At 48.1% G+C, this 90,248-nt stretch carries 81 protein-coding genes, 3 tRNA genes, 1 other RNA gene and 2 riboswitches (1 of these 87 running past the window's edge); of the genes, 19 read left to right on the top strand and 66 right to left on the bottom strand.

Annotated elements, in window-relative coordinates:
* The 5 genes from AC4PME_RS03030 to AC4PME_RS03010 form a co-directional block, all read right to left on the bottom strand.
* The coding region (locus tag AC4PME_RS03030) for a TonB-dependent receptor plug domain-containing protein (RefSeq protein WP_491529490.1) at positions 1-2,068 on the bottom strand (2,068 nt) is incomplete at its 3' end.
* Between the two features lie 424 nt (positions 2,069-2,492).
* Positions 2,493-3,560 (bottom strand): FecR family protein, encoded by a 1,068-nt coding sequence (locus AC4PME_RS03025; protein ID WP_119500675.1) that lies wholly within the window; start codon positions 3,558-3,560, stop codon positions 2,493-2,495.
* Positions 3,561-3,563: 3 nt separating this feature from the next.
* Complete coding sequence (locus AC4PME_RS03020; protein ID WP_474844733.1) at positions 3,564-4,121, bottom strand: RNA polymerase sigma factor; 558 nt, start codon at positions 4,119-4,121, stop codon at positions 3,564-3,566.
* Between the two features lie 144 nt (positions 4,122-4,265).
* Positions 4,266-6,836, bottom strand: coding sequence for a TonB-dependent receptor plug domain-containing protein (locus AC4PME_RS03015; protein ID WP_491046461.1), 2,571 nt, complete (start codon positions 6,834-6,836; stop codon positions 4,266-4,268).
* A 385-nt stretch (positions 6,837-7,221) separates the two neighbouring features.
* Positions 7,222-7,572, bottom strand: a complete 351-nt coding sequence (locus AC4PME_RS03010; protein WP_119500672.1) for a Grx4 family monothiol glutaredoxin — start codon at positions 7,570-7,572, stop codon at positions 7,222-7,224.
* A gap of 341 nt (positions 7,573-7,913) precedes the next feature.
* Here AC4PME_RS03010 and sodB point away from each other — a divergent pair, with 341 nt between their 5' ends.
* The 4 genes from sodB (at position 7,914) to AC4PME_RS02990 (ending at position 13,526) form a co-directional block, all read left to right on the top strand.
* A complete protein-coding gene (gene sodB, locus AC4PME_RS03005; RefSeq protein ID WP_119500671.1) occupies positions 7,914-8,498 on the top strand; it encodes a superoxide dismutase [Fe] in 585 nt (194 codons plus the stop codon).
* Positions 8,499-8,731: 233 nt separating this feature from the next.
* A complete protein-coding gene (locus AC4PME_RS03000) occupies positions 8,732-10,654 on the top strand; it encodes a PrkA family serine protein kinase (RefSeq protein WP_119500670.1) in 1,923 nt (640 codons plus the stop codon).
* A gap of 60 nt (positions 10,655-10,714) precedes the next feature.
* Positions 10,715-12,004 carry a YeaH/YhbH family protein gene (locus AC4PME_RS02995; RefSeq protein ID WP_491046462.1) on the top strand — a complete coding sequence of 430 codons (1,290 nt, stop codon included), beginning with the start codon at positions 10,715-10,717 and terminating at the stop codon, positions 12,002-12,004.
* Between the two features lies 1 nt (position 12,005).
* Positions 12,006-13,526, top strand: a complete 1,521-nt coding sequence (locus tag AC4PME_RS02990) for a SpoVR family protein (protein WP_119500668.1) — start codon at positions 12,006-12,008, stop codon at positions 13,524-13,526.
* Between the two features lie 66 nt (positions 13,527-13,592).
* On the opposite strand, the gene AC4PME_RS02985 is transcribed toward AC4PME_RS02990, so the two are convergent.
* From AC4PME_RS02985 to prmB, 4 genes are all read right to left on the bottom strand, one after another.
* Entirely contained in the window at positions 13,593-14,927 is a 1,335-nt protein-coding gene (locus tag AC4PME_RS02985; RefSeq protein ID WP_491046463.1) for a serine hydrolase domain-containing protein, read from the bottom strand.
* 171 nt (positions 14,928-15,098) lie between these two features.
* The gene (locus tag AC4PME_RS02980; protein ID WP_119500666.1) at positions 15,099-16,274 is read right to left on the bottom strand and encodes an MFS transporter; all 1,176 of its coding nucleotides are present in this window, start codon (positions 16,272-16,274) and stop codon (positions 15,099-15,101) included.
* A 39-nt stretch (positions 16,275-16,313) separates the two neighbouring features.
* The gene (aroC, locus tag AC4PME_RS02975; RefSeq protein ID WP_491046464.1) at positions 16,314-17,417 is read right to left on the bottom strand and encodes a chorismate synthase; all 1,104 of its coding nucleotides are present in this window, start codon (positions 17,415-17,417) and stop codon (positions 16,314-16,316) included.
* Between the two features lie 5 nt (positions 17,418-17,422).
* Positions 17,423-18,361, bottom strand: coding sequence for a 50S ribosomal protein L3 N(5)-glutamine methyltransferase (gene prmB / locus AC4PME_RS02970; protein WP_119500664.1), 939 nt, complete (start codon positions 18,359-18,361; stop codon positions 17,423-17,425).
* Positions 18,362-18,485: 124 nt separating this feature from the next.
* On the opposite strand from prmB, the gene smrB reads away from it, so the two are divergent.
* Complete coding sequence (gene smrB / locus AC4PME_RS02965) at positions 18,486-19,052, top strand: endonuclease SmrB (RefSeq protein ID WP_232373506.1); 567 nt, start codon at positions 18,486-18,488, stop codon at positions 19,050-19,052.
* Positions 19,053-19,056: 4 nt separating this feature from the next.
* On the opposite strand, the gene AC4PME_RS02960 is transcribed toward smrB, so the two are convergent.
* The 4 genes from AC4PME_RS02960 to AC4PME_RS02945 form a co-directional block, all read right to left on the bottom strand.
* The gene (locus AC4PME_RS02960) at positions 19,057-19,170 is read right to left on the bottom strand and encodes a DUF3149 domain-containing protein (RefSeq protein WP_442858453.1); all 114 of its coding nucleotides are present in this window, start codon (positions 19,168-19,170) and stop codon (positions 19,057-19,059) included.
* A gap of 405 nt (positions 19,171-19,575) precedes the next feature.
* On the bottom strand, positions 19,576-20,169 hold the full coding sequence (locus tag AC4PME_RS02955) for a transglycosylase SLT domain-containing protein (protein ID WP_491046476.1): 594 nt from the start codon (positions 20,167-20,169) through the stop codon (positions 19,576-19,578).
* Between the two features lie 160 nt (positions 20,170-20,329).
* On the bottom strand, positions 20,330-21,928 hold the full coding sequence (gene gshA / locus AC4PME_RS02950; RefSeq protein ID WP_474844847.1) for a glutamate--cysteine ligase: 1,599 nt from the start codon (positions 21,926-21,928) through the stop codon (positions 20,330-20,332).
* Between the two features lie 66 nt (positions 21,929-21,994).
* Positions 21,995-24,826 (bottom strand): M16 family metallopeptidase, encoded by a 2,832-nt coding sequence (locus AC4PME_RS02945; protein WP_491046477.1) that lies wholly within the window; start codon positions 24,824-24,826, stop codon positions 21,995-21,997.
* Between the two features lie 200 nt (positions 24,827-25,026).
* Here AC4PME_RS02945 and AC4PME_RS02940 point away from each other — a divergent pair, with 200 nt between their 5' ends.
* Genes AC4PME_RS02940 through AC4PME_RS02930 form a run of 3 tightly spaced genes read left to right on the top strand, consistent with a single transcriptional unit; the run spans position 25,027 to position 27,294 of the window.
* On the top strand, positions 25,027-25,671 hold the full coding sequence (locus AC4PME_RS02940; protein WP_491046466.1) for an Hpt domain-containing protein: 645 nt from the start codon (positions 25,027-25,029) through the stop codon (positions 25,669-25,671).
* Positions 25,664-26,374 carry a TIGR01621 family pseudouridine synthase gene (locus AC4PME_RS02935; protein ID WP_491046467.1) on the top strand — a complete coding sequence of 237 codons (711 nt, stop codon included), beginning with the start codon at positions 25,664-25,666 and terminating at the stop codon, positions 26,372-26,374. Before AC4PME_RS02940 ends, AC4PME_RS02935 begins: the two co-directional genes overlap by 8 nt.
* Positions 26,374-27,294, top strand: a complete 921-nt coding sequence (locus AC4PME_RS02930; protein ID WP_491046468.1) for a ketopantoate reductase family protein — start codon at positions 26,374-26,376, stop codon at positions 27,292-27,294. The genes AC4PME_RS02935 and AC4PME_RS02930 overlap by 1 nt, the downstream gene beginning before the upstream one ends.
* Here the strand turns inward: AC4PME_RS02930 and AC4PME_RS02925 are convergent.
* The 4 genes from AC4PME_RS02925 to AC4PME_RS02910 form a co-directional block, all read right to left on the bottom strand.
* Positions 27,291-28,133 carry a formate/nitrite transporter family protein gene (locus tag AC4PME_RS02925; protein WP_303575305.1) on the bottom strand — a complete coding sequence of 281 codons (843 nt, stop codon included), beginning with the start codon at positions 28,131-28,133 and terminating at the stop codon, positions 27,291-27,293. The genes AC4PME_RS02930 and AC4PME_RS02925 overlap by 4 nt on opposite strands.
* Positions 28,134-28,272: 139 nt before the next feature.
* Positions 28,273-29,814, bottom strand: coding sequence for a lysine--tRNA ligase (gene lysS / locus AC4PME_RS02920; RefSeq protein ID WP_490708571.1), 1,542 nt, complete (start codon positions 29,812-29,814; stop codon positions 28,273-28,275).
* 24 nt (positions 29,815-29,838) lie between these two features.
* Positions 29,839-30,937 (bottom strand): peptide chain release factor 2 gene (prfB, locus tag AC4PME_RS02915; protein WP_303575307.1). Its coding sequence is split into 2 segments (ribosomal slippage): positions 29,839-30,861 and positions 30,863-30,937, totalling 1,098 coding nucleotides; the frame shifts between segments, so codons are not numbered across the junction.
* Positions 30,938-31,136: 199 nt separating this feature from the next.
* On the bottom strand, positions 31,137-31,568 hold the full coding sequence (locus AC4PME_RS02910) for an SDR family NAD(P)-dependent oxidoreductase (protein WP_491046469.1): 432 nt from the start codon (positions 31,566-31,568) through the stop codon (positions 31,137-31,139).
* 7 nt (positions 31,569-31,575) lie between these two features.
* Between AC4PME_RS02910 and AC4PME_RS02905 the strand changes: the two genes are divergently transcribed.
* Positions 31,576-31,899 carry a LysR substrate-binding domain-containing protein gene (locus AC4PME_RS02905; protein ID WP_491046470.1) on the top strand — a complete coding sequence of 108 codons (324 nt, stop codon included), beginning with the start codon at positions 31,576-31,578 and terminating at the stop codon, positions 31,897-31,899.
* An 89-nt stretch (positions 31,900-31,988) separates the two neighbouring features.
* Here the strand turns inward: AC4PME_RS02905 and argS are convergent, their stop codons facing one another.
* From argS to AC4PME_RS02850, 11 genes are all read right to left on the bottom strand, one after another.
* Positions 31,989-33,719: an arginine--tRNA ligase gene (argS, locus tag AC4PME_RS02900; RefSeq protein ID WP_491046471.1), complete on the bottom strand. Its 1,731-nt coding sequence runs from the start codon at positions 33,717-33,719 to the stop codon at positions 31,989-31,991.
* 24 nt (positions 33,720-33,743) lie between these two features.
* Positions 33,744-35,327: a peptide chain release factor 3 gene (gene prfC / locus AC4PME_RS02895; protein ID WP_474844718.1), complete on the bottom strand. Its 1,584-nt coding sequence runs from the start codon at positions 35,325-35,327 to the stop codon at positions 33,744-33,746.
* Between the two features lie 186 nt (positions 35,328-35,513).
* Entirely contained in the window at positions 35,514-35,687 is a 174-nt protein-coding gene (locus tag AC4PME_RS02890; RefSeq protein WP_491046472.1) for a hypothetical protein, read from the bottom strand.
* A 143-nt stretch (positions 35,688-35,830) separates the two neighbouring features.
* Positions 35,831-36,283, bottom strand: coding sequence for a ribosomal protein S18-alanine N-acetyltransferase (rimI, locus tag AC4PME_RS02885; RefSeq protein ID WP_119503341.1), 453 nt, complete (start codon positions 36,281-36,283; stop codon positions 35,831-35,833).
* 3 nt (positions 36,284-36,286) lie between these two features.
* Positions 36,287-36,790 (bottom strand): hypothetical protein, encoded by a 504-nt coding sequence (locus AC4PME_RS02880; RefSeq protein WP_119500651.1) that lies wholly within the window; start codon positions 36,788-36,790, stop codon positions 36,287-36,289.
* A gap of 62 nt (positions 36,791-36,852) precedes the next feature.
* Positions 36,853-36,929: transfer RNA gene (locus tag AC4PME_RS02875), tRNA-Trp, on the bottom strand.
* 124 nt (positions 36,930-37,053) lie between these two features.
* Positions 37,054-37,881 carry a phosphotransferase gene (locus AC4PME_RS02870; protein WP_491046473.1) on the bottom strand — a complete coding sequence of 276 codons (828 nt, stop codon included), beginning with the start codon at positions 37,879-37,881 and terminating at the stop codon, positions 37,054-37,056.
* Positions 37,859-38,479: a nicotinamide riboside transporter PnuC gene (pnuC, locus tag AC4PME_RS02865; RefSeq protein WP_119500649.1), complete on the bottom strand. Its 621-nt coding sequence runs from the start codon at positions 38,477-38,479 to the stop codon at positions 37,859-37,861. Before pnuC ends, AC4PME_RS02870 begins: the two co-directional genes overlap by 23 nt.
* Positions 38,472-38,741, bottom strand: coding sequence for a hypothetical protein (locus tag AC4PME_RS02860; protein WP_119500648.1), 270 nt, complete (start codon positions 38,739-38,741; stop codon positions 38,472-38,474). Before AC4PME_RS02860 ends, pnuC begins: the two co-directional genes overlap by 8 nt.
* A 9-nt stretch (positions 38,742-38,750) precedes the next feature.
* Positions 38,751-40,805, bottom strand: a complete 2,055-nt coding sequence (locus AC4PME_RS02855; protein WP_119503340.1) for a TonB-dependent receptor — start codon at positions 40,803-40,805, stop codon at positions 38,751-38,753.
* 57 nt (positions 40,806-40,862) lie between these two features.
* Positions 40,863-40,965, bottom strand: a riboswitch (TPP riboswitch).
* Between the two features lie 123 nt (positions 40,966-41,088).
* Positions 41,089-41,769 (bottom strand): hypothetical protein, encoded by a 681-nt coding sequence (locus AC4PME_RS02850; protein WP_119500647.1) that lies wholly within the window; start codon positions 41,767-41,769, stop codon positions 41,089-41,091.
* 45 nt (positions 41,770-41,814) lie between these two features.
* Positions 41,815-41,896, bottom strand: a riboswitch (cyclic di-GMP riboswitch).
* Between the two features lie 187 nt (positions 41,897-42,083).
* On the opposite strand from AC4PME_RS02850, the gene AC4PME_RS02845 reads away from it, so the two are divergent.
* The gene (locus tag AC4PME_RS02845; RefSeq protein ID WP_491046608.1) at positions 42,084-43,868 is read left to right on the top strand and encodes a helix-turn-helix domain-containing protein; all 1,785 of its coding nucleotides are present in this window, start codon (positions 42,084-42,086) and stop codon (positions 43,866-43,868) included.
* Between the two features lie 59 nt (positions 43,869-43,927).
* On the opposite strand, the gene AC4PME_RS02840 is transcribed toward AC4PME_RS02845, so the two are convergent.
* The gene (locus AC4PME_RS02840; RefSeq protein ID WP_491046609.1) at positions 43,928-44,347 is read right to left on the bottom strand and encodes an acyl-CoA thioesterase; all 420 of its coding nucleotides are present in this window, start codon (positions 44,345-44,347) and stop codon (positions 43,928-43,930) included.
* 60 nt (positions 44,348-44,407) lie between these two features.
* Between AC4PME_RS02840 and AC4PME_RS02835 the strand changes: the two genes are divergently transcribed.
* Positions 44,408-46,441: a tRNA(Met) cytidine acetyltransferase TmcA domain-containing protein gene (locus AC4PME_RS02835; protein ID WP_491046610.1), complete on the top strand. Its 2,034-nt coding sequence runs from the start codon at positions 44,408-44,410 to the stop codon at positions 46,439-46,441.
* A gap of 93 nt (positions 46,442-46,534) precedes the next feature.
* On the opposite strand, the gene AC4PME_RS02830 is transcribed toward AC4PME_RS02835, so the two are convergent.
* From AC4PME_RS02830 to AC4PME_RS02790, 9 genes are all read right to left on the bottom strand, one after another.
* Positions 46,535-47,833 (bottom strand): tetratricopeptide repeat protein, encoded by a 1,299-nt coding sequence (locus tag AC4PME_RS02830; protein WP_490708555.1) that lies wholly within the window; start codon positions 47,831-47,833, stop codon positions 46,535-46,537.
* Between the two features lie 2 nt (positions 47,834-47,835).
* Positions 47,836-48,447: an energy transducer TonB gene (locus AC4PME_RS02825; protein ID WP_119500643.1), complete on the bottom strand. Its 612-nt coding sequence runs from the start codon at positions 48,445-48,447 to the stop codon at positions 47,836-47,838.
* A gap of 1 nt (position 48,448) precedes the next feature.
* Entirely contained in the window at positions 48,449-48,847 is a 399-nt protein-coding gene (locus AC4PME_RS02820) for an ExbD/TolR family protein (protein ID WP_119500642.1), read from the bottom strand.
* Between the two features lie 11 nt (positions 48,848-48,858).
* Positions 48,859-49,383 carry a MotA/TolQ/ExbB proton channel family protein gene (locus tag AC4PME_RS02815; protein ID WP_119500641.1) on the bottom strand — a complete coding sequence of 175 codons (525 nt, stop codon included), beginning with the start codon at positions 49,381-49,383 and terminating at the stop codon, positions 48,859-48,861.
* Position 49,384: 1 nt separating this feature from the next.
* A complete protein-coding gene (locus AC4PME_RS02810; protein ID WP_490708554.1) occupies positions 49,385-50,743 on the bottom strand; it encodes a MotA/TolQ/ExbB proton channel family protein in 1,359 nt (452 codons plus the stop codon).
* 6 nt (positions 50,744-50,749) lie between these two features.
* Positions 50,750-51,514, bottom strand: a complete 765-nt coding sequence (locus tag AC4PME_RS02805; RefSeq protein ID WP_119503338.1) for a DUF3450 domain-containing protein — start codon at positions 51,512-51,514, stop codon at positions 50,750-50,752.
* 1,894 nt (positions 51,515-53,408) lie between these two features.
* Positions 53,409-55,172, bottom strand: coding sequence for a putative 2OG-Fe(II) oxygenase (locus tag AC4PME_RS02800; RefSeq protein WP_491046611.1), 1,764 nt, complete (start codon positions 55,170-55,172; stop codon positions 53,409-53,411).
* 77 nt (positions 55,173-55,249) lie between these two features.
* Positions 55,250-58,108 (bottom strand): TonB-dependent receptor domain-containing protein, encoded by a 2,859-nt coding sequence (locus AC4PME_RS02795; RefSeq protein ID WP_491046612.1) that lies wholly within the window; start codon positions 58,106-58,108, stop codon positions 55,250-55,252.
* A 424-nt stretch (positions 58,109-58,532) separates the two neighbouring features.
* Complete coding sequence (locus tag AC4PME_RS02790) at positions 58,533-59,621, bottom strand: tryptophan 2,3-dioxygenase family protein (RefSeq protein ID WP_491046613.1); 1,089 nt, start codon at positions 59,619-59,621, stop codon at positions 58,533-58,535.
* A 241-nt stretch (positions 59,622-59,862) separates the two neighbouring features.
* On the opposite strand from AC4PME_RS02790, the gene AC4PME_RS02785 reads away from it, so the two are divergent.
* Positions 59,863-60,141, top strand: a complete 279-nt coding sequence (locus AC4PME_RS02785; RefSeq protein ID WP_119500635.1) for a late competence development ComFB family protein — start codon at positions 59,863-59,865, stop codon at positions 60,139-60,141.
* 14 nt (positions 60,142-60,155) lie between these two features.
* Here the strand turns inward: AC4PME_RS02785 and ffs are convergent.
* Both ffs and AC4PME_RS02775 read right to left on the bottom strand, forming a co-directional pair.
* Positions 60,156-60,252: signal recognition particle sRNA small type (gene ffs, locus AC4PME_RS02780), an RNA gene on the bottom strand.
* Positions 60,253-60,347: 95 nt separating this feature from the next.
* Positions 60,348-61,403 carry a Glu/Leu/Phe/Val dehydrogenase dimerization domain-containing protein gene (locus AC4PME_RS02775; RefSeq protein WP_491046614.1) on the bottom strand — a complete coding sequence of 352 codons (1,056 nt, stop codon included), beginning with the start codon at positions 61,401-61,403 and terminating at the stop codon, positions 60,348-60,350.
* A 196-nt stretch (positions 61,404-61,599) separates the two neighbouring features.
* On the opposite strand from AC4PME_RS02775, the gene AC4PME_RS02770 reads away from it, so the two are divergent.
* The gene (locus tag AC4PME_RS02770; RefSeq protein ID WP_119500633.1) at positions 61,600-62,067 is read left to right on the top strand and encodes an Lrp/AsnC family transcriptional regulator; all 468 of its coding nucleotides are present in this window, start codon (positions 61,600-61,602) and stop codon (positions 62,065-62,067) included.
* 72 nt (positions 62,068-62,139) lie between these two features.
* On the opposite strand, the gene maiA is transcribed toward AC4PME_RS02770, so the two are convergent.
* From maiA to pspA, 9 genes are all read right to left on the bottom strand, one after another.
* Positions 62,140-62,796: a maleylacetoacetate isomerase gene (gene maiA / locus AC4PME_RS02765; protein WP_119500632.1), complete on the bottom strand. Its 657-nt coding sequence runs from the start codon at positions 62,794-62,796 to the stop codon at positions 62,140-62,142.
* 30 nt (positions 62,797-62,826) lie between these two features.
* The gene (locus tag AC4PME_RS02760) at positions 62,827-63,837 is read right to left on the bottom strand and encodes a fumarylacetoacetate hydrolase family protein (protein ID WP_491046615.1); all 1,011 of its coding nucleotides are present in this window, start codon (positions 63,835-63,837) and stop codon (positions 62,827-62,829) included.
* A complete protein-coding gene (locus AC4PME_RS02755) occupies positions 63,834-64,982 on the bottom strand; it encodes a homogentisate 1,2-dioxygenase (RefSeq protein WP_491046616.1) in 1,149 nt (382 codons plus the stop codon). Before AC4PME_RS02755 ends, AC4PME_RS02760 begins: the two co-directional genes overlap by 4 nt.
* Positions 64,975-66,081, bottom strand: a complete 1,107-nt coding sequence (hppD, locus tag AC4PME_RS02750; RefSeq protein ID WP_490708547.1) for a 4-hydroxyphenylpyruvate dioxygenase — start codon at positions 66,079-66,081, stop codon at positions 64,975-64,977. The genes AC4PME_RS02755 and hppD overlap by 8 nt, the downstream gene beginning before the upstream one ends.
* Positions 66,082-66,285: 204 nt before the next feature.
* Positions 66,286-67,842, bottom strand: coding sequence for a transcriptional regulator TyrR (gene tyrR, locus AC4PME_RS02745; protein ID WP_303575338.1), 1,557 nt, complete (start codon positions 67,840-67,842; stop codon positions 66,286-66,288).
* Positions 67,843-67,919: 77 nt separating this feature from the next.
* Positions 67,920-68,720 carry a phenylalanine 4-monooxygenase gene (gene phhA / locus AC4PME_RS02740; protein ID WP_491046617.1) on the bottom strand — a complete coding sequence of 267 codons (801 nt, stop codon included), beginning with the start codon at positions 68,718-68,720 and terminating at the stop codon, positions 67,920-67,922.
* A gap of 221 nt (positions 68,721-68,941) precedes the next feature.
* A complete protein-coding gene (pspC, locus tag AC4PME_RS02735; RefSeq protein WP_119500626.1) occupies positions 68,942-69,403 on the bottom strand; it encodes an envelope stress response membrane protein PspC in 462 nt (153 codons plus the stop codon).
* On the bottom strand, positions 69,400-69,639 hold the full coding sequence (pspB, locus tag AC4PME_RS02730) for an envelope stress response membrane protein PspB (protein ID WP_119500625.1): 240 nt from the start codon (positions 69,637-69,639) through the stop codon (positions 69,400-69,402). Before pspB ends, pspC begins: the two co-directional genes overlap by 4 nt.
* 88 nt (positions 69,640-69,727) lie before the next feature.
* Complete coding sequence (pspA, locus tag AC4PME_RS02725; RefSeq protein WP_119500624.1) at positions 69,728-70,399, bottom strand: phage shock protein PspA; 672 nt, start codon at positions 70,397-70,399, stop codon at positions 69,728-69,730.
* Between the two features lie 227 nt (positions 70,400-70,626).
* On the opposite strand from pspA, the gene pspF reads away from it, so the two are divergent.
* The 6 genes from pspF to AC4PME_RS02695 are packed head-to-tail and all read left to right on the top strand — an operon-like array spanning position 70,627 to position 77,082.
* Positions 70,627-71,739 (top strand): phage shock protein operon transcriptional activator, encoded by a 1,113-nt coding sequence (pspF, locus tag AC4PME_RS02720; protein WP_491046618.1) that lies wholly within the window; start codon positions 70,627-70,629, stop codon positions 71,737-71,739.
* Between the two features lie 2 nt (positions 71,740-71,741).
* Positions 71,742-73,376, top strand: coding sequence for an ABC transporter substrate-binding protein (locus tag AC4PME_RS02715; RefSeq protein ID WP_181013657.1), 1,635 nt, complete (start codon positions 71,742-71,744; stop codon positions 73,374-73,376).
* Complete coding sequence (locus tag AC4PME_RS02710; protein WP_119500621.1) at positions 73,373-74,404, top strand: ABC transporter permease; 1,032 nt, start codon at positions 73,373-73,375, stop codon at positions 74,402-74,404. The genes AC4PME_RS02715 and AC4PME_RS02710 overlap by 4 nt, the downstream gene beginning before the upstream one ends.
* The gene (locus tag AC4PME_RS02705) at positions 74,391-75,284 is read left to right on the top strand and encodes an ABC transporter permease subunit (RefSeq protein WP_119500620.1); all 894 of its coding nucleotides are present in this window, start codon (positions 74,391-74,393) and stop codon (positions 75,282-75,284) included. The genes AC4PME_RS02710 and AC4PME_RS02705 overlap by 14 nt, the downstream gene beginning before the upstream one ends.
* Positions 75,284-76,279, top strand: coding sequence for a peptide ABC transporter ATP-binding protein (locus tag AC4PME_RS02700; protein WP_119500619.1), 996 nt, complete (start codon positions 75,284-75,286; stop codon positions 76,277-76,279). Before AC4PME_RS02705 ends, AC4PME_RS02700 begins: the two co-directional genes overlap by 1 nt.
* Positions 76,276-77,082 carry an ATP-binding cassette domain-containing protein gene (locus AC4PME_RS02695; protein WP_491046894.1) on the top strand — a complete coding sequence of 269 codons (807 nt, stop codon included), beginning with the start codon at positions 76,276-76,278 and terminating at the stop codon, positions 77,080-77,082. The genes AC4PME_RS02700 and AC4PME_RS02695 overlap by 4 nt, the downstream gene beginning before the upstream one ends.
* A gap of 26 nt (positions 77,083-77,108) precedes the next feature.
* Here AC4PME_RS02695 and AC4PME_RS02690 read toward each other — a convergent pair whose 3' ends face one another.
* From AC4PME_RS02690 to alaS, 17 genes are all read right to left on the bottom strand, one after another.
* The gene (locus tag AC4PME_RS02690; protein ID WP_119500617.1) at positions 77,109-78,239 is read right to left on the bottom strand and encodes a sodium ion-translocating decarboxylase subunit beta; all 1,131 of its coding nucleotides are present in this window, start codon (positions 78,237-78,239) and stop codon (positions 77,109-77,111) included.
* A complete protein-coding gene (gene oadA, locus AC4PME_RS02685; protein WP_491046895.1) occupies positions 78,239-80,026 on the bottom strand; it encodes a sodium-extruding oxaloacetate decarboxylase subunit alpha in 1,788 nt (595 codons plus the stop codon). The genes AC4PME_RS02690 and oadA overlap by 1 nt, the downstream gene beginning before the upstream one ends.
* 18 nt (positions 80,027-80,044) lie before the next feature.
* The gene (locus tag AC4PME_RS02680) at positions 80,045-80,305 is read right to left on the bottom strand and encodes an OadG family protein (RefSeq protein WP_119500615.1); all 261 of its coding nucleotides are present in this window, start codon (positions 80,303-80,305) and stop codon (positions 80,045-80,047) included.
* Positions 80,306-80,577: 272 nt separating this feature from the next.
* Positions 80,578-81,174 (bottom strand): tetratricopeptide repeat protein, encoded by a 597-nt coding sequence (locus AC4PME_RS02675; protein ID WP_491223940.1) that lies wholly within the window; start codon positions 81,172-81,174, stop codon positions 80,578-80,580.
* A gap of 41 nt (positions 81,175-81,215) precedes the next feature.
* Positions 81,216-82,025 carry an SDR family oxidoreductase gene (locus AC4PME_RS02670; RefSeq protein ID WP_491046892.1) on the bottom strand — a complete coding sequence of 270 codons (810 nt, stop codon included), beginning with the start codon at positions 82,023-82,025 and terminating at the stop codon, positions 81,216-81,218.
* The gene (locus AC4PME_RS02665; RefSeq protein ID WP_491046891.1) at positions 82,025-82,696 is read right to left on the bottom strand and encodes an iron-containing redox enzyme family protein; all 672 of its coding nucleotides are present in this window, start codon (positions 82,694-82,696) and stop codon (positions 82,025-82,027) included. Before AC4PME_RS02665 ends, AC4PME_RS02670 begins: the two co-directional genes overlap by 1 nt.
* Positions 82,693-84,159 carry an AMP-binding protein gene (locus tag AC4PME_RS02660; protein WP_491046890.1) on the bottom strand — a complete coding sequence of 489 codons (1,467 nt, stop codon included), beginning with the start codon at positions 84,157-84,159 and terminating at the stop codon, positions 82,693-82,695. Before AC4PME_RS02660 ends, AC4PME_RS02665 begins: the two co-directional genes overlap by 4 nt.
* Positions 84,156-84,857 (bottom strand): thermostable hemolysin, encoded by a 702-nt coding sequence (locus AC4PME_RS02655; RefSeq protein WP_119500610.1) that lies wholly within the window; start codon positions 84,855-84,857, stop codon positions 84,156-84,158. Before AC4PME_RS02655 ends, AC4PME_RS02660 begins: the two co-directional genes overlap by 4 nt.
* Positions 84,858-84,951: 94 nt before the next feature.
* On the bottom strand, positions 84,952-85,647 hold the full coding sequence (locus AC4PME_RS02650; protein WP_491046889.1) for a hypothetical protein: 696 nt from the start codon (positions 85,645-85,647) through the stop codon (positions 84,952-84,954).
* Positions 85,647-86,396 (bottom strand): hypothetical protein, encoded by a 750-nt coding sequence (locus AC4PME_RS02645; RefSeq protein ID WP_491046888.1) that lies wholly within the window; start codon positions 86,394-86,396, stop codon positions 85,647-85,649. The genes AC4PME_RS02650 and AC4PME_RS02645 overlap by 1 nt, the downstream gene beginning before the upstream one ends.
* On the bottom strand, positions 86,386-86,730 hold the full coding sequence (locus AC4PME_RS02640) for a cupredoxin domain-containing protein (RefSeq protein ID WP_119503337.1): 345 nt from the start codon (positions 86,728-86,730) through the stop codon (positions 86,386-86,388). Before AC4PME_RS02640 ends, AC4PME_RS02645 begins: the two co-directional genes overlap by 11 nt.
* A 5-nt stretch (positions 86,731-86,735) precedes the next feature.
* Entirely contained in the window at positions 86,736-88,001 is a 1,266-nt protein-coding gene (locus AC4PME_RS02635; protein ID WP_491046887.1) for an ATP-binding protein, read from the bottom strand.
* A gap of 32 nt (positions 88,002-88,033) precedes the next feature.
* On the bottom strand, positions 88,034-88,705 hold the full coding sequence (locus AC4PME_RS02630; RefSeq protein ID WP_491046886.1) for a response regulator transcription factor: 672 nt from the start codon (positions 88,703-88,705) through the stop codon (positions 88,034-88,036).
* 117 nt (positions 88,706-88,822) lie between these two features.
* Positions 88,823-88,899: transfer RNA gene (locus AC4PME_RS02625), tRNA-Arg, on the bottom strand.
* A gap of 43 nt (positions 88,900-88,942) precedes the next feature.
* Positions 88,943-89,033, bottom strand: a tRNA-Ser gene (locus AC4PME_RS02620).
* Positions 89,034-89,195: 162 nt separating this feature from the next.
* Positions 89,196-89,393: a carbon storage regulator CsrA gene (gene csrA, locus AC4PME_RS02615; RefSeq protein ID WP_119500605.1), complete on the bottom strand. Its 198-nt coding sequence runs from the start codon at positions 89,391-89,393 to the stop codon at positions 89,196-89,198.
* Positions 89,394-89,529: 136 nt separating this feature from the next.
* Positions 89,530-90,248: the 3' portion of an alanine--tRNA ligase gene (gene alaS, locus AC4PME_RS02610; protein WP_491045117.1), read on the bottom strand. 1,879 nt of this gene lie beyond the right edge of the window; only the last 719 of its 2,598 coding nucleotides appear in the window; the start codon falls outside the window, past its right edge; its stop codon occupies positions 89,530-89,532.

Genomic DNA, 90,248 nt, shown 5'->3' with positions numbered 1-90,248 from the left:
CATAGGCAGTGGTAATATTAATGACGTTGCTCTGCCCTACCGTAGGCGCTTTAAAACCGGTGCTCAGCGAGCTGCGAAAAGAAATCACATCATTGAGGACGTACCGCAAGTTAATCTTGCCGTCCAGCGTTGAGCCGAAATCTGAAAAATGCTCTCCACGCAACGCCGTTGCTACCTGCAAATCTTCAGTCAGATGTAACTCCAGATCGGCATACATGGCCCAGTTATGACGACTCCAGTGGCCCGCAGACATAGGCTGATAGCCGGGAAAGCCATTGGAACCCACACTGAAGCCGGCGGAATCGTTGCGGGAAGCGTCGTTGGCAAAGGGCCCTTCCACCCACGATGCTTCATCGCCGGCGATTTGTCCGTAGGTTTCCCGACGCCATTCGAACCCGACAGCCACGCTGGCCGGTTTGGATGTCCAGCCATCATAGAAACGGGAAAAATCAAGATTTACCGTCCGTTCGACCTGGCTTACCGCGCCGGGGGAAAAGGATAAAGGAGACGCATCGCCCAGGGACGGGTTAACCGTGTTTTCCAGTCGAAAACGCACATTGGAGTATCCGACGCTGCCACTGAGGTCAAATAGCCAGTGCCTGTTCAGTTCGCCCCGAATCCCTGCGAATAAAGACCCGTCTTTGATCACGCCCCCGAAGCGGGGAGTAAAACCACCCGGGAACCACTCATTAAATGCAAAACAGTTTGCCCCTGTAGGCGTAGTGTTATCTGCAATCAGCTGATAAGCAGGATCGTCCAGCACATTTGCGCCGGTAATGAAAATATCCGGGCAGGCTATCCCCTGTCCTATGCCGTCTTTATCAGCAACTAACAGTTTATTCTCTGACGACTCCGGATCACTGAACACACCCAGCCGGGTATGCGGATGGCGGTAATAGAAGCCGCCATCTACAGCACGCCGTGCCGCGGTGCCGAAAAAATACAATTCAGTGTGATCATCCAAAGGCACGCCGGCATTAAAAGCCAGTTTCATATCACTGCCCACATCCAGCGCGCCCCAGATTTGCGAGGGGTCATTAACATAGGGATTACCGGCTTCGGTCAGTGCCAGTGCATCAGAGCGCTGCACAGACCGGCTGGTCGCATTCTGCTGCTGATATTCTGCCGTAATGTTAAAAAAACCGTCACCCAGTGCCAGACCGGTATTCGCCTGTAACTGTACGCTTTCTCCGTCACCTTCGTAATACTGCCCGGTTTTGCCGGCGATATACCCGCCCTCACGTCGGTTATCCAGTACAAAGTTGATAACACCGGCGATCGCATCAGAGCCATATTGCGCAGCAGCGCCGTCGCGCAGTACTTCCACCTGACGCATGGCGCCTGCCGGCAGAACTGAAATATCCGGTCCCTGAGCGCCGTCTGACAGCCCGCCGCCTAAAAACGTGATCACTGCAGAACGGTGTCTGCGTTTGCCATTCAACAATACCAGCGTGTGATCAGCTGCCATTCCCCGCAGGTTTGCCGGGCGAACCAGACTGGCGGCATCGTTAATGGGCTGGTCGTTAACATTCAGCGACGGCACCACGCCGGCCAGCATGGTTAATACATCTGTGCTGCCCTGCGCCTGTAGTGCATCTCCGGCAATAATGTCTAAAGGTACCGGAGATTCAACAACTGAACGGGGCGCACTGCGGGTGCCCACAATAGCAATCCGTTCAATAGAAAAACCAATATCGTCGTTGACTCTGGGGCGTGGCGGACGCGGTGGCGGTGTTTTCAGCTCGTTGACCGCTTTCACCGTTAACATGCCGGTTGCGTCAATCTGTACGGCAAGCGCAGTGCCGCGAAGCAGCTGCAATAACCCTTCCTGCAAAGTAAACGAGCCGGTAAGACCATTGGCGCGGACTTTCTCTGCCAGTTCGTAGGGAAAAAGTAATGTGGTATTTGCCTGTTTGGCAAATTCAGTGAGAGCAGCGTCAGCACTTTGAGGAGGAATATCGAAGTCGATTTTTTGCTGCGCAAACACAGGCGCGGTATAACTGGCTGCGCAAAAGCTTGCAGCAGTCAACACGCGGATTAGCGATAAGCGAAGAAGTGTTTTGCGCATGAAAATCTGACAGTCGACAATATCTGTGTTGTAAAAAGAAAACCGCCACCCATACCGGGAAGTCCGTTTTCAGCCCGTTTTATTGTTATTTTTGTGAGTAAACAGGACGTTTAGCAACACAACTACTTTTCTTTTATTCGTTAATAATAGTAAAACCAGAACCCTGTACAATAATAACCGCGAAAACATCAAACTGCTCAGTTAAATATTTTCCCGCCTTACCGGTTCACTTCCTTTATACGCAACGCTACAGAATTCTGTGCTTTTACACAATATGGAAACAGCAGGAAAAGTGGGAATAAAGAGTATAAAGCGGAAATATAGGGTTAAACGGCGGACCCGGTATTATTTCTCCGGAATATTCATATGACAGTCAAAGCGTTAACTACAACACTGCCCGTCTTAGCGGGCAGTATACATTGTGTTATCCCTGTTGTTCAGACAACTGAATGGTCATCGCGTCAACACGTTTATGTTCAATGTGGAAGCTGTTCTTTAACGCCGACAACAAGCCACTGATGTCGCCCACTTTAAAATATCCGGCAACCCGTTTCTGCTTCAGCGCTTCACCTTCAATGGTAAAATCAACAGCGGTGTAGCGTTCAATTTCACGTAAAGCATCTTCCAGCGCCTCGCCTTTAAACACGATCATACCCTGTTGCCAGGCCAGGTCCTGTTCCATTGCATCGGTATCGAGATTTTTAAGGTCGCTAAGTTCGCCGTCGACGTTCGCTTTTTCGCCGGCAGTAAGCAGTTTCAGATTGCCAAATGCATTGCCTTTCTGAATCATTTCAGCAATTTCTTCCCGGCTCACAGAATTTTGTTTGTCCTGCACCAGCACTTTACCTTCTGTCACCACCAACTCAAATGCTTCGTTGTTTGTATACTGCATATTAAAAGCGGTACCAATGGCTGTTACCGTATTTATGCCGGCTGTTACGGTAAATGGTCTGGAAGCGTCGTGAGCCACTGTGAAGTGTGCTTCGCCCTTAATTAAATCAATAAGGCGGCGCTCGCCGTCAAAGTTAATCTGAATGGCCGAATTAGTGTTCATGTGCACCACTGAGCCATCATTTAAGGTCAGTGTTTTCTGTTCGCCAATGGCCGTTCCGATGCGTTGCGCCAGATGATAGCCGGTGTCATTCTGACCCAGCCAGTAAGAATCAACCATCATGGCAGCTGCTGCTGCCATAAGCAGAAAACCGGCCGCTACGCTCCAGCGTGCCTGGCGAAGTACTTTTCTGGCTTTGCCCGTTTCCCCTTTAATCTGCGGTCGCAGGGGGAACATGCCTTTTAATTCATTCAGTACACTTAAATCATCCCAGACACGCGCCACGTCAAATAAAATACGGCGGTGGCTCTGACTGGCATTCAGCCAGTCCCTGAGCGTGTCTGTTTCTTCGCTGGTTAAGCCACGATCGATACGGCTTACCCAAAGGCAAGCTTCCTCGTGTATGTCATCCTTACTGGTGAATTTGCTCACATTACTCATGGCTTAACTACTTGTTTGTCCTGATCTTGTCTGCCCTGTTGTACCTTTACCACCGGTACCGGCACTGGCTGCCAGAAAACGTGAACATTGCAACAGCCCTTTGGCTACATGTTTTTCGACGGTACTTTCACTCAGGCCCGTCAGATCTGCAATATCCCGCTGGCTCATGCCATAGACTTTCTTTAATAAAAACACCCGCTTCACTTCAGGCGACAAGGACTCTGTTGCTCTGCAAAAATGAATAAAGCGCTCTTTACTTTCGACATGCTTCTCAAGGCTGTAACCCACTAAATCGTGAGGAAGCATATCCATATCATCTACCGGCTGGTTTAACTGGCTCGCCGCACTGTTCACGTGATTAAGCGCGAGATTTCTGGCCGTTTTCAGCATGTAGGTCCGCTCATAGCGGATTTCCTGTTTTAATTCAGCCTCATAACTTTTAATAAAGGCTTCCTGCACGATGTCTTCAATATCATCCGAACTGACAATAGCACTCACCGCCCGCATCATCTTTGTGCGGTATTTTATAAAAGTGGCGGCGATAGTCGATTTGTTGGACATAATCTCTTTACAGGCAGTGTAGCTAAACCGTTACAAGTCGCTCTATGATGCCAGTTTTTTGCTCATGAAGTCATGCATTATTTTTTATACTTAAGTTGGGTACAAAGGGGGCAGCTGCCCCCTTTTTGTAACCCTTTGCTACGCTTAGAAGGTATAAATACCGCGAACGTAGTAGAAGCCACCGTTGATACCCAGCGGAGAGGTAACCGGATAAGCTGCACCGGCAATCTCATTGTCATACTGCGTATTGCGGTCCGGATATTCATCCAGCGCATTCTTCGCACCGACAACCAGTTGCAGGTTTTCACTTACGCTGTAACCCACTTCAACATCCAGAGACAGCTCAGAACCGATGTTATCGATTGGTAAGCCTGAATCCAGGTGATCTTCAAAGATGCTACCGTAGTAGTTCACACGACCCAGCACGCGCCAGTCACCATTGGTGTGGTTAGCAGTGAAGCTCCAGCGGGTTGCAGGCAGGTTGTCTTCAAGCATACGCACACGCTCTGGTGTGATGTTCTCAGACGCCTGGTCTACTGTGGTCGAAGTCCAGTTGTATGCCAGAGAGTACTTAGTCTCGCCGCCGAACATGTCCTGGCTGTAGTTAGCAACAACGTCAAGACCTTCAGTAGTGGTATCGAAGTCGTTGGTGAAGAACTTAACCGCGGAGAAGCTTGATGCGTCAGAAACGCCTTGCGCCAGCAGCGCAGCAATGTCTTCTTCTGTCAGTGCGATAGCAGATGTTGTACTGATACGGTCAGTCACTTCAATGTTGTAGTAGTCAGCAGTCAGGAACAGACCGTTATCAAATTCAGCAACGACACCGAAGCTCATAGATACAGACTCTTCAGGCGTCAGCGGCGTACCGCCTTTCTGAACAGAGATAGGATCGGTAGGAGGCAATGTAGCCTGATCTTCCAGCTGGCCGCTTGAACCGAATGCTGTGGTTACGTTACGTACTGTGCTCTGACCAATCGTTGGTGCTTTAAAGCCTGTTGAGTACGCACCACGGAATGCAATGCTGTCAGTCACCTGATAACGGGCAGACAGTTTACCTTTCGTGGTATTACCGAAGTCAGAGAAGTCTTCGTAACGTACTGCTGCTGCAACCAGGAAGTCGTCAGTCAGATATAATTCTGCATCCAGGTAGAATGCGATGTTGTTACGTGACGCTTCACCCTGACTCTTGTTAGACAGACCCGGGAAACCGTTTGAACCGATACCGAAGCCCTGAGAAGCCAGCGGGCCGATAGTGTAAGACGCAATGTCACCGGCTTTCGCTTCGTAGCTTTCATGACGGTACTGGAAACCACCGGCAAGGTACAGCGGCTCATTCAGACCCACTTCGATTGGCTTAGTCAAGTCAATATCCAGAGTCTGTTCAGACTGTACATAGGTACCCGGCTTAAATGAAGTTGGTGTTTCCGGACCCATAGACGGGTTAATGGTATTTGAAATGGCAAAATCAATTTCATTCTGACCCAGGTTCAAGCTGACGTCATAACCGATTTCGTTAGCCAGTTCACCACGGGTACCGAATACCAGTGACATATCCTGAACGGTACCACCGAAGCGCGGCGTGAAACCGCCCGGGAACATTTCGTTGAACGCAAAACAATCAGGATTGTTTGCTACTTCTTCAATGTAACGCGGGTTCTGCAATACGTTGTCACCGACCAGAATGTCTGTCGGGCAGTTACCGGACATATCGCCGGTCAGATCACCAACCAGCAGTAACTGGTTGCCGTCAGCATCTGTACCACCGTCGTTAACACCACCACGGTTATGCGGATTACGGTAGTAGAAACCACCTTCTACTTCACGTTCTGCGTAGTTACCGAACATATAGGCTTCGGCATTGTCGCTCAGTTCCAGACCTAAGTTTGCGAAAACTTTAATGTCGTCTTTGATTTCAGGGCTACCCCAGATTTGAGCAGGGTCAGCGACAAAGGTGTTACCGGCAGCAATCAGAGCTGCCGCATCATCACGCTGTACACTGCGAGACGTTGGATCAGAAGTACGGTATTCAGCAGACAGGTTAATAAAACCGTTCTCGCTTAATGGTAAACCGATATTACCGGAAACCTGCATCATGTCACCGTCACCTTCATAGTATGAACCGTAACGGGCTTCGAACATGCCGCCTTCATCAGCGTCTTTGAGTACGAAGTTAACAACACCGGCAATCGCATCAGAACCGTACTGTGCAGCAGCACCGTCACGCAGAACTTCTACCTGTTTCAGCGCTGATGAAGGAATAACAGAAATGTCCGGACCCTGTGCACCGTCAGACAAACCACCACCCAGGAAGGTGATAACTGCAGAGCGGTGACGACGCTTGCCGTTTACCAGAACAAGGGTGTGGTCTGAAGCCATACCACGCAGGTTGGCCGGACGTACCAATGTTGACGCATCGTTGATTGGCTGGTCATTTACGTTGAAAGAAGGTACGACGGTTTGCATCATCGATACCATGTCCGTTGCGCCCTGGTTCTGGAACTCATCACTGGAGATGATATCTACCGGAACAGGAGAGTCGCCGACTGAACGGGGAGCGGCACGGGTACCGACAACAGCGATTTTTTCAACATCTTTCGCTTCAGCTTCTTCACTTTCCTGCGCATAAGCATTCACAGAGGCCAGCATACTTACAGCAGCAGAAGCAGCCAGTGCAGTACGCACATTTTTTGTCAGTTTTGACATTGACGTTTTCATAGTGGTTTCCTGGATTTTGCGATTTTTCCCCCGGCTGAATCAGCACTGAAAATGACGTGTCAATTTAGCCGGAATTTTTATAATTTAATAATACACACACTAACTTTTACCGCGTTAGTTGGGGAACTTATAGACCGCAAACCCATAGAAAACAAACCTTTTTAGCCAAATTAAAAATATTTTTTAAAGTGATGGAGGATTTTGATTTCTGACCTGTCTATTACAATATTGGCGGGGTTTAAGCGCAGTGAAAACCAGCCCGATCCGGCTAATTTATATACAATTTTTGGTTATCTCCCTTTCGACCGTATTGTGTTTTTCTGACACAAAAAACCCGGCAAATGCCGGGTATTTTTTTAACTTTTTCCAGACTCTGAAAACCGGATTATTCTTCTTCAGTTTTATACTTTGCAGCAGTGTCTTTAATCAAAGGTTGTAATTCATTTTGCTGGAACATTTCGATAATAATGTCACAACCGCCAACCAGTTCGCCATCTACCCATAGCTGTGGGAAAGTTGGCCAGTTAGCGTATTTAGGTAATTCCGCACGGATATCCGGATTTTGCAGAATATCCACATATGCAAATGGTTCACCACATGACATCAGCGCCTGAACGGCTTGTGCAGAAAAACCACAACTAGGCAGTTTAGGAGAACCCTTCATGTATAAAAGAATTGGGTTTTCGCCAATTTGCTGCTTAATTCGGTCTACGGTTGATTCGGTACTGTTTTCCATCCGATCCTCTCTGGTGGTGGGAGATACTTTCAGTGCATTATGGGTATCTTAGCGCCGGATTCAAGGGTTGAGAGCGGTTTTTCTGTCATAGCATGACTATCTTTTCATTAATGTGATCTGAAATCTCCTGTTAACCTTAACAGTGAGTATCACTATTTTTGGCAAATCAGATGATGATTTTTTTGCATTGCACCACTAAAAATGCATAAATTTGTCATTGAGTTATCAAAATCTACCCTTATATCTGTATACAGCTTTGACCGTTGTCGTTTTCCCGCGCCCATGTTGTGAACAAAGTGGGAATATCGACGTTAATACATTGAAAAGAATGGAGAATTCAAATGGCGTTTGAACTACCACCACTGCCGTACGAAAAAAATGCACTTGAACCGCACATTTCAGCAGAGACGCTGGAATACCACTACGGTAAGCACCACGCCACCTACGTAACTAAACTGAACGGTTTAGTGGAAGGCACAGACCTGGAAAGCAAAGATTTAGAAGAAATCATCAAAACTTCAGAAGGCGGTGTTTTCAACAACGCAGCTCAAATCTGGAACCACACGTTCTACTGGCACTGCCTGAGCCCAAATGGTGGCGGCGAAGCCACTGGTTCCGTTGCTGAAGCGATTAAAGCAAAATGGGGCTCATTCGAAGACTTCCAGGCTGCATTCGACGATAAAGCAGTAAATAACTTCGGTTCAAGCTGGACCTGGTTAGTGAAAACTGCTGATGGCTCTCTGGACATCGTAAACACCAGCAACGCAGGTACGCCGATTACTGAAGAAGGTGTAACACCTCTTCTGACAGTTGACCTGTGGGAACACGCTTACTACATCGACTACCGCAATGCCCGTCCTAAGTATCTGGAAAACTTCTGGAAACTGGTTAACTGGGAATTCGCAAACGAAAACTTCGCGAAGTAATTGCTGAGCGAAAGCTTAATCTAAATAAAAAACCCGCAATCGCTTGCGGGTTTTTTGTTACACAAATTTAACGTCAACTGACTGGCATAAAAGACAAAATCTATTCGAAAAGGTTCATTCTTTTATTAGACCAATTATTGAGCGTTTATTACCAAATATCCTGAAAATTTCCTTTTAAAGTTGCCAAAGAGGACTAAGCTGTAAAGACGGGAATCCGTTTTTTGGGGAAATCTATGGGTATTTTCGAGCATTACCAGCAACGTTACGAAGAGCGCCAACAAGAAGAATTCACCATCCAGGAATTTCTGGATATCTGTAAAAGCGACCCGACAGCCTATGCGAACTCCGCAGAAAGGTTGTTACAGGCAATAGGCGAGCCTGAAATGGTCGACACCTCTACTGACCCGGCACTCAGCCGCATATTTTCGAACAGGGTCATTGCACGCTATCCGGCCTTCCATGAGTTTTACGGTATGGAAGAAGCGATAGAGCAAATTGTCTCCTACCTGAAGCATGCTGCTCAAGGCCTGGAAGAAAAGAAACAAATCTTATATCTGCTCGGTCCCGTCGGGGGCGGTAAATCCTCTCTTGCAGAGCGGCTTAAAGAGCTGATGCAAAAAGTACCGATTTACATGCTGAAAGGCTCACCGACCAACGACCATCCGTTTTCACTGTTCGACCTTGCCGAAGATGGCAATATTCTGGAAAAGGAATACGGCATTCCAAAACGCTATCTCAAAACCATTATGTCACCCTGGGCCCGTAAGCGGCTGCATGAATTCGGTGGCGATATTTCTAAATTCAAAGTAGTACGGGTTTATCCGTCTGTGCTCGACCAGGTGGGTATTGCTAAAACAGAACCCGGTGACGAAAACAATCAGGATATCTCATCACTGGTAGGCAAAGTGGATATCCGCCGTCTGGAACAATTCGCACAGAACGACCCGGATGCTTACAGCTATTCCGGTTCACTGTGCAAGGCTAACCAGGGCCTGATGGAATTCGTGGAAATGTTTAAAGCGCCAATTAAGGTGCTGCACCCGCTACTGACGGCCACACAAGAAGGCAACTATAACCCGACTGAAGGGTTTTCTGCCCTACCCTTTGACGGCCTGATCCTGGCTCACTCCAACGAATCCGAGTGGCAATCTTTCCGCAATAACAAGAACAACGAGGCGTTTCTCGACCGCGTATACATTGTAAAAGTGCCCTACTGTTTACGGGTATCAGAAGAGATGCGGATATACCGCAAGCTGCTCGACAGCAGTGAGCTAAGCGGTGCGCCCTGTGCTCCGGACACGCTGGAGTGTCTGGCACAGTTCACAGTATTGTCCCGTCTTAAAGAGCCTGAAAACTCCAGTGTCTACTCTAAAATGCGGGTTTACGATGGTGAAAGCCTGAAAGATACCGATCCGAAAGCCAAGTCTTATCAGGAATACCGTGATTACGCCGGCGTAGATGAAGGTATGGAAGGGCTCTCTACCCGTTTCGCCTTTAAGATTTTATCCCGTGTGTTCAATTTCGACCATCAGGAAGTGGCAGCAAACCCGGTACACCTGTTCTACGTGCTTGAGCGGCAAATTGAGCGTGAGCAGTTCCCTCAGGATACGGCGGACAGATACCGCGAATATCTGAAGGGCTATCTTATTCCCCGCTATGTGGAATTCATCGGCAAAGAAATTCAGACAGCCTATCTGGAGTCCTATTCTGAATACGGCCAGAACCTGTTTGACCGTTATGTCACTTATGCTGACTTCTGGATTCAGGATCAGGAATACCGCGATCCGGAAACCGGTCAACTGTTTGACCGCAGCTCACTGAATGCCGAACTGGAGAAAACAGAAAAGCCGGCGGGTATCAGTAACCCTAAGGATTTCCGCAACGAAATCGTCAACTTTGTGTTGCGGGCCCGTGCTAATAACGGGGGCAAAAATCCTGCCTGGACGAGCTATGAAAAACTACGCACTGTGATTGAGAAGAAAATGTTCTCCAACACAGAGGACTTATTGCCAGTGATTTCTTTTAACACTAAAGGCTCTACTGAAGATAAGAAAAAGCATGATGACTTCGTTAACCGTATGGTGGAGAAAGGCTATACCTCCAAACAAGTCAGATTGCTGTGCGAATGGTATCTGCGGGTACGCAAAGCGTCCTGATTTGTCGCTTCAGGCAAACCAGACTCACGCATTGTTGTTGCAACCAAATAGTAGGTATCTATGGCGCATTTTATCGACCGAAGGTTAAACAGTAAGGGAAAGAGCACGGTAAACCGTCAACGTTTTTTACGCCGCTACAAGCAGCAGATAAAGCGGGCGGTATCCGATGCGGTCGGCCAGCGTTCAGTCACCGATTTGGAGACCGGCGAGCAGATCAGTATTCCCGCACGTGACATCAAAGAGCCGGTATTTCATACCGGCCAGGGCGGCCAGCGCACCATCGTTCACCCCGGCAACGATCAGTTCACGGCCGGGGACAAAATTGAACGTCCTCCCGGCGGGGGCGGCGGACAAGGACAGGGCGAAGGTGATGCCAGTGACAGTGGCGAAGGCCAGGACGAATTTGTATTCTCAATTTCCAAAGATGAATACCTTGATTTGTTATTTGACGATCTCGCCCTTCCCAACCTCAAAAAGAATCAGTTTGATAAGGTGGTGCAGTATGAAACCTACCGTGCCGGCTATCAGACTGATGGCGTTCCCAGTAACCTCGACATTGTCCGTTCGCTGAAAGGTTCAGTTGCAAGACGAATCGCGCTGACCGGCAGTGACCGGAAAAAACTCCGCGAGAAAGAAGCACAACTGGAGGCCCTGAAAGCTGACAAGCATGACAATGCGCTGGCCATCATGGAGCTTGAGAAAGAAATATCAGCGTTGAAACAAAAAATTGCCAGAGTGCCATTTATTGATACGTTTGATTTACGCTTCAAAAACTATGACCGGCGCCCGGTGCCCACCAGCAAGGCGGTAATGTTTTGCCTGATGGATGTATCCGGCTCAATGGATCAGGCAACCAAGGATATGGCAAAACGGTTTTACATTTTGCTTTACCTGTTTCTTACCCGCACCTATGAGAACGTTGAAGTGGTGTACATCCGTCATCACACTCAGGCTAAAGAAGTCGACGAACAGGAGTTTTTCTACTCACAGGAAACCGGCGGTACCATTGTGTCCAGCGCGCTGAAGCTTATGGATGAAATCATCAAAGAGCGGTATACAGAGAGCGACTGGAATATCTATGCTGCACAGGCATCGGATGGTGATAACTGGGCCGATGATTCGCCGCAATGCAAACAAATACTCATGAAGGAGTTGCTACCGGCAACCCGCTATTTTGCTTATATCGAAATAACAGAGCGGCAACATCAGAGCCTGTGGCGGGAATACCAGCAGGTCGAGAACAGTTGCGATAATTTTGTCTGTAAACACATTCAAAGTGTCAGCGATATTTTCCCTGTATTCCGCGAACTCTTTAAAAAGTCGGAACAGGAAGCAGCCCCGGGAGGATAGTATGGCAAAAACGACGAAGCGGGCTAAGACCCCTTTGAGTGACGGTCCGGACTGGACTTTCGATATGCTTGAGCAGTACGAAAGCCACATCGATCGCATCGCCAAAAATTTCAAACTGGATACTTACCCGAATCAAATTGAAGTTATTACTGCTGAGCAAATGATGGATGCCTATGCCAGTATTGGTATGCCCATTAATTATGCACACTGGTCTTTTGGCAAAAAATTCATTCAAACCGAGCAAAATTATCGTCGCGGCCAGATGGGACTGGCCTACGAAATTGTTATCAATTCCGACCCGTGCATTGCGTATTTGATGGAAGAAAACACCATCACCATGCAGGCACTGGTCATGGCCCATGCCTGTTATGGTCATAACTCCTTTTTTAAAGGCAACTATCTGTTCCAGACGTGGACGGATGCCAGCTCTATTATCGATTATCTGGTGTTTGCCAAAAACTACATCGCCAAATGCGAGCAACGCTATGGCACCGATGAAGTAGAGAGTATTCTGGACTCCTGCCACGCCCTGATGAATTACGGTGTAGACAGGTACAAACGCCCGCAAAAAATATCCATGCAGGAAGAACAGGCCAGACAGGAGCAGCGGGAGAAATATCTGCAATCTCAGGTAAATGAACTGTGGCGTACCCTGCCCGATGCTAACGCCAGTGAAAAACCGAAACAAAAGCGTTTTCCGTCAGAACCTCAGGAAAACCTGCTTTATTTTATAGAGAAAAATGCCCCCCTGCTTGAGCCCTGGCAGCGGGAACTGGTGAGAATTGTCCGAAAAGTCTCCCAGTACTTTTATCCGCAAAAACAGACTCAGGTAATGAACGAAGGCTGGGCTTGCTTCTGGCACTATCATATTCTGAATCAGATGTACGATGAAGGACTGGTCACTGACCGCTTTATGATGGAATTTCTGCACAGCCACAGCGGCGTGGTGATGCAGCCTGAATATAACAGTCCTTACTATTCCGGTATTAACCCTTATGCCCTGGGTTTCAATATGTTCATGGACATCAAACGTGTGTGCCAGAACCCCACGGCGGAGGATAAATACTACTTACCGGATGTTGCAGGAAAAGACTGGCTTGAAACTGTGCATTTTGCCATGCATAACTTCAAAGATGAGAGTTTCATCAGCCAGTTTTTGTCTCCCAAGCTCATACGGGACTTTAAGCTGTTCGCCATTGAAGATGATGCGCGCGATAATTTTGTCAGTGTCAGCGCCATTCACGATGAGCAGGGATATTTAAAGATCCGTGAGAAATTGTCCGCCCAGTACAACCTGAGTAACCTGGAACCCAATATTCAGGTATACAACGTAGATGTCCGGGGCGACCGCTCCCTGACGCTGCGGTACATTCCGCAACGGGGTATTCCGCTGGCAGAATCGAAAGAGGAAGTCATGCGGCACCTATTCCGCCTGTGGAAATTTGATGTGTTTTTAGAACAGGACGGACCGGAAGGCGCTGAGGTGATTGCCAGCTGCACCCGCCCCGCTAACGCCGCCTGATGAGCACCTGCAGCAGGCTGATGAAAGTCTGCCTGCTGCGCTTAATCTGCAGATACCCGGCGAACCTTACTCTCTGACGAATGGATATTTCCCGCCCCCCTGCAATAAGTCAAAGGCGGGCTTCTCATTTTCTTTACCGGATGATTTGAACATCATCACAATGCCGGCAGGTTCAAACTGAAACTCTGTTGGCGAAAACGCTGTCAGCGGAAAAGCATTCTGGCCTGTGGCTTGCGCCATTAATATCCCGTCTTTGACGGTCAGCGTGATTTTAAGAGGAATCGCATCCGAGCTGTATGTGCCCTCGTAAGTGGACAGTTGCGACTCACTTAGGGTCACAGGTTCTTTTGAAAAATCCGGTAACTCATAGGGCAGTCCGAAGTAAATACTCAGCACCGCAACACTGATTTCATTCAGGGTGTAGTTCACGCCGTTTGCAGTTAAGGCAAACCCTACGTTCCCCATCTCAAAATAGCCGGACTGGGAAGCAAAGCCGTCAATGCTGCCATTATGGCCCCACAAAGTTCTTTCGTAGAAAGGAAACGGAAACAAGCCGTGACCCAATCCTTTCTGTACCCTCTTCATCATAGCCAGTGATGACGATGATACTAATTTGCCTTCAAACAATGCCGTCAGGAACGTCGCTACGTCTGTGGGCGTGGAAATAACTGCACCGGCACCATGGGGCACACTCATGTTTGTTTCGGTAGCCGGCTGCCAGCCACCGTCATAATAATACGAATTAGCCTGATCCTGCTCAACGTCAATGGCATCACCGTATGCCGTACGCTTTAATCCCGCCTTTTCGACAATACGGCTTTGCAGCTGGCTGGCATAACTGTCGTTTCCGAGCTCTTCAATGATGTATCCCAGCAAAACATAACCAGTATTGGAATAACGTGTGTCTGTACCAGGCGGGAAATCAGCTTCCAGCGCTTCAAACACAGACAGCATCTCAGCCTTACTCCGTGGAGATGTCATGTATGTGCGGTATGCCGGTAAATTTGTGAAATTGTGCAGGCCGCTGCGATGACTCAACAGCATTCCGATAGTGATAGCACCGGCATTTTTAATATCAGGGAAGAACGTGGAGAGGGGTGTATCAAGGCTCAGTTTTTCTTCTTCAATTAATTGAAAAATCATCACTGCGGTAAACACTTTGGTGATCGAGCCCACGCGATACTGCGTATCCACTCCGGCTTTACGGCCAGAGGCGACATCAGCAAATCCAATGGCGCGTTGATAAACGGGCTCACCGCCATCAACAATCGCCACACTCAGCATCGCCTTGTCTTCTTTTTCCAGTAACGCGAAGTATTTGTCCAGTTTTGCACTGTCAAAATCCTGTGCACAAACGCCCCACGCAGCAAACGCCAGCAGTAAAACAAAAAACCTTTTCATATGCACTCCCTTGCCAGAAAATACGGCGATGATCAAAGTCAGAATGACACAGAATTCACCGCCAGGTGCAATCTACACTGACGGATTTGCAGACGTATTTCAACGTGAATGGCTATTTTAAATGCAACAAATTGTCATCAACGGGGAAAGTGGCAAAAAAGCACAGAGACGCTAGGATGCGCCCTGTGTATTAATTGTCGGACGATGGCAGAACAGCAGACAAACAGCGCCCAGAAATGCCGCACCGGCAGCAAAGGCAAAGGTTTCATAGGCATGGACCCCCTGGTCCCACAACTGACCTGCCACATAATTGCCCAGCGCTCCGCCCATACCGAAAGCAATACTGACGTACAGGGCCTGACCGCGACTCTGGAAACGGGACGGGAAAAAATGCGTGATGAAGTGCATAGCAGTAACATGCGCCAGGCCAAAGCTCAACGCATGAATAAGCTGACTGATCACCACAACCACGCCATGCTCTGCCCACGCCGCCAGCGCGTACCATCTGCCTGCTGTTAACACCATACACCACAATAACAATTGCCACACACCCACTCTGGCAATCAGTCTGCGGGCGATCAGGAAAATGCCGATTTCAGCCACAACGCCAATGGCGATGAGCATACCGGTTTGCTGACCGCTGTAATCGAGATCACGCATGTACAGAGCGAAGAATCCGTAATAAGCGCCAAAACTTACCTGCAATAAAGCGGCGGAGGCCAGAAATAACAAAAAGGTTCTGTTACGGGCAATTTGCCACAGCGTACCGGTTTCTTCATCCTTAGACGGCACTTTGTCCGGCTGACGAATAAACAGAGAAGCCAGAAACAACCCGGTCAGCACAAATAAACTGGCATACACCGGCGCCTCTGAGGAAAAGATATCCAGCGCTTTTCCTGTGGACACAGTAAGTACTATAAAACCGATACTGCCCCATAGGCGAACCTGGCCATAACTTATCCGGGTGGGTTTTACCGACTGAATGGTGATCACCTCAAGTTGAGGCAACACCGCCGTCCAGAACATCATCATTAATCCGAAGGCCAGCGTGAGGCCCCAGAAACTGCTAAACCAGAATACAGATGTAAAACACACCACAGACAACAGGCAGCCGAGGCGGACAACATTTACCGCTTTACCGGTTTTGTCTGCCACACTGGCCCACAGAGACGGACCGACAATACGGGATAAGGTAATCACTGCCCACAATTCGCCGATGTCTGACGAGGTAAACCCGCGGCCATCAAGGAAAATGCCTAAATAGGGCGTGAGTACACCAAGCTGACCAAAATACAACCAGTAGGTAACAGCAAGCAGAATGATATTGGTGCGCGAATGAGCATTCATAACACGCACCACAGATTAGAATTGTTCAAAGAGAGGCGCTTATTTCGCAGAGTTGCCCGGAATGACAGGTGTGCCGGACATGATACCGGCATTCTGTGCGCGGTGACGCAGCACGTGGTCCATTAACACAATCGCCAGCATTGCTTCAGCAATGGGCACGGCACGGATACCTACGCACGGGTCATGACGACCTTTCGTCACGATGTCGATTTCGTTGCCGTCCACATCAATGGTTTTACCGGGCACTGAAATACTGGACGTTGGCTTAAGGGCCATGTGCACAACCAGATCCTGGCCACTGGAAATGCCACCCAGCACACCACCGGCGTGGTTGCTGCTGAAGCCATCCGGTGTCAGTGTATCGCGGTGCTCACTGCCCTTTTGTTCAATCACACCGAAACCATCGCCAATCTCAACGCCTTTCACCGCGTTAATGCCCATCATGGCACTGGCAATGTCAGCATCGAGGCGGTCGAAAACCGGCTCACCCAATCCGACAGGCATTCCCGTCGCCACTACCGAGACTTTCGCACCGATAGAGTCGCCTGATTTTTTCAGGTTACGCATGTACTGGTCTAATTCGTCCAGCTTACTTTCGTCAGGACAGAAAAACGGATTGGTATTCGTCACGCTGTGATCAACGGTCTCTACTTTGACCGGTCCAAGCTGGGAAAGATAGCCATGAATTTCGATGCCGCAACTTTCTTTCAGGAATTTCTTGGCAATACCGCCTGCCGCAACACGAATAGCCGTTTCACGGGCAGAAGAGCGGCCACCACCACGGTAATCCCGCGTGCCGTATTTTTGATGATAGGTGTAATCCGCATGACCGGGACGGAAACGGTCTTTGATATTGGAATAGTCACCACTGCGCTGATCGGTATTTTGGATCAACAGGCCAATGCTGGTACCGGTGGTTTTACCTTCAAACACACCCGATAAAATTTGTACCTCATCACCTTCCCGGCGGGCGGTGGTGTAACGGGAAGTGCCGGGTTTTCTGCGATCTAAATCAACTTGCAGATCGGCTTCTGAGATTTCCAGTCCCGGAGGACAGCCATCAACCACGCCACCAATTGCAATCCCGTGGCTTTCACCGAATGTGGTGACAGTGAATAATTTTCCAAAGCTATTACCAGACATCTGTATTAACTTTCCTTCCCGTTAAGATATGAAACCAAAGACGCACGGGAGACGGCAAAAATACCGTGTCCGCCGTGTTGCAGTGCTACCCATTCCACGTTTAATCCGGCAAAACGTTCAGCCATATGCACCTGACTGTTGCCAACTTCCACCAGCATCCAGCCATTTTCTTTTAAATACACCGGTGCCTGCTTCAGCATCTGCTCAACCAGATCAAGACCATCTTCTCCTGCCGCCAGGGCTAATTCAGGCTCATGCTGATATTCGTCCGGCAAATCATTCATGTCTTCTTCATCGACATAAGGCGGATTCGACACGATTAAGTCGTACCGCTGCCCTTCCAGACTGGTAAATAAGTCTGAATGAATGGGGAAAACACGGTCGCCTAACTGATGTTCCTGAATATTGAAATCTGCCACTTCCAGGGCGTCGTGGGAAATATCCACGGCATCCACCTGGGCTTCAGGAAATGTATGGGCCAGCGCAATAGCAATACAACCCCCACCTGTGCACATGTCCAGAATACTGGCCGGCTCAGATGACAGATAAGCGGAAAAGCGATCTTTGATCAATTCGGCAAACGGAGAACGGGGGATCAACACTCTTTCGTCAACGTAAAAAGGCATGTCGCAGAACCATGCCTCACGGGTAATATACGGCAATGGCATGCGTGTTTGTACCCGCTTTAAGACTAAATCTGCGACTTTCTCTTTTTCTGAAGTGGTAAGACGGGCTGAAAATAAGCCGTCACCGGTTTGCGATGTAATATCCTGTGGCAGATGCAGTGCATGCATTACAAGGCAAACAGCTTCATCCCAGCTGTTATCAGTGCCATGCCCGTAGTACAGGTGTGCATCGTTAAAACGGCTCACAGACCATCTCACCATGTCCAGCATGGTGTGCAGTTCACGGATGGCTTCGTCTAAATAAATCTTATCGGTCATGGAGTGTGGTACATCGCCAGAAATAAAGCTGGTATCATACCGAAACTCGCAATGACACCCAACACAAATTGCGCGATAACAGACGTGCAGATGAACACAGGTTAAAACAGACAGGAGAAAATGGTTGGCTGATCAGTGGAAACCGGAAGACGACGACAATGACATGTCATTATTCCGGGAAGCGGTAAGTGGTATAAAGCCGCTGTCACAGGACAAAATTGTGCATAAACGCCGTCATGTGCCGGCGAAGCGACTACATTCCGCCACCCGCCCGGACAGCCGTCAGCAAAAGCTGCTGGATGCCAGTTTTGCCTTTTCAGATGTCTATCAGGCCAGCCTGCCCCATCAGGGCCCCATGCGGTATTGCCGCGAAAATGAACCGACACACAGTTTGAAGCGATTACGGCGGGGGGATTTTTATCCTGAGCTGGTACTGGATTTACACGGTCTGAACCGCGAAAACGTAAAGCTGGAATTATCCGCACTCATTTACACCGCGCGCAAGGAGCTTATTGACTGTGTTGCCATTGTGCATGGCATCGGTTCCGGCGTACTAAAAAACGCCTTGCCTCACTACCTGGTTCAACACCCCCATGTCAAAGCGTTTCACCAGGCTCCCCTGGAGTATGGCGGGCAAGGCGCGTTACTGGTGCTTATCGAAACCCTTGATCCGGGCCTCAGTAAACAATAACAAACTATTTATCCGGTCCCGCGCTGTTGTGCATAAACAGCCACGTGTAATAACACATCATCAAAACAACGATGAAAATTCCAAGAAGTGAACCCCATACTACAGGGTCTTTAAGCATGGTTAGCCACATCTGATTACTCCCTAACATTGATAACTTTTTACAGTGTTAGTGTGCATGGCCAGGGCAGGTAAATCTGTGATCTGAATCAATGGGAATAGTCGATGCAGAAGAGGCCCTTGATGCAGATCAAGCAGGTCAAAAAGGGGCTTTTAAGAAAAATAGAAATTAATTCACAAAACGCTATTGCAAATCATTATCATTTACACTATATTAATCCTGCCTGTTCGACGTTGGGTGATTAACGGTCTTGGCTTAGCGTCGATTGTAGGCAGGTGTGTGGTGCGCCTGCCTACTTCTTTTCTCTCCCGGTAACCTTCGTATTGAGTCCTTCGTATTGAAAACACTGTCGCGTCCGTTATTTTCTCATCAAGAATGCCAGCCCCTAACGAAGTCACATCATCATTATGTGAACAGTTTCCAAAACCAGCTTTTCTGCAAGTCTTCTTCGCAGGTTTTTAACTGAGCAGCATAACGCAGTGAGCGTGCTTTAACCGTACCTGCCACCTTTTTCAACCAGGGCTTACTGTTGTAGGATCGGCGTTTATACCCGCCCCACCCTTCATGGTAATTCAGGTACTGGGCATAGCCGTCCCACTTTGATACACCATTAATTTTATATGACTTGGAAATAAACCAGCCCATGAAATCCATGGCATCATCAAAATCATCCCGGTCCGCCCAGCTGTTGCCGGTTTCGTTGACATAGTCAGACCAGGTAACCGTTTTAGCCTGAGAGTATCCGTAAGCGGAACTGACCCGCCCCCATGGAATAAGACCAAAAAATACATAATCTTTTGGTGGCAGTGCATCATGCCGGAATGAGCTTTCCTGATACATGATTGCCATAGGAACATGGATTGGCACGCCCCATTTATCGCGGGCATCAGCGGCCGCATCATACCAGTCTTCTTTTTCGTAAAAGATTTCGCAAATGTTACTGGTGTCCTGAGGAGGCGACGTGGCACAACCGGTGATACCACTTAAAAGCAGCACAATTCCGGCACCTGCAAAAAATCGTTGTGAATTGTTGAACTTTCTCACTGCCCGCTGTCTTAATAAGTGTTCTGGTAATAAATGTGTGTGTTTCCCTGGAACATTCTTATGCCTGGCCCCCTTGCCAGGCATTTTTTTATCCCCGGCAAGGTCAATTCAGGCTTCAGCTGTCCCGTGTAGCCATCGGTTCTGCGAAATAACCGGCGATAAAATCTGCAAAAGGTACTTCATCCGTCGCCTCAACAGCGTGCTGCGCAGCCAGTGAATCAGCGGCCATTTTTTCAAATGCTTTCAAATCATAGTGCAGATATTCATAGCCTTTAAAGGCTTCCGCGTACTGCTTAGCCAGATTAAGCCCCAGTACGCCGTTATCCATATCATTTTCAAGCAACGTTGCCAGAATTTTACCGGATGGCGTTTCATCAGCATTAAGTACTTTTTGCCACTCAGCTTTGACAGCATCGCTGTATGCCGATGTTCCGTTGGCGTTATCAAGCACTTTTGCGGTTTGCTCAAATACAGCAAACAGCCCTTCACACCATTCGCGGAATGCAACACTGCCGTCTTTGTTTTCCAGCATCAGGTCTGGATTACGTCCTTCAAGGACCACTTTATCCATATTCTCCCGGCAAACGGTGAGCTCCTCTGCCGTCATTTCAGGGCTGTCTGTCAGCAGGCATGAAAGCATGAAGACATCGAGGAAATCCATCTGGCCTTTGTCAATGCCCACAGGCGAGAAAGGATTCACGTCCAGTACCCGCACTTCCACATAGTTAACGCCGCGGCGCACAAGGGCATCGGTAGGTTTTTCCATGGAACGGGTGGGCTGCTTGGGACGAATGGGCGAATACAGTTCATTTTCTATCTGCAGAATATTCTTAGATAACTGCTGAAAATGCCCGCCCTCACCGGCGGCAAACTGACCAAACCGTGAAGATGGCGTGTACATGGCACTACGAAGTTTTTCCACATAGGTATCGATGTGGTTATAGCAAATTTGTAAAGCTGACTGCTCTGAGTTGGTGTAACCCAGATCGCTCATACGCAAAGAGGTCGCATAAGGCAGATAAACCGTGCCTTTACCCACTTTTTCAAAGTTCAGTGTCGTCGGCTTCCCTTTCAGGAAAGACTGACACAGCGCCGGCGATGCCCCGTACAGATACGGCAACAACCAGCAGAAACGACGGTAATTACGGATCAGCGAGAAATAATCAGCAGAAACCTGATCCTGAGAATATTCTACACCGTTGAGTTCTGCCCACGCCTGCCAGAATGTATCCGGCAATGAAAAGTTAAAATGCACACCGGAAATCGCCTGCATCATACTGCCGTAGCGATTTTTAAGTCCCATACGGTACACGCGCTTCATTTGTGCAACGTTAGATTCACCGTAGTAAGCCAGTTGAATTTTATTTTCATCATCAATGAAACACGGCATGCTCATAGGCCACAACATTTCGCCGTTCATATTTTCGCTGGCGAATTTGTGTATGTCCCTTAACTGAGTTTCTGTTACCTGACTGTCTGCCACCGGCGGCGTAATAAATTCCAGCAAGGCTTCAGAAAAGTCGGTAGTGATACACTCGTGGGTCAGTGCCGAACCCAGAGCCTGAGGATGGGCTGTTTCCGCCAGCCGGCCGTTGGACTGTATACGGAGGCCTTCACGTTCGACGCCATGTTTAATGTCTTTTAGTGCACTTGAAAACGCAGTCGCGTTCATCGCCGCAAGGCGACGGGAGAAAGTTGGCTCTGATGAGGTCAATGTATTCATCCATAGAGGAGGGTCAGCACCACGATGTGGGGCGTAACCCTCAAATTTCAATAAAAATTAATTCAGTGACAGCGGGACAACGGGCAAATCCAGTGTAGCAAGCTGTGGCGCCAGTGCCTCAGCATCCCCTACCACAATAATTTGCATCTCGTCCAAATTCAATTCCCGCTGCGCCACAGCATTCAACCTGTCCGTTGTCATATTCCTGATAAGGCTGGTCTGGGTTTCACGGTAATCATCTGCCAAATCGTAGGCCAGCAGTTGACGCAGAAATGCTACCTTGCTGTTCGGCGTTTCGTATTCCAGCGCATCACTGAGCGTAAAGGCGTTCTGCATGAAGCGGAGTTCTTCTTCCGTCATGCCCTGCTCTCTGTACAGCTTAATTTCTTTCATCATTTCTTTGATGGAGTCAGCGGTATTCGCTGCCGTCACATTTGCATGGGCTTCAAACCAGCCTAAGGTTTTACCGCCAATGAAAGACGTGGACGCGCCGTAGGTATATCCCTTATCTTCCCGCAAATTAAGGTTAATACGGCTGTTAAATGCTCCGCCCAGCGGGAAATTCATCAATCGTGCTAAAAAGTAATCGCCGGTTGCATCGAAGGTCAGGGCCCGTTTCACCAGATATACCACCGACTGTACGGCCTGAGGATTATCTACAACGAAGATCTGTGTTTTATCATACTCAGGAAAATCGCTGAACACAGGAATGGTGTAGTCCGCAGGCTGCCACGTTGACAGGAAAGATAAAGCAGAAGCCATCTGGATCTGCGTTAAATCACTGACTGCCACAATGGTGGCATGGGACGGCGTGTAGTACTTGCTGTAGAAGTCTTTGATGTCAGCCAGTTCGATATTAGCCAGCGTTTCAAGGGTACCGGAAGCCGGCAGGCTTACCCGGTTTTCTTCTCCGTACAGCACTTTTTCTTTTGCACGGTTTGCCAGGTAATCCGGATTACGCATACTTTGCTGCAGACTCTGCGCCATGCGGGCTTTCAGCCGGTTGAAATCCTCTTCATTGAATGCAGGATGAAACAGCTTTTCCTGCACCAGTGCCATGGTTTCATCCAGATTTTTTGTCAGCGACGATACCGACACCTGGGTGTAACGGCCCGACGCGCTGAAGCTCACCGAGCTGCCCAGTTTCGCCAGTTCATTTGATAACGCTTCGTTGGAGTAATTTTCCGTTGATTCGTTCATCATTGCAGCCGTGAGATAAGCCAGACCGGCCTTATCCTGCGGATCGAGCAGCATGCCGCCTTCCAGATTCAGCGTCAGTGTCACCGTTGGCGTTTCTGCGCTGGTTACACCAAGCATATCGATACCCGGCGCAAGCTTGGTTTTCCAGAACTCAGGCACATGCACCGTCGGCGCAGGACCCGCTTCCGGTACCACTGTCCGGTCAAACGAATCTTTAATTTCCGCCGTCACCACGTCATCGGCAGACTCATCAGCTCCGGGAATATCACGGGGCGGAAGCGTGAAGTTTTGCGGGGCAGCCGCCATTTCCGGATGTCCTTTGGGTACCACAGAGACCGTCACAGCATGCTTGCCTTTAATATACTGACGGTAAACCCGCATAACATCTTCTGCTGTCACGTTACGGTAACGGTCAAGATCAGCCTGAACCAGGTCAGGTTGGCCGTAAAAGGTTTCTCCGCCGGACAGGGCACTGACTTTACCCGATACACTTTGCAGACCGAAAATGGTTGATGCTTCAATCCCGCCTTTGGTGCGCTGAAGATCATCTTCATTAACGCCGCGGGATTCAAACTCTGTCAGTGTTTCATCAACCAGCGTGTTCAGCGTTGCAAGCTTTTCTACCTTCTGCGGGTTCGCCAGTGCCAGTAACTGAAACTCGCAGGCCAGTTCACGACAGGGGTGAGAAACACCCGCCTGAACCGCGACGCCTTCTTTCACCAGGTTTTTATAGAACAGCGATGTTTTACCGCCGCCGAGAATGTCAGCGAGTACATCAAGGGGCGCTTCATCAGGGTGTCTGGCGTAAACCGTTGGAAACGTAATTTGCAGTAAAGGCAGATGCACTTTGTCTTCTACCGTCACGTACCGGTCTTCCGTCAGGGTTACCGGCTGAGGTTCAGGATCTGCCACCTCAGGACCACGGGGCACCGGGCCAAAATACTTTTCCACCCACGCTCTGGTCTGCGCAACATCTATGTCGCCACCAATGGTCAGCACGGCATTGTTGGGGCCATACCAGCGCTTAAAGAAGGCTTTCAGATCGTTTACATCAACACGGTCGAGATCTTCCACATAACCGATGGTAGACCAGGAATAGGGATGGCCTGCCGGATACAGGGCCTCGCCATTTTTCTCAGAACGCAATCCGTAGGGTTGATTATCCACCCGCTGCGCCCGCTCATTTTTCACGGTATCGCGCTGGTTCTCAAACTTCGTCTGATTTACCGCCGGCAGCAAAAAGCCCATGCGGTCGGCTTCAAGCCACAGTACTTTTTCAAGCTGATTAGCCGGTACACTTTCAAAGTAGTTGGTCCGGTCTGTATTGGTGGTTCCGTTCAGGGTTCCGCCGGCTTCAGTGATGATCCGGAAGTGTTCTTCATCAGCAACATGCTCTGAGCCCTGGAACATCATATGTTCGAAGAAATGGGCAAAGCCGGACTTACCGGCATCTTCCCGCGCACTGCCTACGTGATACGTCACATCCACGTGTACCAGTGGATCGGAATGGTCCTCATGCAAAATAACGGTGAGGCCGTTATCCAGCGTATATTTTTCGTAGGGGATATGGACTTGCTGCTCCTGCACCGCAACGGTTGTCTGCTCAGCAGGCTTCTGAGACTGACATCCGCTTAATGACACTGCAACGCTCGCACACACTAATACTTTTGTGGCCAGAGATAACGCCATCAGGCTTCCTTTTTTCATTGTAAGTTCATCACTGTTAAGACAATCCGTCTTAAACAGGTCTGCCCCGTTGTGCCGGAACAGAATACAGATTGTTACTGAGACTACCAGAATTTGGCTCAGAAAGCCCAGGTCTCCTTAACCCCTTTGTATCAATTTATTTATTAATGAAATACACTGGTGTAAACACCTGGAGAGACTGTATGGATTCTGCCGAAAAGATAATCAATCTCGAATTTGGCCTTTCTCAGTTAAGTGGGAATAAAACGCTGTTTCTGCGACTTTTGCAAAAGTTTGCCGACGAATACCAGCACGCCTCAGATAAACTTCAAACTTTACTCGATAACTGTGACTGGCAGGAAGCCAGAGTGTATATTCATACCATCAAAGGGGTGTCGAGCAATCTGGGGATAAACCAACTTCACCTGGCCTGTAAAGAAACAGAGAACGAGCTGAAAGCGCAGGAAACGGTGCCGGCTTCCCTCCCTGCCCTCAAGCAAACAGTGGTTGTTACCCTGGACGCTATCGCAACATTACAAGCTAATCCGGCCTTGCTTGACGACCTGCAAGCCGCAGAAGCCGCTATGAATGCGCCGGCAGCCGGTCATCAGGACAGCGAGCCTGCTGTAGCCACCGCCGGTACCGCTGGATCTCCGGCTTCTGCTCCGCAAACCGGTCAGGCGCCTCCAGCCTTTATTCAGGCGCTGGAACAAAGTGAATTTATTGCACAGGACCAACTGGACAGCTGGCTGGCCGCCACCACGCCGGATCCGGCATTACAACAAACCCTGCGCGATGCCATTGACGAACTTGATTACGATACCGCACTGAACCTGATCCGTGGATAGCCCCGCAACCTCTGTCGGGATGTGTTTCGAACATCCCGACTTCTATGTCATTCATAAACCTGTCGGCATGCCAATGCACGATGACGCGCTGGGCGTAATACATGCTATCCGGGCACTCACCGGAGAACAGCAGCTCTACTTATGTCACCGTCTCGATACTGTGACTTCGGGCTGTCTGTTGATCGGCCGTAATGCTTCTGCAGCCGCACAGTTAAGCGGACTGTTTGCCGGTCGTGACATACAGAAATATTATCTGGCCATCCTGTCGGGAAAACCGGCGAAGAAACAGGGCACCATAGCCGGTGATATGAAAAACCGGCGCCGTGGACAGCATGTGCTGATGAAAACCCGCGAAAACCCGGCTGTCACTCAGTTCTTCAGTCATCACAGGGCTGAAACCGGACGCATTGCGCTGGTTAAACCGCTTACCGGGAAAACCCATCAGATACGTGTTGCCATGAAAAGTCTGGGGTCGCCCATTCTGGGTGACACGTTATATGGCGGCAAAGAGGCTGACCGTGTCTATCTGCACGCGTGGCAATTACACTTTTCTTATAACGGTGAGGATTTCAGCATCACCTGTACGCCTGAGGAAGGCTCGCGCTTTGTCTCTGAGGCATTTTCCGGCTGGCTTGCGGAACAACCGGACAACCGGTCACTGCCCTGGCCATCTTTCACCCTGCCGGAAATAAAGAGCCGGTAATGTCAGTCAGGCTCTGTGTTATAGGCAGCGGCGCTGTAGGTTCACTCTTTACTGCAAAGGCACTGGAAGCCGGCTTTGATGTCACCCGTGCAGTGAGACAGCCCCGCTCTGGTGCGCAACAGACCACCGTAAAAACGGTGACATTGCAAAATGACAGTACGGTTTCCTTGCCTGACGCCATTATTACTCCGGACAGCCAGGTGGATATCCTGTTCGATCTGAATGTTATTCCTGTGAAGGTTTATCAACTGAAAGAAGCTTTGACACAGTGGTCTCACCTTTTCACGAATAATACGCCGGCCTTGCTGCTGCAAAACGGTATGGGAGGAGATGAGATCTTTCGTTCTGTTTTGCCTTCTGTGAGACTTTATCAGGCAACCACCAGCCACGGCGCTCTGCGTCAGCAGAACGCTGTGCGCCATACCGGTTTTGGTGAAACGCTGGCAGGCCCGGCAACAGGACTAAACAGGAATGACAGTACGGATGAAAAAGTGTTTCGGATCCTTGAGCAGGCATTTCCGCCGGTAACACGCTGCGACAATATTGCCCTGGCTCTCTGGCAGAAGTTGTCTGTCAATCTGGTGATTAATCCGCTCACGGCACTGCATAACATCCGCAACGGGCAACTTCTGGAGCCGGCATATGACGCAGTGATTTCATCGTTATGTCGCGAAACCAGCCTGGTCATGCAGGCTTGCGGTTACAAGGAAAGTGCAGACGTTCTGAAAAACCGTGTATTACGGGTTGCCGGGGCCACAGCGGTTAACTACTCCAGTATGCATCAGGACGCGGCTCACGGCCGCCCGCTGGAAACCGGCGCGATCACCGGATACCTGTTAGAGAAAGCTGCAGCGCATCACATTCCGGTTCCCGCTCATCAGTCTTTGTTTGATGCACTGACAGACCGCTTTCCGGCTTAATCGATTTCGTGGGCGACCTGCCCGTGAGCCAGCATGGCAAATAACCCTGTCCCGCCGGCAATATTCCCCAGCAGCGTAGCAAAAATCAGCGAGCAGAGTTGGTACAGTGTGACTTCCCCCTGCATCGCAAGCAGGAACAATTCCGTAGACCCGGCAATCACGTGGGTGAAATTCCCCATAGCTATGAGATAAGTAAACATAACGATGACGAAGAAAGCCGCACTCTGCACCGACGGTTTCATCCAGACAATACCGGCAATAATGAAACCTGAAATGACCCCGTAGGAAAAGGCCTGCCCGAATTCCAGCTCCACATAATGTCTTGAAATAGCATTCATCCCCTCAATGTATTCCGCCGGCACGGTATGTAACTGATACATTAACGTCGCGGCCAGTAATGTACCCGCCATGTTGGCGGCAAACACGATAGCCCACAACCTTGCGGTGCAGCCAAGCATGGCAAGAGAGCGGTGGTTAAGCAGCGGTAAAATGACAGTGAGAGTATTTTCAGTAAACAGTTGCAGACGGCCCATGATCACAAGGACAAAACCGACGGTATACCCGAAGTTCTCCAGCGCAAACTGGTAGTCTGAACCTTCAAACACCGTATGCAGAATGCCCTCTGCAAGTACTGAGGTTGATATGCCAATGCCGGCAGCCACACCGGACCACCACAGCGACATACCCGGCCGCTCAAGCTCTTCAAGCCCCTCCCGGTGAATTACCGCATACAGAGAAACTGAACTCAGACTCTGGTGATCACGCACATCCTGTTCTTCTTCCTTAGTAAGCGGCGAGTCAACATGACGCTCGTCTTCGTGTTTCTCTTTCCCTGTCATATCCGGTTCCTGCAAAAGTGTTCTTAAATACGCCTTGTTACGAGTGATACGACAGGCCGGAGTAAAGCGATTGAATCAAAGACATAAAAAAACGGTATGGGCTTACGCGCATACCGTTTTTAGCAATCAGCAGAGAGATTTATTCCTGTACTTCCGGCTTCATGTGCGGGAACAGGATAACGTCTTTAATTGTCGGGCTGTCAGTGAACAACATAGCCAGACGGTCGATGCCAATCCCCTGACCCGCTGTTGGCGGCAGACCATATTCCAGCGCACGGATGTAATCTTCATCGAAGTGCATGGCTTCATCGTCACCGGCATCTTTTTCTTCTACCTGCTTACGGAAACGGGCTTCCTGATCTTCAGGATCGTTAAGCTCGCTGAAACCGTTAGCCAGTTCACGGCCGCCTACGAAGAACTCGAAGCGGTCAGTGATGAACGGGTTATCGTCGTTACGACGGGCCAGCGGAGACACTTCCCAGGGATACTCAGTGATAAACGTAGGCTGGATGAGTTTCTCTTCAGCTGTCGCCTCAAAGATTTCACAAAGGTACTTACCTGCACCCCAGATCCCGTCTACTTCAGGCTCTTTAATGTGCAGCTGTTTCGCCATGGCTTTCATTTCATCAAGGTGGGCTTCCGGGTCGCGGATAGCAGCCTCGTTGGCTTCTGGCCAGTATTTCAGGATAGCCTCGCCCATGCTCAGACGATCGAAAGGCTTACCGAAATCATAGCGGGTTTCAGACGTCACTTCGCCTTCGCTGTCACGGGTAGTATTAACCAGTTCGGTCGTGCCAAGAATGTCCTGAGCCAGCTTGCGCAGCATGTCTTCAGTCAGGTTCATCAGGTCATTGTAATCAGAGTAGGCCATGTAGAATTCCAGCATGGTGAACTCAGGATTGTGACGGGTCGACAAACCTTCATTACGGAAGTTACGGTTGATTTCGAATACCCGCTCGAAGCCACCCACAACCAGACGCTTCAGGTACAGCTCCGGTGCGATACGCAGGTACATGTCGATGTCCAGCGCATTGTGGTGAGTCACGAAAGGCTTGGCCGTTGCACCGCCGGGAATGACCTGCAGCATAGGCGTTTCCACTTCCATAAAATCACGCTCGGTCAGGTACTGACGGATGCCGTTAATCAGGGCACTGCGGATTTTGAAGTTGCGGCGGGTATGTTCACTGGTGATCAGATCCACATAACGCTGACGGTATTTGGTTTCCTGATCGCTCAGACCATGGAATTTTTCTGGCAGCGGACGCAGTGATTTGGTCAGCAGTTGCCAGTTTTCCATGTTCACATACAGGTCGCCTTTTCCTGACTTGTGCAGGTCGCCGGCTACACCGATGATGTCACCGATATCCAGACTACCGAATTTCGCTTTAATTTCTTTTTGTGTTTCTTTGTCGGCGTAAGCCTGAATACGACCGGTCATATCCTGCAGCAGCAGAAACGGACCGCGCTTGGCCATAATACGGCCGGCAACGGAAACCTTATTGCCCTGTTCCGCCAGCGCTTCTTTTTCCACTTCACCGAACTGCGCCTGCAGTTCTTCAGCGTAGTTTTCGCGGCGGAAGTCATTAGGGAAACCATTTGCACGGCAGTTTTCCCGAATCGCGCTCAATTTAGCCCGGCGCTCGGCAATGAGTTTATTTTCGTCGAGTTGTTGGTCGGTCATAACCTGTTCACTTTTAAGTGTAATTTACAGGCCAGATTTCAAACTGGCTTGCAGGAATTTATCTAAATCACCGTCGAGGACGGCTTGCGTATTACGGGTTTCTACACCTGTACGTAAATCTTTAATACGGGAATCGTCCAGCACATAAGAGCGGATCTGGCTGCCCCAGCCGATATCAGACTTGTTATCTTCCAACGCCTGCTTCTCAGCATTCTGCTTCTGCAACTCAAACTCATAAAGTTTGGCTTTCAGTTGCTTCATCGCCTGATCTTTATTCTTGTGCTGTGAGCGGTCATTCTGACACTGCACTACGATGCCCGTGGGTTCATGGGTAATACGAACCGCCGAGTCTGTTCTGTTAACGTGCTGACCACCGGCACCGGAGGCGCGGTAAGTATCAATACGTAAATCAGACGGATCAATATCGATTTCAATATTGTCATCAATTTCAGGATAGACGAACGCAGAAGAGAACGACGTGTGACGACGGTTTCCGGAGTCAAATGGTGACTTACGTACCAGGCGGTGTACGCCGGTTTCCGTTCTCAGCCAGCCAAACGCATACTCGCCTTCAAAGCGGATTGTGGCACTCTTAATACCCGCAACTTCGCCTTCTGACAGTTCGATAATTTCTGTTTTGAAGCCGTGTGCTTCACCCCAGCGCAAATACATACGCAGAAGCATATTGGCCCAGTCCTGAGCTTCCGTACCACCGGAGCCCGCCTGCAAATCGATATACGCATCGCAGGCATCGTTAGGGCCTGCGAACATACGGCGGAATTCGAGGACTTCCAACACTTCAACAAGGGAATCCAGTTCAGATTTCGCTTCTTCGAAGGTTTCTTCATCTTCCGCTTCGATGGCCAGTTCCAGAAGGCCTTCAACGTCTTCAGCACCCTGTTCGAGCTTCTGAATGGTTTCAACCACCTGCTCCAGGGCTACTTTTTCTTTCCCTAAGGCTTGTGCGCGCTCAGGCTCATTCCAGACGTCCGGGCTTTCAAGCTCACGGTTAACTTCTTCTAAACGTTCAGACTTCGTATCGAAGTCAAAGATACCCCCTAAGTGCTTCAGAGCGCACCCGGATATCTGCTATGGCATTTTTGACAGGATTTACTTCAAACATGATTTCGCCAGGAGATAAATTAAAAAACAGGACGGCGGATAGTACCGAATCTGGCGGGATTTTGATAGTAGGCGCACCGGGAATCAGGCGAATTTCACCAGATTTTCAGTGGTTATGACCGGTTACGGCGAAGGGATGTGTCCGGCAACTGCTATGTAGCCTTTACCGGACGGTATAAAAACAAACAAATCTGATGATTTTACAAAAACATGCCGCCGGAAATTTCCACGCGCTGACCGGTCATCCATGCGCAATCATCACTGAGTATTTTGGCGATTGCCGGGCCGACATCGGAAGCTTCCCCTACTCTGCCCTTAGCCGTTACACTGCTGACAAACTGGTTCACGTCCGGGTTGTCTCTTACCGTACCGCCAGCGAAATCTGTGGCAATGGCACCCGGTGCGATGGTGTTTACGCTGATCCCGCGGCTGCCCAACTCTTTTGCCAGGTACCGCGTCAGTACTTCCACACCACCTTTCATCACTGCATAAGCACTTGAGCCGGGCAAGCTGAACCGCGCCAGACCCGATGAGATATTCAGAATATGTCCGTTATCTTCAATATCACTGAGCAGTGCCTGTGTCAGAAAGTACGGCGCTTTTAAATGCAAATCTGACAGGGCTCTGAGCAATCATTTCGTGGTGGGCTACTCACCGGACATGCGCCCCGATGCAGATTCCTTTGATTATTTTCACAACGGGCATAACTATCAGGTAGCGATGACAAGCCGGGTATCTGTGGCCACTACAGACGTCTACCTGACCTCCTGCCTGGCGGGACTGGGAATCATTCAGGTTCCTCATCACGGGGTTAAGCATTACCTGGCCAGTGGCGAGCTTGTAACAATTCTGGATGATTTTACCTGCCCGCCCCTGCCTCTTTCCGTGGTTTACACATCAAGACGCCATATGCCTAAACGAATCAGCACCTTTATAAACTGGCTTACAGAGCAGTTTGCCTGATGGAGCCTGCGAATTTTAACGGAAACAAAAAACCGGCAGACGCCACAAGCGACTGCCGGTTTCTCTGATATCAGCGGAGCCTGATAGACTTACATTTTTTCCAGTGTTTCGATACCCAGCAGGCTCAGACCCTGTTCCAGTGTATTGGCCACCAGCGCAGCGAGTTCAAGCCGGCTGTTACGCACCGCTTCATCAATACCGTCTTTCAGGATCGGGCAGGCTTCGTAGAAACTCATGAATGCGCTTGCCACATCGTACAGGTAAGTACACAGCACGTGAGGCGTTGCTTCACGGGATACCAGACCAATCACTTCTTCAAATTGCAGTAACAGCACAGCAAGTGCATGCTCCTGCTTTTCGGTAAAGGTCATTGCACCTTTCAAATCTGCCACCGCAATTCCGGATTTACGGAAAATACTTTTCACGCGGGTAAAGGCATATTGCAAATAAGGCGCTGTATTGCCTTCAAAGCTCAGCATGGTGTCCCAGTTAAACACGTAATCCGTGGTACGGTTTTTACTTAAGTCAGCGTACTTAACAGCACCAATACCCACTTTACGGGCCACTTCAGCCAGCTCAGCTTCTGACAGGTCATTGTCCCGCTCGCTGATGAGTTTGCCGGCGCGCTCTACCGCTTCGTCAAGTAACTCAACCAGTTTCACCGTGCCACCGGTACGGGTTTTAAATGGCTTGCCGTCACTGCCAAGCATCATCCCGAAAGGACAATGCTCGTAAGTCTGTTCTGCTTTCATGAAACCGGCTTTACGGCCCACAATTTCAGTTTGCTTAAAGTGCAGCGCCTGACGGGCGTCAGTAAGAATAAGAGTACGGTCAGCGTTCAGTTTGCCGCTGCGGTAGCGCATAGCTGCAAGGTCGGTAGTGGAATACAGGTAGCCGCCACCGGATTTTTGCACAATGTACACCGCCGGATTCCCTTCTTTGTCCGCCAGTTCAGGAATAAACACAACCTGTGCACCCTGATCCTCTACCGCAATGCCTTTTTCTTTCAGGTCACGGATGACATTCGCCAGATCATCATTATAGGCAGACTCACCCATAATATCGTCGCGGGTCAGACTGACATTCAGTTTGTCATACACTTCTTCGCTGTGCTGAACGGATACATCAATGAACTGTTTCCACAGCGTAAGGCACTGCTCGTCGCCCCCCTGTAATTTCACCACGTATTCACGGGCACGGTCAGCGAAGCCCTCTTCTTCGTCGAAGCGTACTTTCGCTTCACGGTAAAAGTCTTCCAGATCAGACAGTGCGGTTTCCGCAACCTCACTTTCCAGCTTGTCTGACAGGTGTGCCAGCAACATGCCGAACTGTGTCCCCCAGTCCCCCATGTGGTTCTGGCGGATAACCTTATGACCAAGGAACTCCAGCACTTTTACGACAGCGTCACCGATGATAGTGGTACGCAGGTGGCCCACGTGCATTTCTTTAGCAAGGTTCGGGGAAGAGTAATCCACCACAATGGTCTGCTGGCTGTCTTTTGCCACGCCCATGCGGGGATCATGCAGTGCCAGTTCACACTGATTCGCAAGCCACGAATCGCTGAGATGCACATTAATAAAACCTGGGCCTGCCACTTCCATCTTGCTGGCAACGTCATCCAGGTTAACCAGTTCAACAATTTTCTCCGCAATGTCACGGGGCTTTTGTCTTAATTGTTTCGCCAGTGCCATCGCACCGTTGAACTGATATTCACCAAATTCAGGCCGCGAACTGCGTGCCACAGGCACCGGCGCATTTTCAGCACCTAGTTTTTCCAGTGCCTCGCTAAAACGGCTGACTAATAAAGCATGTATGTTCATCGTTTCTTCGTCTTCTGTCTGTTCTTAATGTTCGCGGGTTTCTTTGAATTCGATATCCGGGTAACGCTCTTTAGCCAGTTGCAGATTCACCATAGTGGGTGCAATGTAGGCCAGATTGTCACCGCCATCCAGTGCCAGGTTTTGTTCAGCTTTACGGCGGAACTCATCCAGCTTTTTCGCATCTTTACTGTATACCCAGCGGGCTGTACTCACACTGATATGTTCGTAGATTGCATCTACGTTATATTCCGCTTTTAAGCGGGCCACAACCACATCAAACTGCAGTACACCTACCGCACCGACGATCAGGTCATTGTTGATCAGAGGACGGAAAACCTGCACAGCCCCTTCTTCAGATAACTGTATCAGTCCCTTAAGCAATTGTTTTTGCTTCAGCGGATCTTTCAGGCGGATACGCTTAAACAGTTCCGGCGCAAAGTTAGGAATACCGGTAAAGCGGAAATTATTGCCGGACGTGAACGTATCACCGATGCGGATAGTCCCGTGATTGTGCAAACCAATAATATCGCCGGCATAGGCTTCTTCCAGAAGTTCCCGGTCACCGGCCAGGAAGGTCAGCGCGTCAGAAATACGGACGTCTTTATTAATACGTGAATGACGCATTTTCATGCCCTTCTCGTATTTTCCGGAAACAATGCGGCAGAAGGCAATACGGTCGCGGTGTTTAGGATCCATATTTGCCTGGATCTTAAATACGAAACCACTGAACTCAGGCGCATCAGCACTGATTTCACCGTCTTCTGTCTGGCGTCCCTGCGGCGCAGGTGCCCACTCAACCAGACCATCCAGCATATGGTCAACACCAAAGTTACCCAGTGCAGTACCAAAAAATACCGGTGTCAGTTCCCCTTCAAGGAACAGTTCCTGATCAAACTCGTTAGACGCCCCCTGAACCAGCTCCAGTTCGTCTTTCAATGTTTCCAGCAAACCGCTGCCAATAGCTGTTTCAAGTTCCGGATTATCCAAACCTTTAATAATGCGTACATCCTGAATCATGTGACCCAGACCGGATTTATACAAAATCACTTCATCACGGTGCAGGTGATAAACACCTTTGAATTCTTTACCGCAGCCAATTGGCCAGGTCACCGGCGCGCACAGGATTTTCAGCTCGTTTTCAACTTCATCAAGCAACTCCAGCGGGTCGCGGATATCGCGGTCAAGCTTGTTCATGAAGGTAATAATAGGCGTATCGCGCAGGCGGGTAACTTCCATCAGCTTACGGGTACGATCCTCAACACCTTTTGCGGCATCGATAACCATCAGACAGGAGTCAACGGCAGTCAGTGTGCGGTAGGTATCTTCAGAGAAGTCTTCGTGTCCCGGCGTATCCAGCAGGTTCACCAGATTTTCACGGTAAGGGAACTGCATGACCGAGGTCGTGACCGAGATCCCCCGCTCTTTTTCCATTTCCATCCAGTCAGATTTGGCATGCTGACCGGACTTCTTCCCTTTCACGGTACCGGCTTTTTGCAAAGCTTGTCCGAACAAAAGGACCTTTTCAGTAATGGTGGTTTTACCCGCATCGGGGTGACTGATAATCGCAAACGTACGGCGTTTGCTGATTTCGCTGGTTAGGTTACTCATGGATATTCTGATCTGTCACTGTGTGAGGGTAGACGCGGGTTCAGAGCTTGCGGGCGGCGCCACCTTGAATTTCAAAAATTGGCGCGCATGATACCAGAATTGAGAAAAATTGCCGCCCTTTTCTCTACGGTGCAAATCCGCCGGCGCATTTGCACCGGCAGGCAGAAAGTTTGTACTCCGGAGGTCTTACTTTTTCTTCTCCGGTATGGATTTATCGTATTCCACCAGCTCTTCTAATGCAGCCCCGGGATCCTCTTCCCCGGCGACGGAGTCGAATTCTTCTTCGTCATGACGAAAGTCTTCTTCCGCCAGCGTGATTTCCCGTTCATGTTCACGGGCTTTTTTATTGCTGTCAGCCATCATATTCACCTGCTAATTGAACAAAACACACTTTTGTTAATTATACGTGAAGAGAGGATTTTGGATGAGATTTCAGATTATTTTTCTCACCGGGAGATGGTTTACTCTGTAGGATACAACCGCCGGGTATAATCGCTGACGCCCTATACCAGCAACATACGCATTATCCGCGCGTCTTCTTTACCGCCATCACAAGGGTAGTAATTTTTACGCACTTCAATGTCTTCAAAACCGGCTTTTTCGTACAGTGAAATGGCTTTGAGGTTTCCGGCTCTTACCTCGAGCCACAGTGACTCAGCCTGTTGTTGCCGGCACCATGCAATCACACCGTCTAATAACTGTTTTCCGGCCCCCTGCCCCCGGTCAGAAACAGCAACTGCAATGTCCATTAACGTGGCTTCGCCGGCAACCAGTAATATCACGGCGTAACCGGTGAGCTTAAGCTCACTGTTAAGTGCTGCCAAACCTGCATAGGGCGGTGTAAGACAGTCCGCAAAGGTAGATAAGGACCAGGGATTATAAGTGGCCTGCTGATGAATAGCATGGGCGTCATTGATCAGAGTGTCAGAAAGTGGCTGGAGTGTGAACGACGGCATCACTTACTGACCGGCACAAATGACCTGCCACAGACGGCGCTTTTCCGCAGCGTCTGATGGCGCAGTTTTATAAGGTAATGAAAGAATATTATTTTTCAGGGACAACTCTGAACCAAATTGCCAGCGAACAGACTTTGCATCGTAAAAAAGAGACAACGCCTGTAATATGTCCTGTCCGGCAGCTCCGAAGCTGCGGGGATCAATGGTTTCAACCGCCGGTGATGCCGGTTTTGCTTCATCGTCCTGCACTTTTTCCGGGGCAGATGGTTTTTTATCCTGTTTATTCCCCAGCATGGAACGAAGCTGCGCAATGCGTGCCTGACCACTTGCGGCGGGTTGAACAGAAGACTGAGATGGAACGGCAGCGCCGGAAGGCGTTAGTTCAGCAGTGTGACTGTTACCGGCAGCAGATGTTGCCTGAGTCTGTGATACAGCCTGAGATTGCCATACACAGATACCCATTTCCTGAAGAACAGCAATTTGATAAGGATTTAAACCGGACGTCATGAAAATGGATTTACTTTTGAGTGGAAGAAAGTAGGAACACTATAACTTACTCAGAGGAAAAGTGGCAGGGGTGGAGGGACTCGAACCCCCAACCATCGGTTTTGGAGACCGCTGTTCTACCAATTCGAACTACACCCCTAGCGCGCTGTGCATTATACGTATGCATTAACAAAGGTAAAGCCTTTTTGTGGCAAAAAAACAGCAAAACCAGTGCCTTTGCCTGGCATTCGCACAATACGCACAAAAAGCGCACAGCATGGCTGTTACTCCGGTTCACTCACCTTCTGCCGGTTAGTGGTTTCCAGTGCTGCCTGCCAGAGTGCAGCAGTGACATTCACCACCCGGCGTTGCTGTTCACAGGCAAAGATGACCTTCTCTTCAGCGGCCCCGCTTAAAGCGGCGTAGTGTTTATACAAGCGCAAAGCGGCTTCGTCATTTAACTGATTAATCGCAGCACAGGATGCCACATCAAAATAACGATTGCCGCTGGCAGCATATTCCCAGTCTACGATAACGGGTTTAGCGCCACCGGCTCCGGTTCTCACAATGTGCGGCAAAGACAGATCGTTGTGACAAAGCACCGCCTGTTCAGCAGGCGGCTGCTGTGCATCACCGGAATCAATCACGTTTCTCAATGCTTCAGCCAGGGGATGACTGCTCTCAAGATCTGCACTTTCAAAATAGCGCACCAGTCTGGGCTCAAGACACAGAGGTGGCGCGTCAATAGCTGTGCAGTGAATGGTGTGTAACGCAAAGGCGAGCAGGATGATACTGTCTTCACTGTTTGCGTTGTTCGCCGGTTCCGCATCCGTGGTGACCCAGCGTTCTGCCCACAGCGTGCAGTCAGGACTCAGCCACAGAGGTTCAGGCGCAATGCCCTGACGGAACAGGCTATGCTGAAGCGTAAACTGAGCATGTTTGTTTACACCGGTAAAACTCTCACCGGCAGACCACTTAACAGCGAACTCACGCTCACCGTCAGTGATATTGAACAGACGATTCACATCCCCGCCCTGCCGTGATTCACAGATTGCATTACCGCTAAGCTTCAACGGCTCTGCTAACGCTTTAACGATAAGCGCGGGCGTCATGTTCCTGCATCTTCCATTGTTTCAGCCATTGTGCATAACCAAATACGGCAAATCCGACATATCCCAGAAACAGACACGCCGACAACATCAGGCCGCTTTGGGCGTAAAGGTAAGCTGAAGCCAGATTGATTACTATCCAGTACAACCAGTTCTGTAAAACCTTATGGGCCACCATCACGGTAGTCACCACACTGACCACCTGTATACTTGCATCGAGTAGCAGGTGTTCGCTGTTGAACTGCCCCTGTGCCCAGAAGGATAAGCCCCAGGCGATCAGGAGAAGTCCCGGCACCAGCATGGCATGGGTATACCATGGCCAGGAATGCACCCGGTCGTCGCCGGCAGCCTGACGGTTCCACTGATAATACCCGTATCCGGCCATCATCATGTAATACAGATTCAGGATGGCCTGAAATGGCAGTGTAACCTGCCAGAAGAGCCAGGTATAAATAGCCGTACTGATAAATGCACACAGCCAGCACCAGCGGTTTTGCCTGGCAGCCAGCCAGACATAGGCCAGTGCCAGCACTACAGCAACCCACTCGGCCAGTGATGTCGCGGCTATCTGTTCAAAGAAATGCGGGATGAAATCAGTCATCCTGATCCTTACGGGCCTGCATCACATCGAAGTTCAGAAACTTGGCCACAAAAATGGCCTGCCCGACTTCTTCATGGGTGCGCTGCATTTCTTTTCCCAGTACCGCCATAACGTCGGCATACTCGCCGGTGACCTGTGTACTGGTAGAACAGGTCGTCACATCAAGGGTGTCGTAACTGTTCAGTCTGTCAATAAACGACTTTATGGGTGGAATGTACTCATTCACCAGAGGATACAGAGATAGCTCAACCATGACCTGCATAGAGATTCCTTAAAATTGAAAACGGGCTGTGACGCCGAACTGTCTGCCATCACCCAACTGATAATAAGGTTCAGCAAACTCATAGTAATCACGGGGATCGTTACTGAATCCACCGAAACCGCGGGTGTACCAGGTTTTATCAAACACGTTCTTTACCCACAGTGTGGTGCGCAACATGCCTTTTACCCAGGTAATATCAGTGTTGTACAACGTTGTGGCCGGTGCTGTTTCATCATGGCCATCAGAGAAGCGGTATTCGTCTTTAAAGTCCATATCAGCGCGCCATACCAGAGAATCAGTCAGCCACAACTCACTGAACAGGTTCGCTGTATATTTAGGTGCCTGAGCCTGACGCTGCTTACTGACATATTCACCGTCGGCAGTCTCGTAACCTTCAAAGGTGGCACTGAGGTAACCCGCGCTGGCCTGCACTGTCCAGGATGACGTTGCCTGCCAGGAAAGCTCCAGTTCTGCCCCTTTATTTGTGCCCACATCGGCATTCGCCGTGATATCGATAAAGGCGGCAGAACCGTCTTCACGTTCCTGAACATCAAAATCGCTGATTTGGGTATCTTCCCGTTCCATGAAGAAAACTGCTGCGCGGGCAGTCAACTCAGGAACAAACAGTTTGCCTTTGTAGCCTGCTTCATAGTTCCAGTTGTATTCCGCATCAAAGAAACGGCGCTCCCGGCTGACCTGTTCATCATAGTTAATGCCGGCACCTTTGTAACCTCTGGATACGCTGGCATACAGGTAGTCCCCTCCCATATCCCAGGTCAGTGCCAGTTTGCCGCCGGTCATGGTCGTGTCATCGTCGTACACCACCTGCGCATTATCAGCATAATCATAGGCGTAATTTTCAACACGCAGGGCGGACGTCAGCAATAAAGACGGAGTCAGCTGAGTATCAAGCTGACCGTAAACCGCTGTTGTCTGCGGTTCGAAGGTACTGATAAAGTCGCCGTCAGCATAGGTATACTGGCGCAGTAAATCCTGTTCACTCTGATTGATGCGGCCACCGATAACCCAGGTCGTGGTGTCATTGAAGATTTTTTTATCTTCAGCAGAAGTAAAACGCACCTCGGCAGATTGTTGGGAAACATCCCGGTAATATGCATCAAAGGATGTATAGCCCCAGGGGTGAAAACCAGTGTAGGTCCAGTCTTCGTCGTAGCCGTAAGCGATATCATGACCGGCCATAGTCGCAATGATTTCCAGCAAACCACCGGCGGTTTCATGATTGATATGTGCACTGACCGCTTTGGTTTCCTGCTCATCAAAGCCGGGTTCATCCGACAACGTGTGGCGGTTGTTATCCAGTGAGAAAGCATCGTAACCGTTATTGATATCGTACCAGCGGAAATCCACCGCAACGGATGTTTTGTCAGTCACATCCCACAGTGTTCCCAGCCTTACTGCATTCTCATGAATCCCGTTGGTATCGTCGGCACCCAAAAAGTCATTTTCAATAAAACCGTCACTGCTGTTGTGCACAAACGCTGCACGCCAGGCCAGAGAATCAGACGCTTGTCCGCCATGAGCACCTTCAGCGCGGAAGAAAGATTTGTTTCCCACAGACAATTCAAAATGACTCTCACTCTCTTCTGAAGGAGCATTGCTGACAATCTTAACCGCACCGGCCAGAGCACCGGTTCCGAATACTGTCGCCTGTGGTCCGCGGTAAACTTCTACCTGCTGTGTATCAAAAAGTACACCTGCTGCAGCAAGACCGGAGAAATCAAAATCGTCGACCAGGAAACTGACTGAAGGATTAATCGGTTCAGCAAACTGGCTGCGCTCACCAATCCCCCGGATCTGAATAAAACGTCCACGGGATGCTCCGGCCGCAAAATTCACATTCGGCGCAATACTTAATACATTGTCAATATAGGTAGCCTGACGGCTGTCCAGGCGGTTGCCTGATAACACAGAAGCGCTGGCACTGAGTTGATCGAGAGTCGCTGTGCGGAAATCACCACTGACGGTAATACGTTCGATGTCTGCAGTGTCATCAGCAAAGGCAGGAAGTGCAAGTAGTGCGAGAAGAATTGCGTTTTTTTTCATTAGGATCTCTTTAATCATCAAAAAGATCCGGCTTTACGGCAGGTATTGAGGTTTTCAGATTGCTTTTATCACCATCCCTACGCCGGTATTATCCGGATCAGGTTTAAGGGTTCCCATGGAATGGATCTCAGCCGTAAAGACGGCACCCCTTGGCCTAATGCTTATTGCGGAGTCCGCAAATTAAGCGAGGGCAGTCTAACAACTTCAGTGACTTAGTCAAGTTGCCGGCAGCCCCGAAAAAGCAATAAAAAAGCCCGCGATGTGACGTGGCGGGCAATGAAGATCAGGCGACCTTCTGATTCTGGCGTCTTGTGCGCCATCCCATAAACCCTATTCCCAGAAGGATCAGTGACATGGCGGTTGGCTCACTGACTTCTGTAATAGAGGCATTCCGGAAGCGAACCTTCATATCTCCACAACCACTGGCTGCATCACAATCGTTAATGAATACGATGTCGGTAATAAGTCCTGACATGTAATCATCCAGAGTAATAGAGAAGGTTTCCCAGGCTGGTTCGTTGGTATAAGTAAAGTCATCCAGACCGAAATTCTGTGTGCCACCCAGAGCAAACGTGCGGCTGGCATCGTTATTCTGTTCACCGGCAGAGAAATCTGCCAGCCAGATCCCGCCAATCTCAGAGTAAGGGTTTGCATTAGTATTGTTGTTGCCCGGCGTCATACGAAATTCAAATGACAACAAAATATCTGAAGCAGAATTATCTAAATCCAGGCTCTGGATCCCGAAAGCATCATCCAGGTTCAGTGTGAACCAGCTGTTTTCGCGCAGGTTCAGTACACTGCCATTGTTTGTCCAGGTTCCGTAGTTAGACGTGCCGCTTTGTTGATGTGCAGTCAGAGTCTGGGCAGCGAAGTCGATATCGTAGCTGCTGATAATGTTGGCGTTAGCCGTGAATGCCGCACAGAAGCCGGTTAGCAGGGCTGCAGTTTTGATGCTAAATTTCATTTATGTTCCTTGAGCAGTGTGTGCCTGAAAATAGTTAAACAACTTCACTGCAACCCGGCTGTCTTATGGCGGTATAAGACCCGTGGCTTTCCGTCCCTGCCTCACGACAGGTTTGGCGAATCTACTCTGTGGAAGTGACGTTTCCACCAATGAGTCGACGGTTGTAATGATAGGGAGAGGCCCGCAAGTAAAAAAGGACACTTCTGAACGAAATCCGGTACAAATTTGTACCAACACAAAATTCACCCTTTTTCTGTCAAGCCACAGGTAATTCTTATATCCTTGACTGAAGGGATCCGGTATAGGGAGCAAACGTGCAGTATCACGGTTTTTTCTGGTCGGCAGTCATCCGCGCTTTATTGAGTCTGAGAAGGGATAACGGACTTGATAACGAATATGACACAACGATGCTCGAAAGCGTCACACAAATAGAAAATGAGAAAATGGACGATGACGGACTGGCGTCTATTCTTCACTCTCTTTGTCCTGCCAACGAATATGAGACAATTGGCCGCTCCCTGATTGGCTATTTTGATTTCAACAAAATGAGTAATCTGGTGGTGTATCTCACGGCCAGTAAGCATATTGATGACGCACTCCATGTACTGGGAAAACACTACCACTATATTCTGGGTAACAGTGCGGCACTGACAGTAAAAACTGACGGAAATGAAACCTGTCTCCGGTTTCAGCCATCATCACATCCTGTTCTTACCGAATTCCGCTGTTATTTCCTCCTCGCTTTGTGCCGTCACCTGGCCGGCAGAAAATTCGACTTCACAACGGTCACCTTACCGCCATCCGGCGAACAACCGGTCAGCTTATTAAGGCCGGTCAGCAGCGGTGATATCAGACATGAGGGAGTTGTTGTATGCCTTGTTTTCGATAATAAATGGTGTAAACAGGCATCATTTTACTATTCTCAGTCGATTAAAAAAATGCTGGCGGGAAACCTCGACACCAGCAATGATTTGCCGTTAAAGCAGCAGGTTAAAGAAGCATTTCTCAAAGCCCCGAGCCCGGCAAGGATCCGTTCGGAATGGGTAGCAACGCAACTAGGTCAAACGGAGTCCGCGTTTCGTCGCCAGTTAAGGCAAGAGTCCATTTCTTTCAGCGCATTACTCAAAGAGTACATTCATGACCAGTCATGTCACCGGTTACTCAGTGGCGAAAAAACGGAAGACACCGCCGCCCACCTTGGCTTCTCTGACCGCCGATCCTTTGAGCGCAGTTTTAAGGAACATGCCGGGATCAGTGCAGGACAGCTACGCCAGCTTGGCAACCGCCTGCGTTTTCAAAAAGGTAACGGTAATCTCATTAATGTGGTGGAGAACCTGCCTCCCCTGCCCAATTCAATTCAGACTCTGCTGAATATGGACTGTGAAACAATGACGCTGGCAGATGTGGTCTCACTGATTGAAAAAGATCCAATTTTTCAGGCCCACGTTATGAGCAAGGCCAGCAGAGCGGTTTATGGCTCTGTACCCAAAAATCTTGAACAGGCAATCGGCCGGAATCTCGGGCTAGGCAATATCCGGAATCTTGCTGTAATTTTCGCAGCGCAGCAGTTGCTAACCTCTCAATGCCGGTTTGAAAAAGTTAACCTGCTCACTGATGCGATGCTGCTGAGCCTGACTATCTTTCAGCGCCTGTTCGGTTTCAACCGCTTAAACGAAGACCAAACTGAGCAGGTCAAACAGCTTTTACTGTTTGGCACGTTATCCCTGTTTCTAATTTTTCACGACGAATGTCTGTTTTCCGACGGCGCAGTCACTCACTGGGATGAAAGCGCTTCATTTGACGTTTTCCTTAACCGTATCAATGATGAATACGGCGTTTGCCTGTATGGTGCCACATCATTAATGTTACTGAGATGGGGTTTTAACAGTGCAGTGAATCAGCAATTGTGGAAACTGTGCAGCAACGACGAAAATGGAAATTCTGACAGCCTGACGGGTCAGATCACACTGTGTCATACCATCGCATTCAATCTGCTGAATTCACAGGAAACACCTGAATACAGTCAGGATACGCTGACTAAGGTGCAAAGTGAGATGCTGGAAGAGATCGTGACGAGCTGGCGGGTTTCAGCGGCCTGATATCTATGATCAGTGCCGCTTACCCGCATCAGAACTTGTGAGCAGGCGGCTTTAACCGTTTATTCTGCATTCAGATTCAGGCTGCGGATTTCAGCCTCTGTTTGTTCTTTCAATATCTCCATCGTTTTACCATGGGGCGTCGGAGTACGGGAATCCGGATCGAGAGTTACAAAAACAATATCATCAGCGAGACATATGGTTTTCTTGGTCGCTTTGTTTCTCACCAGACATGTTACCGTAATCGACGTACGCCCCACCGATTTAGTTTCCAGACCAAACTCCACGATATCGCCCTGTAATGCCGGGGATTCAAACGTGATTTCACCAATATGCTTAGTGACCAGACAATTTGTTTCCAGCTGACAAATCGCGAAAATTGCCGCTTCCTCGTCAATCCATTCCATCGCCCGGCCACCAAATAAAGCATTGGCGTAGTTAAGATCATTGGGCATGACAAGCCGGCGGGATAAAAAGCGCATTCGAATTCCTCGTAAACAATAGATAAAATAGCGGCTGGATTATACGTGAAATGATATCAAATGGCTCAGACAACTGTGACTGACTGGCTTACAGCACCCTTGTTTTGTAATACCAGCGATTATCACCGGCAAAGACTAGTGATCCATGGCGATAAGCATCACCATGCCACCACAGTTGAAGACATACTCTCATCACTGCCTGAAGATATTTCTTTTTGCATTGCCGGCGAACTTAACGCCAGGCTTGCTGATATAGCAAAGACCAGGATAGCGAAGACCACGCCACTCAATTTGTACCGGCAGTGTTTAGGCAGTGAGTATGACATTGTCATCATCGACTTCTCTGAGCAATTCAGGCCATCTGTGCTGACGGCTCTGGCCGGTACAGTAAAAGTATCCGGAACACTAATACTTCTGACACCGCCATCAGATACCTGGCACTCTCATCCGTCGGTTACCCGCCCCTATTTTTTAAGCTACGGACAAACACTGAATAGCAGTGTATATATAGATAAGATTCTGCGCCCTTTAACAGACACTCCGGAGACGGGCATGGTCAGCCGGGACAGCGTGTACTTGCCCTCCCCGCAGGCTGTGGAAGTTTCCCGCATATCTGAGTCTGACAGACTGACCGCTACCCAGCAGAAGGTGTTTGACAAGATCACGCAGGATGACTGCAGCACTTACAAGTGTGTTTGTATTGAGGCAGCCAGAGGCAGAGGAAAGTCATTTTTATCCGGTAAAATTATCGCCCACTTTCTGAAACTGGAGTTAAATGTAGCTGTTACAGCGTATTCGCAAGCCTCTGTCTCAGGATTACTCGCGTCCTCGGAATGCGAAAGCGGAAACAGAGCGCAGTGGATGGCTACGGACAACCCGCTGTTATCCGAAGATAACATTGATGTTCTTGTCATAGACGAAGCTGCAGCGCTGCCACTGCCGCTGCTACAGCGCTTATTATCAACACCTGCGTTTGTTATCTTAAGCTCTACTACAGACGGTTATGAAGGCAGTGGACAAGGATTCAGAACCAAGTTTCTCCAGCCTCACAATATTCCGGTGAGAAAGCTGTCAGAGCCTGTACGATGGCGCGGAGGCGACCAGTTGGAAACTCTGGTATCGAACCTGACATTCAGACAACCGCTGAGCCATGAAGAACCGGGCGACCCGCGGGAACCTGTTTCACCGGAGCACCGTGTCCTGCAGGCAAAAGACATGCAACCGTCTACACTCCGCCAGGTACTGGAAATGCTTACTGTTGCGCATTACCAGAGTAGTCCCGATGACATGTTAAGACTGACAGACTCTCCTCAAAACAACTTCCACCTTCTTACTGTGAAAGGCAAGATTATTGCTGCCGCAGTAGTAGAGCATGAAGGCAGCATTGCGCCGGTAGCCCTCACGGAGCATATTGCAGAAGGAAAACGTCGTGTAAAGGGTCATCTGACGGCACAGAGTCTGGCTTTGATGAGCACTGATGCTAATTTTGCATCCATGAAAATAAGGCGGATTAACCGCATTGCAGTAAGTCCTGACTGGCAGTCAAAAGGTCTCGGGTCAAAATTACTCAAGCAAATTGTTTTCACCTGCCAGACTGGAGGTGCTGATTTGCTCACATCATCGTTTGGTGCTGATGACCAGTTATTGAGATTCTGGGTAACTAATGGTTTTACAATTGTAAAACGGGGCAGTAAACCGGACAAAGCATCAGGATTGATCAGTGCACTGGTCGTCAATCCGGTCTCTCAGAGGGCAGAAGAAGCCATCGATCAGCTTTTGGCACTGGAAGAAAACAATGAGCTCCCCCCGCTTCTGCGTAAGCGCCATTTATTGAGGGTTCGCCAGTTCGTTGAAGGCAGCCGGAGTATCGATCATCTTTATTCCTCGCTGAATTATTTAACCCAACTGGCTGATAAAGCCCATTCCGACTCTGATATCGAATTAGCATCAATACTTCGCAATTTGTCTGCAGGGGAGTCTTTGAAGCAGTTAGCGGACCGCACAGGCCTGCAAGGTAAGAAAGAGATGGTTAATGATCTCAGACGCCGGTGTGAACAACTTCTGTCGTCGGGGCATGACGGTGGTCAGGTTTGAAATCAGGTTGTGAGCCAGATATGAAAATTAAAATGAGAAGTACTGAAAACAAAAAACCCTGCTGTCGCAGGGTTTTTTAATTCTAATTAAGCATTAAATCTTAATGCCGCGGTTTTTAGCCTTATCTTTAATATAAGGTTCCCACGCCATCGCATTTCTGCGTAAAGACTTATCTTTCTTAGCAATCTGAATGTGGTCGTAAGCTGCTTTGTAGTTACCGATATAGAAGTTCGCTTCCATTAATGAGAAGTGAATCTTAGCGGGATCTTCAGCACCACGTTCCAGAGCATTGTTCAGAGCTTTGATAGCACCTTTATAATCTTCAGCTACGAGTAACAAAGTACCCTGCTTACGATAATATTCAGGATCACTATCGACTTCTGCAGCTTTGCCGTAATAACTGGCCGCATCTTTATAGTCCTTCGCCTGGTGATAAGAGTTGGCGATGTTTGCATACATCTCCGCATCTTTCTTCAGCAGGCCGCTCTTAACATACTTAGACAGTAGTTCAGCAGACTTATGTGGATTACCCGCATTTGCATACAGAGAAGCAAGCTGTTTGATTTGGCTGTCTTTCTCGAGATAACCCGCCGTGTAAGCGATATCCAGAGTTTGTACAGCTTTATCAAAACGTTCAACCATCATGTAGAAGCTGCCCAACTGAACCCAGTAAGTTGGATTCTCAGGGAACATGTTAACAAGCACTTCAGCAACACTTACTGTTTCAGGATACTTTTTGTCTTCAAAGAAAGCAGAAAGTTTCAACAGATAAGGGTTCTTGTCTGGCTTGCCAGCTTCAGAATTCAGTTTGATAGCTTTGTCAGCAGTTGCTGCAACCTGGCTAAACTTCTTCTGCTCATACAATGCTTGTGCTTTACGTGTGTAAACCTGAGCATCTTCTTTACAGGTAAAGTCCATCCACTTGTCATAGTACTTAACAGCGTCGTCGAACTTTTGTTCCTGCATGCTTAAGTCACCAAGTAACTTCAGCGTGCCTGCGTGCTCAAGGTCATTCAGTACTTTTGTTTGTACTGCTGATTGAAGGTAACCGAATGCTTCTGCACCCTTACCTTCCTGAGACGCAATCAGGTTACCCAGGAAGCGGTTTACGTATGCCTTATCAAAGTCATCACTTGGATCGACTTCTTTAAGGATATCGATAGCTTCCTGTACACGGTCTTCATTGTAGGCTTCAAAAGCAGCCTGAACTTTCTTACCGGTACGCTCGCCAACAAGAGTAGTTTTACCCTTGACATAGCCAGGACACAGTACAGGGCCAGAAGGTTTAGCCGCTGCAGGCGCTGTTTGCGCTGCGGCCATTGGCGCTGCAATCGCAGCACCAATACCCATGACCAAAGCAACGGCGGACATTTTAAATGTACGTAGTTTCATGATCATTGCTCCAGTTTAAAGTCCAGTTGAACGAACATGCCTTCTTGCTTAACCGCTTTACCGTCAACAATTTTTGGCTTGTACTTCCACTTGCTCAGCGCGCGACGCGCTTCACGGTCGAAGATACGCTTAGGATCTGCATCGATAACACTGATGTCATCAACACCACCCTGTTCATTAATAGTGAACTGCAGTTTTACCCAACCTTCACGGCCATCACGGGCAGCATCAGGTGGATACTTAGGATCGATACGCACGATTGGTGTAGCGTCACCATCGCGTTGCATCGCACCAACACCGCCAATATCTACACCAACACCACCGGTATCAACTGACGGAATTGCCAGACTGAAACCATCTGTGTTTGGTTCAGCAGCTTCCGGTTCAACAGGTTGAACTTTTGGTGGCTGCTGGGGTGGCGGCGGAGGCGGAGGTGGCTTACGCGTACGCGTTTGCGTCTCATCATCCGGCTCCTGCATCACGATATCAATAACTGGTGCTTCCGGTACCTCGTCTGCAGGTCTGGCAGAGTTCTCAATGAGCTTTGCCATCACAACAAACAGACCAAAGGCAACTAACGCACCTAATAATATAGAAACGATTATCCTTACCATCTTAACCCCTTGCCGCTACCGATATACGGTCAATGCCTGCGGCTTTAACCTGGTCCATAACCTTGACTACGATACCATGCTTGGCTTTGACGTCAGCCTGGATAAATACATAATCCGTTGGCTGCTCTGTAAGTAATCGCTCTAAATTAGCCCTTACGGTGTCCACAGCGACTTCACGTTTATCTAACCATACAGTTCCATCTTCAGTTACAGCGATGAAAATGTTGGCATTTTTGTGAAGAAACGCTTGGCTCGCCTCAGGCTTGTTAACTTCAATGCCTGCTTCTTTAACGAAAACAGTAGTAACGATGAAGAAGATAAGCATGATGAACACGATGTCGAGCATCGGCGTCATATCAATTGCTGCATCTTCCTCTTCGGTTCTGACTTTTCGAGCCATAATCGTTCTCTCTAGTGATGTGGCAGGCTATCAACTAAGCCTTCTTTTGCCATCTTCGCTTTAGCTTCGAGACGAGAACTAATGAATAGTCCGGACAATGCCGCAACCATACCCGCCATTGTCGGGATTGTTGCCATTGAGATACCAGATGCCATCAAACGTGCATTACTGGTTCCCTGCGTTGCCATAGTCTCAAACACTGTAATCATACCGGTAACTGTACCCAGCAGACCGATTAGTGGACACATTGCCACTAACGTGCGAATGATTAGCATCCTGGCGTCCAGATCATCTGACGCCTGAGAAATCCATGCGTCACGGATTCTATGCGCATACCAAGAGGTAGTATCACTACGAGCGTCCCATTTGGCGATGATGTCTTTCTTCACCTTTGGAAACACTGAAGTCATATACCAGTAGCGCTCAATCATAAGTACCCACATGAGAAAGAGCGCGAGGGCGACGAAATAAAGTACGTCACCACCGGTAGCGATAAAATCCCTGACAGATTCCCATAATCCAATCAGGTAAATCATATTACGCCTTCTCCGACTCTGAGTGAGCAGCGATGATACCCGCTGTTTGCTCGTCCAGGATGTGAACGATAGACTTGCTGCGTGAAGCTACAATGCTGTGAGTAAGGATCAGAGGCAGAGCCGCGATAATACCCTGAGCAGTAGTTACAAGTGCCATCGAGATACTACCTGCCATCATACGAGGGTCACCAGTACCGAACAATGTAATCGTCTGGAACGTCGCGATCATACCAAGTACTGTACCTAACAGACCCAGCAGAGGTGCGATTGCAGCGAAAATCTTGATTACGTTGATACCGCTTTCGATAGTCGGTAATTCTTTCAGAATTGCTTCGTCCAGTTTCAGTTCAAGGCTTTCTGCATCAACAGTTTTGTTTTCTTTGTAAACTGTCAGGATACGACCCAGAGGGTTGCTGGTAGAAGGATTGCCTGGGTTTTTCTGTTGCGATTTAATTTTCGCACCAACTGCACCCAGCTGAATCATCTTGAATACGCCGATTAACAGACCGATAACCAACATACCAGTGATTACATAACCAACAACACCACCTGCATGGTAGCGCTCAGACATTGTCGCTTTTTGCTTCAACAGACCAAGGATTGCACCTTGAGAAGGGTCAGCGTTGAAAGCTACAAGGCCAGAAGTAGCGTTAACCAGGTCTTTTGCAGACGCAACCAGGTAACCGTCAGGTTGACGACCCAGAGGCTGAACAACTTCATTTTCTGCATCGTAAGCCAGGTAACCTTGATCACTGATCAGGTTGAATGCACCTACACGCACAACTTCCTGCTCAGAAGAACCACCTTCAAGGCTCACAACTTCAGTGTTGAAACGAACAACTTCGCCAGACTGAGTCATTTCAGTTTGCAGAGCAAACCACAGATCTTCCAGTTCACTGATGTTTGGCAGACCTTTAGATTCTTCTGACATTTCTGCCAGGAAATCGTCACGGCCAGGATACTGTGCACTTACGATAGACGTAGAAATACGTCCGAATGCTTCAGAAGAAGCCTGACGAACAACACCGAACATTTCGCCCAGTGTACCAGTTGCCTGGTCCAGCTCAGCAGCTTTGTCGTTCAACGTAGTTTCGTTGTCAGAGAATTGTTTTGCTAAACGGTCACCACGATTCTGCTCTGCAGTCAGGTCAGATTGGGCTTTTTTCAGCAATGCTTGCTTATCAGCACGTGCAGATTGGAATTCTGCTTCACGCTGCTGGTTAATGCGAGATTCAGAGACACGGTTTTGCTTAACCTGCTCCAGTAGATCCTGCAGGCTCACTGCTTCTTGTGCCTGCGCACCGGAAGCTACCACTGCTAATGTTGCAGCGGCTACAAGAGATTTGAATACTGGTTTCATTAACGCTTACTCCGCTGCTTTGATTGGTAACTTGATCAGATCAGGTGGAATAGTTCCCTGAGCCATTTTTACTGCATTAACAGTAGAGGCCAGGTATTCGTCACCTAATTTTTCCCATGAACGGGCATCGTTGTTCCATACCCAGGCATGTGTCTGGTCAAGAGACAGAGCCAGCAGTGCAGTACGACCCAAGTTGAAGAAATCAACAGTCTGTTCCGCGCCATCAGCTTCAATAGTACCCTGATAAGAAGACATCTTCGTACCGTACTCAACTTCTACCAGATAGGCTTCAATTACCTGACGGAACTGCTCAGAAACCGTTACGTTAGAGTTAGCCATCAGGTCACGAAGACGTTGAACACGTTCGCGACGCTCTTCCAGGTGGATAGGCGTATCCAGCTCGATGAATTTTTCAAGGCTATCGATCATGCGGAACATAAGAGGAACGATGCCCTGCTTAGTTGCTTCAATGCTGTCGATTTGACGTTGCAAAGAATCGATACCACGTTGCTGGTCAGCAACCAGGCTAGCGATGTAGTCATTGTAGATTTTCAGGTTTTCTGTTTGATCTACAACTTGACGGTATTCAACAAGTAGTTCTTGAGACTGTTCGAACAGCGTGTTGATTTTTTCTTGAGATTTCGCTGCAGCAGCCTGAATCTTCGCGTCTTCTTTTTGAAGATCGGATAGCTCCACTGCAGAGACAGCTGCACTACCAGTTAGTGCGAAAGCACCGATCACAGTAGAAGCAATAAGAGTTCTCTTGCTCATCTTGGACATAGTTCCCAACCAAATTTCTTATTTGAATCCTCGCGCGATACATAAAAATATGTTCGAGCCAGGGGCGTAAAAACTTTATCAATGTTTTTAAGGAAGGTAGTGATTGTCGTAAAACGCCAACACTACGAACTCTAATACTCACACGGATTAATAGAATGAGTCAAGTAACACAGTCTTAACACCGCATTTTAAAATGACTGAACGATTACTGAATAACCAATTTTGCAATGGTCTTACCAGAATAACTTGTGAAAACCGGCATATTTTGCCCTCCTTTGTAGATAAAAAGGCGTAAAATTGCGATAAATGTTGTCGGATATCGCTTTTTCCTTAATACAGCCTCCCCGATCAAAATACCCGTGTTTAAAGCGTTTCAGGATTTGACGTTAATAAAACGTTATTCAGTTATTGTAACTTTGCTCTGTTTTCTTACTTTTCTGGAGAAAGAGGCCGTTTAGAGCAGTTTTTTTGTTTTAACTCCGGCATTTTTTCTCAAGTGTTACAAATAAGCTACAAGCTAACTTCGGTTATTCATGGCCAATTTTCAACCACTCACCGCACGTTTTCCTACGTAGTAAAGACGCTGAATAGCATTCTTTTTCGAGCAGAGTCAACACGCGCTCCGACAGGTCGCGGTATATATTAAGAAAGACGCCGTGTGATTTGCCAGCGAGTCTAGGAAAAGCACACGTTCGTAATGGAGCATCTGCCGAACTATCCATTTAAGGTCATGCGCCAGGTTCTTAAAATCGGGCGCAGCTGTTTATATGACTGGCTATAGAGCCGTTCAATGTGCTCGCTAGAGACTGCCAATTACCACCAAACGGTCCTTGCTTAAAAGAGGTAGTATCTATGGTTACCAATATCACTATCGATTTGAAAAGTCATGGTGCGACATACGGTAAGAATCGCGTTCATCGATTAATTAGAGAGGCCAGTATCCGCGCTGTACTCGGGTAAAAAGCTGCCCGGAGTTCATAAGGGTGGCAAACATATTCTCGATCCACGAATTTACAGTCGATAAGCAGATAGTTTTTGGATAACTAATTATACATTTTTCCGTACATAAGTAGGCTGATTATGCCCTTACCGTATTATCAATCTGTTCTCACGGCGAATAGTTGGCTGGACAATTAAGGAGTAGTTAAAAAGCTGACATGGTCATTGATATATTGCTCATGACAATTTGGCGTCTCAATCACCGCAGAAGGAATTACTCACTCTTATTAGGGATTAAAGTATACCTCGTCAGACTGCTTTTCCTTCCTGGACGAGCCCAATCTGAAAGCCAGTATGGGTAAAAAGGTAATTGTCATGACATGCAGTTGCTAAAAGCTTCCCCTTATTACTTAGAAAGGGTCGGATAAAGAGATTAATCTACCCGACACGTGCCGATGAATGGGCAGATATATTTCTTTCCATAGAGGGATTCAACAGTCCAAAACGCAATCATGTTTCAAATAGTGGGTTGTCTCCAGTTAGAAATGAAGCCCCTGACATTGCGTAATTAGTTTTAAAGGCACTGGAGGATGTTGTTATCTGAATCTTTTTATTATTGTATTGTTAAGGTACTTTCTGCAGTAAATATGAAAGTTTTTCTTTAAATTTAACAAAGAGAGTATAAAGATGAAAAAGTATAAAAGATTATCACTTGTTCTTTTAGTATCCGTTTTTGCAACTTCAGCTTATGCAGGCTTCACTGAAGGACCGGGCAAAGGATCATGTGATGGATGGGAAGCATTAATTGGTTGGTGCTCGAAGAAATGATTGGCAGATTCCAAAGTCTTTAAATTGAATTACGCATCAGGGCTGGGTAAACTAGCCCTGTGAATAAATTCTTCAACAAACAGCTTTTGAAAAAGAAACAACCGCTCATGTAAAATCTTTATTGAACACCATACTTTCCGACGTCAAAAGCAATTGAAAGTCTCAAGGCGTCTTCATCAAAGACGTTAGTGCCATGCCAAACACAAGAACGAAATAATACACATTTGAGAGGCTCCGGCCTAATTAATAGGTCTGGCTCATCAGCTTCAGAAGAATAACTGTAAACCTGTCCCAGCTTCAACCAGCCTTTCTGTAAATTATCTCTGTTGACCTCATTTGGAACAGTGATGTAAACGACACCAGATATTTGACCATGAGAATGAATATGATTATGGTGAAAGCCTCCAGCTTCGAGTCGAACAGACCACGAACCTACATAGTTTGGAGTTCCGTCATTTTTTATTAAATTTTTTTTATCCATGCCTTGCGCATCAATAAAGTTAAATACAACCCTGTCTATTTCTAATTTCAGTTCCTGTAAGCTGGGAACATCCATGCTAAACAAGTGCCCCTTGGTTTGTGTTCCATTTTCGACAGATTGATTTAAAGGTAACCCCACTGATTTATGTAAGTTTCCGAGACTTTCCCGTAGTTCATCCAGATATTTTGTTTTTGTTTTTTGACTAATACTTTCAAAAAGAAAATATGATTTTGTATATTGCTCTACGGCTACTCCACTCTCACAGGAAGCTTTCTTACATGCATGCTCATAAGCTAAAGCAAGTTGGTTGTTACTATTTATTTCAAGAACTTTGGCGATACTATCTTTCGATAATTTATATTCACCTAACTCAAAAAGGCTTATAGCTTTTTCTAAATAAAAATCCTCAGATTTCGTAAACGTATAATTGTCAAATATCTCAATTGATTTCTGAAATTCTCCAATACCTCTAAAGGCACGTGAACACAAGTAATACCATTCTTTGCTACGTTCACTCTCAGCGATGGTCTCGAGGAGATTAAGAGAAACTTCAAACAACTTTGCTTCATTGTAAACAGATGCCTTAAATTGTTGAAGATAACTATTAGTATCTAGTACTTCTAAAGATTTTCCGAAGAGATTTTTATTTCCTAACTCCCAAATGATACGGTTAAGATTTCTATGAGAATCTAAATAACGAGGATTTAAGTAAATTGATTTTTCGTAATGAGGGATTGCTAGTGAAAGCATTCCAAGATCTGAGTAACAATTACCAAGGTTATGATGAATTGCGTAATGAGATTGGTCTTTTAACAGGTTCTGAAATATGCCTATTGCCTGTTTAGCGAAACCATTCAGCCTTAAAAGGACAGCATGCTGGTGCATGTCGGAAATCCCGACATGATTTTCATTAATAAATCTACTGCTTTTCTCAAGAGCTATGTCGTGAAATTCTAAATCTTTATAGAAATCTATTTCGAATCGATAAAAGTCAACAGACAAATTACGTTCATCAACTCTTATTAATCTAATTAATTCCTTACCTATCTCATTTCTTTTTAGCTCTCCAGCAAGCTGTAATGCTCTTAAAGCGCATTTAAAATCAAAGGAGTATAGTTTGAGTATGTGTAAGAGCAAATCAAACTCTTCATTTTTCTGAAGAAATGTACGAAACATTTGAACTTCTAACTCATAAATCCATTTACTTTCCCCATGAATTTGTCTTAACCAGTGAAGAAATTCAATAGATTTCTGTTTCCTGTTTGTAAGGTTTAAACTGCGGCTCATTACATTTGCAGCAATAATATTTTTTGGCGTTTCCTCCAGTATAATTTCAGCTAATCTAATTGCATCGTAGAATTTCTTTGATTTAAAAATCTGGACAAGGTCATTGATCAACACTTGGATTCTCATAAAAACTCGTAGCTGATAAATAAAAAAGCCGGCTTAACATGCCGGCTTTGGATTCGAAATTACTATTAGAACGTCAATGTTGCGTTAGTAAACAGATAACGACCTAATGTGTCATAAAAACCAGAAACGGTATTGGCATTCGTAGACAGCGTACCATTCACCATAGGAGGTTCTTTGTCTAAGATGTTGTTAACACCAACAGACACCGTCAGGTTTTCTGTAAGCGTGTAATTTCCAGAAACATCAAAGAAACTGTAGCTAGAAATCTCACCACCACCATCGATGTCTACTGCACCAAAGTATCTCCAGCGTCCAATAACCGTCAGATCTTCCAGACCGTAGTTCATACTCAGATTATGGCGCCATTTTGGCTGTGCAAAACAGTCTACGCTCACCATACCAGAACAATCATAATCGTTTGAAGAATCAGCTAACAGCGGCTTGTAAGTTTTCTCAAGATTGTATGAACCAATCATGTTGAAAGTCAGAGTGCTTTCACCGATGTCCATTCCATAAGAAACGTCAACATCAACACCTCTCCACTTGCGACCACCGATATTATCTGAAAGGTTTGTAACGTATTCAGCATCTGAACGCCAGATAGTACCGGAGCCACCACGCACAACATTGTCACAGAATGTACCTGAATTAGCACAGATCTGTAAGATACGCTGAGCACCAACTTCGCCGATAACTTGCTCCATTTCAATATCCCAGTAATCGATCGCGAAATCGAAACCTTCAAATGGATTTGCAACAACACCTACGGTGATCGTATCTGCTTCTTCAGGATTAAGAGCTGGGTTACCACCAGAGAACTCATTGTACTGAGCAGCTGGGTTGGCATTAATACTTCCGTACTGATCAGCAGAAACACCCATTTGCTGACATTGCTCAAGGGTGAACGCAGGATCTTCGTCGGGTAAGTTAGCACAACCATCACTACCTGCCCACAAACCAACCTGCTGAGCAGCGTATAGTTCTGAGATATTAGGTGCGCGGATTGCCCGGTTGAAGCTACCACGTAACTTCCACTCTTCGTTCACAGACCAGTCGAAGCCGACTTTGAACGTGTTTTTACGTCCAGAAGTAGTGTAGTCAGAAGTACGGAAGCCAAGGTCGATGGCTAACATATCTACTCCAGAGACGCCTTCTAATACAGGAACACTTAATTCAGCAAAGATGTCATTAACATCAAATTCACCAACAAGACTAGGGGTTGGGCCGCCTTGACCAGCAAGTGAACCCTGCTGATATACGGTGTCAGAAACACGCTCGTAGTCAGTTTCTCTTCTTTCGAAACCGAATGAAGCTGCAACAGGTGTGTCTGCAGAAGGCAGAGTGAAGTCAAATTCACCTGAGACATAACCTTGATAAATTACTAATGAAGTTTTACCTGTCGCGATTGCTGTTCCAGACAGTTGTGCAGCTTGCTCAGCCGTTACGCCGTAAGGTTGGAAAACGTTATATAGTAAACAGTCACCTGTACAAGTAGTCCCGATTGCACCCACGCGCGGACCGATTTGAGAAATATCTAAATCATTGATGTATGCAGTTGATGAAGAGGTCTGAGCATACATGTAGCTCAAATCATAGCTCCACGCGTCGTTGATGTAGCCATCGATACCAGAAACAATTCTAAATGAATTGTATTCTAAATTGTTGGCCCGGGCTCCACCTTCAACATTTCGCTTACCAATTTGTGCAGTAAATGTTTCACTATTGATATCACCAAATTCGTCAAGCAACTGCTGCTTCTGAGCGTCTGTGAGAAGTGGGTTATCGTAACTTAATTCATAAATTTCAGCATAGAATGTACCTGACTCAGCGATCTGGCCATATGTACTGTTATTCATGTAAGAAGCTTCCAGATAGAAGTTTACATGATCATTAACTTCGTAATTTGCGAACGTTCCTAAAGTAAAACGCTCTGTAGGACGCATGAAGTGATTCACAGGACCATAGTTATAGAGGTTTGAACCATCATACGGAGTGAAGAGTCCATCTTCACCCAAGCTCCAGAAAACTTCATCGTCAAAGCTCAATGCACCATCTTCATCATACTGGTTAGGCGTGAAATAGATGTTAGGTAAAACGGCAGTAGAGGAACCACCACATGCAGTACCTGAACTATTCAGAGCACAAGAACTGTAGTCTCTCTCACCCTGCAACATTTCAGCATTTCTTTGCCATGTAGCATATGCGGTCATGTGACCACGACCACCGTCAAAGTCAGTACCTAAGGTTGCACTAAGATTATAAGTTTCGCCACCAATGCCATTACTACCATCAGGGTAGCTGTAACCAACGTCATCCATTAACCCTTGAATGTATGCGTTGTTGTTATCGTGTTGATAACCAGCAGCTCCAGCTTGGATTTCTAAACCTGTAAAATCTTTGTCCATTACAAAGTTTACAACACCCGCTACGGCGTCAGCACCGTAAGCTGTTGAAGCACCACCGGTCAAAACGTCTACGCGCTTAATTAAAGCGGTGGGTATTTGGTTGATATCAGGAGCCTGACTTATAACACCGCCTGGCTGTAATCGTCTGCCATTTACAAGTACCAGTGTTCTGTTAGAACCCAGACCACGCAAATCGAGTGTTGCGGTACCTGTTGCGCCGTTTGCATCGAAAGCTGTTTCAGCAGCTTCAATCTGAGGCATAGAGTTCATAACGTCTTCTACACGTGTGAAACCTGTAGAACGTATTGCCTGAGCATCGATAGCAAGTACAGGACTTGAGGTCTCAATGTCAGTTCTTTTAATTCGAGAACCTGTTACTTCGATTTTCTCAACTTTTTCACCATCTGCCGTGGCTTCCTCTTGCGCGAATGCGCCATTGCTGGTCATTGAGGCAGCAGTTACTGCGCCGAAGGCACAAGCAAGCTTCACTGACTTCGCCAGTCTTGTATTTTCAAACATGTATTGTCTCCCTGGACCACTAAAATAATTAGTGTGTGTGTTATTAAATCGTTTTTTCACGACTTATTATTAAAAGGTATAACACCTCAGCGATGATAATAACCACATACTTATCAGACGGTCAACTTACTTTGCGGGGGTCAGTTCCAAAAGTTCAAATTTTTTTTGAATTTTTACATTATTAGGAAATCAATCATCTTTAAGGACAACAAAGCCGCACTTAATGAGATAAAAACACTAAAAAATACAACTACGTAAAACATTCATCCTTATAAAAGCAAAATTTGGAAATATTCTTCATTGCAGCGTTAAACAGAAGTCACGATCAAGTAACATTTTAATAACTTAATACGACATATTTGATCATACCGTAAATTTATCTATACAAAAACTGCCCCCGACATGAAGGTAATACGAATTAGTGTTATTCGCTTAAATAAAACCCACAGTACTTCCGGATATTTTCCGGCAATGGAGGGAGCGCTGACTTGGGTAATAAGAAAGACGCCATGTTGAAAAAATCAGTAAAAATGCGATTCGACTCTGTAGTCCGCTTGAGATAATGGTGTCCGGACGAACCTCCTGTTCCTATTTTGCTGCCAATCATACGCTGAACCATCATTGCATGGCGGTATCGCCATATCGTCAGCTTCTCATCAATTTCTGTTAATGCGGTAATCACCTGAAACGGGAGATTAAATATAGGCTCCTGAGAATATTGCTTGATGAACAAGGCTGCCAGCATGCCGTCATGGCTGAGTCTGAATGTCCCCTTCTCTCTGAGCGCATTATATTTTTGATTGTCGAACAGCGCGGCAAAATTATCTCTTGTAGTCTGCCAGTCATATAATTCCTGACGCCGTGATGCTTCATCGGGTGCTGTCGATTCGATAGTGGCTTTGTCTTGCAGTAACAGCGCTTCTGCAGTTTCCTGATAATGCTGCCAGAAGGTGAATTCATCTTTTTTGAGAAGCGGTAGCCTGCTTAGCCAGCGGTCAATCAGCTCAAACAGACTGTCCTTTGACTCCAGCGCTTCAAGCAACGCACGATCCTGACCTGTCAGACGGTTATAAAAGCTCTGTTTATCGAAGTCGATTCTGAACTCTCTCTTTAATCCAAGAGATATTTCCAGACGTTTGAACTGAATACTCTGAAAACCCGAAGCAGGCACGAGGTAATCGCGGAAGGACATGAAATCTTGCGGCGTCATGGTTTCCATTACTGATATCTGATCATTCATCAGTTGCTGAATTTGAATTATACGGTGCAGACGGTGAACCACTTCGATAAGTTGTTCGTCTTTTACCTTGTCCTGAGAGAAGGTATCTATGACCGCATTTAATTCATGCAGTACCTGTTTAAACCACAGTTCATAAACCTGATGGACAATGATGAATAGCATTTCATCGTGGGCCGCAGCACCATACTTTTCACTTTGCAGGCCCTGTGCGCCTAAAATTTTATCCAGTTGCAGATAATCGCCGTAATAAACCGGCGTGGTATTCCTTTTCATATTCCTGCCTTATTGGTAAGGAGAGTTCGACTGTCGTGAACATCAAACTGATTGCCGCACCGCTAAACATGCTGATGTGGCGGATAATTCTCGACATTTAGACGAAACAAACTATAAACAGTAGAGGGAACTGTGCGCCAGACTCAGGGCATTTTTGTGCTGGCAGAACAGGTTTACACCCTGTTAAGGTAAGCATGACAACATGGGTAAGTTTAGTAATTACCGGTAAAAAGGAAAAATTATGAAGTTAGATGATGATATCCATAACTATTATGAGCACCTTGTTTTGCAGCGGCTGAGCGAACTGGAGCTTGATAAAACTAAATCATCAGACTACCTGGCAGATATTTGCTGCCTTGCGCTGAATCAGGTACCGCCACGGTATATCCGCTTTGAAGTTGATATGGCGTTTTATCTTCCTCAGAGTGAAAGGCAACAAATGGAAATGAATGTGGAACACGCCGTGGACAAGGCGATAAAGTATCTGGACCAGGCAAAATCGAAACGAACAGATGAGTGAGGAGATTGGGTGGCGGGCCCCAGCCACATCCCGGCACATGAGTCGTCTGCTGCGGCTGCTCCCTTCCGGGCCTGACCGGGTTCACAGAGTATCATTGCGAGAGGACCAGGGCCCACCATTGAACTTTGCGTGCTCCTGAAAACGGATATTATGCCGTGAAGGCTGTCCTCAGGAGCGGCGCATTATGACGATTTGAAGACGAAGTTTCAAGCCTTGTGATTAAATCGTTCTTCAGCGATAACATTTGCCACAATATTGGTGGCTTTTTCATCAGAATCAGCACGTTGATAGATTTCTTTCAGCGTCAGGCCAATCTGCTCAATGTGCTCACGCATAGCTTCACTGGATGACTCCATGCGCTGGTGATAAATATCAATCACACCACCGGCATTAATCACATAGTCGGGCGCATAAACAATACCCTTCTGACGAAGAACTTCTCCCATAGATTCTCTGGCAAGCTGATTGTTCGCAGCACCGGCAATCACCTTAGCTTTTATTTCCGGCACCGTTTCATCATTAATGGATGCGCCAAGCGCACAGGGTGCAATCACATCCACGTCCAGTCCGTACAGTTCTTCCGGCTTCACCTCCGTCGCACCTAATTCAGAAACGGCACGTTCAACTCCTTCCGGGAAAATATCGGTGACAAACAATTCAGCGCCGTGGGCATGAAGATGTTGCGCCAGACGGTAACCCACGTGACCAACACCCTGAATGGCCACCCGCACTCCTTTCAGATCTGTTCTCAGCGCGTGTTCCACTGTTGCTTTCAAACCAACGAAAACACCATAGGCTGTTGAAGGAGCAGGATTGCCGTCAGGCTGCTCATTATTGTAATGATACTTAGCACTTACACCGGTGATGTATTCCGACTGCGTTGCCATGGTTTTCAAATCAGTCACTGCAATACCGGAATCTTCAGCTGTGAAATACTTGCCGCCCAGAGAATCAACAAACCTTCCCATAGCCAGCATCATTTCTTCAGACTTGTGCTTACGGGGATCGCCGATTATCACTGACTTCCCGCCCCCCAGCTTCAGATTGGCCATAGCTGACTTGTAGGTCATGCCTTTTGAAAGCCTGAGAACATCTGTCAGCGCTTCATGACTGTTGATATACGGCCACATTCTGCAACCGCCTAATGCCGGACCGAGATTCGTATTATGCACTGCAATAATCGCTTTTAAGCCCGAAGCTTCGTCGTGGAAAAATGCCACATGTTCGTGACTGTCAAACTCTGGATGTTCAAAAACTGACATGGATTTTCTTCTTCTGATCGTGACTGATAACCCGGCTATCTTATCCGAACATCACGAGGACAGATTTTGCATTAATTTCAAGCTATGTTTACAAGAGGAAATATGGTTATTCACAAGAACTATAGACTAGGATATATATCCTAGTATTATGTGAGTGTTATAATAATTATCATACACCTGACGAGATGCCTGATTAATGAAATTAGATAAATTTGACCGCGAAATTCTTCGCGTGCTTCAACAGGATGCCACTGTCTCCATGGCCGACTTGAGTCAAAAGGTCGGATTGTCACATACGCCGTGCTGGCGCCGTGTTAAACGCATGGAATCAGAAGGAATTATTCTTCGCAAAGTGACGCTGCTGAACAGCAAAAAGCTGAATCTCGGCGTATCGGTTTTCATTTTCGTGACGTTGAAAAATCACGACGGAGATTCACTCACCGATTTCGAAGCGGCGGTACAGTCAATCGATGAAATCGTAGAATGTCATACCACCAGCGGTGAGAAGGATTATCTTCTTAAAGTGGTTGTTGAAAGCATTGAAGAGTATGAATATCTTTTGAAAACCAAGCTGACTCACCTGCCACTGGTCGATCACTTAAGCTCCACTTTTGCATTGAAGCAGGTGAAAAACACCACAGAGTTACCAATAAAAAGTCAGTAACCGGTTATCACACACGAAAAAGTCCGTTGATACATGGCAGTATCAACGGGCTTTTTGTTTTTCATGTCATGGTTATTCAGGACAGTCCGGCTGATTCTCCGGTCTCGCTTTTTCAAACGCATCTAGCGCCAGACAGTTATCAACAATTTTGGAGATAAGCGGAAATGGCGTCATGTCCAGTTTAAACCGCTTAGCAATATAGACCTGGGGCACCAGGCAAACGTCAGCCATGGTGACATTAAAATCAAAGCAGTACTTCCCTGCCTGTGTTTGCAGGCGACGTTCAATTGCCTGAAAGCCTTTTTCTGACCACTTACGCACCCATGCGGCAATGTCTTCATCATCCGCATTGAAATCATCCCGTAATGCATTCAGCACCCGTAAGTTTCCTAACGGCTGCATTTCCATAGCAATATCATGGGCCAGTCCGCGAACCCGTGCTCTTTCAAGCGCGTGTTCGGGGATCAGACGGCAAGTATCTGGGTACTTTTCATCCAGATATTCGATGATGCTGAGAGACTGATTGAGTACGAAATCTTCGTCGTCATCCACCAGTGCAGGTACCAGTTGCGCCGGATTCAGACGCTTAAACACCTCATGAGTTTGTTCACCGCCTTCTTTTACCAGGTGAACCGGTACATATTCGTAATCCAACCCCTTCAGGTTCATTGCAATGCGCACCCGGTAGGTTGCCGAAGAACGCCAGTAACCATAAAGTTTCAGACTCATGTTTTGCCCTTTTTTGCTTGCCACTTCTTGTTAGCTGAGTGGTTTAATCTGTTGTTCGATCGCGCCGAAGATACTGTGTCCCCGCTCATCCAGCATCTCTATGCGGATCCTGTCGCCAAACTGCATAAAGGGAGTGGATGGCTTGCCGTCACGGATGGTTTCAATCATCCTGATTTCGGCAATACAGGAATAACCCACACCACCTTCTTTTACAGCGCTGCCATGGTCCGTACCCTGTTTATTGGATACGGTACCTGAGCCAATAATAGCTCCTGCTCCCAGATTACGCGATTTCGCGGCATGCGCAACCAGTTGCGCGAAGTTAAATGTCATGTCGGTGCCCGCATGGGGCATGCCGAATAACTCGCCGTTATAGGTTGAGCGCAATGGCAGGCAAACCTGTGCCTGGTTCCATGCACTACCCAGTTCGTCAGGTGTTACCGCCACCGGAGAAAAACTGCTGGCAGGCTTAGACTGAAAGAATCCGAATCCCTTAGCCAGTTCACCGGGAATGAGCCCCCTGAGTGACACATCATTCACCAGCATAATCAACCTGATGCGTTCAGCCGCGACAGTTTCACAACATGCCATTGGCACATCGTCGGTGACAACCGCCACCTCCCCTTCGAAATCAATACCCCAGTCATCACTGGGTAAAATAACGTCATCCCGGGGGCCGGTGAAGTCATCAGACCCGCCCTGATACATCAGCGGATCTGTCCAGAAGCTCTCTGGCATCTCTGCACCGCGGGCTTTACGCACCAGTTCCACATGATTCACATAGGCACTGCCGTCAGCCCACTGATAAGCACGTGGCAGAGGCGACTCACAGCGCTCTTCTTTGAACGCCTCACTTTCAATTAATCCATCATTTAATTGTTCATATCGTGACTGCAATGCGCCGGCAACCTGCGCCCAGTTGTCCAGAGCGTGCTGCAATGTCAGTGCAATATCCGGTACCGCAGCAGTACGGGTCAAATCCCGTGAAACCAGCATCAGTTGCCCGTCACGGTTGCCATTTTTATAGGTCGCAAATTTCATTGTTCATTCTCCTTCACCGGTGTCTTCCAACTATTCACATACTCCGGATTTTCTGTCGCCAGTGCGGCATCCCCCATCTCAAGTGCGTCACGGGTATCCAGCATCACAGCGACTTCATCAGTAAATGTTTTCTTATGGGCACGACCGGCTGCAAAGGCTTTTGGATGGGGGCCGTGAGTGAACCCCGCCGGATGAAAAGTCACCATGCCTTTTTCAATGTTGTCACGGCTGAAAAAATCACCTTCGTGGTAGAACAGTACTTCATCATAATCGTCGTTATTGTGATAAAACGGCACCTTTAAAGCGCCGGGATCACTTTCTATTGGCCGTGGTACAAACGTACAGACAACAAAACGCGGGGCCACAAAGGTGGTATGCGCTGATGGTGGCAAGTGATAACGGTGACTCATTAAAGGTCTGATATCCCGCCAGTTCAGCTTGACTACACACACTTCACCATGCCAGCCAATGGCATCGAGGGGATTAAATGGATAAGTGATCACAGACACCTTATTGCGCCGTTTCACCTCTACCTGCCAGTTGTTCTCGTCTTGCTGGCCGATAAACCTGTCATTGATTTGCGGTATTTCCAGCACGGCGGGGTCGAAAATAGCCTGCCCCCCCAGCATGCCTTTATCCGGCAACTGATACGCTTCGTTAGTCGCTTCAATCATTAACATGGTCATGGGCTTTGCCGGCTCCAGCCGCCATAGCGTGGAGCGGGGAATAAGCACATAGTCCCCGGCGGTCACCGGCAGATGTCCGTAATCACAGAACAGTTCACCTTCACCTTCATGAATGAATAACAAGTCGTCACCGTCAGCATTACGGGCAAGGCGCGGCATGGAAGTATGGCAATGCCATAAGCGGTATTTACAGTGGGCATTGCCGAGGATCAGAGGAGCTGAAAAAGGCCCCTGCTCTGCATCACGGGGCAACTTATTCAGGTCGAAGGCGCGGGGTCGTAAATCCCCCTCCCAGTCAATCCAACCGGTCGGCGCATGTTTATGATGTAAATGGCTCGCAGGGCCAAAAAAGCCACTGCGACCAATTTCACGTTCATAAATGCCCTCTTCCGGAAAATCGGCGTGGGCCTGCTTTGAGTGCGTCCCCTGCGCAGCCGGAAACCGGATCCAGTTACGCATTTTCTTTCTCGTCCTGCGCCTGGCCGTCTAAAACGCCACGACGGATCTGGTCGAGTTCTATGGACTCGAATAACGCTTTGAAATTCCCTTCGCCAAATCCTTCGTTGCCCTTGCGCTGGATAATTTCAAAAAACACAGGGCCAATGACTGTATCGGTAAAAATTTGCAGCAAAATGCCATCTTTCATGGGTGCACCATCGATTAAAATGCGCAATTCTTTGAGCATATTCAAATCTTCACCATGCCCCTGCACACGGGCATCCACGCCCTCATAGTAAGTATCCGGCGTATCCATAAAGCGCATTCCTCTGGCTTTCAGATCTCTGACTGTCTGATAGATGTCGTCAGTGGCTAATGCGATGTGCTGAATACCTTCGCCGTTATATTCACGGATAAACTCTTCAATCTGTGATTTATCGTCAGACGATTCATTAATAGGAATACGAATTTTACCGCAGGGAGACGTCATCGCTTTGCTCACCAGGCCGGTGAGTTTGCCTTCTATATCAAAGTACCGGATCTCGCGGAAATTGCCGATGTTCTCGTAGAAATTGGCCCACAACGCCATGTTACCCCGGCGGACATTGTGAGTGAGATGATCGACAAAACTCAGGCCGGCCCCGGCTTTTTCCATTCTTGCCTGCCAGTCGTCATAAAAGGTGAAATCTACGTCGTAAATGCTGTCATCACCGTAGCGGTCAACAAAGTAAAGCGTGCTCTCGCCGATACCATAAACGGCAGGAATGTTCAGTTCCATGGGTCCCAGATTACCCACGAATTGCTTCGCGCCGTTTGCCAGTGCGTGCTTCATCGCAATTCCTGCATCTTTAACGCGGAAGGCCATGCCGCAAACACTGGGGCCCCGCAATTTGGCAAACTCTTCAGCCTGAGATGCCGGTTCAGCATTAACAATGAAATTGATATCACCCTGGCGATACAACCACACACGCTTGGAACGGTGGCTGGCTACCTCAGCAAAACCCAGTGATGAAAAAAGATCTTTAAGGGCCGCAATACCTTTTTCATCGGCAGCAGTATATTCAACGAATTCGAAACCGTCTGAGCCCAGCGGATTATAAGAGTAATCGACTTGTGACATGGTGTTTCCTCACACTTGTAAAAGTTATGTGATCAATAAACACCAAATTTAACAATCAGAAAAGACAGGGCCTGCGGATAGTATTGAGGGTCTGACGAAGGAAAGCCGTAAATAAAACTGAACAACGGGCGGACACAATTAAAATGCCCGCCCAGGAAGCCCCCTGCCCCGCGATTTTTGTAAAGCGGGCAGTACAGAGCGTATCTATAACTTTACAGTACCTTTATTAATGCCATATTCACGCAACTTGTTGGCAATGGCTGTATGGCTCAGGCCTAATTTTTTCGCCAGCTGACGGGTACTCGGGTAGGACGGATACAAACGTTTCAGCAGATCCCGCTCGAACTTCTTCACCTCTTCATCCAGCGTGCCGTCAAAGTTTTCATCGATGTACGTGACACTGGGGGCACAGGAAGGCAACTGAATATCTTCTTTTGAAATTTCATTGCCATCGAGCAACGACAGCGCACGGAATAAGGCGTTCTGTAACTGCCTGACATTTCCCGGCCAGGGGTACTGCTGCAGGAAATCCACACAGGATTTGCTCAGTTTGGCCGGACGGCGTCCCAGTTTACTGCTGTGTTGCAAAATGAACGCCTCGGCCAGTGGCAATATGTCCGGTCTGCGTTCCTTTAATGACGGCATGACCAGGCTCAGTACATTCAGGCGATAGTATAAATCTTTGCGGAACACGCCCTCTTCCACCATCTGCCCGAGATCCCGACCGGTAGTGCAGATGAAACGCACGTTGACCGCTACGGGTTTGTCATCACCAACACGTCTGAATTCGTTGTGCTCCAGTACGCGAAGCAACTTAGCCTGCAACTGCGGAGACATATCAGCGATTTCATCCAGCAAAATTGTACCGCCTGCCGCCAGCTCTAGTAATCCTGCTTTACCCTCCGGTTGATTATATGCGCCGGCGGCATAACCGAATAACTCAGATTCTGCGACACTGTCAGGCAACGAAGCGCAATTCAGTACGAGGAACTCGCCTTTGTTTCTCCGGCTTGCCTGATGGCAGGCTTTGGCAATCATTTCCTTCCCTGTACCGGTTTCGCCGAAGATCAGCACCGGCGCATCAAGATCGGCAATTTGCTTGGCATCGTTAACAACCTTTGCCATAGCCGGCGACCGGATAATGAAGTGATCGAAAGAATCCGTTTCTGTTTGATGGAAAGCCGTAAATTGCTGACCCAGACGCATTTCTGATTTCAGGATCACCACCGCACCTGCAAAGATGGCACTGTTCTGACCATCCGGCACTATTACCGGCAAAATATCCGCCAGATAATCCTGCTGGATAAACTTCACCTTCACTGAAGTGGCCGCATTATCCTTGCTCTCCATCCAGCGGTTAAAGTTAAACCCTTTAACCAGCTCACTGATTTCTGTGGACTCAATATCGGAAAACGGCAATTCAAGACCACTGATCACCGCTTCATTGCACATAAGTACACGACAGCGGTTATCGATGGAAAATACCGGGTCAGGTAAAGTACGCAAAATGGCCGAAAGCTGATTCCGCTCCCGTTCGCCGGGCATATACGGCGTGGTTTTCACGTCATCAATACCATTGATCCTCCGGATTTTTGGCATGAGATGCTGAAAATCTTCAAATTCAAGATTAGGGAAATTGAGGAAAATTTTGCCCGCTTCATCGATTTCGATGCCCCGTAAATCGATTTCATGAGCCACCAGGATGTCCAGGATGTCCTGAGTGATCCCAAGACGGTCCTGACAACTGATTTCTAAGCGCATAGTATTCTGTCATTTTTGTTGTAAATATATATTTACAGGATATCACAAAATACTAACATTGGAACGGTTAAATTTGTTTAACACACCCGTCTGGGCGCAGGTTCAAACAGGGGGTCATAGAGGCCAAGCCGCATGGCCTGACGCACTAAATGCATGATGTCGCTTTCTGCCAGAGTAAAAAGATCATCGAAATCTGACAACTCATAATACAGCGGCTGCATAATATCGATGCGGTAAGGTGTACGCAGGGCATCCAGCGCATTCATCGGCACTTTCACAGGGGCATCGCTTTCCAGCGCATAAAGGGTTTCACCCGGCGATGACAAAATACCGCCCCCATAAATACGCTGCCCGGCGAGGGTATTGACCAGGCCAAATTCAACGGTAAACCAGTACAGGCGGGCCAGATAGATACGTTCTTCTTTCGACGCATCCAGACCCAGCTTGCCGTAGGTATGGGTAAAATGCGCAAAAGAAGGATTGGTTAACAGCGGGCAATGGCCGAAGACCTCGTGAAAAATGTCCGGTTCCTGCAGGTAATCGAATTCTTCCCTGCTTCTGATAAAAGTTGCCACCGGAAATTGCTTATTTGCCAGCAGCGAGAAAAAGGATGAAAAGTTTATGAGTGCCGGTACCGGCGCGGTTTGCCAGCCTGTTGTTGCTTGCAGGATCCGGTCAATCTCACCTAATTGTGGTATGCGGTGCGCTGGCAGGTCCAGTAGTGCCAGCCCGTCCATATACTGTTTACAGGCTCTGCCCTGTAATAACGAATCCTGACGTTGATAAAGCTCAGACCAAATCTTGTTTTCTTCTCCGGACCAGGAGATCACACCGTTTTCGTCCGGTTGTCTGGACTGATAAGCAGATGACTTCGCCATAAAAAACCTTAATTGCTGTTACTCATTTTAGTCTAAGGAATTTATGACACTGTGGAAGTCTCAGGCTGATTCAGCCTGAGACTTCCCATGTAACATTAATTTTACAAATTAATATAAGCCATTGAATTAGTGAAAGTAAATAAGAAGGCCGGTGACACTGATGTGTCACCGGCCCTCATTTGAGTTCTTTAACTACCGGTCTGCTTCTGCCGTCACTTTATTCAGAGCTGGCTGATTTCACGGTTTAACTGAAACTCTCTGGAGGTTACATATTTTTCCATTTTGCGCAGACGCAATTCTGATTCTTTGAACCTCGAGGCGATATCATGCACTGCCTGCTTCGGTGGCTCACCGGCCTGCCAGACTTTCGTCTTTACCGACACTTTGCCGGATTGCTCGTGCTGCTGTGCGCCGGTACTGCTGTTTGTCCAGCCTTTACCCTGATGTCCTTTAAACCGGCTTAACGGATCATCCTGTTGAGCAGAAACATTGGCAGGTTTCGGTTCCAGAATAAACCAGCAGGCAATGTAGCCGATGAACACGAAGGTACCGGCCAGCAGGAAAAAAGCAGACACAACCAGAATTCTGACAAGCCACCTTTCCAACCCGAAATAGTCTGCTATACCACTGCATACCCCTGCAATTCTGGCATTTTCGGTATCACGATAGAATTGACGGTTCATGCTCTGTCTCTCCACTGAGGCGCTTCACTATCAAGAATGGCTTCCAATGTTTTGATGCGGTCAGACATTTTTTCAGCCTTTTCCGCGAGTTCATTGATCGTTGCGAACTCTTCTGCGCTTAACCCCTGATTGACTTGCTTCTTACTGCGATAGTGCAGAATAAGCCAGATGGGTGCGACAAATATCAAAAACAAAAATAAGGGTACCAATAGCAGTGCCAGTATTCCCTCGTCCATAACCATAACCTCCGATTTCTAGTGAGAACTGCCCACAAAGCCGCTTGTCCGGCTTCCTGTGAGCTAGGAAACCGCCACCGGGCGCGCATTATTCTGCGCTTTTATTTTCTTTTATTTTAGCTTTTAACGCTGCTAATTCTTCGTCGATTTTATCGCCGGCTTCCAGCTCGGCAAATTCATCATTCAGCGTTTTCTTACCTAAGTCGTACGCTTCTACCTGAGACTCCAGGTCGTCGATTTTGCGCTCATATTGCTCAAACCGGCCCATAGCAGCATCAACTTTACTGCTATCCAGCGTACGTTTCACTTCTAAACGTGAACTTGCCGTTTTCTGGCGCATAATAATCGCTTTTTGACGGGCTTTTGCATCGGCCAGCTTATCCTGTAACTGTCCAACCTCATCCTGCAGTTTCGAAATCTGCTCTTCCACTACCGCCAGCTCTTTACCCAGAGCAACGGCAGCTTCTGCAGCTTTCTTACGTTCCTGTAATGCTGCACGTGCCAGATCTTCTCTGTCCTTACTTAAAGCCAGTTCCGCTTTGGCCTGCCAGTCCTGTGCATCGGCTTCGTATTTACTGATTTGTGCAGTAATTTCCTTTTTACTGGCGATGGTTTTCGCAGATGCTGAACGCACCTCAACCAGTGTGTCTTCCATTTCCTGAATAATCAGACGAACCATTTTTTCCGGATCTTCAGCTTTATCCAGCAATGCATTAATATTTGAGTTCACTATGTCGGTGAAACGCGAGAAGATACCCATATTCATTACCTCCAGCTCGTATGGAATCATGCAAAAGTGCATGGATTTTAATGCTCGTAGTTAATACGCATCTCTGTCTTAAGCTATTCAATATGCTTGCCAACTAGCTAATACTTTTTAATTCACTGAATTTATTCATTTTTTCTGAATTAAATTAATGTTCGATTCTGCGAAGTTTTTCATCTACACTAATTATTGGTCTAAATGACTAACAATTGAGGGACTAAATGAGTAGATTTCGCCAACAGGATAACTTGCTGGGTCAGGCCAACAGCTTTCTGGAAACACTGGAACAAATTTCCCAAATCGCCCCACTGAACAAGCCGGTGCTGGTTATCGGAGAACGGGGGACGGGTAAAGAGCTTATTGCCGCCCGTCTGCACTTTCTGTCTCAGCGCTGGGATCAAAATTACATTAAGCTGAATTGTGCCGCGCTGAATGAAAATCTGCTCGAAAGTGAACTCTTCGGTTATGAAGCGGGGGCATTTACCGGTGCAGCCAAACGCCGTGAGGGCCGCTTTGAAGTCGCCAATAACGGCACCTTGTTTCTGGATGAGTTAGCGAACACCTCAGGTCTGATTCAGGAAAAATTACTCAGGGTCATTGAGTACGGTGAATTTGAACGTGTGGGCGGTACTAAAACCCTTAAAACCGACGTGCGTCTGATAGCAGCAACCAATGAAGATTTACCTGCACTGGCGGAAAGCGGCGAATTCCGCGCCGATTTACTCGACAGACTGGCATTTGACGTTATTACCATTCCACCGCTGAGAGAACGGAAAGAAGATATTCTGTTACTGGCTGAAAACTTTGCCATTAATATGGCAAGGGAGCTGGATATGGAATTATTCAGTGGTTTTACAGAGAAAGCCCGCCGCACCTTACTCGATTATCACTGGCCGGGTAACATTCGTGAGCTCAAAAACGTGGTGGAAAGGGCCGTGTACCGCTGCAATAACCCTCACCTGCCTGTCCACGAAATTATTCTTGACCCGTTTGAATCCCCCTTCAGACCAAAAGGCCGTATTAAGACTCAGGACAGAATTACCGCTCCCCCGCCGGCATCAGAAATCAACGGCATTCAACCTGATCTCCTCCCGCCTCCCAACGACGCTGTATTTACGCCGGTGCCCGAGGCTGCGCAAGCTCCGGTTTATCCGTTGGATCTGAAAGAACGCTCCCAGCAATTTGAAATTGATATGATCAGGCAAGCACTTGAAGACAGTCAGTTTAATCAGAAAAAGACTGCAGAAAAGTTGAGTCTGACTTATCATCAGCTCAGAGGCTATTTAAAGAAATACAATTTACTGGATTCTTCAGCGGAATCTGTGGAGGCATAACGGTGCGACGGGGTTTTCGGTGGGCAACTATACTGGTCGCGCTGACAGGGCTTCAGGCCTGCGATAAATCAGAGCAGGTTGCTTTTTACCAGTCAGGTATCATCTACTGTTCTGAAAGTAATCCGGTGAATTTTAACCCGCAAACCGATACTTCAAGCACCACCGCCGATGCCACCGCCCACCAGGTTTACGACCGGCTGATGGATTTCGATCCTGAAACCGGTCAGATTGTGCCAAACCTGGCCAGCAGCTGGCTGGTATCGGATGACGGTCTTACCTATACATTTCAGTTAAATAAAGATGTGGAATTTCACACCACACCTTACTTTACCCCGACCCGGAGCTTTAACGCCGACGACGTCATTTTCAGCATCAACCGCTGGCGGCTGGAAGCCAATCCATATCACCGCGTGTCCGGTGGACGCTACCCTTATTTCGAAAGTCTCGGCATCGCTGCCAATATTGAAGATGTGAAGCGCATCAATGGCTACCGGATTGAGATCACCTTAAAACAGCGTGACAGCTCTTTCCTGGCGAACCTTGCGACAGACTTTTCCGTTATTTTATCAGCCGAATATGCTGATTTTCTGTTGAGCCGTGGCACGCCGGAAAGGATTGACTATTACCCCATTGGTACAGGCCCCTTTAAATTTGAAAGCTACCGCAAAGACCACTATATCCGTTTTCTGCGCAACGAGCATTACTGGGGTGAACAGTCGTTGCCGGAAGGCCAGTCAAACACGGAACACCTGATTTACGACATCACGCCGAAGAGCTCAATCAGGCTTGCCAAACTGATCACCGGAGAGTGTGATGCTATTGCCTTCCCGGCCCAGACAGAATTGGAGGTGATCCGTAACCGTGAAGAGCTTGAGTTATCTGAAAAACCCGGTCTGAACATCGGTTTCTGGGCGTTCAATACCAACCGTCCTCCATTCGACAATCCGGACGTGCGTAAAGCGTTGGCACTGGCTATCGACAAGAATACCCTCCTTGAAGCTGTGTACTTTGACAGTGCCACACGGGCAAAAACCCTGCTTCCTACTGCCAGCTGGGCTTTCCAGAGTGATGCCGAAGATACCGCTTACAATCCGGTACTGGCAAAAAAATTACTCACGGAAGCAGGCATTGAACCGGGCTTTACCATGACAATTTGGGCAATGCCTGTGGAGCGCGCTTACAACCCGAATGCCACCAAAATGGCTGAGCTGATCCAGCGATATTTGTCAGCGGTGGATATTCAGGTGAATATTGTCACTTATGACTGGACCACATTTCGCCGCCATCTGCGGGAAGGCTTACACGACAGCGTGCTGATTGGCTGGTCCGCAGACAACGGTGATCCGGACAACTTTTACCGGCCTTTGCTCAGTTGCGGCGCAATCCCGTCCGGCACCAATCGCGCAATGTGGTGTAACGAACGATACGATTCACTGATTAATGAAGCCCTGCAAACACAAAATATGGAGCGGCGCAAAGCAATCTATGAAGAAGTGAACCGCTTGCTGTATGATGAATTACCCATCGTGCCTATTGCTCATGCTTACCGGTATCAGGCTTACCGTAAAAATCTGAAGGGCATGAGTATTAATCCGTACGGTGGTGTACGTTTTGCCGGAGTGACGAAATCCCTGTGATACAAATTCTGATCCGCTATGCGACCCTATTTATAACCACTATGCTCGTGCTGGCGGCATTGTCCTTCGCCCTTGCTTATTTGTTTCCCGGCGACGTACTGGTGAATCTGACAGGAATCACGCCGCAAAATGAGGCACAGCGTGCTGCACTCATCCGCCAGTTTCAGCTCGATAAACCCTATCTGTTTCAATTTATCTATTATGTGCAGCAACTGCTTCAGGGGAACTGGGGGTATAGTTTTATATCCGGTCTGCCGTTAAGGCAGGAAATCGGTATCGCCATGCCCGCCACAATAGAGCTCAGTGCCTATGCACTTTTTATCGCTATTTTTGTGGGTGTGCCTCTTGGCTGTTATGCGGGGTTACGCAGTTACACCAAACGGGATTACCTGATTAATTCGGCCAGTATGGTCAGTTACTCATTTCCGGTATTCTGGATAGCGCTGGTTTTCATTTTGTTTTTCAGTCTGAATCTTGGTGTGGTGCCGTTATCAGGGCGTGTGAGCTTGTTATTTGATGTGCCTCCGCAAACCGGCTTTATCCTCATCGACATCATCATTGCAGACAGTGTGGACAGCGGCCTGGCACTCAGCGATGCACTCATCCACCTGCTCCTGCCCACGGTATCTATCGCGCTGGTTTCCACCGCCTCCATGGTCCGGCTGACAAGGCGTTCAGTGATCGACGTGCTGAAAAGCCCGTACATTGCAGCGGCAGAATCCCGCGGACTTTCCAAGCGGCAAATCTTTTTCCGCCATATACTGAGAAACGCCTTACTCCCCATTTTGCCACTGATGGCGATCCAGATTACAACGCTCATCACCAATGCCATGATTGTTGAAACCTTGTTTTCCTGGCCGGGTATTGGCAACTGGCTGATTCAGGCCATTTACCAGCGCGATTATCCGGCACTGCGTGTTGGTATGCTGGCAGTAGCTACAGTGGTGATCAGTTTCACTATTATGATTGATTTGTTTAACCGCTTTATCGACCCAAGCAGGGAAAAGTACGAACGTGGCACGGTTTAGTTTATATCAGGAAGAATCGCAGCCCTCTCCCTGGCAGCGCACCTGGGAAGAGTTCCGCAGCAGTCATGTAGCCTTTGCCGGCTTCATTGTGCTCGGCCTGTTTTTCTTCGTGTCTCTGTTTGCGCCGCTGGTAGCGCCTTACGACCCGTTACAGCAAAATATCGATGCCCTGCTGGTGCCGCCGAGCTGGGAACCGAACGGTACCATCTCCCACCTGTTCGGCACTGATGCACTGGGCAGAGATGTATTTTCACGCATTATGTACGGCTGCCGTGTTACCTTCGGGTCCAGCCTGATGCTGGTGCTTATCGCTATGCTGGCAGGTGTAACAATCGGCACCATCGCCGGCATGACCAGCGGTGTTCGCTCCAGCGTGATAAATCATACTCTGGATGCGCTGATGGCCATCCCTACTCTGCTGATAGCCATTATCATCGTGGCCATTCTGGGTACTGGTCTCGTCAACAGTATGTGGGCGATTACTCTGGCACTTATCCCTCAGTTTATCCATCACACCCGCTCTTATGTGCGCAGTGAAATGAAAAAAGAATACATTCTGGCGTCCAGGCTGGATGGCGCACGCCCTTTGCAGTTATTTTTTCACTCGGTGCTGCCGAATATGATTGAAATGCTGGTGGTACAGGGGTCACTGGCGTTATCCATTGCTGTCATCGACATTTCCGCACTGGGTTTTCTGAACCTGGGTGCACAGCCACCCCTTCCCGAGCTGGGCGTGATTCTGGCAGACGGACTGGATGTGGCTTATATCGCTCCCTGGAACGTGGGCCTGCCCGGCCTGACGATATTTTTGATGGTACTGGCGGTGAACATTGTCGGTGACGGACTGCGCTCTGCACTTCGACGGAGGCTGACACACTAATGCCCATGCTCGATATAAAAAATATGACGCTTGAGATAGACAACGGGAATACCCGTGTTAAAGCGTTAGATAAAGTGAACCTCACCGTTAACAGCGGAGAAATCCGCGCGCTGGTGGGTGAATCCGGTTCAGGCAAGAGTCTAATGGTTCAGGCGATTTCCGGTTCACTTCCCCAGCAGTGGCGTATCACCGCTGACAGAATGAGCTGGAACGGCAAAAATATGCTGTCCATGTCAGCAAAAGAGCGGCGTGAACTGATGCGCCGGGATATCGGCGTGGTATTTCAGGATCCGGTATCAGCCATGGATCCCTCCACCACATTAGGTGAGCAGTTAGAAGAAGCCATCCCGGATGAACTGGTAAACGGTAAATGGTTCTGGCAACGCAAGCAGGACCGCCGGAAAACCGCTATCAGTACTGTGCACAAAGTCGGGATTAAAAATCATAAGCACTATCTGAATGCGTATCCCCACCAGGTGCCTACCGACATTGGTCAGAAGTTCATGATTGCTATGGCGCTGATTTCACAGCCCAGACTGCTAATTGCTGACGATCCCACCCGTGGCATGGAAACGACCACGAAGACCAAAGTACTGAAGTTACTGACACGTCTGAATCAAACAAAATCACTATCCATATTGTTTGTCAGCCACGACTTGCTGGCCATCGCCAGTATGTCTCACACCATGACGGTACTGTACTGCGGACAAACTGTTGAATCCGGCAAGATGAAGCATATCCGTAAACGGCCGCTTCACCCGTACACGAAAGCACTGCTGGACAGTGCGCCGAGTTTCAGGAATGACTTACCGCCTAAGTCCGTGTTGCCGGCACTGGACGGCACCATTCCTTCATTGCAACACGTTCCCATTGGCTGCCGGCTGGGCCCGCGCTGCCCCCGCGCCCAGCGCGCTTGTGTCAGTACGCCCGGCGTGCGTCGTATCCATGACCACACTTACAGTTGTCACTTCCCTCTGCACATGGAGAAGTTATGAGTGAGATCATGCATGTCAGCGGCCTGACATTCCACCACAGTGATAAGAAACGCTGGCTGAAAAAGCCGGAAGTGTTTGCCTTAGGTCCTATAGAACTGAGTGTGAAGCGCGGCGAGACTATTGCCATCATCGGTGAAAACCGCGCCGGAAAATCCCTGCTGGCCAAGCTGCTGGTGGGTGCAGTGCCTGCCGATGAAGGCGAGATATTCCTCAGCAACGTGATGTATAACGCGGCTAAAAAGAAGTCGACTAAGAGCTATAACGCCAGCAATGATATCCGCATGATTTTCCAGCACAGCAGCGAAGCCATGAACCCCGGCATTCCTGTAGGGCGTATTCTTGATGAGCCGTTATCGCTGAATACTGAACTGGATGAAACAGAACGCAAGAAAGTCATCGAAGATATTCTGGTTAAAGTGGGATTGCTGCGTGATCACTACTACTTTTACCGCCACATGTTGTCTGACGGTCAGCAGCAACGTGTAGCCATCGCCAGAGCCATGGTATTACAGCCAAAGATTCTGGTCGCAGACGAACCTTTTGCTGCACTGGACCCTTCAGTACGCTCGCAAACAGTAAACCTGATCCTGAACCTGCAAAAAGAGCTGGGGTTGTCGTTTATTTTTATCTCCCACAACTTAGGCATTGTGAGACACATTGCCGACCGGATCATCGTGATGGAAAACGGACAGATTGTTGAAACCGGTAAAACGGAAACAATCTTCCGCTGGCCTCAACATGATATGACCAAAAAGCTGATCCTTGCTTATCAGTCACTGGTACCCCAGCAAACGTTGACCTGAGTGGTCAACGTTGCCCGGAAAGACAATTAACCCACCAGCGCCAGCAGAATACCTGCTGCGACGGCAGAACCCAGTACGCCGGCTACATTTGGCCCCATGGCATGCATTAACAGGAAATTATGCGGGTTACTCTGCAAACCCACTTTATTGACCACTCTCGCCGCCATGGGTACAGCGCTCACCCCGGCAGCGCCGATAAGCGGGTTGATTCCGCCACCGCTCATTTTATTCATGAGTTTTGCCATCAATACACCGGCGGCAGTGCCGATAGCGAAAGCAATCGCACCTAAGCCGAGGATCCCTAACGTTTCCACAGTTAAAAATTTATCGGCAGATAATTTAGACCCCACAGCCAGGCCCAGGAAGATGGTCACAATATTGATAAGTTCATTCTGCGCCGTTTTTGACAGCCGGTCTACCACACCGCATTCCCGCATGAGGTTACCAAAACAGAACATACCCACCAGTGGTGTTGCAGAAGGCAGGAATAAAATGGTCAGAATGAGTACCGCCAGCGGAAATATGATTTTCTCTTTTTGCGACACGTGGCGTAACTGCGCCATTTCGATTTTTCGCTCATCTTCACTGGTCAGCGCTTTCATAATAGGTGGCTGGATAATAGGAACCAGTGCCATGTAAGAATAAGCGGCGACAGCAATTGCCCCCAGCAAATCAGGGGCAAGACGGGAAGCCAGAAAGATTGCCGTGGGTCCGTCAGCACCACCGATGATGGCAATAGCACTGGCATCTTTTAACGTGAAATCGAAACCGGGAATGAAATTAAGGGCAATAGCGCCGAACAATGTGGCAAAAATACCAAATTGAGCCGCAGCGCCCAGCAGCAACATTCTGGGATTTGCGATCAGTGCGCCAAAGTCTGTCATCGCTCCCACACCCATGAAAATCAGTAACGGGAACACGCCGGAATGAATGCCCACTTCATAGATGTAATATAACAGGCCACCCGGTTCACTGAAGCCAGCCAGCGGAATATTGGTTAACAGCGCGCCGAAACCGATGGGTAACAGCAATAGCGGCTCGAATTTTTTCACGATGGCCAGATATAAAAGCAGTAAACCCACTGCCATCATTACCAGTTGCCCGCCCTGAAAATGCGCCAGTGCAGTGCTGTCCCACAAAATTGATAATTTTTCCATCAGTTCAACTCTATCAGCGCCTGACCACTGGCAACACTGTCACCCTCTTTCACCAGAATACGGCCAGCTGTTGCGTCAAAGGCGGAACGGATTTCGGTTTCCATTTTCATCGCTTCAAGAATAATAACCACATCCCCGTTGGACACAGCATCACCTTCAGAGACTAAAATTTTGAACACATTGCCGGATAACGGCGCATTGATTGCCTGTCCGCCAGCCGGTGCGGCTGCGCTGCTTTGAGCCGGTGCGCGCTCTGTTGCGGCCGGCGTAACACTGGTCAGCGTGCCGGATTCAGCCACTTCCACGTGATACACTTTGCCGTCTACTTTCACATCGTAGCTTGAGGGTTGCCCCACTGCTTTTGGAGCAGCAACAGGCGCTGTAGCCACTTCCGGCTCTTTGCCCGGCGCAAGTTCAAAGGCATCCGGGTTGCCGCGGTTTTGCAAAAACTTAAGACCGATTTGCGGGAACAGGGCGTACGTGAGTACGTCGTCAACTTGCTCTTCCGCCAACAGGAAGCCTTTTTCTTTGGCCAATGATGCCAGGTCGTCAGTCAGGCTTTCCATTTCCGGCTTGATCAAATCAGCCGGGCGGCAGGTAACCGGCTCACCACCATCAAGCACACGGGCCTGCAATTCAGCATTCACCGGCGCAGCAGTTGCGCCATATTCGCCTTTCAGTACACCCGCCGTTTCTTTGGAAATACTTTTATAACGTTCGCCGGTGAGTACGTTCAAAACAGCCTGCGTCCCCACGATTTGTGAGGTAGGTGTGACCAGAGGAATGAAGCCAAGATCTTCACGTACACGGGGAATTTCCTTGAGTACCTCATCGAATTTGTCTTCGGCGCCCTGCTCTTTCAGCTGGCTTTCCATGTTTGTGAGCATGCCGCCCGGCACTTGCGCCAGCAGAATGCGGGCATCGACACCCTTAAGGCTGCCCTCGAATTTGGCGTATTTCTTTCTCACGTCGCGGAAATAAGCAGCAATGTCTTCTAACCCCTCCAGCGACAAGCCTGTGTCTCTTTCTGTGCCTTCCAGTGCCGACACAATAGTCTCAGTGGCGCTGTGACCGTAGGTCATACTCATTGACGATATAGCGGTATCCAGCATGTCAATGCCGGCATCAATGGCTTTCTGGTAGGTAGCTGTGCTCAGACCGGTGGTGGCGTGACACTGCATGGCAATAGGCACCTGCACGGTTTCTTTCAGGCGGGTAACCAGCGTTTCGCACTCGTAAGGTTTAAGCAAACCAGCCATGTCCTTAATGCAGATAGAATGCACGCCCATGTCTTCGAGCTGCTTCGCCATATCCACCCAGCCGTCGATTGTGTGCATAGGGCTGATGGTATAGGACATGGTACCCTGCGCGTGAGCGCCGCAATCAATGGCAGCCTTCACGGCGGTTTGCAGATTACGGACATCGTTCATCGCATCAAATATGCGAAAAACATCCACGCCATTTTCATGGGCACGTTCAACAAAACGGGTGACCACATCATCAGCATAGTGGCGATATCCTAATAAGTTCTGCCCACGGAGCAACATTTGTTGCCGGGTTTTCGGCATGGCTTTTTTCAGCGCCCGGATGCGCTCCCAGGGATCCTCACCCAGATAACGGATACAGGCATCAAACGTTGCCCCTCCCCAGGATTCAACAGACCAGAAACCTGCATTATCGAGCTCGCCTGCAATGGGTAACATGTCTTCCAGACGCATGCGGGTAGCCAGTAAAGACTGGTGGGCATCACGCAATACAAGTTCTGTCAGTGCCAGTGGCTTAGACATAAAAAATCCTCTTTGATGCTATTTTTGATTGTTTCTGTGCTGATGAATGGCTGCTGTGATGGCAGCTATGGTTTGCCCGCTCACGGCTGACTGAGCAGGTGCAGATGGCGTTCTCACCGGAACAGCGACGTCTTCATTGCCGGGATAACGCCGGCAGTACCAGGCAATGGCCTTAACACCGGCGATGAGCAGTGCCAGAAAAGCGAACACAAATACCATGCCGGTTAACATTAATGTGGCAGCTTCACCAAGCAAACTAACTAACGAATCTGATGCCATGTCAGAACCTGTTTATATTGTGATGTGAGTATTAGGAATAAGTAACATGTTAAACAGGCAGAAACAATGCGACTTCGGCCTTATATTCACTAACAAAAGCAACATTTTGCGATGAAAATCAGACAGAACACCGGACGAACCTGCACATGTGCTATGATTCAGTGTGGGCGATATTTGCACAATCGCAAATTGAATGAAGATGTTGATTCAGAATTAATGAAGATATGTGCCTGAACAAGGGAGCCAGGCACATAGCGGGGGTGTTTGAAAAACTAATCAGATATTTTTTTATTAATCTTACTGATTAACTGGCCAATTTCTGCCCGGCGGCCCTCATCGGCAACAGGACGGTCTTCTCTGGCCGGCGCCTGCAAAGCTATTGCGGCGAAGTGCTTTGCCTGCATGTAGTCACCTTCGTCATATAAATATTCTGCATAAAAGTAATTTGGATCGATGCCTTCAGGGTTGACCACAAGCGCCCTTTTCAAAAGTTGCTCTGCTTTTTTATCACTGCCAAAGCCTATGGGCCATCCGGGTACCTTGTGATACAGCACTCCCAGACTTGTCAGTGCAGAACCTTGCAGCGCATTCTCATCCAGCCTGAGCGCTTCTTCCAGGTTTTTACGGGCTGCCTTTGCGTAGGAAAGTGCCCCCAGGCCATCTTCCGCTCCAGCTGTACTCGACTGTACAATGCCAAGCCAGATATGACTGTCTGCCTTTTCCGGAGACTGTTTTACCAGCCACTCTGCTTTTGTGATCAACTTCTTAAATGCTTTATCTTTGTCTTCCTTCGTCTTGTAATTAATTTCAGCCCATTCATGCTGAATGTCTGACAAACTGATTGCTTCACTGGCAAGCACAGTATTCATAAAACTGGCAGCCACTATTGAAACTATATATTTAGTTATCTTCATAGCCATTTTTCCTCTTTCGCTGAACTTACAAACTGACGGATTGTGGTTAACTTTTTTGCTAACGCGAAATCTACCAACTCAGGCAGCGCTCCGTTAAGACGCGCAAACCACTTTTCGGGTGAACCAATAAACCATCGACGTCTGGATTTAGACAGCTGAAGCATCAGGGCGTCAGCAACAACCTCCGGCGCATCAGTTTCATTGCCAAGAGCGTGATTCATCGCGACAACATTTTTGTTGTTAATTGCAGTATTCGTTGCTCTGGGTGCAAGATAATGAAAAGAGACGGAGGTATCGCGATATTCGCGGCTAAGTGATTCTGTCCAACCTCTTAATCCGAATTTTGAAGCGCAGTAAATGCTGTGATATGGAAAGCCTACAGAACCAAACGTCGACCCTATATTAACAACCCGCGCTTCCTCACTTCTTCGCAGAACCGGCAAAAGTCTTTGCGTTAACGCCACAGGTGCCAGCAGATTAACAGTCATCACATCTTCAATAGCCTGTGCGGATACACCGTGGAAATCTCCAACACAAGACACGCCCGCATTGTTAATAAGCAGGGTTAATCCCATCTCCTGGCATACGTTAGCAATCTTCTCCCTGTCATCAGGCCTGGTAATATCAACACATAAAATCCGGTGCTGACCGGGCAAGGCCTCTGCCAGCTCAGACAGCTTTTGTGCATTACGGCCGGTAAGGATAAGACGCGCGCCCGAATCAGCCAGCCTTTTAGCTATCGCCTGACCAATTCCGCCGGATGCGCCTGTGAGTAAACAAACTTGCTTTTGCCATTGAACAGACATTATGCAACCTCTTGAATGGCGGTATCTTGAGATAGTGTGCGAAAGATATTTGCATAGAGTTGAAAGAACATCTTGGCGCTGTGAACAATGATATTCTGCTCTTCGACATCCTCAATTTTGTTCATCAAGTTTTTGAAGAATACGATATGCTCCTGATCCAGCGAACCATGAGAACGCAAGTAACTGAAAGCATTCCGGGGCAGATCTAACTGCTCTTGAATTGATGCCGCAGCGTTGTCAGCTAAAGCGATACTGGTACCTTCCAGCACAAACACCATTCCAAAAAAACAAAGAGGTGATTTTCTGCGGATACTGTCCCATGCATAGGAAACCATGAGTTCAGTAGCTGCGGCAGGCTGGCTGTAGCGAACTTTTTCCTTATCGGCACCACAGGCGGCAATATCACTCAGAATCCATTCCTGATGCCCCATTTCCTCCTCAATATATTCCGCAACAGCTTTCCGCAACCACTCTTTGTCGTCAGGTAAAGCAGCGCCTGTTGCCATCAGGAGTGGCACAGTATGTTTCACGTGATGATATGCCTGACTTAAAAAGGCAATATAGTCGCTCAGGCACACATCACCGGCAAAGCACCGCCGGATAACCGGAGAACTGACCAGATATGCACGTTCTTTCTGGGTTTCATTTTCAAGACGTTGATACAGATTCATGCTTCAATTTCCTCAGAGATTAGGCCGCTACCGGCATACATTGTGTCGATGACTGACTGATATTTTGACGCCAGAGCATCCCGTTTAAGCTTCCGGTTTGCCGTGAAAAGGGTTTTATCTGTGGCCAGTTCCGGCACGGATTGCCATACTTTTACCCTGGCGTATTCGGGTAAATGCTGATTTACCGCAGCGATTGCCTGGCCGGTTATTTTGCTGTCCAAACCGGATTCATAGGGCAGCAAAAGTGCACCGCAATATGGTCTGGCTTCCCCCGTCAGCACAACAAGTCTGAATAAACCTGTTGCCATGAGTTCTCCCTCAATCCACTCGGGGGAAATATTTCTGCCGAAAGAATTAATAAACACATTCTTTTTGCGGCCGGCGATCTGAAAAAATCCATCTGTTTGCACCGCGAGATCTCCGGTGTAAACGGCTGTGGGATAAAAAGACTCCGGCATGTTTACGTATCCCAGAAAAAGCGTTCCGGTGATCACAATCTCGCCATCTTCAATGACCAGCCTGTTATGGCCAAGTGCTGTGCCAGCACTGTAAATATTGTCTTTAGCTGGTGTATTAAGCGTATTAACCGATACACACTCAGACAGTCCATATCCCTGATAAACAGGCAATCTGCAATCTCTGGCTTTCTTAATCAGTGCCGCCGGTACAGTCGCTCCGCCCACAGCAATAAATAATAATGAAGCAGGAGGTTGCCAGCCCTGAGAACACGCTGAGACCAAAAGCTGCAAGAGCTCAGGTACAAGAATGAGTGTGGAAGGCTTCGCCTCTGAAATACTTTGAAGCATGCGTTCCGGTGATGTAAGCGAAACGCCCTCAAAGCCCAGTGATTCAGCACGACGAAGCACAATACAGCCTCCTGCCATTAGTGGCGCATAGATACCTGCGATGTTTTCCAGCAAAGTAGACAATGGCAGCAAACACAAATGCCTGGGCGAAGCGATACCGGTCGCATTGACAAGACTTTCAGCCACTACTTTCTGCGACTGGTGACTAAGGCATACGCCTTTTGGATTTCCGGTTGAACCAGAGGTAAAAGTAATCTTACCGGTACCGTCAGGTACCAGAGGCGTCTTACTTCCGGCAATTTGATAAAGATATAGTCGCTGAAACGGGCACTCTTTCAAACTGAACGTATGATTCGTCACAGGACTAGCAGAAAAATAGTATTCAATACCGGCTTCCGCGAATAAATGAGCCCGCTGTTGCGGGGAAAAATAGGGAGGTACAGGCACCAGCACCTTTCCGGCAGCCTGACAGGCAAGATCAAGAATGACCCATTCGGGACTGTTGCTGATCTCAATGGCAAAATGAGCGCCTGGCTGACATTCGAACCAGAATGACAACCGGTCAACTTCAGCAGCCAGTTCTCCGTAAGTCATTACGCCCTCTTCCCACTCCAGAGCGGGAAGTTCAGCCCGGGATAACCAGTTACCTAAAATCACAGGGCCTCCTCTATTTCAGTGGACAGCTGAGCACATTGTGAAGCAAGCCCCGAAAATAAAGTCCGGATCCGGCTATTTCTGAAAAGCTGACTAACGATGTGAGATAAGCTAACTGCTACCACCTGTGGCGAGGTATCGTAATAATTCCCCCATTTTATCTGGTCATCATCGGACAATGCGTCCCGCCTGGCTGAGGCCAGAATTGTCAATTGAATATGACTTTTAGCCATCAGGGTTCGCAAAGAAGAAGTGGCAGTAAAAACCAGGACTTCATAGTCGCGCCTGAAAAGTGCAAGTGCTGTGATAAGTAATAAGGGCAAAGTAAGATATGAAGACGGACTGAACAGGTTGCCGATTTCCGCAATCCGGTGGCGGGGTGTCACCAGGCCGTTGCGCGCCAGGCACACTTGCAAACTATCTTTCAAATAAGTTTCTACAAAAAAGGGGGACTGTCCTGTTCTGATCCCTGCTACGGCCAACGGGGTTGTATTTCCGACCCCGACCAGCAATGGCATGAATTCTGTTATCTCAGCACCAAATGCTGCCCGGAAACCTCCTGCCACTTGCTGTTCGAGCACCGGACGGTTAAGAGCCCCCTGAGTAGCCGCAAACACCGAAAGCGACGATGCCGGCTTATACCGTTTATTTGCAGGCAGTTCCGTTGCGGAAACATCTGCAGTAGTTTTTGTACTTAACATAAAAGACACTCTTTTGTTTGTTAAGTACAGTGTGAAGGGGAAAACTTAAGGCAATCTTAATATAGATAAAAATACCCGGTTAACGTCAAATAATTCAGAATTCATATTCCAGCGCCATCCGTAACGTATGGTCTTTACTATCACCATTGAATCCGGTGATAAATGCAACTTCCCACTTTAATTGTCTGCTGGCCGGGAAACGTTTTATCCCCATGAAACCCGGCCCTGCGCCCACATAATCCTCTGCGGCATAGAACTCAATAGCGGGCTGAATTTCCGGTATCCATCGGTACCGGTATTTCATTTTAAATTCGCCTTCGAATTCACTGGCTATATTATCGCCCCATTCATACACCAGAAATACGTTGGTAGTCAGGCTGAACCGGCCAAATTCCTTTTCAGTCAGCACTCCGGATTTTACAGACCAGTCATTCGAAGCATGTTCCTTCTCGATTTCAAACAGCATTCCCCAGTCAGCCCAGTATTGACCCTGTTCTGTCAGCATCCAGCGAAATTCCAGCTCATATGAACTTGCTCCGAAGTCCCCCTGCTCATCCCGGGAACCGACAATATATGCCTCAAGAATTGTGCGCTCCGATAAAGCATGCCCGAAGGAATAGCGCTGCTGCAGCAGGTTGCCATCGTCGTTCTGTCTGGACATGAGACGCCACTCCACTTCCCGCTCAAAAGGCAGTACATAAGGATGATAAACCCTGTCCACGATGAAATTATCAGCCAGTGCGGAGCCGGAAATCAGCAGACTGAAAAGAAGAAAAATATAATACCGCATTACACACTTCTCCCCGTTGCTTTACGTCTTTGTCGTCCACGCAACGAAAGTTTCAATATTAAAGGCACAATGACCGCAAAAGAGTAGACAGCCAGATAAACAGGGCCCGGTGTTGCCTCATAGCCCACCAGCACGTTAAAGAAATGGCCATACTCACTGTCATCTGCCAGCCATGTTGATGTGTCCCACACTCTTGGCTGCTCGTTGAGTAAATTAATTTGCTCAGCCATCACCGTTATATTCGCCACCTGGCCGCCAATGAAAACAGCCAGCATGCTGATTTTGATGAAGTAAGAATGCGTGGATTCAAGCACAAAAAATAGCAACACGCTGACACTGCAACTGATACCCAGCCCGATAATCGTTCCTATCATCAGACTCATATCAGCTTGCTGAGATGGCCAGTAGGCAACACTATAAATAATAAAATGAATGGCATTTACCATTGTGATACTGCTTAACACTGCCCATGCAGAAAATAATGAAACCGGCTCAGCGACTACATAACGACAAAAGGCTATAAATGCGACAATGAGAGCAATACCTTTTGCCCATTCCAGTCCGTTACCGTCGGCCACTTCAGATAATGCTGACAAATTGATATACAGCATTATTGCCATCGCAAGACCGGTAATTGTGCCGGTAAGGATCACTTTTACTGTTGTTTGTCGCTGTACGAGCAAAAAGCTGATCAGCAGGAAGATAGGCAAAGTATCGCGAATAAACAGGATGACAGTATTAATTAGCATCTGGCTTTCCTTCTGCGCTGACTACAACAGATCCTACTGCGGTATTCGGGTGATACTCACCAAAATATTGATATTCGCCGGGCGGCAGAGGCCCGACAAAGATAGTGCCTTTACTGTTCCCGAAAATAACTTTTTCTCTGTTTAAATCGAAGCTGTCGATCTCTTCCGGCGTGGTGTCATGATTTATGAAAGTCAACTTTACTTTCTGATTAGCGGGGATCACGATGGTCTGCGGCACAAACAAATTGTCTCTGATTTCTATTACAGCCTCAGGCATCTTTGCAAAGGTAAAGCATGGGATAAGCAGGAAGCTTAGTCCTGCCGGATATCTCATTTTTCTCACAGAGATACCTCATTCAAAGGCAGCTGAACACGAACTTTAAGCCCTCCAAGGCCTGAGGTCCCAAGCTCTATCGTCCCCTGGTGCAACATTAAAATCTGCCGCACGATAGCTAATCCCAGACCGCTCCCGTTCGTCTGGCGGGCCTCCTGCTTTTGATCCCGGTAAAAACGTTCAAGGACCTTTTCTCTTTCTTCTTCAGCAATCCCCGGACCAGAATCTTCAACGAGCAGCTCTGCGCTATTTCCTTGCTGACGAACAGTAATTTGAATCACCGCATGCACAGGAGAGTATGAAATCGCATTTGCTACAAGGTTTGACAGCAGGGTGTAAAGTGTAAATTCAGTAGAATGTATCCGGGTACTTTCTCCTTCAAGGCTAATTTCCTGTTCTTTAAACTCAACTTTTGAGTACAAATCAGTAATGACTTTTTGCGCGACTTCGAATGCGTCAACTCTGCCCAGTTGCAAGTGGAACAGTTCGGGACTGGTCCGGCTTAGCAGTAAAATCTGATTGACCACATGAATCATTCTGTCAGTATCTTCCCGGATTGCAGTGAGCTTTGAAGATTGCTGCGGCATATCCTGAGCCACATTGTGCAAGTTTATTTTCATCACGCTCAGTGGCGTACGTAACTCATGGGCAGCATTTGAAGCAAATTGCTGTTCCCGCTCAAACGCTTCCTGCAACCGCGAAAACATGCTGTTGAGCGTTTTCATAACAGGTTGCATTTCCTCGGGAACTTGCGGTAACAGAATCGTCGAGAGATCCTTCCCTTTCCTGCGGGACAATTTTTCCGATAACACTTTAAGCGGGCGCAGCCCCCTGCTGACCGATAAAAATATAATCAGAGCAAGGATCGGCACCGCATAAATAAAGGGCATGATGACCGAAATAACTAGTGACTCCGACAAGTCGACCCGACGCTGAATAGGTTGAGCCACCAGTACCACATAGTCTCCCGGGAGTGTTTGCCTTAATACCCGCCAGCGTTTAGCGGTAAAATTTCTGTCACTGTATCCGTCTTCTCCGGAGGCAAGCGCAGTTAACGGTGCATTCTCTGACCGCGCAATAAGCTGCTGATTTTGCCAGATTTGATAGACCAGGCCCGGCTCATGATTTGTGTCTGTGATTAATCCATTAGTGACAGCCACTGTACCCAGCACGCTTTGCAACTCTTCATCCATAAAAGAGCCCGACACGCGGGTCGCAGCCCGGTACCCATGAATAGCAGCGCTGAATATAACCAGTATAAGGAAGCTCACCAGAACTGCCGTCAAAAAGCGGCGAATAGATCTCACTGGCCGGAAGCCTTCACAGGAATACAGTAGCCCACACCGCGTACGGTTTTAATAAAGCTTTCCGGTAACTTTTTCCGCAAATGATGTATGTGCACTTCAATCGTGTTGCTGGCTACTTCTTCTCCCCACTCATAGAGCCGTGATTCAAGTTTTTGTTTAGGCTGTATGCGGCCACCGTTCTCCATCAGAACCTTAAGCAGCATTAATTCACGGCGGGGCAAGGCAACAGATTGTCCGGTGACACTCAGTTCCAGGGTTTGCGTGTTAAGCTGTACTTCGCCAATAGAGACCACGGCACTGGTTGCCGTTCCCAAACGTCTTTCGACAACCCGCAAACGGGCGAACAACTCGTCCATTTCAAATGGCTTTGGCAGATAATCATCGGCTCCTGCGTCGAGTCCGAGAATTTTGTCAGAGACTTTATCCCTGGCGGTAAGAATAATGACAGGCATATGCGGCAATTTATGACGAAGTGATCTGAGTACTTCTAATCCGTCCATATCGGGCAAGCCGAGATCCAGAATAGTTATGTCGTTCTGACCGGTCAGTGCAGTATTTATCCCGTCTTTCCCTTTGTATACACAATCAACAACGTGATTCGCGTCCCGCAGGGATTGCGCAAGGGCATCTGAAAGGGGTCTGTCATCTTCAACAAGTAGAATTCGCATAACACTGAATCTGAGAGAATTATTGGCAGAGTATAGCACCATAAGCTTAAAGAAAACTTAAGGCAGAATTTAAAGAGGAAAACGAAAAAAGCCCACCTGATGGTGGGCTTTCCGGTATGGCGCGTGTGGAAGGATTCGAACCTCCGACCGCCTGGTTCGTAGCCAGGTACTCTATCCAGCTGAGCTACACACGCGCATTAAAACTTATTGTTGGCCACCACGTCCAACCTTGAACAATGGCGGAGAGGGAGGGATTCGAACCCTCGATACCAGTAATAGGTATGGTTCCTTAGCAGGGAACTGGTTTCAGCCACTCACCCACCTCTCCGTAACAGTGGTGCGCATTTTACTGATACTCGTGAGGGAGTCAAACCCTTTTTTCAATAAAATGAATCGTATGCTGCCATTTTAAACAAATCGGATAAAAAGCCCGCTCTATCATACCTCAGAGTCAAAAAAGGCCGGTTCAACCGGCCTCTTTCTATCGGGATTATTCGGTAACACTGTTACCCGGCTGCCCGCCTTTCTCAGCCTGTATACGCATGTAAATCTCTTCACGATGCACTGATACTTCTTTCGGCGCATTCACACCAATTCGTACCTGATTTCCTTTAACGCCTAATACGGTAACCGTTACATCATCACCGACCATCAGGGTTTCACCTACACGACGAGTCAAAATAAGCATTCGCTTGCTCCTGATCCTTTACAAATGAAAATATCCTTTAACCTTATGTCACTCGCCGGCACGACCCGACGGTAACGTCAGTGATTCCGTGTTTTTGTGTCACTCCAAAAACTCACTGATTACCTTACAATCTGGATTATAGCTTATCTGACAAATATGCGTTAACCGAAGCCAATGCACTTGCCAAATTTTCTGGCTGACTACCACCGGCTTGCGCCATGTCTGGTCTGCCACCACCTTTTCCGCCAACCTGTGAGGCAATAAAGTTTACCAATTCGCCTGCTTTCACTTTGCCGGTAAGCTGTTTGGTCACACCAACTATCAAACTGACTTTCGCACCATCAGCCATACCTAGTACTACGATCCCTTCGCCGATTCGGTTTTTAAGATCGTCCATCATTCCACGCAACGCTTTAGACTCAACGCCTTCCAGTTCAGAAATTAACACTTTCACACCGTTAATTTCTATAGTCTGACCCAGCATGTCAGCGCCTTGCTGAGAAGCCAGTTTTTGCTTCGCCGCTGATAATGCCTTCTCAAGCTCTTTCGTTTGCGTTTGCAGTACACCGATACGGTCAATCAGTCCTGATACGTCAGTTTTCAGCAATCCGGCTGCGGTCTGTAATTGAATTTGTTGTTGTTGAACAAACTCAACTGCAGTTGCGCCGGTTATCGCCTCTATGCGACGAACGCCTGATGCGATACCACTTTCTGACACAATCTTAAATAAACCAATATCACCTGTACGTTTGACGTGAGTACCACCGCAAAGTTCAACAGAGAACGGACCCATTGTGACAACGCGTACTTTCTCGTCGTACTTCTCACCGAACAATGCCATCGCACCAGAGGCTT

The sequence above is a fragment of the Alteromonas sp. genome, from assembly GCF_984505615.1.
Note: the sequence above shows the minus strand (reverse complement) of the source record. Positions and strands in the feature narration are given on the sequence as shown.

Excerpts from the sequence above, each read along its gene's own strand:
- AC4PME_RS03025 (WP_119500675.1), bottom strand. The coding sequence starts at position 3,560 with ATGAGTAATGTGAGCAAATTCACCAGTAAGGATGACATACACGAGGAA.
- AC4PME_RS03020 (WP_474844733.1), bottom strand. The coding sequence starts at position 4,121 with ATGTCCAACAAATCGACTATCGCCGCCACTTTTATAAAATACCGCACA.
- AC4PME_RS03015 (WP_491046461.1), bottom strand. The coding sequence starts at position 6,836 with ATGAAAACGTCAATGTCAAAACTGACAAAAAATGTGCGTACTGCACTG.
- AC4PME_RS03010 (WP_119500672.1), bottom strand. The coding sequence starts at position 7,572 with ATGGAAAACAGTACCGAATCAACCGTAGACCGAATTAAGCAGCAAATT.
- sodB (WP_119500671.1), top strand. The coding sequence starts at position 7,914 with ATGGCGTTTGAACTACCACCACTGCCGTACGAAAAAAATGCACTTGAA.
- AC4PME_RS03000 (WP_119500670.1), top strand. The coding sequence starts at position 8,732 with ATGGGTATTTTCGAGCATTACCAGCAACGTTACGAAGAGCGCCAACAA.
- AC4PME_RS02995 (WP_491046462.1), top strand. The coding sequence starts at position 10,715 with ATGGCGCATTTTATCGACCGAAGGTTAAACAGTAAGGGAAAGAGCACG.
- AC4PME_RS02990 (WP_119500668.1), top strand. The coding sequence starts at position 12,006 with ATGGCAAAAACGACGAAGCGGGCTAAGACCCCTTTGAGTGACGGTCCG.
- AC4PME_RS02985 (WP_491046463.1), bottom strand. The coding sequence starts at position 14,927 with ATGAAAAGGTTTTTTGTTTTACTGCTGGCGTTTGCTGCGTGGGGCGTT.
- AC4PME_RS02980 (WP_119500666.1), bottom strand. The coding sequence starts at position 16,274 with ATGAATGCTCATTCGCGCACCAATATCATTCTGCTTGCTGTTACCTAC.
- aroC (WP_491046464.1), bottom strand. The coding sequence starts at position 17,417 with ATGTCTGGTAATAGCTTTGGAAAATTATTCACTGTCACCACATTCGGT.
- prmB (WP_119500664.1), bottom strand. The coding sequence starts at position 18,361 with ATGACCGATAAGATTTATTTAGACGAAGCCATCCGTGAACTGCACACC.
- AC4PME_RS02960 (WP_442858453.1), bottom strand. The coding sequence starts at position 19,170 with ATGCTTAAAGACCCTGTAGTATGGGGTTCACTTCTTGGAATTTTCATC.
- AC4PME_RS02945 (WP_491046477.1), bottom strand. The coding sequence starts at position 24,826 with ATGGCGTTATCTCTGGCCACAAAAGTATTAGTGTGTGCGAGCGTTGCA.
- AC4PME_RS02940 (WP_491046466.1), top strand. The coding sequence starts at position 25,027 with ATGGATTCTGCCGAAAAGATAATCAATCTCGAATTTGGCCTTTCTCAG.
- AC4PME_RS02930 (WP_491046468.1), top strand. The coding sequence starts at position 26,374 with ATGTCAGTCAGGCTCTGTGTTATAGGCAGCGGCGCTGTAGGTTCACTC.
- AC4PME_RS02925 (WP_303575305.1), bottom strand. The coding sequence starts at position 28,133 with ATGACAGGGAAAGAGAAACACGAAGACGAGCGTCATGTTGACTCGCCG.
- lysS (WP_490708571.1), bottom strand. The coding sequence starts at position 29,814 with ATGACCGACCAACAACTCGACGAAAATAAACTCATTGCCGAGCGCCGG.
- argS (WP_491046471.1), bottom strand. The coding sequence starts at position 33,719 with ATGAACATACATGCTTTATTAGTCAGCCGTTTTAGCGAGGCACTGGAA.
- prfC (WP_474844718.1), bottom strand. The coding sequence starts at position 35,327 with ATGAGTAACCTAACCAGCGAAATCAGCAAACGCCGTACGTTTGCGATT.
- AC4PME_RS02890 (WP_491046472.1), bottom strand. The coding sequence starts at position 35,687 with ATGGCTGACAGCAATAAAAAAGCCCGTGAACATGAACGGGAAATCACG.
- rimI (WP_119503341.1), bottom strand. The coding sequence starts at position 36,283 with ATGCCGTCGTTCACACTCCAGCCACTTTCTGACACTCTGATCAATGAC.
- AC4PME_RS02880 (WP_119500651.1), bottom strand. The coding sequence starts at position 36,790 with ATGACGTCCGGTTTAAATCCTTATCAAATTGCTGTTCTTCAGGAAATG.
- AC4PME_RS02870 (WP_491046473.1), bottom strand. The coding sequence starts at position 37,881 with ATGACGCCCGCGCTTATCGTTAAAGCGTTAGCAGAGCCGTTGAAGCTT.
- pnuC (WP_119500649.1), bottom strand. The coding sequence starts at position 38,479 with ATGACTGATTTCATCCCGCATTTCTTTGAACAGATAGCCGCGACATCA.
- AC4PME_RS02860 (WP_119500648.1), bottom strand. The coding sequence starts at position 38,741 with ATGCAGGTCATGGTTGAGCTATCTCTGTATCCTCTGGTGAATGAGTAC.
- AC4PME_RS02855 (WP_119503340.1), bottom strand. The coding sequence starts at position 40,805 with ATGAAAAAAAACGCAATTCTTCTCGCACTACTTGCACTTCCTGCCTTT.
- AC4PME_RS02850 (WP_119500647.1), bottom strand. The coding sequence starts at position 41,769 with ATGAAATTTAGCATCAAAACTGCAGCCCTGCTAACCGGCTTCTGTGCG.
- AC4PME_RS02840 (WP_491046609.1), bottom strand. The coding sequence starts at position 44,347 with ATGCGCTTTTTATCCCGCCGGCTTGTCATGCCCAATGATCTTAACTAC.
- AC4PME_RS02835 (WP_491046610.1), top strand. The coding sequence starts at position 44,408 with ATGGCTCAGACAACTGTGACTGACTGGCTTACAGCACCCTTGTTTTGT.
- AC4PME_RS02830 (WP_490708555.1), bottom strand. The coding sequence starts at position 47,833 with ATGAAACTACGTACATTTAAAATGTCCGCCGTTGCTTTGGTCATGGGT.
- AC4PME_RS02825 (WP_119500643.1), bottom strand. The coding sequence starts at position 48,447 with ATGGTAAGGATAATCGTTTCTATATTATTAGGTGCGTTAGTTGCCTTT.
- AC4PME_RS02820 (WP_119500642.1), bottom strand. The coding sequence starts at position 48,847 with ATGGCTCGAAAAGTCAGAACCGAAGAGGAAGATGCAGCAATTGATATG.
- AC4PME_RS02815 (WP_119500641.1), bottom strand. The coding sequence starts at position 49,383 with ATGATTTACCTGATTGGATTATGGGAATCTGTCAGGGATTTTATCGCT.
- AC4PME_RS02810 (WP_490708554.1), bottom strand. The coding sequence starts at position 50,743 with ATGAAACCAGTATTCAAATCTCTTGTAGCCGCTGCAACATTAGCAGTG.
- AC4PME_RS02805 (WP_119503338.1), bottom strand. The coding sequence starts at position 51,514 with ATGAGCAAGAGAACTCTTATTGCTTCTACTGTGATCGGTGCTTTCGCA.
- AC4PME_RS02795 (WP_491046612.1), bottom strand. The coding sequence starts at position 58,108 with ATGTTTGAAAATACAAGACTGGCGAAGTCAGTGAAGCTTGCTTGTGCC.
- AC4PME_RS02790 (WP_491046613.1), bottom strand. The coding sequence starts at position 59,621 with ATGAAAAGGAATACCACGCCGGTTTATTACGGCGATTATCTGCAACTG.
- AC4PME_RS02785 (WP_119500635.1), top strand. The coding sequence starts at position 59,863 with ATGAAGTTAGATGATGATATCCATAACTATTATGAGCACCTTGTTTTG.
- AC4PME_RS02775 (WP_491046614.1), bottom strand. The coding sequence starts at position 61,403 with ATGTCAGTTTTTGAACATCCAGAGTTTGACAGTCACGAACATGTGGCA.
- AC4PME_RS02770 (WP_119500633.1), top strand. The coding sequence starts at position 61,600 with ATGAAATTAGATAAATTTGACCGCGAAATTCTTCGCGTGCTTCAACAG.
- maiA (WP_119500632.1), bottom strand. The coding sequence starts at position 62,796 with ATGAGTCTGAAACTTTATGGTTACTGGCGTTCTTCGGCAACCTACCGG.
- AC4PME_RS02760 (WP_491046615.1), bottom strand. The coding sequence starts at position 63,837 with ATGAAATTTGCGACCTATAAAAATGGCAACCGTGACGGGCAACTGATG.
- AC4PME_RS02755 (WP_491046616.1), bottom strand. The coding sequence starts at position 64,982 with ATGCGTAACTGGATCCGGTTTCCGGCTGCGCAGGGGACGCACTCAAAG.
- hppD (WP_490708547.1), bottom strand. The coding sequence starts at position 66,081 with ATGTCACAAGTCGATTACTCTTATAATCCGCTGGGCTCAGACGGTTTC.
- tyrR (WP_303575338.1), bottom strand. The coding sequence starts at position 67,842 with ATGCGCTTAGAAATCAGTTGTCAGGACCGTCTTGGGATCACTCAGGAC.
- phhA (WP_491046617.1), bottom strand. The coding sequence starts at position 68,720 with ATGGCGAAGTCATCTGCTTATCAGTCCAGACAACCGGACGAAAACGGT.
- pspC (WP_119500626.1), bottom strand. The coding sequence starts at position 69,403 with ATGAACCGTCAATTCTATCGTGATACCGAAAATGCCAGAATTGCAGGG.
- pspB (WP_119500625.1), bottom strand. The coding sequence starts at position 69,639 with ATGGACGAGGGAATACTGGCACTGCTATTGGTACCCTTATTTTTGTTT.
- pspA (WP_119500624.1), bottom strand. The coding sequence starts at position 70,399 with ATGGGTATCTTCTCGCGTTTCACCGACATAGTGAACTCAAATATTAAT.
- pspF (WP_491046618.1), top strand. The coding sequence starts at position 70,627 with ATGAGTAGATTTCGCCAACAGGATAACTTGCTGGGTCAGGCCAACAGC.
- AC4PME_RS02700 (WP_119500619.1), top strand. The coding sequence starts at position 75,284 with ATGCCCATGCTCGATATAAAAAATATGACGCTTGAGATAGACAACGGG.
- AC4PME_RS02695 (WP_491046894.1), top strand. The coding sequence starts at position 76,276 with ATGAGTGAGATCATGCATGTCAGCGGCCTGACATTCCACCACAGTGAT.
- AC4PME_RS02690 (WP_119500617.1), bottom strand. The coding sequence starts at position 78,239 with ATGGAAAAATTATCAATTTTGTGGGACAGCACTGCACTGGCGCATTTT.
- oadA (WP_491046895.1), bottom strand. The coding sequence starts at position 80,026 with ATGTCTAAGCCACTGGCACTGACAGAACTTGTATTGCGTGATGCCCAC.
- AC4PME_RS02680 (WP_119500615.1), bottom strand. The coding sequence starts at position 80,305 with ATGGCATCAGATTCGTTAGTTAGTTTGCTTGGTGAAGCTGCCACATTA.
- AC4PME_RS02675 (WP_491223940.1), bottom strand. The coding sequence starts at position 81,174 with ATGAATACTGTGCTTGCCAGTGAAGCAATCAGTTTGTCAGACATTCAG.
- AC4PME_RS02670 (WP_491046892.1), bottom strand. The coding sequence starts at position 82,025 with ATGTCTGTTCAATGGCAAAAGCAAGTTTGTTTACTCACAGGCGCATCC.
- AC4PME_RS02665 (WP_491046891.1), bottom strand. The coding sequence starts at position 82,696 with ATGAATCTGTATCAACGTCTTGAAAATGAAACCCAGAAAGAACGTGCA.
- AC4PME_RS02655 (WP_119500610.1), bottom strand. The coding sequence starts at position 84,857 with ATGTTAAGTACAAAAACTACTGCAGATGTTTCCGCAACGGAACTGCCT.
- AC4PME_RS02650 (WP_491046889.1), bottom strand. The coding sequence starts at position 85,647 with ATGCGGTATTATATTTTTCTTCTTTTCAGTCTGCTGATTTCCGGCTCC.
- AC4PME_RS02645 (WP_491046888.1), bottom strand. The coding sequence starts at position 86,396 with ATGCTAATTAATACTGTCATCCTGTTTATTCGCGATACTTTGCCTATC.
- AC4PME_RS02640 (WP_119503337.1), bottom strand. The coding sequence starts at position 86,730 with ATGAGATATCCGGCAGGACTAAGCTTCCTGCTTATCCCATGCTTTACC.
- AC4PME_RS02630 (WP_491046886.1), bottom strand. The coding sequence starts at position 88,705 with ATGCGAATTCTACTTGTTGAAGATGACAGACCCCTTTCAGATGCCCTT.
- csrA (WP_119500605.1), bottom strand. The coding sequence starts at position 89,393 with ATGCTTATTTTGACTCGTCGTGTAGGTGAAACCCTGATGGTCGGTGAT.